The sequence below is a fragment of the Dactylosporangium sp. CS-047395 genome, assembly GCF_050942185.1.
Lineage (GTDB): Bacteria > Actinomycetota > Actinomycetes > Mycobacteriales > Micromonosporaceae > Dactylosporangium.
The window spans coordinates 2104983-2217797 of record NZ_CP192015.1 but is presented as its reverse complement, the minus strand read 5'-3'; the positions used below and the strand labels follow the sequence as shown (position 1 = coordinate 2217797).

The following is a 112815-nucleotide window of genomic DNA, read 5'->3' as shown; positions in this document are numbered from 1 at the left end:
TCCTTGACCGTCGTGCGGATCTGCGCGGTGGTCATGGTCGCCGTCGGCACGGCCTTGAGGGCGGCGTCGGCGACCGGGTCGGCGATCTTGGCCGGCTCCAGCTGCTGGTCGATCCAGGCGTCGATGCCCATCTGCTTGACCGCCGCCACGTCGCCCGGGGTCGGCCCGAAGGTGGCGCGGCGCAGCAGGTGCAGCACCGGGTCGCGGTTCAGCGGGGTCGGGAACCGCGGGGTGGCCCGCAGCGCCGCGACGGCCGCGGCCGAGGGCGTGTCGGCCGTCCCGGACGCGCCGAGGTCGTTGAGGTCGCCCTGGCCGCTGGTGTAGCTCGCGTCGCGGTTGGAGAAGGAGCCGGCGTCGCGGGGCGAGACGTTGCCGCCGCCGGCGCCGGTCTTGACGAAGTCGTCGGGGTCGGCCGAGGGCGGGCCGAACACGGCCGCCGCGGTCGTGCCGAGCGCGCCGAGGGCGACCGCGCCGCCGCCGAGGGCCATCAGGGCCTGGCGCCGGTTGCGGGTCAGCTCGTGCAGGGCGGGCCGGCCGGTGCGCAGCCAGGCGGGCGCGGGCCCGCCGGCCTTCTTCTTCGGCGCGTCCGCGTCGGCGCCGGGGTCCGGCGTCTGGCGCAGGATGCGCGGCACGGGGAACTCGCCGGTGAAGTCGGAGAAGAACGCGCCCTTCACCTTCTTGGGCGCATCGCCCGGCTCATCGTCCGGGAAGAGCCGTTCTGGCACGTCTAGAGAATCTAGTGAGCGGTCGATCAGCGCTCAAGCGGCGTGGTGCGAGGCCGTCTCAACTTTGCCTTTCTTCTTGCTTAAGTGCCCCGCCTTCCTCGTGAATGAGGGCAAACCGGTCGTTCACTCAAAGTCATCTCTTCCGTACCGAACGCTGATAGTGGTACGCATAGGTGACCGGACAATGGCAGGGGGTAGCGGTGCTGGTCGATGCTGCTCCCGCCGGGCGGGCCTCGGGGCCGCGCCTGGCGACCGTGTTGCTGCTCCCGCTGCTGGGCCTGCTCGCCGTGGCGGGCGTGGCCGCGTGGCTCTATGCCGGCCCCGGCGGCCGGATGGACGACCCGCGCACCACCGTCGCGTCCGGGGTCGTCGCCGACCGGGCCGCCACCGAGCTGTCCAACGAGCGCCTGGCCGCCCTGAACCTCCTGCTGACCGGGTCCGAGTCCGCCCGCAGCGCCTTCACCGCCCAAACCCGGAGCACGGATTCGGTACTGTCCGTGCGCCGACCCGCCGGCCTCGCCGAGCTGCGCACCCGGGTGGCCGCGGCGCCGCAGGAGGTCGCGGCGGGTGACTTCGTCATGCAGTACACCGAAATGATCAGTGAATTCGTCGAGCTGCGCCAGGACCTTCCGCGCCGCACCGGCCCCGGGACCGTGAACGCCGCCCTGCGCGCGTCGGGCTGGCTCGCCGTGGCCCGCGAGGAGCTCGCCCAGATCCAGCTCATCGACCGGCGCGACGCCGACACCCCGGCCTGGCACGAGAACCTGGCCGCGCACCGGGCCGCCCACCTCGACGCCCTGCGCCGCTTCGCCGAGGTCGCGCCGACCGCCTGGCGCGACCGGCTGACCCAGGTCCCGTCCGGCCTCGGCGGCGACGCCCAGCCGGCCCTCGACGCGCTCGCCGGCCTGTCCGCCTGGGCCGGGGCCGACGAGGGGCGCATCGCCGACGCGGTCCGCGACGAGCAGAACCGCACCCTGATCGCCGGGCTCGCCGCCGTCGTCGTGGTCGTGGCCGCCTCGATCGCGCTGGCCGTGCGCGCCGCCCGGGCCGCCCGCCGCCCGCGCCGCCGCTCGCAGCCGCCGATCGACCCGGAGGAGTTCCAGGTCGTCCGGCAGGAGGCCGCGCGGGCCGTCGCGGAGCAGGCCGCCCTGCGCGCCGGCACCTCCGCCGCCGTGATCGGCCTGGCCCGCCGCAGCCAGCGCCTCGCCGACGAGCTCGTGCACCACCTCGACGCCGCCGAGCGCGACGAGGCCGACCCGGACCGCCTGGCCCAGCTCTTCGCCCTCGACCACCTCGCCACCCGCATCCGCCACGACAACCAGAGCCTGCTCGTCCTCGCCGGCGCCGACACCGTCCTCGGCCGCCGCGACCCGGTGACGCTGCTCGATCTGCTGCGAGCGGCCCAGTCGCGCATTCAGGATTACCCCCGCATCGAGTACTCCCTGATCGCCCCCGACGTCCACGTCGCACCTGACGCCGTGGACGACGTGGTCCACCTGCTGGCCGAGCTCTTCGACAACGCGACCCGCTCCGGCCCGCCCGACCGCCCGGTCCTCGTCGAGGGCCGCCGCGAGGGCGCGGGCGCCGTCGTCGAGGTGGCCGACCGCGGCCCCGGCCTCGACCCTCACCGCCTGGCCGAGCTCAACGCCCGCCTGGCCGACCCGCCACCCCTGGACGCGGCCGAGGCGCACCACACCGGCCTCGCGGTCGCGGCCCGCCTGGCCGCCCGGCACGGCCTCACGGTGACCCTGCGCCCGCCCCCGTCGGGCCGCGGCCTGCGCGCCGTGGTCCAGTTGCCGCCCGAGCTGATCCTGGACCCGGTCTCCTTCGCCCCCGACTCCCCCGTCGCGCGCCGCCTGCCACCACCCCGCCCGTTCGAACGCGGCCAGGCCCTCCCGGGCGGCGAACCGGTCGACGTGCCGCACCCGCGCTCGACCCTCGTCCCGGTGGTGCCGGGTCCCGTGCGTACGCCCGACACCCCTACGGTTGACCTCGAGCCCGAGGCCGCAAGGGACCTCCTGACGGAAGGACGTTCGTCGGCATGACACCGACCACGGGGCTGGACTGGCTGCTGAGCGGCTTCACGCAGCGCGTCCCGGGGGTCCGCCACACCGTCGCCGTCTCGGGCGACGGGTTGCTGGTGGCCGCCTCGCAGGAACTCCCACCGGCGCGGGCGGACCAACTGGCCGCAATGGTGGCGGGCGTGGTGTCGTTGGCCCAGGGGGTGTCGTCGTTCACCGGCCAGGGCCCTGTCGTGCGCACGATCGTCGAGATGGGGCGGAGCCTGCTGTTCGTGCTCGCCCTGGGTAACGGTGACTCGCTGGCGTCGCTGGCGGCGATCGTCGAGCCGGGGTGCGACGTGGGGCAGGTCGCGTTCGAGATGACCGGGCTCGTGGAGCAGGTCGGGAGCGCACTGACGCCTTCGCTGCGCTGACCGCACGCCACTCCCCCGCTGCTCCCTCGGTCGCCGCGCCCCGCACACCGCACCTCCTACCGCGCCACACCGCACGCACACCACCGCCACGCGCACACCACCGCCACGCGCACACCACCGCCACGCGCACATCACCGCCACGCACACATCACCGCAACGCACATACCACCGCCACGCACACACCACCCACGCACGCCACCGCACGCACGCCCGCGCGCAGCCCACGCACGCTCGCCGCCCCACGCACGCCCGCTGCACCGCACGCCCGCCGCCACGCGCACGCCACCGCCGCACACCGCCGCCCGCCCACGCCGCCACGCGCACGCCACCGCCGCACACCGCCGCCCGCCCACGCCGCCACGCGCACGCCACCGCCGCACACCGCCCCATGCACGCCCGCCGCCGCACCGCATGCGCGCCGCCATTTCACCGGGGCCGCGAGCGCACCGGGCATCGCGATGAAGCAGGCACGTTCCTGCAGGAGGGCGTCGCCGTCGAGGACCTGCTGCGCGATCTTGGTCGGAAAGCTGCGCGAATCGGAAAAGTCGCCCAACAGGCGAAAAATCCGATAAGTCGCGGCGCGCCAGCGCCCGACTTATCGGACCAAAAGCATGATCTCCCGGGTGGCCTGCGACGGAACCAGCCCCGGGAGATCAGGAAGTGCTGCGAAAGTTACGGTGCGTCCGGAGCAGTCGGCGCCGGCACCGCGGCCGCCTGGGCCGGGACCTCGTAGCGGTTCTGCGGGGCCGGGCGGACGTCGTCGTGCGGGAAGACCCACACGCGGTAGGCCCACAGGCGGAAGACCATCGCCAGCGCCACGCCGATGACCATGCCGAAGATGAAGTCCGAGAGCTCTTCGACGGCGACGCTCACGTTGGGGGTGTGGAGGCCGAAGATGTACTGCGCCACCCACAGCGGGGCCGAGTTCAAGGCTACGCCGATGCCGTTGACCACGGTGTACAGCAGCATCTCGTGGTGCCGGCGCCGGCCGCCGCGGGTGCGGAAGGACCACTCGCGGTTGAGGAAGTACGAGACGACCGTCGCGATGACATTGGCGATGGTCAAAGCGGTGACCGGTTTGTGTTCGAAAACCGTCAACCGCAAACCGTAGTTGAGGACCAGACTGACGACGTAGCAGAGGCCGCCGACGATGATGAACTTCACCGTCTCGCGCCGCTTGCGTAGCAGCGAGGCCACTGACTCCGGCAGCAGATTGAGGGTCCGGTCTGTAAGCCGCATCGGCGCGACTATACCCGGCAAAGCTGAAGTTACGCCCCCCGCGGTGGCACAAACCGCACGGCCACGTTCAGCGATCGCCCGTGCACACAGAAGTGGCCGCGGTGACCGAAACCGCCTCGTCGACGGGGCCCAGCACGACGCAGTACGCAGCCTTCGGATCCACGTCGTGCACCACGTACTCGGTCGTGCCGGGCGGCACCGTGTCCACCACGGCCGGCGGCTCCCCGGCCCGCGACAGCGCGATCACCACGCCCACCGGCAGCGCGGCCCAGTGCACCGTGAGCGTGCCACCCCCGTCGGCGAGGGTCAGGTCGTGCACGGCGAATTCCGGCGACGAGGACGAGGCCACGGCGGGCGGGTCAGGAATGAGCGACGGCCCGTCGTGCCGCCACACCCAGAGCCCGGCGAACACTCCGGCCAGCAGCACGACCACCGATAACAGCGGCCATATGGCCCTAGAAGGAGAAGCCTTAGAAGAAGCAGCCCTGGAAGAAGAAGCCTTGGAAGAAGAAGAAGGAGGCGCCGGAGGAACCGCCACGGGATCCACAACCAAAGGCGGGACCACCGAGATCGGCGCCGAGGGCATCGGCGGCTCGACCGAGGCCAGCTCCCACTCCACCGCCTTGGTGAACGGGTGCCGGGTCCCGAGCCGGCCCCGCGCCGCCGCGTGCGCCAGCGTGAACAGCCGGCGCGCCTGCAGCACGTCCCCCGTGGCGTACAGCAGCGCCGCGAGCTCGGCCGCGATGCGGATCGTGTCGAGGTCCTCCGCGCCGTACTCCCGCCGGTGGATCACGTACGCCGCGTTCAGCATGGCCAGCGCGAGGGCCGTCTCGCCGCGGTCCCGCTGGAGCAGGGCCAGGTTGACCCGGGCCAGCCGCACGGCCCGCGCGACCGGTCCGGGGCCGTCCTCGTCGACGCCGCTGTCCAGCACGCGGTGGTACAGCCGCTCGGCCTCGTCCCATTCGTCGTAGTCGTGGCGGACGGCGGCCAGCACGGCGATGGCGTGCACGGTGTTCGGGTGCGTCTGGCCGTACCGGCGCTCGGCCTGCATGGCGACCGCCTCGGCCAGGTCGTAGGCGGCGTCGAGCTCGCCCAGCTCGCGCAGCACCTCGGCCAGCAGCCGGCGGGCGGTCAGCCGCTCGTCGTCGGACAGCTCCGGCTCGTCGAGCAGCCGCTGGACCTCGGCCCGGGCGCCCGGGAAGTCCCAGCCCCGGATGAGGCGCTCGACCTCGTCCAGCCGTTCGGTGACATCGACCGTACTCACAGTATCCCTCCGCCCCGCAGAGCTTAAGGACACCGGTGACGCAACGCCAGCCTTCGATCACAGAAAGCCAGACGAACGAGCGCAGAAGGCCGGACGGACAAGGCATCGGCTCCGGCAGCCTGCCACGTCGCCGCCGGAGCCGAGCCGTCCGCGTTACCGCGTCAGAAGCCGCGGGCGCCGCACACTGTGAAGGTTCGGCCGCCCGCCAGAGCCCTTGAGAACTTCAGCCGACCATTCGCCGGTACAGCGTGAGATAGTCGTCCACCATCCGGTCGGCCGAGAACCGCTCCAGCGCCCGGGCCCGCACCCGCGCGCGGTCCAGCTTCAGGGCGTCGTCGAGCATCCCGGCCGCCTCGTGCGCGTCGGCGGCCAGGTAGCCGGTGACACCCTCGTCGATCACCTCGGGCATCGAGCCGAGCGGATAGGCGATCACGGGGGTACCGCACGCCATCGCCTCCACCACCGACAGCCCGAACGGCTCGGCGAAGCCGATCGGGTGCAGCAGCGCCGCCGCCGACCCCAGGATCTCGGCCCGCCGGTCCGGTCCCACGTTGCCGCCGTAGACGATCTGCTCGCCGTCGACATGCGGGAGCACCTGCTCAGCGTGGTACACCTCGTCATGGACGGGACCGCAGATGAGCAGCCGCCGGCCGGTCGCGCGGGCGATCCGCACGGCCTCGGCGGTGCCCTTGTCCGGGTGGATGCGACCGAACGCCACCAGCGTGTCGCCCGGCTCGGCCTGGAACGGGAACTGCCGCACGTCGATGCCGTGGTAGATGGTGGCGGCGTAGTCCAGGCCGGGGCCGCGGTCGGCGTCGGAGATCGACACGTAGGCCGAGCGGGCCCGCTGGTACGCCGGCAGGATCGCGGTCGAGCAGAAGCCGTGCACGGTGGTCAGCAGGCGCGCCCGGCAGAACTCGCTCATCGCCAGCGGCAGCCAGTCGAGGTTGTTGTGTACCAGATCGAACTCGCCGCTGCGCTCGTAGCAGTGGGCGACGTGGATGGCCTCCCAGACGCGCCCGTCGTAGGTCGCGTCCTCGTTGTAGGGGTGCGCGACGACGCCGTCGAGGCGGGCCGCGGTGACCGAGTCGAGGCTGGCGAAGAGCGTGACGTCCACGCCGCGGGCGACCAGGCCCTCGGCCAGCAGCGAGACGATCTGTTCCCACGGGCCGTACGCCCGCGGGGGTGTACGCCAGGCGATCGGTCCGAGCAGTGCCACCTTCATCGCCGCCCCCTACCCCCGCGCCTGCACGCGAATCCTCACAACAGCGCCCCGCACTGCCGATAGGAACACGACCGGGCCCACCGCTCGACCATAACGGACAAATTACGTGAAAAACGCAGGGAGGCCGACGCAGAGGATGGCCCTGTTCGCATGGCGTTGGTACGCGGGCCTCGGGCTCGGCGCCGTCGCGGTCGGCGGTTTCCTGCCGGTGCTCGCCCGGCAGGGGCTCTACGCGTTGATCGGGATCTCGGCCGCGGTCGCGGTCAGCGTCGGGATGCGCCGGTACCGGCCATCGGAGCGGCGGGTCTGGGCCCTGTTCGCCGGCGCGCTGTGGTGCTCGGTCGGCTCGGCCCTGCTGTACGTGGTGGCCGGGCCGATCTGGCGGAGCCTGGTCTACCTCGCCGCCTATGGCCTGCTGACCGCCGGCGCGCTGCGCTGGGTGCGCCCCGACCCGGAGCGGCCGCGGCTCGAGCGGTTCATCGACTCCGGCATCGTCGCGTCCGGGGTGGCCGCCCTGTACTGGACGTTCATCGTCTACCCGATGCTGTTCGGCGGCCGCGGGGACAGCGGGCGGCTGGCGAGCGACCTGACGTACATCGCGATCGACCTGGTCCTCGTGGTGTTCACGGCGCGGATGATGTTCACCGCCGGCGTCCGCGGCCCCGCCCATGCGCTGGCCGGCCTCGCGCTGTCCATGGTCGTCGCCGGCGACGTGGTCTTCTACGCCGGGCTGGCGTGGACCGGCGACACGAGCGGCGACAGCTTCTCGACGATGCTGTACCTCTGCGCGTACACCCTGCTGGGCACCGCCGCCCTGCACCCGTCGATGGCCACGGCGGCCGGCCGGCCCGAGCGCTCGCAGCACGTCATCCCGCGGCATCGGATCTGGTTGTACTCCGTGCTCTCCCTCGTCGGCCCGCTCGTCGCCATCATCCTCATGCTCGCCGTGCACCCGCTGCCGTCGCGCTGGTGGGTGCTCGTGCCGCTGGCCACGTCCGCCGTCACCGCGGTGCTGCTCATCGCCCGGCTCAGCCAGCTCGTCGGCTTCGCCAACCGCCGGGTGCTCGAGCTCGACGCCCACGCGCTCGCCCTGGGCGAATCGCTGCGCGAGCAGGAGGCCCTGCGCCAGCAGCTCACCCACCGGGCGCTGCACGACGCGCTGACCGGCCTGGGCAACCGGGCCCTCCTGCAGGAGCGGCTCGAGCACGCACTGACCCGTACCAGTGCGGCCCATGGTCTTCTGCTTCTCGACCTGGACGGCTTCAAGGACGTCAACGACTCGTTCGGCCACCCGGCCGGCGACGCGCTGCTGATCGAGGTCGCGGCCCGGCTGGTCGGCATCGTCCGCGTCTCCGACACGCTGGTGCGCCTCGGCGGCGACGAGTTCGCGATCCTGATGGAGGACGCCGACGCGGGGCAGGTCGCCGCGGCCGGCCGCCGGGTCATCGACGATCTCGCCCGGCCCGTCACCGTGCACGAGCGCGAGCTGTCCGTCACCGCCAGCGTCGGCTCGCTGCTCTTCGCCGCGCCCGCCACCCCGTCGGAGGCGCTGCGCAACGCCGACCTCGCGCTGTACGCGGCCAAGGCGGCCGGCAAGAACCAGCTCGCGGCCTACGAGGAGCGGCTGGCCAGCGAGCGCTCCGAGCACCTGCGCATCGCGGCCGACCTGCGCCGGGCCATCGCGGCCGAGGAGTTCACGGTCAACTACCAGCCCGTCGTGGACCTCGCGACCGGGCGGGTCACCGCGGTCGAGGCGCTGCTGCGCTGGTCCCGCGACGGCGTGTCGGTGCCGCCCCTGGACTTCATCCCCATCGCCGAGCAGTACGGCCTGATCGTCCCCATCGGTGCCTGGGTGCTGCGCCGCGCGTGCCGGGACGTGCGCACGTGGTACGAGCGCTTCGGCATCTCGGTCACCGTGAACGTCTCCGGCCGCCAGCTGCGCGAGCCGGACTTCGCGGCCACCGTGATCGGGGCGCTGCACGACGCCGGGCTGCCCGGGGCGGCGCTGATCATGGAGATCACCGAGACGGTCCTGGTGTCGGCGGGCGCGGGCGAGGCCGACGACGTGACCGCGGTGCTCATGCGGCTGCGCGAGGAGGGCGTGCGGGTCGCCGTGGACGACTTCGGCACCGGGTACTCCTCCCTGGCGTACCTGCGCCACCTGCCCGTCGACATCCTCAAGATCGACCGCGCGTTCACGCCCGGCGGCGAGGTGGCCGAGGAGCTGGCGTTCACCCGCGCGATCGTCGAGCTCGGCAACAGCCTGCGCCTGTCCTCCATCGCCGAGGCGGTCGAGACGCCCGAGCAGGCCGCGCGGCTGCGCGAGCTGGACTGCCCGCAGGCGCAGGGGTACCACTTCTCCCGCCCGCTGCCGGCCGCGGCCCTCGACGAGGTGCTCACGGCCTCCGGCGGCGTGCTGAGCGGGGCTACACCTTCCGCAACAGCCGGTGCTGCCTGACCACCGGAACCGACAGCGTCTTGTACCCCACCTGCTCGAACAGCACCGTCATCTGCTCGCCGGCGTAGGAGAGCACGACCCCCTTGCCCCACTCGCCGTGGCGCACCTCGGCGTGGATCGGGAACGGCGCGTCCTCGGCGGCGGCCAGGCCCGCGGCGGCGCTGCCGTCGGTGCAGTTGTCGCAGTGCTCGCAGATGCCCTCGAGGTGCTCGCCGAAGTACGCCAGCAGCGTCCGGCCCCGGCACTGCTCGGTCTCGGCGAAGTTGCGCATCATGTCCAGCCGCGACCGGCTCACCGTCTGCTGCCGCTCGGCCTGGGCCTCCACCAGCTCGGCCGCCTTGGCCGGGGTCGGCGCCCAGCGCGGGGCCTTCACCTTGCCCCCGTGCAGCATCCGCGCCGCGCCGACCTCCTCCAGCAGGCCCAGCAGCTGCCCCAGCTTGCGCTCGCCGAGCCCGGTGGCCTCCTCCAGCTCGCCGCGGGTCATCGGCTCCTTGGCCGCGCGGAGCAGGGCCGCGAGCGAGGCGACCTCCTCCTTGTCCACGGAGACGCTGCTGAAGAACTTCCGAAGACCCGTGTCCTCGGTACGGTGCAGCAGCAGCACATGCGCCGCCTGCCCGTCCCGCCCGGCGCGGCCGATCTCCTGCAGGTAGGAGTCGGGCGAGTCGGGCAGGGCGACGTGGTTGACCCAGCGGATGTTCGGCTTGTCGATGCCCATCCCGAACGCCGTGGTGGCGACCATGATCGGCACCTCGTCGGCCAGGAACGCCTCGTGGGCCCGCTCGCGCTCGCCCGCACTCATGCCGCCGTGATAGGCGACCGCGGTCAGGCCCTCCTTCTCCAGGCGTTCGGCGAGCTCCTCGGTGGCCCGGCGGGTCGGCGCGTAGATGATGCCCGGCGGCGTCGACTCCTGCACCCGCGCGATGAGCCGGCGCAGGCGGGTCTCCTCGTCGGGGCAGTGCACCGACTCGAGGTACAAATTGGGCCGGTCGAGCCCGGTGACCACGACCTCCGGGTCGCGCAGGCCCAGCCGCTCGATGATGTCCTCGCGCACCGGCGGCGAGGCGGTCGCGGTCAGCGCCACGATCGGCGGCCGGCCGAGCTCCCGGATGAACTGGCCCAGCTGCAGGTAGTCGGGGCGGAAGTCGTGGCCCCAGGCGGAGACGCAGTGCGCCTCGTCGACCGCGACCAGGCTGGGCTTGAGCGCCTTGATCTGGGCCACCCGGGCCGGGTCGGCGAACTGCTCCGGGGTCAGGAAGACGAACTCGGCGTCGCCCTTGCGCAGCGACTCCAGGGCCTCCTCGCGCTCGGCCTTGCCCTCGGCCGAGGAGAGCCGCACCGCGACCAGGTCCTCGTGGTTGCGCGCGGTCAGCGAGGCGATCTGGTCCTGCTGGAGCGCGAGCAGCGGCGACACGACGATCGTCGGCCCGGGCAGCAGCGGCGCCGGCACCTGGTAGATCGCCGACTTGCCGGCCCCGGTGGGCAGCACGGCGAGCGCGTCGCGCCCGGCCATCACCGCCTCCATGGCCCGCAGCTGCTCGTCGCGCAGGCGCTCCCAGCCGAAACTCTCCAGGGCGACCCGCCGCAGTTCGTCCGCACTCATGGAAGGCATGGTAGGACGACAGGTATGCCAATCGAGACGCAAGGTGTCGTTGCCCTCGGCAAAGGACAGCCGGTAAGCCTGGAGACCATCGTCGTTCCCGAGCCCGGCCCCGGCGAGGCGCGGGTCGAGGTGCAGGCGTGCGGCGTCTGCCACACCGACCTGCACTACCGCGAGGGCGGGATCAGCGACGACTTCCCGTTCCTGCTCGGCCACGAGGCGGCGGGCATCGTCGAGTCCGTCGGCCCCGGCGTGACCGACGTGGCCCCCGGCGACTTCGTGGTGCTCAACTGGCGCGCCGTGTGCGGGCAGTGCCGGGCGTGCCTGCGGGGGCGGCCGTGGTACTGCTTCAACACCCACAACGCCAAGCAGAAGATGACGCTCAAGGACGGCACCCCGCTCTCCCCCGCCCTGGGCGTCGGCGCGTTCCTCAGCCACACCCTCGTCGCCGCCGGGCAGTGCACGAAGGTCGACCCGGACGCCCCGGCCACGGTCGCCGGCCTGCTCGGCTGCGGCGTGATGGCCGGCGTCGGCGCCGCGGTCAACACCGGCAACGTCGGTCGCGGCGACTCGGTCGCGGTCTTCGGCTGCGGCGGCGTGGGCAACGCGGCGATCGCCGGCGCCCGCCTGGCCGGCGCGTCGACGATCATCGGCGTGGACGTCGACGGCCGCAAGCTCGACTGGGCCACCGAGTTCGGCGCGACCCACGTGGTCAACTCGCGCGAGACCGACCCGGTCGAGGCGATCAAGGCCCTGACGGGCGGATTCGGCGCGGACGTGGTCATCGAGGCGGTCGGCCTGCCGCAGGTGTACGAGCAGGCCTTCTTCGCCCGCGACCTGGCCGGCACCGTGGTGCTGGTCGGCGTGCCGCGCCCCGACATGCAGCTGACGCTGCCGTTCCTGGAGGTCTTCGGCCGCGGCGGGGCGCTCAAGTCCAGCTGGTACGGCGACTGCCTGCCCTCCCGCGACTTCCCGATGCTCGTCGACCTGCACCTGCAGGGGCGGTTCCCGCTGGACAAGTTCGTCACGGAGACCGGCGCGCTCGGCGACGTCGAGGAGGCCTTCCACAAGATGGAGCGCGGCGAGGTGCTCCGCTCGGTCATCGTGCTCTGAACTTTCTCCGCGCCCGCGGGTCTCGACGCAATAGCGTTCAAGACCCGCGGGCGTCCGGGGGCGTGGAATCAGGACATGAGTCGTCGTGGTTGGCTCCTGTTCGGCGCCATGTGCGTCATCTGGGGCATCCCGTACCTGCTGATCAAGGTCGCGGTCCGCGAGATCGGCCCGGCCGAGCTGGTCTTCGTGCGCACCGCGCTCGGGGCCGTGCTGCTGCTGCCGATCGCCCTGGCCCGCCGCGAGCTGCGCGCGTCGCTGCGCCCGTGGCTGCCCCTGCTCGCCTACACCGTCGTCGAGATCGGCCTGCCCTGGCTGCTGCTCTCCGACGCCGAGCGGCACGTGGACAGCTCCTTCACCGGCCTCGTCATCGCCGGCGTCCCCCTGGTCGCCGCGGTCATGGCCCGCCTGATGAACCGCGCCGAACGGCTCACCGCGAGCCGGGTGAGCGGCCTGCTGGTCGGCCTGGCCGGCGTGGCCCTGCTGCTCGGCTTCCACGCGGCCGGCTCCGGCCCGATCCCGCTGCTCGAACTCGTGGGCGTCGTCGTGTGCTACGCCGCCGGCCCGCTCATCATCGAGCGCTGGCTCTCGGATGTACCGCGCTATGGCGTCGCCGCCGCCTCGCTCGTGGTCGGCGCCGTGCTGTTCGCGCCCGTCTCGGTGCCCAAGCTCCCGGACCTCGCCCGCCACGTGACCACCGGCCCCGCACTCGCCGCCCTGGCCCTGGCCGTCATCTGCACGGCGCTCGCCTTCGTGCTCTTCTTCGCGCTGGTCGCCGAGGTCGGCGGGGTACGCGCAACCGTCATCACGTTCGTCAACCCCGCGGTCGCCGTCGTGCTCGGCGCGCTCGTGCTGAACGAGCCGGTCACCTGGCTGACCGGCGCCGCATTCGCGCTGATCCTCGCCGGCTCGATCCTCGCCACCCGCCGCAAAACAACCCCAGCCGAAGACGCCGAAACCGGCCGGCTCCAAGAAACGGATCCGGCCGGCCTCAGCGCTAACTAGGACTTGGTGCGGTCTTGAGGGGGTGTGGGTGGAGCGAAGCTCCCCCACCGCTTTTCAGGACATCGAACGGTCAAACCCCGCTGCCAAAGCGCCCATACAGTGCCTACCTCCGGGCGCGGGCGGTCTCCCGGCGGTTTGCCTTCATGAGTGCCTCGACCAGCTCCGCCTTCGTCATGCGCGAGCGGCCCGGAATCTCCAGGCGCCGTGCCAGATCCAGCAGGTGCTGCTTCGAGGCGTTCGCGTCCACGCCCTCGGCGGTCTCCCGCGGCCGGTTGCGCGCCGCGGGGCCGCGCTGGGCGGCCTGCGCGTCGCTCGGGCCGGCCTCGTCCTTGCGCTCCCAGTGGTCGCCGACCTTCTCGTACGTGTGCTTCAGGGCCGAGAAGGCCGTGCGGTGCGCGCGCTCGCCGTCGCCGTACTGCTCGGCGGCCGAGTCGTGGGTCTCCTGCCAGGTCGCCTGCGCGTGCTTGTCCGAGCGCTGCAACGTGGCCGGAAGATCCGTGCGCGACTTTCTGGGAGCCATCAGGTCACCAGTCCTTCATCCAGGGAAGCTGGGTGTCCAGCCAGTCGTTGAGCCGCGCGACCTGATCGACGTTGCTGTCGAGCCAGCTGACCTGGCCGGTCATGGCGAGGATGCCGAACACGACGGCGGTACCGCTGATCAGCACGCCCAGCGTGCCGAGACCGCGCCCGGCCACGTTGGGGCGTACACCCGCGATGATGCCGCCGAAGGAGAACAGCAGGCCGAGCGCACCCACCGGGATCGCCCACGGTGCGAGCAGCCCGGTCAGCGCGGCCGCGACAGCCGCGAGTCCCAGCATGACGCCCAGCGTGGCGAGCATGCTCACCCGCGCGGGGCCCTGCCGGACGGGGACGGGCTCGGTGACGGGCTCCGTGACCGGCTCCCGGTCGATCGTGCGGCGCATCGGGGTCGTGTCGCTCTCCCGGTCCATGACGCCGACCGGCGGGATGGCACCCGTGGTCTTCGCCTCGGTACGGTCGTCGATCCCGTCGCCGTCCTTGTCGTGCTTGCGCCCGAGGCGCCACGTGCGCGTCTCGCTCGCCTCCGCGCGGTCGTCGACGCCGTCGCGGTCGCGGTCGACGGCCGGCTTCTCCACACGGTCGTCCACGCCGTCACGGTCGCGGTCGACGATGGGGCGCCCGGTGCGGTCGTCCACGCCGTCGCCGTCACGGTCGGTCGCCCCGCGGCCGCCGAACAGCTGCCCGATGCGTGCCACTGTGTGCTCACCTCCTGCGAAGCGCCCGTCCGGTCCGCCGGGGGGATTCGGAGACCGGGGTATATCGGGCGGATGTCAACCGGCTACCCAAGCACGCCGGTTTCCAATCGGGGGTGAGCCCGTTTCGGGGGATTTCGCCCGGGTACGTCACGCTCTATGGAGCGAGGAAACACGAAGCACGGAGTCGCGCTCGACGAGCGGCTCGCGCGCGAGGATGCGATCGAGGCCCGTGATGTCGACCCGGAGGGCGGGGGCGACCGCTCGGGCGGGGCGCCCGTCGGCATGACGCCGGACGAGGTCGAAGCAAGAAGCAATCTCGGCCGGTACATCCCGAAGGCCAGCCTCCCCGGCGACCGCGACGACCTCATCGCCGGCGCGACCGAGCTGGACGCGCCGGACGAGGTCCTCGACGCGCTCGAGGCGCTGCCGTCGGACGACACGCAGTACGAGACGGTCAACCAGGTGTGGGCGGCGCTGGGCGGCCGGAACGAGGATCCGTCCCGGCGTCCGTAGGCAGTTGCACTTTCCGCACAGGCTCCCGCGGCGGCGGGCTGGGGTTCGGGTTCACGGTCCACCAGCGCATGACGTTGTCCCTTGGTGCGCTTGTGACGGTCCCCGGGGCCCGCACGCCCCGGGGACCGCGCTTGTGTCGGTTGTGCTGATATGCCAGTCGGCTACGTCAGTCGGCTTCGTCAGTCGGCTACGTCAGTCGGCGAGGATGGCGTAAAGCTTGCGCCGAGTCTCGGTGAGCACCTCGAGCGCCTGGGCCCGCTGCTCGGGCGTGCCGTTGAAGCCGACCTGCCGCAGCGCGTCCATGATCCCGAACGCCGCGTCGCGAAACTCCTGCGCCTGCGAGACGTTCTCGTCGCCGTACTCCTGCCAGGGCGCGTTCTGCGCCGCCTGCTCAGCCTCGGGCCGCCCGGTGTCGGTGAGCACGAACCGCTTCCGCCCACCCGACTCCTCGGCGACGATCAGCCCTTCGTCCTCGAGCATCTGCAGCGTCGGGTACACCGACCCCGGACTCGGCCGCCAGATGCCGCCTGTGCGCTGCTCGAGCTCCTGAATCATCTCGTAGCCGTGCATCGGCCGCTCATTGAGCAGCGCGAGCACCGCGACGCGCACGTTCGGCCGCCCGCCGCGCCCACCCCGGCCACGGCCACCGTGCCCGCCGTGCCCGTGTCCACCGCGGCCCCAGCCGCCACGCCCGCCCTCGGGCGGGAACGGGGGGATGAAGCTGCCGAACCCGCGCTGCCAGGCCCCCGTGTCAAACAATCCGTGATGCGACCTCATGTCGCTCCTCCTTGTTCGCTGTATCTCTGTCGTTTGATAGTTCGACGATATATCGGGAACCTATCGCCGACAACCCTTCCCGATAGTGACCCACCCAACGTTGGCACGGAACCCGACGCATCCCCCGTCAGGCGAAAAATCGGATACGCCCGAATCAGCCGACCTGGCGCATCAGGGAAGCCGGTCTCCTGGCGCATCAGGGAAGCGGGTCTCAGGCACCACACCCGCCATCGCGACGGACGCCGTGCAACCCACACCACGGCCGGCACACACCACGGCCGGCACACACCACGGCCGGCACACACCACGGCCGGCCCACACCACGGCCGGCCCACACCACGAGCGGCCCACACCACGAGCGGCACACCACGAGCGGCCCACACCACGAGCGGCCCACACCACGAGCGGCACACACCACGAGCGGCCCACACCACGAGCGGCCCACACCACGAGCGGCCCACAACACGAGGGGCGCGGACGCGGATCTCACACACCATGGGCGGCGTGGGCGGGGTTTCAGCGGCGCGGACGGAGGTTTCTGGCACCACGGGCGGCGCGGGCGGAGTCTGGCGGCGCGGCCGGGGGTTCTAGGCGCCGCGAGCGGCGTTGCGGAACGCGGCCGGCGTCACGCCCGTGACCCGCTTGAACCAGCGCGTCAGGTGCGCCTGGTCGGCGAAGCCCACGATCCCGGCGACGTCGGCCGGCGTACGTCCCGCCGCGAGCAGATGCCGCGCATGACAAACCCGCTCCAGCACCAGCCAGGCGTGCGGCGGGAACCCGGTCGCCTCGCGGAAGACCCGCAGCATGTGGAACGGCGACAGCTCCACCCCCGCCGCCAGCTCCCGCAGGCTCGGCGCGCACCGCAGATCCGCCAGCAGCCGGTCGCGGATCTCAGCCACCTTCCGCCCGGCAGCCGCATCGGAAACCCGGATGCCCCCACCGTCGCCGCGGTGTTCCCCGTGGCGTTCTCCGTGGCGCTGGATCACCGCCGCGAAGGCCCACGCCAGCTTCGACTGCCCGGCCAGCTCATCGACCCCCGCGGTCAGCTCCTCGTGCGCGGACCGAATGAGGTGCACACTGCGCGGATCGGCGACAACCGGCTCCCGAAACCCGCTGCGCTCCGAACGCCCCTCAAAGAGCAGAGACTCGCTCGGGTACAGCACCCGGTACGCCCACCCCTCCGGCCGCGCCGCCATCCCGTCATGCGGCTCGCCCGGCTCCAGAATCGCCAGCGTCCCGACCCCGGCCCGCCGCAGCTCCCCCCGATAGTGGAACTGCTCCTCACCGGCGGTCACCACCCCGATCGCGTACGTGGCGTGCGAGTGCCGCGCGAACTGATGCCGCCGATAGCTCGCCGTCAGCAGATCGAGCGCATGCGGCCCGGCCCCGACCCGGGTCCACTCCGCCGACTCGCCCATGCCCGGCACACTACTCCGACCTGCCTCGCGCCCCGCTTCGCACGAAATGTCGGGCTTCGTCCCTCAGCCCGACATTTCGGACTTATACCCTGGCGCGACTTAAATCCGCTTATGTCGCGGCGCGCCAGCGCCCGACATAAGCGGCAACACGCCCGACCGCGTGGGTCGGTAGGCCAGACGGCGCTCAAGTCGCCGCGCGGCAGCTCCCCGACACAAACGGCGACACTTCCGACCGCGTGAGTCCGCTGGGTCAGGCGTGGTTCATGTCGCGGCGCGCTGGCGCCCGACATACATGGCGACACGCAGGTCAGGCGTGGCTGGCGACGCGCAGTACGTCGCGGCGCGCCGGCGATCGACACGAGCGGCGACTGCCCTGACCGCGTGGGTCGGCAGGAATCAGGCGTGGCTGGCGACGCTCAGCACGTGGTCGGTCAAAGAAGGATCGGCTCGTAGTTCCGCCGCTGTGTGGGTTGAGGCCACCACGCCGTCGGCGAGGAGGGCTACCCGGTCGGCCACGGCCAGGGCATGTTCCGGTTGCTGCTCGACCAGCAGGACCGTCAGGCCGCCGCGGGCGAGTTCGGCGACGACGGCGCGGACGCGGTCGGCCAGGTCGACGGCCAGGCCTTCGCAGGGTTCGTCCAGCAGCAGTACCGTCGGCTGGGTCAGCAATGCCCGCGCGATCGCGAGCATCTGGGCCTCGCCGCCCGAGAGTTGGTCGCCGCGGTTGCGCATGCGCTCCTTGAGGCGGGGCAGGAGTTGCAGCACGCGCTCCTGGGTCCACTCCCCCTTGCGGCGGGACAGCTGCAGGTGCTCGGCGACCGTCAGGCTGGGGAAGACGCGGCGGCCCTGCGGGACCAGGGCGATGCCGGCCCTAGCCACGCGGTGCGCGGGGCGGCCGGCCAGGTCGACGTCGTCCAGCGCCACGCGGCCGGCCTTCGGCTTGATCAGGCCGCAGATGGTGTGCACGAGCGTGGTCTTACCGGCGCCGTTGCGGCCGAGGACGGCCAGGGCCGCGCCGGTCGGCACCGTCAGGTCCACGCCATGGAGAACCGTGCCGCCGCCGTAGCCGGAGTGCAGGGCCTGGACAGTCAGCGTCACGGTGTCACCCCGGCGTAGGCGGCCTTGATCTCCGGCGAGCGCCTCGTCTTGGCGACAGTGCCGGCGGTGTGGACGTGGCAGTCGGAGTGCAGGGCCTGGACAGTCAGCGTCACGGTGTCACTCCGGCGTAGGCGGCCTTGACTTCCGGCGAGCGCCTGGTCTCGGCGACGGTGCCGGTGTGGACGTGGCGGCCGGAGTGCAGGACCGTGACGTGGTCCGCGAAGCCGTACACCAGGTCCAGGTGGTGCTCGACCAGCAGGACGGCCACCGTCTTGGGCAGGGTGGCCAGCAGGCCGGCCAGCAGTTCGACCTCCGGCGGGGCCAGGCCCGCCGCGGGCTCGTCCAGCAGCAGCAGCTTGGGGTCGCCGGCCAGGGCCATGGCGAGCTCCAGCTGGCGGCGCTGGCCGTGGGAGAGGCTGCCCGCCTTCACGCCCGCCACCGACTCCAGGCCCACGGCCGTGAGGTACCCGGGTGCGCCCGGACGCAGGCGGCCCCACGGGCGGCGGGCGGCGACGAGCACGTTGTCCAGCGCGGTCAGGGTCGAGTAGACGGCCGGGTGCTGGTGGGTGCGGCCGATGCCGAGCCTGGCCCGGCGGGCCGGGGACATGCGGGTCACGTCGCGGTCGTCGAAGTGGATGCGGCCGGTCGTCGGGCGCTGGGCGCCGGCGATCAGGTTGAGCAGCGTGGACTTGCCGGCGCCGTTCGGGCCGATGAGGGCCCGGCGCTCGCCGGGGGCCAGGTCCAGGGCCACGCCGTCCAGGGCGGCCAGGTCGCCGTAGCGCCGGCCGAGGTTCTCCACCCGCAGGATCATCGGGCCGCTCCCCGCTCGGGCATGGCGTCCTCCGCCGGCTGGGGACGGCGCGGGGCGGGGATCGGCTCAGGCGGTACCGGAGCAGGCTTTGGACGGAGGCGGTTGAGGAAGGACAGCGCCGCGTGCTCGCCCAGCAGGCCGTTGGGCAGCAGGTAGACGCAGATGATGAACAGGATGCCGAGCAGCAGCGGGGCGTGCCCGGCGGTGGCGATCCAGTCCCGGGTGGCGACGACCAGGGCCGCGCCGACCAGGGCACCGACCATCGAGGTGGCGCCGCCGATCACCACGGCGAGCAGGATGAGCGCGGCCACGTCGAAGCCGCCGTCGCCCGGGGAGACGTACGACTGCACCGTGAACAGCAGCGCCCCGGCCACGCCGGCCAGGGCGCCGGCGGCGACGTAGGCGGCGGTGAGGTACCCGTTGACGGGGTGTCCGCTGGCCCGCATGCGCCGGGCGTCGTCCCGGGTCGCGCGCAGCAGGGCGCCGGCCGGGGTGCGCAGCACGAGCAGCACGACGCCGACGAGGACGGCGACGACCGCCAGGGTGTAGAGGTACTTCGACGCGTCGGTGTCGAGGTCCACCAGGCCCGGCAACGGATGGACGGGCGCCCAGGAGGTGAAGCCGTCGGTACCGTGGGTCAGGCTCTTCCAGCGACCGGCCACTGTGGACGTCAGCTCGCCCAGGGCCAGCGTGATCATGAGGACCACGACCCCGCGGGCGTAGACCACGAGCGGTGCGGTGATCAGGGCGAACAGCGCGCCGGTGCCGGCCGAGGCGAGCAGGTGGACGACGCCGACGCTCAGGTCGTTGTCGATCATGATCGCGGTGGTGTAGGCGCCGACCAGGAACGGGGCGGTCTGGCCGAGGGTCGGCAGGCCGGCCACGCCGGTCAGCAGCGCGACGCTGACCGCGAGCAGGCCGATGATCAGCATCCGGGTGAGCATGCCGACGGCGTAGTGGTTGAGCGTCCACGCGAACGAGACGAGCAGGCCGAGGATGCCCAGCGTCAGGAGGTACCGGAGAAATCTCATGCGGACCGCCCCGACGGCAGCAGCCCGCGAGCCCGTGCGGCCAGCGCGATCGCCATCGCGCCGAACAGGGCGAAGGGAGCGGCGGTGGCGAAGTTCGAGACGCCGATGGTCTGGATCTCGCCGACGGCCAGCGCGGCGATCAGGGTGCCCAGGATCGAGCCCATGCCGCCGAGGACCACCACGACCAGCGAGAGCATCAGCACCTGATCGGCGGTGCGCGGGCCGGCCCCGATGATCGGGGCACCGAGCGCGCCGGCCAGCCCGGCCAGGGCACCCGCGCCGGCCAGGACGCTGGTGCGCACCGTGAACGGCGACACGCCGAGCATGGCGACCATGTCCCGGTCGTCGACGGTCGCGCGCACGAAGTGCCCGGCCCGGGAGCGGGTGATCACGGCGAAGAGGGCGGCCGCGATGAGCGCGGCGACGACGATCAAGGCCAGCCGGTACCCCGGGTAGCTGTGCCCGGCCAGGTCCACCGGCCGGTCGAGCACCTTGGGCACGGCGATCGGCAGCTCGTCCTTGCCGAACAACGCCGTCAGCCGGTCGCCGACCACCAGCGCGACGCCGAACGTGAGCAGCGCCTGCGCGAGGTGGCCGCGACCGGCCAGCGGGACGAGCATCGCCGAGAGCAGCGCGCCGCCGAGGCCCGCGGCCGCGGTGCCGACCAGCACCGCGAGCGCGAGCGAACCCCAGCTGCCGTCGCTGATCTTCGCGGCGGCGTACGCACCGAACGCGAAGAGCGTCCCGTGCGCCAGGTTGAGCACATCACCGACGCCGAAGGCGAGGGTGAGCCCGGCGGCGACGACGAACAGCAACAGGCCGTAGGCCACGCCGTCGACCGCCGGGATCAGGTACAGGTCCAACGGACTACTGGCCAACCGTGGCGAGGTCCTGCACCAGCGTGTTCGCCAGTGCGCGGCCGTCGTTGCGGACCTGGCGCAGGTACCACTTCTGGATCGGCGCGTGGTTCTTGCCGAACTGCCACTGGCCGCGCGGGCTGGAGATCTGGCCCAGCTTGCCGACCTGCTCGTTGATCGTCTCCGAGGTCACGTTGTTGCCGGCCGCGGCGATCGCCCGGTCCAGCACGGCGGCCGCGTCGTAGGACGCCATCGCGTACGTGGTCGGGGTCGCGTCCGGGAACTGCTGACGCCAGGCGGCGACGAACTTGCGGTTCTCCTCGTTGTCGAGGTCGGGCGAGTAGTTGCAGGTGGTGAAGACGTCCTTCGCGGCGTCGCCCTCGGCCTGCAGCACGGTGCCCTCGGTGATGAACGCGCCGTACAGCGGCAGGTCCTTCACGTCCGACTGCTTGTACTGCTTGACGAAGTCGATCGCGGCCTTGCCGGCGTAGAAGGTGTAGACCGCCTTGGCGCCGCTCGACTTGATCTGGCTGAAGTACGGCAGGAAGTTCGTGGTCTGCGGGAACGGCGTCCACAGCGTCTTGCCGCCGGTGTTGGCCAGCTGGCCACCGATCTTGGCGAACTCGGTGGTGAAGCCGCCGACCTCGTCGTAGCCACCCTGGTAGTCCGGGCCGATGGCGAAGACCGGGCCGTTGACCTTGTCCTTGATGTACTGCGCGATGGACTGCCCCGGGTCGGAGGACATGAAGCTCGTCGTCCACACGCCGTTGAGGTCCTTGAGGTCCGGGCGGCCGTTGGAGCCGATCAGCGGCACCTTCGCCTGGGACAGCAGCGGCGCCACGGCGGCCACCGAGCCACCGCCGACGATGCCGGTCATCGCGAGGACGCCGTCCTCCTTGACCAGCTTGGTCGCGGCCGGAACAGCGGTCTGCGCGCCGTCGCCCTCGTCGGCCACCTTGAGGTCGATCGGGTGCCCGCCGAGCTTGTTGTCGTGCATCTTGAGGTACAGGTCGAAGCCGTTCTTCAGATCAGTGCCGACCGACTGGTAGGTGCCGGTCAGCGAGCCGAGGAAGCCGATCTTCAGGGTCGACGCCGCTCCGGCGCTGTCGGACTTCGCGTCGTCGTCGTTGGCGCACGCGGCGCCCGTGAGTACCAGGCCGGTGGCCAGCGCGAGGCTGACCAGACGTCGAGGCAGAAACATTGCTCTCCTTGAGGGGGTTTTCTAGCGGCGAGCGCCGGCGCGCTGCGCAAGGGCGTGCTCGGTCACGGCGACGAGGATCTCCTTGGCCGATGCCCGGGACCGTACGTCGGCATTGAGCATCGGGACGCTCCGGTGCACGGCCAGCGCGTCGCGGATGTCCTCGAGGTGGTAGCGCGCCGCGCCGTCGAAGTTGTTGACGGCCACGACATAGGGCAGGCGGCGGTTCTCGAAGTAGTCGATGGCGCCGAAGCAGTCCGCCAGCCGCCGGGTGTCGGCGATGACGACCGCCCCGATGGCGCCGCGGCACAGCTCGTCCCACATGAACCAGAAGCGCTTCTGACCGGGTGTGCCGAAGAGGTACAGCACCAGGTCCTGGTACAGCGTGATCCGGCCGAAGTCCATCGCCACCGTGGTGCTGCCCTTGTCCGGCACCAGGGAGGCGTCGTCATGCGCCAGGCTGGCGGCGGTCATGACGGCCTCGGTCGTGACCGGCGGGATCTCGGAGATCGCGCCGACCAGGGTCGTCTTGCCCGCGCCGAACCCGCCGGCGATGATGATCTTTACCGCGGTCGGACGGCCGCGGCGGTTCGGATCGGTCACGACGGGCCCCGCACCGCGGGGGTGAGCGCGTCGCCGATGCGGTTGGCGAGCTCGGTCATCTCGTACGAGACCTTGCCGACGTCCGCGTTCGGCGACGCCAGCACGAGCATCGACGCGCCGTCGCTGAAGGCCATGCAGAACATGAACCCGCCGTCGAGCTGGGTCACGTTGGAGATGACCTGGCCGGCGTCGAAGAACCGGGCGGCGCCGGCGAGGAGCGCGACGAGACCACTGCCGGTGGCGGCGAGCTGGTCGGCCCGGTCCCGGGGCAGGGCCCGGGTATGGGCCAGCACGAGACCGTCGGTTGAGATCGCCAGCGCGTGGCTGACGTCGGGGGTACGGCTCGCGAAGCTATCCAGCAGCCAACCGAGATTACTCGGGTCGGTCACAGACGTGGTCCTCTCCAGCTGTTGCATATACATCCCAACGGTTCCCCCCGGAGCCGATCAGCCTTGCGGGCGTCGGTTGGCGACGCCTCGTGCGTATGCCGACATCGCCGCGGCCACCCGCGAGGGGTCGCGCTTGGGCGTGCCCGTCTGCATCGGTGTCCCGGGACGCTGCTGCTGCTGGGTCGGCTCGGCCGCGCCCGGCACCAGGTGCCGGCCCGCCGCGCGCACGGGCAGACCCGCCGCCGTCGTGTCGCTGACCGAGGGCGTGGCCGCCTCGGCCGCGGCCCGCCAACCCGCGTCGGCGCTCGACTCCCAGTTCCTCGGCTCGGGCGCGGCGGCCGCGGCGACGGGCGCCGGTGCCGGCGCGCTCATCGCCATGGCCGGCTCGGGCTCGGCGAGACCGGGCGGGGTCTCGACGTGGAACCAGCCGCTGACCGAGTTGAAGATCGGCAGCTCCATCGCGTCGTCCTCGGCGGACAGGATCGCCGGGACCTCGGGCTCCGGCAGCGGCGGCCACATGCCCGGGCCGGGCGGGGCGGCCGGCCGGCTCGAGCTGGGCTGCTCGTACGCGTCGTACGCGGGCTGAGCCTGGTAGGACTGCACCGGTTCGGCCTGGTACGACTGGGCCGGGTAGGGCGCGTCGTAGTCCGGGGCCTGGAACACCTGCGTCGGCGCCGAGGACTGGATCGTGGTCAGCTCCTGCGTCGCCCACTGCTGGGCCTGGGCGGGCGCCGGGACCTCGAACAGGCTGGGCTCGCTCGGCCGCTGCGGGGTGAACAGGTCGTTGCCCGGCCGGGAGCCGTTGCCGTTGTGCTCCGGCGCGCCGACGGTCGCCGGCGCCAGCTGGGGTCCCCGCTCCGACGCCATGATCGGGCGGAAGACCTCCTTGGGGATGATGATCTCCGCCAGGGTCCCGGTGTGCTGGCCGGGGCGCAGTTGAACGCTGATGTTGTACCGCGCGGCGATGTGCCCGACCACGGTGAGTCCCATGGCACGGACGGCGGCGATGTCGATCGCCGGCGGCTGCGCCAGGAGCTGGTTGAGCTGCTCCCGACGGGTCGGGGAAAGCCCGACGCCGACGTCCACGATCTGCACGATCACCCGGTCGCCCAGGCCGCGGGCGGTGACCCAGACCTCGGAGTCCGGCGGCGAGTAGCCGGTCGCGTTGTCCAGCAGCTCGGCGAGCAGGTGCACGATCTCGTCGACGGCCTCGGCGACCACCGCGACGTCGTCGTCCACGCTGCCGAAGCGGACCCGCACGTAGTGCTCGATCTGGGAGATCGCGGCCTGCAGCACCTTGCCCAGCGGCGCGTCCTCGCGCCGGACGCGGGCGGCGCCGGAGCCACCGAGCACCAGGAGGCTCAGGTTGATCCGGGCCATCCGGGTGGCGAGGTGGTCGAGCTGGTACAGCTCCTGCAGCCGGTCCGGGTCCGTCTCGTCCCGCTCGACCTTGTCGACCTGGGCCAGTACCGCGTCGACCAGTCGCTGTTCGCGGCGGGACAGGTGGACGAAGATCTCGGCCACGTTGGACCGCATGACGGCCTGCTCACCGGCGATCCGGACCGCCTCGCGGTGGACCGCGCGGAAGGCCTGGGCCACGTCGGCGACCTCGTCCGCCCCGGAGACCACCAGGGTCGAGGAGGCGCGTTCGGCGACCTCGTCCGGGTCGACCGTGCCGGGCGCGGCGGCGCGCAACTCGGAAACGACCGTCGGCAGCTGGTCGTACGCGACGGTCCGCGCGGCGTCCTGCAGGTATCGCAGCCGCCGGGTCAGGCGCCGGGCCACGAAACCGGTCAGCACGATGGCGACCAGCAGGACGACCACCACGCCGACGGTCTGCAGGGCGGCCCGGGTCATCTGGTCGTCGTGCACGGCCGCGACGGCCTGCTCGATGCTCTCGTCGACCTGCTGCTCGACCTGGTACAGCAGCCCCTCGTAGCCCGACATGGCGTTGATCCAGGCCGCCGACTCGAAGGTGATGCGCTGGCCGGGCTGGGTGCGGCCGACCTGGTCCTGCAGCCGCTGGGCGGCCACCACCTGATCGCCCATACCGGCCTGCTCGTACCAGGTCCGCCACTCGGGCGGGGCCAGCTGGGAGAAGGCGACCGACTGCTCGGTGAAGCTCGTGCGGGTCGCGGTGATCTCCTGCTGCAGCGCCGGGGTCAGCTCGCCGGCGGCGATGCCGCGGAGCACCGCGGCCTGCTGCTGGCCGATGGCCTCGGAGGCGCGGGAGAGCGCGGCGGCCGCGCGGATCTCGTCGGCCAGGTCGGTCGGGGCGCCGGAGCGGGCCACCGACTCACGGTAGTCCAGCAGGTCGGCGATCATGATCCGGTAGCTGAAGGCGACGGCCGAGACGGAGGCCTGCTTGCCGTTGCGGACCTGGTCGCGCAGCTTGGCGAGGCTCCCGAGGCCGGTGTCGATGCGGTTGAGGGTCTCCGAGTCCCCGCCGCCGGCGAGGTTGTGACGCTGCGTGTCGTACTTGTGCACGGCGTCGTCGGTCAGCATCGACTGCTGCTGGAACGCGTCCTGCTGGGTCGCCTCGTTGTGCAGCACGACGTTGACCGCCGCGGCGCGTTCCCGCTGCAGCGCGTGCGCGAGACCACCGGCGTCGGTGGCCAGGGCGGAGAGGTCCTGCAGGGTCCGCGCCCGGTTCACCTCCTGCACGGTGGAGTAGAAGGCGACGCCGGCGAACACGACCACGGCGACGAGCGGCAGGGCGACGATGAGGCGGAGCTGGTCGACGATGCGCCGGCCGGCCCGCTGCCCCGACCGCCGTTCCTGGCCGCGCCCAGGGGGCATCGGCTCCTCACGGCGAGCGAGAGCGGCGGTATGGCGGGTAGGCCGGCGCTCGGGGCTCTGCCGCGAGTCGCGACCCTGCCGTTGGGCGGGCACGGGCAGCGAGCTCTGGCTTTGGGTCACGAAAAGTCCCCGCAGGCATCCGAGATTGACAATGCGCGTCGGACGCGATCCCAGCCGAGCTGGGCAAGTGCCCCAATTGCGCGGCTGTCGCATCGACGTTGTGCACAATCACAGAGCGGCCGATCTGTGTCAATACCGACGTACGTGATCGAACGACGATCGCCTCTTTCCGGCTCATCCGTTCGCCGACGAGGGGTCAACCCCTTCGGACCCAAACGGCTGGACCGGACGGATTTCTGACTGATGCTTTCCGATATGAGCAACCCTGGTGTGATGTTAACTTTACGCGGCGGCAATCATCACAGATTGCATTGTCGACAACACCATGGGTAATTGATTGTTGCCACAAGATATGTTCGGGCGACAATGTTCATGCGCAGGAAAATATTTCATCGGCAAGCTTCACCTGCTCGTCATCCGCGCAGATCCGGCCGCCGAAACCCAGCCGCGCGAGGGACCGCGACGAGGCCGCAAACCGGCCCGGATCAGGGCAGACGTCCGCCACCGGCGCCCCGATCCCGGCGGCCGCGCCCGCGAGTACGGCCATCGATCGCAGCCACTGCAGCTCGGTCTCGTCAGGACCCGGCCTCATGCGCAGCTCGACGCGCAGGGCCGCCTCGCACAGCAGCAGCCGGGCCACCCGCGGTGCGCGGGCGAGCTCCGAGGCGGCCAGGACGCCGGCCGCGGTCTCCAGGGCGGGGATGACGGCGATGGAGCCGATCGGCAGTCCCGCCGACTCCTCGGCCTCGGCCAGCGCGGCCCCGAGGGCGGCGAGCTCGGGCGCGGACGCGGCGGCGGAGGCGCAGACGCCCGCGAGGCCGGGTGCCACCACGGACCTGGTCGCGCGCATCCCGGCCTCGCCGGGTGGGAGCCGCACCCAGCCACCGGGGCCGATGGGTGCCACGTCGTGCAGGCGGGCGGGGCGGAGGCCGGCAACGTACAGGTACGACACCATCCTCTGATCTTCAGGCCGGCGCCGGGATTCGGCCATTCGACCGCAGGCCTGCGCCCTCCGCGCGACCGTTGCTTCCCACGCCGGCGGCCTCCGCGCGCGGCCGTTGCTTCCCAGGCCCGGCGCCTCCGCGCGCGACCGTTGCTTCGCAGGCCGGGGCGCCGGAATTCTGCGATTCGGCCGCGAGGCCGGGCTTCCGCGCGCGACCGTGGAGGAGCCGACTCTGAGGAGGGGACATGGCTTCCGACGCCGTCACGCTGATCACGAACGACCACCGCATGATGGAGCAGCTCTTCGACCGCCTGCGCGACGGCGACGGGGATCGCCAGCTGCTGCTCGACGAGTGCGCGGCGCGCCTCACCGCGCACAGTCACGCCGAGGAGCAGAAGGTGTACACCGAGCTGCCCTCGCCCGAGGAGGCGCACCACGGCGCCGACGAGCATCACGAGGCCGAACGGCTCCTGCACGACCTGCAGCGCATCTCGCCCGAGGGGCCGGACTTCGAGGAGAAGCTCGAGGAGTTCATCGCCGCGGTACGCCACCACGTCGAGCACGAGGAGACGGTGCTGCTGCCCGAGTTGCGGGAAAGCGTGTCGCCGGAAAGGCTGGAGGAGCTCGGGGCCGCGTTCGAGGAGATCCGCATCGCCGAGCTCGCGGTCGCCGGCATCCGGGTGTAATTGCCGCACTTCAGCTTGCCGATTGGCGGGCCTTCGGTACAGTCGGGCTGGTCATGGTCAGTTTCGGCGGCCTTACCGTGGACCCTGTCGGCGCGGCGCGCCTGAGCGACCTGCCCGTGGGGCGTTCGCCTGTGCGGACCGCCGACCACGTCGTCATTCTGGTGAGCGCGGGGCAGGGCACGCATGCGCTGGACTTCGTGACGTACGCGTGCCGCCCTGGAACCCTTCTGTGGGGCCGTCCGGGCCAGGTGCACCAGTTCGGCGCGCAGACCGGGTTCGACGCCACGGTGCTGTCGTTCGCGCCCGCGATCCTTCCCGATCTGCCGCTGCCCGAGCTCGTCAGCGACCCGTTCGCCCCGGCCTGCTGGCAGCCCGCCGGCGAGGACGAGGACGCGATCGTGGCCGAGATCGCGCAGATCGGGGTCGACCAGGTGCGTTTCGGCGGGACCGCGTTCGGCGCGACCCTGCTGGCGCATTCGGTGGCGGTGCTGCTCATGCGCATTTCCGCCCTGGCTCCGGTACCGCACCGCAGCCCCGCCCACCTCCTCATCGGGCAGCTTCGCAAGGAGCTCGAACGCGAGGTGCGGCACCGGCGGGTCGAGGACTACGCCGACCAGTTGCGCTGCTCGGTGCGTACTTTGACCCGGGCCAGCCTGGCCGTCACGGGCCGCAGCGCGAAGCAGCTCATCGACGAGCGGGTGGCCCTCGAAGCGAAGCGGGTCCTTGCGACGAGCGACCTTCCGGCGGCGGATGTGGGGCGGAAGCTTGGGTTTGAGGAGCCGACCAACTTCGGGCGGTTCTTCGCTCGGGAGACCGGGCAGTCGCCGGGGTCGTTCCGGGCGGCGCTGCATCGGTCGCCGGCGCCTCGGGTGCCACATCAGCGCTCGGCGCTGCCGGGCCGCTTGACGCCACGCACCGCCTGACGCACTGGGCTGACGGACGACACGCACCCGCCCGACGTCCACACACCGCCCGACGCCACGCACCCGCCCGACGCCACGCAGCCGCCCCGACGCAGTGGGCCGCTCGACGCCACGCACCGCCTGACGCCTTCGGCCGCCCCAACGCGCTGGGCCGCCCAACGCCACCGCACCGCGCTCACCGCAATGGCCCGCCTGACGCTATGGCCCCCTGACGCACTGGGCCGCCTGACGGAATGCACCGCACGACGTGGTGGGCCGGCTGTCGGGCTGGTGTTGCTGCGGGCGCCCGTGCGCGCGTTGGGGGCCGCTTTGGCGGTCAAGCATTTGCTTCGTGCCAAGTCGAGCGCGTTCACTCGATCGTGCGCTGCTCGTTCACTCGATCGTGACCCAAGTGGCCGCGAAATCCGGCCCGAACCGGATATTTCGCCTGACAGGCGATAAGTCCGATATGTCGCGGCGCGCCAGCGCCCGACATATCGCCCCCAGAACACCCCCGCGACCAATTGGAGTAATGCCAAACCCGCTTGAGTAATGGCACAACATCCGCTGGAGTAATAGAACAGAAACTGTACGCAGCGTGGCATTCCGGCAATTCGGAAAAAAGCGCACAATCACCGCGTGATCCGGCACTCCGCTGGTTTGGCCGGGGCCGGGTGGGAGGACTCGATCTCGAGTTCGAGCGCCGCCTCCTCGCGGCCCACGAAGGGGACCAGCGTGAAGTAGGTCAGGGTTGGGAGCAGGGCCGGGAGTTCCGACACGCGACCGGAGGCGACGTAGCGGTACACCGTGGCGTAGATGCCGCCGACGATCGTCTCGACCAGCTCCTCCGGCATCGGCAGGTCGGCCGCGCGCGGGGCCTCGGCGAAGAAGCGGTCGAAGCGGCGCAGGGTGCGGGCCCGTTCCGCGCGGCCGTGCGGGCCGGCTGAGTCGATCTCGACGACCGCCATCGCCGCGAAGGCCGGGAGCTCGGTCAGGACCTGCAGCATGACCCGCAGGGCGGCGCGGGCGCCCTCGCGCCAGCCGGTCGCGTCGCGGTAGGCGTCGTCCATGATTTTGAACAGGATGTCGGTGCCGTGGCGGTACGTCGCGATCAGGGCGTCGTCCTTGCCGGCGAACAGGGCGTAGAAGGCGGGTCTGGTCACGCCCGCGGCGCGGCAGATGTCGCTGACGGTGGCGTTGGCGTAGCCCTTCTCGGCGACCGTGTGCACCAGGGCGTCGAAGAGCCGTTCGCGCTGGTTGGCCGCGATGACCTCGGGCGGGACCCGGCTCGGGCCGCGCTTGATCGCGCGGGCGGGGTCGCGGCCCTCACGCGCACCGGGCAGCTGGCCCAGCGAGTCGGTCGCCATGCCCCCAGTATCAATCGATCCGGCACTGCGGCCCACTCCTGACTGACCTAAGTACACGCCGGGCATCGATTGAAGGCCGAACGGGCCACCGGGTGGCGAACGACCGGGCCGACAGGGCAGAGTATCGGCGTGTCCACGTCCGCCCAGTTGGCCAATGCCGTGCAAGGCGCGCGAGCGATCGCCGCGCACGGGGACAAGCGGGGCGCCCTGATCCTGCTCGACCAGGCCGTCGACGCCGCCTCGATGACCCTCGGCACCGACGATGCCGAGGTGCTGGCGGCGACGGCCCAGCTGGCGCGCTACCACGTCGAGATCGGCGAGCTCAACGACGCGCGGCGGGTGCTCGAGGAGGGGCTCGCGGCCGGGTACCACCGGCTCGGCGACGGGCACGCGGTGATGCTCACGCTGTCATACGAGCTGGCCCGGGTGGCCGACGAGCTCGGCAACGTCTTCGAGGCCAAGCGGCGGTACACGCAGCTGGTCAAGCTCGGCCCGCAAGCGCTGGGCGACGGGCATCCGAGCGTGCGGGCGGCCCGGGAATACCTGGGACTGCCGGAGCCGGAGGGCGACATTCACGTGCCGGCCCCGCCGCCGGTGACGTTCGACCCGGTCACGCCGCCACCCACGCCTCGCCAGCCGATCGACGACCGCCCCATCTTCCGACCCGAACCGCGCCACGACGAGCCGCGATACGACGAGCCACGCTACGACGAGCCGCGCTACGAGGAGACCCCGCAGCGCGAAGCAACGCAACGCCAAGCAACGCCGTGGGAGCAGGCCGCGCCCGGGGTCATGCAGCGCCCCGACTACCAGCCGACCTGGCCCGCCCAGACGTCGGCCCTGCCGGTCAGTGTGCCCCCGATCAGCGGGCCGCCGATGAGCGTGCCGCCGATGAGTGTGCCGCCGATCAGTGGGCCCCCGGTGAGCGTCCCGCCGCTGCCGCCGGTCAGCGCTCCCCCGCGCCCGGTGCAGCCGAGGTTGCCGCAGCCGGAGGAGCCGCCGCGCCGTACGGCCATGATCGCCGTCGTCGTCATCGCCGTCGTGGCGGTCCTGGGCGGCGCGGCCGCGGCCGGGGTGGCGTTCATGGCCGCGCGCGACGACAAGGCCGCCCCGCAGCCGACGAGCACCGTCGCGGCACCGGACCAGGGCGGGGGCGGGACCGCCGCCGAGCCGTCCCAGCCCGCCCTCGGCAACGGACGGGCACCGCGCGACCTGCAGCTGCGCGACGACAAGACGAGCGTGACGCTGACCTGGACCGACCCGACCAAGGGGACCGTGCCGTTCGTCGTGGCGGGCGGCACCGAGGGCGCGATGCAGAAGCTGCAGGGGCTGCCGGCGGGCACCACGACGTACAAGATCAATGGGCTCAGCGAGAAGCTGGAGTATTGCTTCACCGTTGCGGCCGTCTATGGGACGCAGGACGTCCAGCTGTCGGACCTCGCGTGCACGAAACGCAAATAGTGCGAAGACTTCCGGCGAGCACGCTCTGTGACCGGGTACCCGGCACTCATCGACGGGAATATGATGGGCGCCGGTTTCGGGGAGGGCCGGGGATGGTGATGGCATGCGTTTGAACCTGCGCTCGGGCCGCAGCGGCGCGCTGATCACGGGCGGCACCATCGTCGCCCTGGTGGCGGTGCTGGGGCTCACGCTGTGGGGCACGGGTTCGGCGAACCACGCCGTCGCGAGCTTCGACGTCAGCGCCTGGCTGTGGAGCGCCGACAAGGGCGAGATCGCCCGGGTCAACGGCGTGACCGGCAAGGTGGACACCCGCACGAAGATCACGGATGCCCAGGGGCACACGATGCAGGTCACCCAGAGTGACCGTTTCGTGATCCTCCGGGACATGAACACGGGCAAGGTCAGCGTCCTGGACCTGTCCAGCCTGACCCTCGGGGCGACCACCCAGTCGACGCCCGGCCTCGGCGTGACCGTCGCCGTGCACAACGACACCGCCTTCATCATCGACACGGTGCAGGGCCAGGTCCGCCAGCTCGACCCGACCACGCTGCTGCCGGTCGGCGAGACGCTGAGCTTCCCGCCGGGCATCTCCGGCGGCGCGTTCGACGACAGCGGCAAGCTGTGGCTGCTGGTGCCCTCCGAGGGCACGGTGGTGGCGATCGACGCGGCCAAGAGCGCGCCCGCCTCCCCCGGTGGCGGCCAGGGCGGCGGGTTCGCCGGCGACCCGGTGAAGGTCAAGACGGTCGGCGTGGCCGATCCGAGCCACGACCTCGCACTGTCCATTCTGGACACCGGGGTGGCCGTGCTCGACAAGACCGCCACCACACTGACCACCCTGCGCGGCGACGCGGTGAAGAAGGTGCCGCTGAAGCTCGACGGCGAGGGCGGCATGCCCGGGCGCACCGTCGGCGGCGACGTGCCGGTCACGGTCGTCGACGGCAGCCACGTCTACATCGTGAACAACGACAGGGTCAACGACTTCGCGGTGCCCGGCGACAGTCCCAAGCTGCAGCCCTGCGTGGCCTGGTCGGGCCGGTTCTACTGCGCCGACGACGCCACCGGCACCGTCTACGTGCTCGACGGGCAGGGCAAGGCGCTCGACCCGATCCGCATCCAGGCGGGCGGCAAGCCGCTGGAGATCGAGGTCCGCGAGGACCGGATGTTCATCAACGCGCCCGGCGGGCAGACCGCGCGGGTCGTGGACGCCAAGAACAAGGTGACCACGGTCGACAAGTACGCCAACGACGTGCTCGGCGGCGACGCCCCGCCCGCGCCGCCGCCCCCGCAGCAGACCAAGCCGCCGGTCGGGCCGCCCGGCGCGCCGGGCCGGGTCAACGCCGTGGCCGGCAACGGGACCGCCCACATCACGTGGACCGCGGCGCCGCCGAACGGCAGCACGGTCACGAAGTACGTGGTCGAGGGGGACGGGCAGCCGCCGCACGAGGTCGGGGCGAGCCTGCGGGCCCTCGACGTCGCGGGGCTGACGAACGGGCAGACGTACAAATTCACGGTCTATGCGGTGAACGCCAAGGGCAACGGGCCGAAGAAGGCCGCGAACCCGGTGGTGCCGACCCGTGACGTGCCGGACGCGCCGGTGAGCGTGGCCGCCGTGGCCAACCCGGACGGGACGGTCGCGGTGACCTGGCCGGCCGCGAACGGGCAGGGGCACAAGATCGCCAAGTACGTCGTGACCACCGTCGGCACCGGCGAGTCCAAGACCTTCGAGTCGGCCCAGCCGCAGCTCACGGTGCCCGCCGGGGAGCTGACGTACGGCACCCAGGTCGCCTTCAAGGTCGCCTCGATCAACGACATCGGGGCGAGCTCGGAGCAGTCGCCGCTCAGCCCGTCGGTCGTGCCGTTCAACAAGCCGGGCGCGCCGACCGGCCTGACCGTGAAGGCCTCGACGGGCAAGCGCGGCACGGTGGTCGCCACCTGGAAGGCGCCGGCGGACAACGGCTCGCCCCTCACCGGGTACGAGGCCACCGTCAACGGCACCAAGCAGACCATCGGCACCGCGCTGACCCACGAGTTCACCGGGTTCAAGGACGCCGAGGCGGTCACCATCCAGCTCCGCGCGGTCAACAAGGCCGGCCAGAGTGCGCCGGCGACCGGCTCGGGCACCACGCTCGCCGCGCCCAAGATGACCGTCAACGACGGCGGGGACACCGCGGCCCTCAACTCGATCACCGCGCACTTCACCGCGACCGACGGCGGCTCGCCCGGCACGTGCGTGCTCGCGGTCGCCGGGGCCGGCAGCACGTCGGGCAACTGCTCGGGCTCGCTGACCCAGGGCGGGCTGTGGCCGAACACGGCGTACACGTACACCGTCACGATCACCAACCAGGCCGGGATGACCGCCAGCGGCACCGGGTCGATCAGCACTCCGGTCTACAAGGGCACCGTGGTCTGCAACGACCCCGGCTACTGCGGGAAGACCGCGAGCGGCGGCGGCATCTGGGTCTACAAGAGCCCGTCGCAGTCCGGTTCGGGCATCGGCGACGTGTTCAACGGCGAGAGCTACGTCGCGATCTGCCAGACCAACACCAGCGTGAGCATCAACGCCGAGCCCTACGGGGGCAAGAAGAGCACGCAGTGGATCAAGATCCAGTTCATGGGGGAGAACTACATCCCCTACGCCTGGTTGAATCTGCCCAGCGGCACGGGGCCGCTCAAGCAATGCTGATGGAGCACCGTGGTCGTCTCGGCTGAACAGTCAATTGCACAGGGTCCACCGAGTGCGGAGGAGGTCGGCGCGGCGGCCGAGCTGGTGGGCCGGCTCGCGCGCAACGTCGAGTCCATCGTGCTGGGCAAGCCGCAGGTGGTGCGGCTGACGATGACCGCGCTGCTGGCCGAGGGGCACGTCCTGCTCGAGGACGTGCCCGGGGTCGGCAAGACCACCCTGGCCCGCGCGGTCGCGGCCAGCGTGCAGGGCCAGTGGCGGCGCATCCAGTTCACGCCCGACCTGCTGCCCTCCGACGTCACCGGCGTGACCATCTTCAACCAGGCCACCCGCGGCTTCGAGTTCCACCCGGGCCCGGTGTTCGCCAACATCGTCATCGCCGACGAGATCAACCGGGCCTCGCCGAAGACGCAGTCGGCGCTGCTGGAGGTCATGGAGGAGCGGTACGTCACCGTCGACGGCGTCCGCCACGGCGTGCCCCGCCCGTTCCTGGTCGTCGCGACCCAGAACCCGATCGAGATGGACGGCACCTACCGGCTGCCCGAGGCCCAGCTCGACCGGTTCCTCATGAAGCTCTCCGTCGGGTACCCGGCCGAGGCGGTCGAGATCGAGGTGCTGCGCGGGGCCACGTCCCGCTCCCCCGAGGCGCTCGACCCGGTCACCGACACGCAGACCGTGGCCCAGCTGGTGCGGCTGGCCCGGCGCGCGCACATCGCCGACCCGCTGCTCGCGTACGCGGTCAAGCTGGCCAACGCGACCCGCGCCCACCCGCAGATCCGCATCGGGGTGAGCCCGCGTGGCGTCATCGCGCTGACCCGGGCCGCGAGCGCCTATGCGCTGACCGACGGGCGCGGGTACGTCGTGCCGGAGGACCTCAAGGTGCTCGCCGAGCCGGTCTTCGCGCACCGGCTGGTGCTCTCCCCCGACGCCCAGGTGCGCGGGGTGTCGCCGGCCGACGTGGTGCGCCAGGTGCTCGAGGCGGTGCCCGTGCCGTCCCCGGTCGCGGCCTGACGTCATGCGTCTCACCGCGCGGGGGGCCGGGCTGAGCCTGGCGACCGTGGTCCTGCTGGCCGTGGGGCTCGTGTTCGGGTACCGCCATCTCGTCGTCCTCGGCACCGCCGGCGCCGCCGCACTGATCTTCGCCGCGGGGTACGTCTGGTGGCGCCCGAGGCTCACCGTCGCCCGCTCGGTCGAGCCGGACCGGGTCATGCGCGGCGAGTCGAGCACCGTCACGCTGCGGGTCGGCAACGCCAGCCGGCTGCGCGGGGCCACGCTCGTCGCGCACGACCGGTGCGGGGCGGTCTCGGTGCCCGTACCGTTGCTGCGTCTGAAGGCCGGTGGCGAGACGACCGCGGACTATCCGGTGCCCACGGCGCGGCGCGGGGTGGTGGCCATCGGGCCGCTGCGGGTGGTGCGGCGCGACCCGCTCGGGCTGCTGGCCCTGGCGCGCGGTTACGGCGGCACGGCCCAGGTGTGGGTCTATCCGCTGGTGCACCGCCTGACCGCGATCCCGACCGGCATCACCCGGTCGCTGGACGGGCGCGACGACAAGGTCCCGCACGGCACGATCACGTTCGACACCCTGCGCGAGTACGTCGTCGGCGACGAGCTGCGCCGCGTGCACTGGCGCACGTCGGCCAAGGTCGGCGAGCTGATGGTGCGCGAGCAGCTGGACACGTCGCTGCCCCGGCTGGCGGTCCTGCTCGACGACCGCCGCACCTCGTACCCGGACCCGGAGCGCTTCGAGTCCGCCTGCGAGGCCGCCGCTTCGCTGGTCATGGCCGCTTTTCACAGCGAGCTGCCGATCGCGCTGCGGCTGCTGTCGGGGCCCTCGGCGGGCGACCGGACCGCGCGGGCGTACCTCGACCTTTTGGCCGAGGCGGAACTCGTGGAGACGGCGGAACATTCCATTGAGGAGCTGCGCACCCAGAGAGTCGGCGACACGCTCATCTACCTGACCGGCGATCCGGACCTGTCGCGGGTCAGCACGCTGCGCACCGCGTACCCGACGCTCGTCGCCGGCGTCTTCGGCGACGCCCGCCCGGCCCTGGAACGGGTCGTCGTCCTGGCCGCGCGCGACGGCGCCGAGTTCGCCGCCGCCTGGGACGGGGTCCAGGCATGGTGAGGCGCGTCTTCGTGCCGGTTGCCTTGCTGGGCATGCTGATCCTGAGCGGCCTGCAGCTCGCGCCGATCTACAACGGCACCCTGCTGCCGCTGCTCACCACGGTCGCCGCGGCCGGGGCCGTGCTGATCAGCGTGGCCGTGCGCAGGCTGCCCGCGTACACCGCCGCGCCCGCCTCCGTGCTGGGCCTGGCCGTGATGGTGTTCGTGACCGTGCGGGTGTCGGCCAAGGCCGGCCAGATCGCCGGCTCGGTGCCGGACGTGGCCCGCGAGGCGCTCGGCAACAGCATCCCCCGCCTGCTCACCGCGCTCATCCCGATCGAGCCGCAGCCGGACACCGTCCTGCTGCCGGTCATCGCCACCTGGCTGGCGGGGCTGGCGGCGGCCGAGGCCGGCGTACGGTACAACCGCGTGCTGTTGTCCTACAGCGCCCCCACGGCGCTGTTCGGCGGTGCGCTCTATCTGGTCGGCCCCGACACCACCGCGGCCCGCGCGACCACGTGGATCCCGCTGGCCTACGCCGCGCTGGCGATCGTCGGCCTGATCGCGAGCGCCCGGCCGGACCTCGGCGGCGACGCGCTGACCGGCGCCCAGCGGCGCACCCTCGGCCTGCGGGTCGGCGGGGGCGCGGCGGCCGGGCTGGCCGTGATCGTACTGTTGTCGCAGTTCCTCGGCCCGGCCGTGGCCGAGCAGGGCAACGCCACCCCGGTCGACCCGCGCAACTACGTCACCCCGCCGCAGCTCGACGCGCTCGACGAGAACCCCCTCGTGCGGCTGTCGGGCTGGAACCTCAACAAGGACCAGCACCTCTTCGACGCGGTCGTCCAGCCCGGCCCGGGCGCGCAGGAGGAGCCGGTCATCCGCCTCGCCGTGCTCAACGACTACGACGGCGTGACCTGGCGGATCGGCTCCGTGTACCGCAACGCCGGCCGCGTCCTGGGCCGCTCCGACGGCGACGGCCCCGAGGTCACCCAGACCATCACCATCGACGAGCTCGACGGCCGGCTCCTGCCCGGCATCGCCACCCCCGAGCGGGTCGAGGGCGTGCGGGTGGCGTACGACGCCGAGACCGGTACCGTCGCGCTGGCCGACAGCCTGCGCAAGGGCCTGACGTACACCGTGACGTCCCGCCAGAAGCCGCTCCCGAACGACCAGGAGCTGCTGGTGGCCGAGGTCCCCACCCCGGAGGAGGCCGCCCGCTTCGTCGCCCTCCCCGGCAAGGTCCCCGACTCGATCGCCCAGCTCTCCACCCATCTCGGCGAGGGCGTCTCCAACCCGTACCAGCGCGCGTTCGCCATCCAGCAGTGGCTGGAGGAACACTACAAACTCGTCGCCGACGCCCCGAGCGGCCACGCGTACCCCAACGTCGAGCACTTCCTCTTCGGCAACAAACAACTCGGCGGCCAGAAGGGCACCTCGGAGCAGTTCACCGCCGCCTTCGCCGTCCTGGCCCGCCTCGCCGGCCTCCCGACCCGCGTGGCTGTGGGCTTCCAGACCCACAAGGGCGCCCCCGCAATCCACGGCGCCGACGCGGTAGCGTGGCCGGAGGTCGAGTTCAAGGGCTTCGGCTGGGTCCCGTTCGACCCCCTGCCCAAGTCCGACACGGTCCAGCGCCCGGTCGAGGACGACTTCAAGCCCAAGGCCCCGCCCTCGCAGCCCCCGCCCCCGTCGGTCCCCCCACCGTCCGTCGACGCCAGCACCCAGCCCTCCCACTCCACCGCGGCGTCGGCAGCGGCCGCCCCGGCCACGGACGGCACCACGACCCTGCTGGCCCTCGCGGCCACTTCGGCGGCAGTGGTCCTCGTGGTGGCTTATTTCGCGTCGGTACCCCTCGTGCTCTCCCGCCGCCGCAAACGTCGCCTGACCGCGGGGCCGCCGTCGATGCGCATCGACGCCGCCTGGAACGAAGTGCTCATCGGCCTGCGCCAGGCGGGCCGCCCCGCCCCACCCCATCTCACGGCGGGCGAGGTCGCCCGATACGCCTCCCAGGCCGCCGAGCCGCGCGCCCACATCCCCGGCCGAGCCCTGCGCCCCGCCGTACCCCCGGTCGACGAGCTGGCAACCCTGGTCAACGCGGTAGCGTTCGCGGGCGCCGCCGGTCCCGGTGAGCCGCAGGCCGAGCGGGCAACGGCGGCGGCCACGGCGTACGTCGACGACCTGCGCGCCCGCCGCCCGTGGTGGCGCCGTCTGTTGTGGACCTTCGACCCCCGCCCCCTCCGCTGGCACCGCAGGCGCTGAGGCAGCAGCCGTGCGCTCCAGAGCCACCAGACGCAACTTCTCGGCGTGCCGCTGCTCAAGTCCCCAATCGCGATGACGCTTGTGTTCTTTCCGGAATGCTTCATTGATCGGGGAGTAATTCCGGCGTCTCGTCGTGTCCCGCATCGCAGCCAATTCGGCCCGGCCAAACAATGACATCTGCCCCACCCAACAATTGTCCCACCAGGCCCTAAGAAGGCCGAACCAAACACCCGAACAATCCAAATACCGCAAATTCCTGAGTTGTACCACCGAATGATGACCACGACGGACCCGGCAGTCCCTCTACGGTCTGGACCACCAACCTTGACCAGAGTCGGACCGGGACCACGCTAACCCTGTGGGCCGCCGCCAGGCGGGCCGAACCATCGGCCGAGGGCACATATGTGGTGACCATCGGGCGGGTGAAAAGCGGTGAGCCGGACCGATGGGCAACCGCAATTGTGCCCTCGGCCGATGGTCCCCGGCCGCTGGCGCGACCGGAATGTATGAGCGTGGTCCCGCAGACGACTTTGGTCACCGTTCGGTGGTCCAGACCGTAATTTGGGAGCCGGATCCGCCGTGGTCATCATTCGGTGGTCCAGGAGAGAGATTGGAGGATAGAGAAATTTCTTGGTCGTGCTCCGGTGGCAGGGACGGCGCTGAGGGCGTCTACTGAATTACATGGGTGTGATTCGGCTCGGCACGGCGTCTTGGGCGGATCGGCAGCTGCTCGCGTCGGGGTGGTACCCGCGCGCGGCGCGCACGGCCGCCCAGCGCCTGGCCTACTACGCGCTCAACTTTGACATCGTCGAGGCCGACACCAGCTACTACGCCATCCCGGCGCCGGAGATGACCGAGGGCTGGGCCAAGGCCACGCCCGACGGCTTCACCTTCGACGTCAAGGCCTTTGCGCTGCTCACCGGGCACCCCACCCGGGCCGGCGCGCTGCCGCCGGACCTGCGACCCGACGGCGCCACCGGGATGCTGCGCCGGTCCGATCTGCCCGCGGAAACCATGGACGAGCTGTGGCGGCGGTTCCATGCCGCGCTGGAGCCGTTGCGCGAGCGGCTCGGCACGGTGTTGTTGCAGTTCCCGCCGTGGCTGGCCGCCGGGGACGCGGCCGTGCGGCGGATCGAGGACACCATCGCCCGGGCCCGTCCGTTGCGGCCCGCCGTTGAGTTGCGGCACGGGTCGTGGTTCGCGGGGCCGCAGCGGTCGCTCGACACGCTGCTCATGTTGCAGCGTGCGGGGGCTTCGTTCGTCGCGGTCGACATGCCGCAGGGGTTTTCCTCGTCGGTACCACCAGTGCTCGCCGTCACCGCCTCCCCCGCCGTCGTGCGGTTTCACGGGCACAGCTCGCACTGGGAGCGGGGGTCCAAAGAGGACAAGTTCCGGTACGCCTACTCGGAGCGCGAGCTCGCGGACTGGGCCGAGCGGCTGCGGATGCTGAGCAAGGACGCCGACGAGGTGCACGTGCTCATGAACACCTGCTGTGCGGGGCAGGCCCAGCGGGACGCGGCGCGGCTCGCCGAGCTGCTGGGCATCGACCCGCCCGGGCTGCGGATGACGGCGTAGGAGCGCTCAGAGCAGGGACAGCGCGCCCGTCACCGGGTGCAGGGCGTCCTGGGTGGCCGGGCCGATCGCGCAGCAGGTGGCGGTGCCGGCGGCGACCTGGGTGCGGCCGGCGTCGTGGATGACCTCGACGGACAGGCCGGCCTCCTCGGCGGCCGCGACGACCAGGCCGAGGGTGTCCTCGTCCGCGACCTTCAGCACGACCTTCGGCTGGCCGGCCCGCCACCAGTCGGCGAAGGCGGCGGTGCGCTGGTTGCGCATGGCCGCGCCGACGGCGGCGTGGGCGGCCTGGGCGGCGATTTTGCCCTTGCCCATGCCGAGGTCGGTGCGCATGACGATGACCAGCCGGGTTTCGCTCACGTGCCCAAGGTTAGGTGAAGGCGGTCGAGCATGATCGGCGCCACGAGGACGGCGGCGGCGAAGACGGCGACGGTCGCAAAGACGGTACGCAGGAAGACGGTCTCGGTCTTGTCGCCCGCGGTGAGGGCGACGCTGTGCGGCAGGCCGAAGCAGCGCCACATGCGGCGGCCGGTCGGGATCGGCCAGAGGATCGGCGAGCCGTGCCGGGTGACCATGTCGCCGAGCAGGTGGATGAGGCCGCCGACGCCGACCGCCACGCCGAGCAGGGGGTAGCCGCGGTCGCCGGGGAGCCGCTCGTACACGGTGAAGGCCGCGCCCGCCGAGGCCAGGGTGACGATGACCCAGCCGGCGCGCTCGGCCCACTTCTCGAACAGGCCGCGCAGGGCCAGGGCGAAGGCGAAGAAGAGCACGCCCATGACGGCCCATTTGCCGTAGGCCTCGCACAGCGCGAGCGTGCCGTAGCCGACGCCCACGTTGAACACGATGGTGTGGGTGAGCGTGCGGTGCCCGTTGCGGCGGGGCGGGTCGTACTTCATGCGGGTCAGGCGGTACACGCCGAGCGAGAGTTTCTCGATGCACTCGGCCAGGAACAGCGAGAACACGCCGAAGGTGTGCGCGACCGTCGCGCCGCCCTGGCGCCGGGTGACGCGGCCGGAGAGGTCGAGGTCGGGCAGCAGGGCACCGCCGGCGCAGATCGCGGTGCCGACGGCGAGTTGCATCGGCGTCTGGTGGAATCCCGCGAGCTGGTCCAGCGCGAGCGATCCCGTCAACCAGACGGCCGCCCCGGACAACGCGTGTGACGATCCCATCATGCGCAGTGACTATCCCAGGTGGACGGTCATTCGTACATAGGATCTACAGTCGCATCAATGTGCCCGCAACGTCGAGTGTCGTTGCCGTCATGCTCGCCGCGGCGTCCGAGGCCAGGTAGAGGGCGGCGAAGGCGGCGTCGTCGACGGTCGTCGCGCGCGGTGTCCAGGACACGACATTCGCCCGCACGCCCTGGTCGGCGAAGAGTCGTGCGTAGTGCTGGGTGAGCGCCGTCACACCGCCGCCGACCGCGTTGGTGGCCGGGTCGGTGCCGACCGGGGCCAGGGTGACGACCGCGCCCGCGCCGGACTCGGCCATCGCCGGTACGAACGCCTGCAGTGCCAGGAACGTCGCCGTCAGTCCACTGTCGACGGTGCGCTGCCAGCCGCCGGTGACCACCGGGCAGGCCAGCACGAACAGCATCTCGGGGGCGCCGAGCTCGCCCAGGACGCTGTGCCGCACCGAGTCCATGGCGGTGGCGTCGCCCGCACCCGCGGCGACGATCCCGACCGCCTCCGCGCCGTTCCAGCGCAGTTCGTCCACGAGGTCGCCGACCGAGAGCTCGTCGCCCCCGACGACCGCGACCCGCGCGCCCCGCTCGGCCAGCAGCCGGCACACCGCCGCCGCGACCCCCTCGGGGCCGCCCAGCACCACCGCGACCCGACCCTTGAGCTCCAACGATGATCCAAACACGACGCCTCACTCCCTCGGTGGACGGCGGGGGCCGCCGCGTGGCGGCGGCCCCCGGTGGTGCTAGCGGCCCCAGCCCTGCTGCCGGTCCGACGCGGCCCCCCACGGTCCGCGTCCCCAGCTGCCCGGGCCCCCCTGCCCGCCGTGGCCGTGGTGGTGATGACCCCACGGCCCGCGGCCGAAGCGCGGCCCGCCGTACGCCCGCCAGCGCGCATGCCTGGCCAGGCTGAACACCATGAAGAAGAGCGGGATCGCCGGCCAGAAGAAGTGCGCGCCCGAGAGCACCCACAACCCGGTCAGCACCGCGGCGACCACGGCGACGAAACCCGCGTGGCCCCACAGGTGCCGGCGGCTGTCCCGCGCGAACTGCTCCTTGGCCTCCGGCGTCTCGTAGATCCCGCGCCGGCCCCCCTCGGGCAGGTCCGCGGTGAGCGGCGGCAGTTCGTCGCGGTACTTCGCCGCGTAGACCTGCGCCAGCCGCTCCTCCCCCTCCTCGAGCGTGAGCCGACCCTCGGTCATGCCGGCCCGCACCATGTTGGCGTACTGTTCGCGCTCCTCGTCCGAGGCGCGCACCCTCTCGCCGGCCATGTTCCCGGCCCCCTTCCGTTGACGGACTCCAGAGTGCCGAACCGGGGCGGGCCGCGCGTCGCACCGGGGACGGCTCGTGCGGTACCCCCGGGGACGCAGCCGGCCGCCCCGTGTACTCCAGCGGGAGTAGTCGCCGCCGCGCCGGGAAGGCGATGCCGCTGGTGAACCGGCTCCACTACCGTTTGACCTGTGAGACACGCGCCCTGGCACAGCGAGCATCGCGCCGCGCGCCTCGAGCGCAAGTTCGAGCGCTTCGAGGAGCGCATCGAGCGGCGGCGCGGGCAGCGCTTCAACGGCCCGCACGCGCTGCCGATCGCCGTGTTCCTCGCGCTCGTGCAGGTCTTCGGCACCCGCGCCGCCGCCTACGGCTCGACCGCGGAGGCCCTGGACCAGGCCGGCTACCTGCTGCTCGTGGCCGGGCCGGCCGCCCTGCTGTTCCGGCGCAAGCTGCCGCTGTTCGCGCTGGCCGGTGCGCTGGCCGCCACCGTGGCCTACTTCGCCCATCCGTACCCCAACGGACCCGGATTCCTCGCCGCGATCGTCGCCGTCTTCGGCGCGCTGTCGGCCGGGTTCCGCTGGCTGACCTGGCTGGCGGTGACGGCGGCGTACACGGTGTACGTGATCCTGGCCCTGCCCCGCACCTCGACCCAGCACCTCGTCGTGGTCGGGGTCTGGTGCCTGATCATCGCGGTGTTCGGGGAGGCGGCGCGGGTGCGCGGGATGCGGTACAGCCAGATGGCCCGCGACCGCGCGCACCAGGAGGCGCTCGCCCGGGCCGAGGAGGAGAAGGCCCGCAAGGAGCAGCAGCGCCGCCAGGCCAGCGACGAGCGCCTGCTCATCGCCCGCGAGCTGCACGACGTCATCGGGCACCACCTGTCCCTGATCAACGTCCAGGCGGGCGTCGGGCTGCACCTCATGGACGAGCAGCCGGAGCAGGCCCGGGTGGCCCTCTCGGCGATCAAGCACGCCAGCGCCGAGGCCCTGCGCGAGACCCGGGCGGTGCTGGCCGGGCTCAACCCGGGCGAGGCGGCCCCGCGCACCCCCGCGCCCGGCCTGCACGACCTGGAGCGGCTGGCCGGCGAGGCCCGCGGCGCCGGCCTGCCGGTCACGCTGGACACGGTCGGCACCCCGAGGACGCTGCCGCCGCAGCTGGACCGCGCGGCGTACCGCATCGTGCAGGAGGCCCTCACCAACGTCCGCCGGCACGCGGGCCCGGAGGCGACGGCCACGGTCATCGTCGCGTACGCGCCCCGCGAGCTCACCCTGACCGTCACCGACGACGGCACCGCCGCCCCGGCCGGTGAGGACGGCAACGGCATCGCCGGCATGCGCCACCGCGCGGCCACGTTCGGCGGCTCGGTCGAGGCCGGCCCGCGCGAGGACGGCGGCTTCGAGGTGCGCGCGACCATCCCCCTCAGCGAGGAAGAGACGACGTGATCAAGGTTCTCCTGGCCGACGACCAGGCGCTGGTCCGGGCCGGCTTCCGGGCCCTGCTCGACGCCCAGTCGGACATCGAGGTGGTCGGCGAGGCAGTGGACGGCGCGGACGCGGTGCGCCAGACCGCCCGTACCCGGCCGGATGTCGTCCTGATGGACATCCGGATGCCGGTGCTGGACGGGCTGGAGGCGACCCGGCAGATCGCCGCCGACGCCGAGCTGTCCGACGTGCGGATCGTCATCCTGACCACGTTCGACCTCGACGAGTACGTCTTCGAGGCGCTGCGGGTCGGCGCCAGCGGCTTCCTGGTCAAGGACACCGAGCCGGTCGACCTGCTGCGCGGGGTGCGCGCGGTCGCGGCCGGCGACGCGCTGCTCTCCCCCGGCGTGACCCGCCGCCTGATCGAGGAGTTCGCCAGCCGCTCCCGCGCCCCGCTCGCCCCGATGTCCCTGGACACCCTGACCGACCGCGAGCGCGAGGTGATGGCCCTGGTCGGCGCCGGACTGTCCAATGAGGACATCGCGGCCAAACTCTTCGTCAGCCCCGCCACGGCGAAAACCCACGTCAGCCGGGCCATGATCAAGCTAGGCGCCCGCGACCGAGCGCAGCTGGTGGTCTTCGCGTACGAGGCCGGACTGGTCAGGCCGGGCTGGCTGGGATGAGTCTGTCGCGGATGGTGTTTCGGGCAGCGGGGTCTACCGTGCGATGTCCTGAACAGCAGTGGGGGAGCTCCGCTCCACCCACACCCCCTCAACACCGCACCGAGTCCTACCGGTGGCAGCACGTCATGGTGGAGCGGTCTAGGCCAGGGCGTTGCGGGCGATCACGTTGCGGTACCAGTCGGCGCTTGCTTTGCGCCGCCTGTCCTTGGTGGCGGGGTCGACGCGGATGAGGCCCCAGCGCTGGGAGTAGCCCTCGGCCCACTCGAAGTTGTCCAGCAGCGACCAGACGTGGAAGCCCTGCAGCCGCACGCCGGCGGCGATCGCCCGGTGCGCGGCGGCGAAGTGGTCGCGCAGGAAGGCGATCCGGTCGTCGTCCTGCACGTCGTTGACGGTCGGCATGCCGTTCTCGGTGATGGTGAGCGGGATGTCGCCGTAGTCGCGCTTGATCCGGGTCAGCAGGTCGAACAGGCCGTCGGGGTAGACCTCCAGCCAGCTCGCCTGGGTCGTCGGGTGCTTGGTGACCCGGCCGCCCTGCGCGGTGACGTGCATAGGGTTGTAGTACTGCACCGCGAGCACGTCCGAGCGCTCGCCGATCAGCGCCGCGTCGCCGTCCTTGACCGCCGCGTGGACCGGCGCATCGGCGGGCTGTCCGGCGAGCCAGCCGTCGGGATACTTCCCGAGCAGCACCGGGTCGAGCCAGCGCCGGTTCTCGTCGAGGTCCACGGCCCTGGCCTGCTCGGCGGCGCCGGGCGAGCCGTCGGCGGGGTAGACCGGCGACAGGTTGAGCGCCGCGCCGATCGTGCCCTTGCGGCCGGTACCGCGGAAGGCCTTCACCGCCAGCCCGTGCCCGAGCAGCAGGTGGTGGCCGGCGACATACGCCGCGCGCCGGTCCTTCTTGCCCGGAGCGTGGATCCCCGTGGTGTACCCGAGGGCGACCACGGTCTTCGGCTCGTTCAGCGTCAGCCAGGCGGGCACCTTGTCGCCCAGCGAGTAGAACATCTGCTGCGCGTAGTCGGCGAACCAGTGCGCACAGTCGCGCTGCTCCCAGCCGCCCTTGTCCTGCAGCGCCTGCGGGGTGTCCCAGTGGAACAGGGTCGCCATCGGGGTGATCCCGCGCTGCAGGAGGCCGTCGACGAGCCGGTGGTAGAAGTCCAGGCCCTTGGCGTTGAGCGCGCCCCGGCCCGCGGGCAGGACCCGCGACCAGGAGATCGAGAACCGGTAGCTCTTGAGGCCCAGGTCCTTCATGAGGTCGAGGTCCTCGTAGACGCGGTGGTAGTGATCGGCGGCCACGTCGCCGGTGTCGCCGCCGCGGGTCCGGCCGGGCAGGTGACTGAACGTGTCCCAGACCGACTTGCCGCGCCCGTCCTCGGCCGCCGCCCCCTCGATCTGGTACGCCGAGGTGGACGCGCCCCACGCGAAGCCCGGCGGGAACACCAGCCCGGTCGCGGGGCCGCCCGGCGCGGCGGATGCGCCCGGTGCGGGCGCGGACGCGGGTGGCTCGGGGGTGCAGCCGGCGACGGCCGCTCCGACGGCGGCGAGGGTGAGCACCTGGCGCCGTCGCATGCCCAGACACGGTAACGGGTGAGCGCCAGCGGGCGGGTTTTGCTGTGCCAGCGGGCGGTTTTTTCTGTGAAATATGACAAACGGCCGCCCCCGGGTGGGGAGCGGCCGTCGCGGAGCGTGAGGGTGATCAGTCGGCGAGCGCGACGATGCCCTGGGCCCAGCGGAAGTACTTGTTGGTGCCCAGGTCACGCACGGTCTTGATGCCGAAGGCGGCCTGCAGCTTCTCGGCGTCGCCGTCGGACACGCCGGCGATCACGGTGACGGGGGCGTCGGCGAGCTCCTGCGCGCTCTTGCCTTCCCATTCCTTCATGAGCTTCTTTTCCAGACCAAGCATGTTGTGCTCCTTCTCTCGATGGAAACCCGCGCCAGGCTACGTCGCGGCCCTACCCACTGCAACGTGAGGGTCCGTGGACGACTGTGCCGTTCTGCTTGCCACATCGGCCGTTTCGCGGAGATGATCGGCTGATGAACAGCCAATGGGGGCTGACGATCCCGTTGACCGGGGTCCCGCTGCCCGATCACGCTGCGTTGCTCGCCGCGCTACCGGATCTCGGGTTCTCGGACGTCTGGTCCTCGGAGGTCGCGGGCACCGATGCGTTCACCCCGCTGGCGCTGGCCTCGGCCTGGTCGCCGCGCCTGCGCCTCGGCACCGCCATCGTCCCCGTATTCACCCGCGGCCCCGGCCTGCTCGCCATGCAGGCGGCCACGCTCGCCGAGGCGGCGCCGGGGCGGTTCGCGCTCGGCATCGGCGCCTCGTCGCCCGTGGTGGTCGGGGACTGGAACGCGGTGGAGTTCGACCGCCCGTTCGAACGCAGCCGCGACGTGCTCCGCTTCCTGCGCGCATCGCTGGCCGGCGAGCTCGTCGACGGGTCCTTCGACACGTTCACCGTCCGGCGGTTCCGGTTGGAGCGCGCACCGGCAGTACCACCGAAGCTTCTGTTGGCTGGTCTTCGTGGCCGCATGCTGCGCCTGGCGGCGGCCGAGGCCGACGGTGCGGTCCTCAACTGGCTCTCGGTGGACGACGTGGCGACCGCGCGGGCCGAACTGACCGGTGCGCCGGCGGACTTCGAGATCGCGGCGCGGATCTTCGTCTGCCCGACCGACGACGCGGCCGAGGCCCGGGCGACGGCGCGGCGGCTGATCGCGGCCTACCTGACGGTGCCCGCCTATGCGGCGTTCCACCGCTGGCTCGGGCGCGGCGACGTGCTCAAGCCGATGTGGGACGCGTGGGCGGCCGGGGATCGCAAGGGCGCGCTGGCCGCGATCCCGGACGAGGTGGTCGATCAGCTGATCGTGCACGGTTCGCCGGCCGCCTGCCGCGAGCATGTGGCGCGGTACGCGGCCGCGGGGGTCACGACGCCCGTGATCGCGCTGCTGCCGACGCGGGAGCTCGTCGCCGGAGGCGCACCGGTGTTGCTGGAGACGTTGCGAGGATTGGGGATGCGGTCGTGAAGCTGGACGGGAAGGTCGTCGTGATCACCGGGGCGGCCGGCGGGATCGGGGCCGCGCTGGCCCGGCGGTTCGCCGCGGAGAAGGCGGCCGCGCTGGTGCTCGCCGACCTCGACGGGGCGGCCGCGTCCGAGCTCGCGGCGTCCCTGCCGGGCGAGGCGATCGGCGTCGAGGCCGACGTCACCCACGAGGAGCAGGTCGCCGAGCTGGTCGAGGAGACCCTCGAACGCTTCGACCGCATCGACCTCTTCTGCGCGAACGCCGGCATCACCACCGGCGCGGGCCTCGAGGCATCCGCCGAGACCTGGGCGCGCACGTGGGGTGTCAACGTGCTGTCCCATGTGTACTCCGCGCGCGCCGTCCTCCCCTCGATGCTCGAACGGGGCTCGGGGTACCTGCTGCACACGTGCTCAGCGGCCGGACTGCTCACGGCGGTCGGCGACGCACCGTACGCGGTGACCAAGCACGCGGCCGTCTCGTTCGCGGAGTGGCTGTCCATCACCTACGGCAGCCAGGGCGTGAAGGTCAGCGCCCTGTGCCCGCAAGGCGTCGACACCCCGATGCTGCGCGACGGGCTGGCGGAGGGCCACATCGGCGCCAAGGTGACCGCGGCCGGCGGGGCGGTGCTGTCGGCCGAGTCGGTCGCCGACGCGGTCGTGGCCGGCCTGGACGCGGAGAAGTTCCTGATCCTGCCGCACCCCGAGGTGGCCAAGTACTACCTGCACCGCGCCACCGACACCGACCGCTGGCTGGCCGGCATGCGCAACCTGCGCGACAACCTGGCATGAGGCCGCCCGACGTGCTCCAGCCGGCCCTGGACGTGGTCGTGCCGTTCGTCCGCGCCCGCCAGGGCCGCACCGTCGTCGGCATCTGCGGCCCGCCCGCGGCCGGGAAGTCCACGCTGTCGACGGCCCTGTCGGACGCCCTGAACGTCCACGATGGACTGTCGAGCACGGCGGTGCCGATGGACGGCTTCCACCTGTCCAATGTGGAGCTTGACCGGCTGGGCCTGGCCGACCGCAAGGGCGCCCCGGAGACGTTCGACGCGGCGGGCTTCGTGCATCTGCTACGCCGCCTCCGCGCGGGCGAAGACCTGGTGTACGCGCCGGCCTACAGCCGCACCCTGCACGAGTCGATCGGCGGCGTGATCCCGATCCCGGCCGGCGTCCGGGTGATCGTGGTGGAGGGCAACTACCTGCTGCTGGACCACGGCCCGTGGGCGTCGGTGCGCGGGCTGATCGACCTGGTGCTGTACCTGGACGCGCCGGACTCGGTGCGCCAGGACTCGCTCGTGCGCCGCCAGCTGGCCAAGGGCCTCGACCTGCCGGACGCGCGGGACTGGGTGTTCCGCAGCGACGAGCGCAACGCCGCCGTCATCGCCGGCACCCGGGACCGCGCCGACCTGATCCTCACTCGCTGACGCCGGCGCCGAACAGGCGTGCGGCGTTGTCCCAGCACACGGACTGCAGCCACTCCTCGCCGAGGTCGAGCCGCTCCAGCGACTCCAGCTGGTGCTCGTACGGGTAGGGGATGTTCGGAAAGTCGCTCCCCAGCAGCACCCGCCCGGCCAGCCCGAGCGTCCTGATCCGCGGCAGCAGGCCGGCGGCCGGCGAGCCGAAGAAGTCGGTGAACACCATCGTCGTGTCCAGGTACACGTCCCGGTGCTCCTCGGCCAGGTCCAGGAAGCCGTCGTACTCCGGCGCGCCCATGTGGGCGACGATCGCCACGAGCCCCGGGTGGCGCCGCAGCACCTCGCCGAACGGTCCCGGGCCGGTGAACCCGTTCGCGACCGGGCCCGATCCGGCGTGCACGACCACCGGCACGCGCGCCGCGGCGAGCCGGCCCCAGACCGGGTCGAGGGCCGGGTCGCGCGGGTCGTAGCCGCCGACCTGCAGGTGCACCTTGAAGATCCGCGCGCCGCGGGCGAGGACGTCCGCCACGTAGCCGAGCACGCCCGGCTCGGGGAAGAACGTGGCGCTGGGCAGGCACCCGGGCGTGCGCTCGGCGAAGTCCATCGTCCACGCGTTGAGGTCCGCCGCCATCCCGGGCCGGTGCGCGTACGCCAGCGCGGAGAAGTGCCGCACCCCGAACCCGCGCAGCGTCGCCACGCGCTCCTCGTCCGACCCCCGGTAGCGGATCGGCCACTGCCGCCCGACGAGCGGGCCGGCCTCGTCGAAGTACGCCCAGACCTTCCGCATCATCCGCGGCGGCAGGAAGTGCGTGTGCACGTCGAACAGCGCTCGCGTCACGGCTCGAAGTCTAGGCCGCGTTCAGTTCGTCGGCTGGGGCTCCCAGCTCGACGGCGTGCCGGCGGGTTCCACCGGCTTGTCGAGCGGCACGCACGAGCACCAGATCCCTTCCGAGTACGGCGCCAGCCGGTCCTCCACCTCCGGGAAGTCACCGCCGCACCGCAGCGTGAAGTCCCACCCCGCCGTGAACAACGACGGATCGGTCGCCGCGATGAGTTCCGGCGCATCGCTGTACGCCACTCGGAAGCGTTCCCAGGCCGCCGTCTCCGACACGTAGCTGTACGACGTGACGGCGGACGAGCCCGCGAGCGCCGCGCGCAGCTGATCCTCCTGCGTTTCCGTCGCACCCTTCGGCAGGAACACGCGTCCCTGCGCCGGCACGCAGGCCGGAGCGGCCGGGCCCACCCCCGTCACCGGGCCGCCGATGAGCCAGATCGCGCCGACGGCGGCGAGGAGCGTTGCGGTACCAGCGGAAAGGCCGGCGAGCCGACGACGCCGTGCGGCGGCCGGAATCCCCGCGGCACCGGGCGGTCGCAGCGCGGACTGTGCGTCGTCGCCCAGCTCGCCGAGGGCGGCGCGGAGGCGCTCGTCGAGGTGCTCGTCGAACTCAGGCATGATCGTCCCCCTCGGCGTCGGTCAGGTGTTCGGCCAGGGCGATCCGCGCCCGGTACAGCCAGGTCCGCACCGCCCCCGGGCGCACGCGGCAGAGCTCGGCGATCTCGGCGACGGGCAGGCCGGCCAGGTAGAAGAGCACGACGGCCCGCCGCTGGTCGGGCGGGAGCGTCGCGAGGGCGCGTTCGAGCGCCACGCGTTCGGGCCCGGGGCCGGCGACCACCGGTTCGGCCCGCTGCCCGCGCCAGTGCCGCAGCGCGACGCGGGCCCGGCGGATGCGGCTCGTGGCGAGGTTCCAGGCCACCCGGCGCACCCAGGCGGCCGGGTCGTCGTAGCGCGCGATGCGGCCCCAGCGCACCCAGGCCCGTACGAAGGCCTCCTGGGTGACCTCCTGCGCCTCCTCGGCACTGCCGAGGTACACCGCGAGCTGCCCCGCGATCGGCGCGAACGAGGCGGTGTAGCACTCCGCGAAATCGGGCGGCATGCCCCTCCCGGCGACAGCCGGCGGCGGAACACCGTCGAGCGTGTGGATCGTCGTCATACCATCTACACGCCCGACGGCGGCCGGGTGTCACACCGCTCAGGCGGGGTTGTTCGCGTGGGTCAGCGTCTCCCACGCCACGAACAGGTTGTTGCTACCGGCCGGCCGCGACTGCTCGGTCAGCCGCTGGCTGTTCGTCATCGCGATGCCCATCCGATTGTGCAGCGCGTTGAAGGCGACCTCGGTCACCGGCCCCAGCCCGAGGTTCAGCTTGCCGCCGCAGAGCCAGCCCGGCACGCCTTCCCCCAGTTGGTACTTGCTGTGGAACCCGAGCGCGTGCCGGAGCCGGTCGGCGATCTCCGGGTACACGTCCTGCCCCTGGATGCGTGTCGTCTCCGCGATGTGCGAGATCGCGGAGATGCCGTATCCGGTGTGCGTGAAGTCGCGGCACGTCTCCTGCGCGATACCGTCGGCGAACGTGCTCTGGCCCTGCCAGTACCCGATGATCTCGGACTTGGTGTCGATCGACCCGATGCCCTTGGGGTAGGCGCCGTCCGTGGCCAGGTAGAGGTACGCGGGAACGCGGGCCCGGAACTTCGCCATCGCCTTGTCCCAGCTCGTGCGGTCCTCGAGGAACACCGAGATCCCGATCGCCGCCTCCATCATGGACAGCTCCCAGTTCCCGTTGCTGCTGCTGCCGCCGATCACCTTCGGCAGATACACCGTGCGCAACATGGTCGCGAACCGTGCCTGATTCGGCCAATTCCCATAGGTGTACCGGATGATCTCCGCCGCCCGCGGCCAGGACGACCCGGCCCAGCCCGTCTGCAGCGGGGCGTTGCTGTTCGTGTGATCCTTGATCGTCGCCGACCACGCGTCCATGATCGCCACAGCCTTGGCCGCGTACCGGCTGTCCCGCGTCACGAACCACGCCAGCGCCAGCGTGTAGGCGGCGATCGCGTCCTCGCGCTCGTCGGTGCAGCCGTTGTTCGGGTTCGAGTACGAGCCGCACTCGACGGTCGCCCGGGGCTTGGGCGTGCGCGACAGCGAGGCGTACTTCGAGGCCATCATCTGGTCGTACGCCGACTTCCACGGCTGCGCGCCGGCCTGCACCTTGCCGCGCATGAAGTCGAGCTGCGCCTGGCTGACCAGCACGCCCGGATGCGCGAAGGCCACCGGCGCGGCGGCCGCCTGTGGTGCGGCGACAGCGGCCGTCTCGGGCGCGCGGCCGGACGATGACGCGGCGGACGCGTACGTGGCGCCGGCCACCGCTATGGCGACCGCCAGCCCGGCCGCGCCGAGCAGAACGAGCCGTCGTGACATGGAGCCTCCCGGGGGTGTCACATCTGTTAGGCAGTCTGCCTAACGCGTCGCGACCAGCCCCGGGAAGCCAACACATCGAAACTTAAGAGTCCGTTCGGGCGTCGATGAGGTTGTGCGGGGAAAGTGTCGTACCCGAGGTCCAGCGTTTGGGCCATGGCGGAACAGGCATCATGGGTCGGTGACCAACGAGACGCGACGTTCGCTTCATGGCCTGGGCGAGCTGGTCCTGGCCGGCCCGCAGTATCGCGCCAGCGGCACCATCCGGCTGCGGATCGTCAACGGCGGGTTCGCCACCGTGGCCGCGCCGGACCTGGGCGTGACCGCGACTGAGCTCGTGCTCGGCCCGGGCCGGTGCGTGCCCCTGGCCGGCCGCACACTCGGCGAGCTGGCCTCCATAGCGGGCGTCGACATCGGCGCGCCCGCGGGCCTGTACCCGGACGGCTCCGGCGCGACCGCCGACGACCGCGTGGTGCTCGACGACGCCGAACAGATCCTGGCCGCCTTCACCCAGGGCGATGCGGCGCTGCGGTCCCTGAGCGCCGACGTCACGCCAGTCCTCTGGCCGGAGCACTTCGACCTGGGCATCTCGCTCGACGAGGTGAACTTCGGGGTGTCGGCGGGCGACTCGACGATCGACGAACCGTACGCGTACGTCGGCCCCTGGCACCCCCGCACCGGCGACTTCTGGAACGTGCCGTTCGGCGCCGCCCACCCGGTCCGGGAGCTGCCCGACCTGCTGGCCTTCTTCGAGGAGGGCCGCCGCCGGGCCGCCGACGCCCCGAAAGCCGACTGAGCGGCGGGGCGCCGGCGGAGCGCGACGAACGGGCTGTCAGTTGAAGAGTTTGGCGGCGGTGATGATGGTTTCGATGACGCCGTAGCCCAGCAGGACGGCCACCAGCGCCCAGCTCACCAGCAGGCGCACCGAGTGGGAGTTGTTCATGACGCCACCTTCTCGGGTTCGGGGGCCGGTTCGTGGTAGCGCTGCGGGACCGGGCGGATGAGCAGGTTCGCGATGAAGCCCACGGCCAGGACGCCGACCATGGTGAACAGGGCCGGCTGGTAGGCCGACGCGGTCAGGGTGCCCGGCTTGCCCTGGGCGTCCAGGAAGCCGTTCACGATCAGGGGACCGGCCACCCCGGCGGCGGACCAGGCGGTCAGGAGGCGGCCGTGGATGGCGCCGACCTGGTACGTGCCGAAGAGGTCGCGCAGGTAGGCGGGGACCGTGGCGAAGCCGCCGCCGTAGAAGGAGAGGATGAAGCCGGCCAGGAGGACGAACAGGGCCGTGGCGGTGTGCCCGACCGAGGCCAGCAGGGCGTAGAGGATCATGCCGACGCCCAGGTAGAGCATGTAGATGGGTTTGCGGCCGATGGCGTCCGAGGTGGCCGACCAGGCGAAGCGGCCGGCCATGTTGAACAGGGAGAGGACGCCGACGAAGCCGGCCGCGGCGGCGACGCTGACGGTGGAGGCGCCGTTGTCGCGGAAGAAGTCCTGGATCATCGGGCTGGCCTGCTCCAGGATGCCGATGCCGGCGGTGACGTTGCAGAACAGCACGATCCACAGCAGCCAGAAGGACCGGGTCCGCAGGGCGTTGGCGGCGCTGACGTTCGCGGTGGTGACCAGCGGCTTCTCGCGGATCGAGGCGGGGTCGAAGCCCGCCGGGCGCCAGCCCTCGCGGGGCACGCGCACGTTGAAGACGCCGAACATCATGATCAGGAAGTAGCCGATGCCCAGCGTGACGAAGAGTAGGACCAGGGCGGAGCCGCCGGCCACGGACTTGGCGTCGGCCGGGTCGTAGCCCGCGTCGTAGAGGGACAGGAGCTGGCGGGAGAGCGGGCTGGCGATCAGCGCGCCGCCGCCGAAGCCCATGATGGCCAGGCCGGTGGCCAGGCCGGGGCGGTCCGGGAACCACTTGATCAGGGTGGACACCGGCGAGATGTACCCGATGCCGAGCCCGATCCCGCCCAGCACGCCGTAGCCGAGGTACACCAGCCACAGCTGCTTGGTGCTGATCCCGAGCGCGGCCACCAGGAAGCCCGCGCCCCAGAAACACGCCGAGACGAACATGGCCTTGCGCGGCCCGTTGCGCTCGACCCAGGTGCCGCCGACCGCGGCCGACAGCCCGAGCATCACGATCGCGATGCTGAAAATGATGCCGATCGCGGTCTGGCTGACGCCGAAATGGGCGATGAGCGAGTTCTTGTACACGCTCGTGGCGTACGCCTGACCGATGCACAGGTGCACGGAGAGCGCCGCCGGCGGGATGAGCCAGCGGCTGTAACCCTCCGGGGCCACCGTGTGCCTGGAGTCCAGAGCCGACAACAGTGACATCGGACACCTCCTTTGGCAGAGCCACAGTCTAGATCGCAGACGGTCTATCTCGCAGCGCAGCTTTCCGCTGATCAGAAAGATGGCCGCCGCAATGACAAGGAGCTGTGATCCAAAGTTGCCCATCCGTGAGGAACAATTGCCCGGTGGATCGAGTGACCGTCTGGGACGACCGGTGCAGCGCGGAGCACCGGGCCCTGCTCGCCCCCGGCCGCCCGCAGGACCTGGACCGCAGCCCCGACGTCCTGGTGGTCGGCGGCGGCGCGATCGGGCTGGCCGCGGCGGTCTTCGCCCGGCGGGCCGGGCTCGGCCGGGTGGTGCTGATCGAGCGCGCCCCGCGCCTGGCCCCGGCCGCGTCCTCGGGCAACGGCGGCGCGATCGCCCCGGACATGCACGAGCACACCGACCCGCCGGAGTTCGTCGCCTTCGGTCGCAGGAGCCGGCAGCTGTACCGCGAACTCGACGACGAATGGCACCGGTCCATCGGCACCTGGCCGACCCGCTGGCTGGACATCCGCCCGGTGGAGTCGATCACCGGGAGCGAGCGACTGCCCGTACTGAACAAGGACGAGCTGCGCGACCTCGAACCGGACGTGCGCATGCCCGACGGCGCCGCCGCGCTGCTGGTCGAGCACCAGCTCGGCGTCGACCCGCTCCGGCTCGCCGCGGCCCTCGCGCGACACGCCGGGCAGGTGGTCACCGGCGTCGCGATGATCGGCGTCTCGGTCCGCGGCGACCGCGTCACGACCGTGCACACCACCGCGGGCGATCTCACCCCCGGCGCGCTGATCGTGGCGACCGGGCTCGTGCCGCCGCCGTGGCACCAGGGCGTGCCACAGCGCTGGATCAAGGGGCACATGCTCGCGATCGCCCCGGGCCCGTGGCGGCTCGGCAGCGTGCTGGCCGGCTCCTACGGCGGCGGCACCCCGCTGCCGGGCGGCGGCATCGTCTGCGGTGGCACGTTCGACGAGGGCGACTCCAGTCCCGAGGTCCGGCCCGAGGTCAGCGACCCGATGGCCAAGGACCTGGCCGTCCTGCTCCCGGCCGCCGCGGAGGCCCGGATCACGCACCGCTGGTGCTGTTTCCGGCCGCAGGTGGAGCGGCGCGCACCAGTCGTGGACCGGCTCCCCGGCGTGACCAACGCCTGGTTCGCCGGCGGCCACTTCACCACCGGGATCATGATGGCCCCGGCCACCGGCGCCGCCCTGGCGGACTGGGTGGGCTCCGGAAGCGCCCCCGACGGCGTCGCCACCTTCACCCTCCCCCAGCCGCCGTATCCAGGGCTGACGCTGTAGAGCATCAGGGCGTCAGATCGATGAACTCCGACCAGCCGCTCGCGTAGTAGCGGTAGTACGCGTGCCCGTCGCCCTGCAGGGTGTACGCCTCGGTGTCGCCGAACCGCGGGTTGTACAGCACCGACGGGCTCCCCGCCGTGTTCCCGCCGAGGTTGTTCCAGCCCGACCAGCCGCGGAAGTAGTACACGTACTGCAGCTCGTTGCCGGGCGTGTGGACGTACACCTCCGTGGTCTTGGAGGCCTTGTTGTAGATCACCGCCGGGTCCTGGTCCACGCTGCCGCCGAGCCCGGTCCAGCCGGACCAGCCGTTGAAGTAGTACACGTAGGCGAGCTGGTTGGCCGCCGTGCGCGTGTAGACCTCGGTGGTGCCGACGGCCGGGTTGTAGAGCACCGCTGGCGTGCCCTGCACGGTCCCGCCGAGCGGGATCCAGTTCGCCCAGCCGTTGAAGTAGTACCGGTACGCGAGCCCGTTGCTCGTCGCCGCGTACGCCTCGGTGGTGCCGTACTTCGGGTTGTAGAGCACCGCCGGGTCGCCGGTCAGCGTCCCGCCGAGGTCGTTCCAGCCCGACCAGGCCTTGGCGTAGTAGATGTAGGCGAGCGCGCTGGCGGACGTCCGGGCGTACACCTCGGTGGTCTTGAACTTGGGGTTGTAGATCACCGCGGGGTTGCCGGCGAGGTCGCCGCCGAGGTCGATCCACTGCGACCAGCCGTTGGCGTAGTAGCGGTACCCGAGATGGTTGTTCGACAGCCGCGCGTAGACCTCGGTCGTGCCGTAGTTCGGGTTGTAGAGCACCGCCGGGTCGCCCTGGATGTTGCCGCCCAGGTCGCCCCAGTCCGACCAGTCGCCGGACCAGTACGCGTAGATCAGGTGGTTGCTCGTGTTCGAGCGCGCGTAGACCTCGGTCGTGCCGAAGCGCGGGTTGTAGAGGTTCTGCGGCTTGCCGACCGGGCGCGGCGGGTCGGCCTGGCGCACGAAGAGCAGCCGGTTCGGCGAACTGGCCCGGGCGTACACCGGATAGGACGACATGTCGAGCACGTTGACCGACGAGCCCTGCACGAGCGCGTTGCGGACCTGCGCCGGGCTGTAGTCCTGGTGCGCCTGCAGGATGAGCGCGGCCGCCCCGGCGACGTGCGGCGAGGCCATCGAGGTGCCGTCGAGCTGCCTGGTGGCGGCGTCGTTGGTGATCCAGTCCGAGGTGATGCCGACGCCGGGCGCGTAGATGTCCACGCAGGGGCCGTAGTCGGACCAGGTCACCGGCTGGTCGTCGAGGGTCGTGGCACCGACGATGATCGCCTCGCCGATGTTGCCCGGCGAGTTGTTGCAGGCGTTGGTCGGGTTGCCGTCGGCGTCGCCGTTGCCGGCCGCGGCGGACCAGGTCACCCCGGAGGCGATGGAGTTCTGCACGGCCAGGGTGAGCGAGGCGGTCGGTTCGTCGGAGCCGAGGCTCATGTTGGCCACGGCCGGATGCTGTGCGTACGTGGTGATCCAGTCGACGCCGCCGAGCACCTCACTCAAGTAGCCGTTGCCGGCGCAGTCGAGCGCGCGCACGGCCACCAGTGAGATCTGCTTGGCCACGCCGTAGCTGGTGCCGCCGATGGTCCCGGCCACGTGGGTACCGTGGCCGTCGCAGTCGTTGGCGTTGGCCGGGTCGTCGCTGTTGTTGACGTTGTCCGGGCTCGGCGCGGGGTTCTGGACCCGGTTGACGAAGTTGTGCCCGTAGGTGGCCCGGCCGCCGAAGTCGTTGTGGGTGATCCGGATGCCGGAGTCGAGCACGTAGGCGGTGACGGCCGGGGCCGAGTTCGGGTACGTGTACGAGCTGTCGAGCGAGTACGGGTGGCTGTCGATGCGGTCCAGGCCCCACGGCGGCGACGGCTGGGTGGCCGACTTGTGCAGCAGGACGTTGCGCTCGACGCTGGCCACGTTGGCCTCGGCCGCGATCCGCCGGGCGTCGTCGTCGCTGATGTCGTCGATCGCGAACCCGCGGACCGCCTGGCTGTACTGGGCGCCGACGTCCCCGCCGTACTCATCGGCGATGTCCTCCGCCGCCTCCGCGACCGCCGCCTTGGCCTGGCCGGCGCTCTGCGCGCCGGCGGGCTTCTTCAGCGTCACCACGTAGCCGCTGGACTCCCCCGCCGCGTCCGCGTTGAACAGGATCCCCATGGGCGGAGCGGCGTTCACCGGCGCCCCCGGGCCGAGCGCGGCGACCACCGCGACAGCCAGGGGGCCGAGGCGGCGCCGTGATCCGATGCCGATCATCAGCCATCACCTTTGGTCATCCGATAATTACTCAACGTCACCTTATCGGATGAACCGCGGGTCTGGATCAAGACCGCTCAGCGGCGGCGGATCCACCAGATGATGCCGAGGACCACCGCAAAGCTCGCGGCGGCGGTGACCACGTACGGGGCCGCGCGCCGCACGGCCGAGCCGACGCCCGACACGGCGAGCAGGTCGATCGGCTCCGCCTCGGGCTGCACCGGCGCGACCGGCTCACCCGCGCGGGCGGCGGTCGCCGGAGAGTCGGTGGCGACCAGTGTGGCACCTTCCGCGGCCGGGCCGGACCCGCCGGGCGCCTCCGCCGGTGCCTCGGCATCGCCGGCCAGCTTGCCGGCCAGGCAGTCGGCGAACTGCCCGATCAGCCGGCCGCTCACGTCGCCGATGAGCCCGCGGCCGAACTGCGCGGCCTTGCCGGTGATGTCCAGGTCGGTCGAGACGTTCACCCGGGTCCCGTCACCCTCGGCGACCAGCGCCGCGGTGACCGTCGCCCGGGCCGTGCCGCCGCCCCGGCTGTCGGCGCCGGACGCGGTGATGACCACCCGCCGGCCCGCCTCGTCCCGCTCGGCGATGCGCCCGTTGCCCTTGAAGGTCAGGCTGACCGGGCCGAGCTTGACCTTGACGGTGCCGGTGAAGTCGTCGCCCACGACCGAGGTGAGCGTCGCGCCCGGCATGCAGGGCGCGATCCGCTCGATGTCGAGCAGGACGCTCCACGCCTGCTCGACCGGGACGGGGACGGTGAAGGTGTTCTCCAGTAGCACGGGCCCCTACCTCCAATGAGGAGGTGGCCCCGCCAGAGGAGCCGGGGCCACCTGAACTGCTTGCCACATTAGGCCCTGCCGCAGTAGCACGTGCTACTGCCGGCCGGACCCGGTGCGGTTTTGAGGGGGTGTGGGTGGAGCGGAGCTCCCCCACTGTTGTTCAGGACATCGCACGGTATCCAACAGTGCCCAAAAGTCCATCCGGTGCCGGCACCTAGACGCCGAGTGCCTTGCACACGGCTCGGGTGGTGAGGACGCGGGCCAGTTCGCGGCGGTAATCGGCGGACGCGCTCAGATCGTCGACCGGGGCGGTGCCGGCCGCCGCCTGTGCGCACGCATCGGCGATCGCCCGCGGGGTGGCCGGGGCGCCGGTCAGGGCCTCCTCGACCGCGCGGGCTCGGTGCGGGACCGGCCCGACGTTGGTCAGCGCGACCCGGGCCGCCGCGATGCCGCCGTTGTCCCGGCGCACCGCCGCCGCCACCCCCACGATCGCCCAGGACTGGGCGGTGCGGTGGAACTTCTCGTAGTGCACGGCCCAGCCGGCGGTGGAGGGCAGGCGCACCTCGACCACGATCTCGTCCGGGGCGAGGGCGGTGGTGAACAGGTCGACCGCGAACTCGCCCGCCGAGACCGGCCGCCGGCCCGCCGGGCCCTGCACGACATAGGTCGCGTCGAGGGCCGCCGCCACGGCGGGCAGGTCGGCGGCCGGGTCGGCGTGCGCGAGCGAGCCGCCGATCGTGCCGCGGTGGCGCACCTGGCGGTCGCCGACGGTGGCGGCCGCCTCGGCCAGCAGCGGCGCGTGCTCGCGCACCAGGTCGGAGGCCGCGACTTCGGCGTGCGTCGTCATGGCCCCGATCACGAGGTCGTTTCCCTCCAGGTGTACTCCCCTGAGCCCCGGAACCGCCGCCAGATCCACCAGCACCGTCGGCGCCGCGAGCCGCAGCCGCAGTACCGGCAGCAGCGACTGCCCGCCGGCCAGGAGCTTGCCCTCCTCGGCCGAGCCGAGCGCGGCGATCGCCTCCTCGACGGTCGACGGCCGCGCGTAGTCGAACGGGACCGGGATCATGCCACACCTCCACGCTTCACGGCCCGCCACACCCGCTCGGGGGTGCACGGCATCGGGACGTCGGAGACCCCGTACGGCCGCAGCGCGTCGACGATCGCGTTGACCACGGCCGGGGTGGCGGCGATCGCGCCCGCCTCGCCGACGCCCTTGACGCCGAGCGGGTTCGAGGTCGCCGGGGTCTCGGTCCGGTCGGACAGGATGGTCGGCAGGTCGGCCGCCGTCGGGATCGTGTACTCCACGAACGACCCGGTCAGCAACGTGCCGCCGGCGTCGTAAACGGCCTCCTCGTGCAAGGCCTGCGCGATGCCCTGCGCGACGCCGCCGTGCACCTGGCCCTCCACGATCAGCGGGTTGACCACGCGGCCGACGTCGTCGACGGCGACGTACCGGCGAATCGTGACCCGCCCGGTGAGCGTGTCGACCTCCGTCGCGCACAGGTGGGTGCCGTGCGGGAACGAGAACGTCTGCGGGTCGAAGGTGGCGTCGGCGTCCAGCGACGCCTCCACCCCGTCGGGCAGGTCGTGCGCCGCGAACACGGCGAACGCGCAGTCCCCGAGGGTCTTGGCGGCGTCGGGGGTGCCGCGCACCCGGAACGCACCCGCGCTGAACTCGACGTCGTCGGGGCTGCACTCGAGCATGTGGGCGGCGACCGTGCGCGCCTTGTCGCGGACCTTGCGGCACGCCTCGACCAGCGCGACACCGCCGACCGCGAGGGAGCGGGAGCCGTACGTGTCCAGCCCCTTGTGCGAGGTGCGGGTGTCGCCGTGCAGCACCTCGACGTCGTCGAAGGCCACCCCGAGCTCGTCGGCGACGATCTGGCTCCAGGCCGTGACGTGGCCCTGGCCGTGCGGGCTGGTGCCGGTCACCACCTCGACCTTGCCGGTCGGCAGCACGCGCACGGACGCGCTCTCCCAGCCGCCGGCCGCGTACCGCAGCGCGCCGAGGATCCGCGACGGCGCCAGGCCGCACATCTCGGTGTAGGTCGAAACCCCGAGCCCGAGCTGTACCGGATCCCCGGCTTCTCGCCTTTTCGCCTGCTCGGCGCGCAGCTCGTCGTAACCGAACAGCTCCAGCGCCTTGTCCGTCGCCGCGTCGTAGTCGCCGGAGTCGTAGACCAGGCCGGCCACGGTCGTGAACGGGAACTCCTCGGCCTTGATCCAGTTGCGCCGGCGCAGCTCGATCGGGTCCAGCCCCAATTCGGCGGCGAGCTCGTCCATCGCCCGCTCGATCGCGAAGGTCGCCTCGGGCCGCCCCGCCCCGCGGTACGCGTCGGTGATCGTGGTGTTGGTGAACACGCCCGTGCACTCGAACCGGTACGCGGGCACCTTGTAGATCGAGTTGTACATGAAGGCGCCCAGGATGGGCACGCCCGGCCCGACCAGGCCGAGGTAGGCGCCCATGTTCGCGATCAGCTTCACGTCGATGCCGGTCAGCGTGCCGTCCCGCCGGGCCGTGAGCGTGATGTGCTGGATCTGGTCGCGGCCGTGGTGCGCGGAGAGCATCGTGTCGCCGCGCGTTTCCGTGTACTTGACCGGCTTTTGTGTTTTTTGCGCAGCGAGGAACGCGATCATCTCCTCGGGCGTGACCTGCAGCTTGCCGCCGAACCCGCCGCCCACGTCGGGCGCGATGACCCGGATCTTGTGCTCGGGCACGCCGGTGAGCAGCGCGTAGAAGACCCGCAGGATGTGCGGGATCTGGGTGGCCGACCAGATGGTGAACTCGCCGGCGCCCGGGTCCACCACCACGCTGCGCGGCTCCATGAAGGCGGGGATCAGGCGCTGCTGCACGTAGCGGCGCTCGATGCGCACCTCGCCCTCGGCGTCCGCGACGCTGGTGCCGGTGCCCGCGGCGGCCGAATCGAAGATCCACGTGTACGACCGGTTGGTGCCCTTGTCGGGGTGGACCATTCCTTCGTCGTTGGCGGCGGCGGCAAGATCGAGTACCGGTTCGAGGGGCTCGTAGTCGACCTCGATCGCCTCCAGCGCGTCGATCGCGCTGGCCGCGTCCCGGGCGGCGACGACCGCGACGGCCTCGCCGTGATGCCGCACGAAATCCACCGCCAGCGGCGGCCGGACCGGGTGCACGATATCCTCGGTCACCGGCCACGCGCACGGCAGGCTGCCCTGCACGTCGGCGACGTCGGCCCCGCTGAACGCGGCCACCACGCCGGGCGCGCGCAGGGCGGCCGAGACGTCGACGCGCACGATCCGGGCCGACGCGTGCGGGCTGCGCAGGATCGCCAGGTGCAGCATCCCGGGCAGGGCGATGTTGTCGGTCCAGCGGGTCCGCCCGGTGATCAGCCGCGCGTCCTCCTTGCGCCGCCGGGCGGCGCCGACCTCCATGGGGGTCTCGGTGGTGGTCATGCGTGCACCACCTCGCGCAGGCTCTTCGCCGCCGCCTGCACGGCGCGAACAATGTTCTGGTACCCCGTGCACCGGCAGAGGTTCCCGGCGAGCCCTTCCCGGATCTCCTCCTCGGACGGATCGTCGTTGTCGCGCAGCAGGTCGACCGCGGACATGATCATGCCGGGGGTGCAGTAGCCGCACTGGAGCGCATGCAGCTCGTGGAACGCCTGCTGGACCGCGTGCAGCTCACCCCCGGGCCCGGCCAGCCCCTCGATCGTGGTGACACTGGCCCCGTCGGCCTGCACGGCGAGCACGGAGCAACTCTTGACACTCAACGGCGCCTCGTCGGCCCCGCCCATCAGGACGGTGCACGAGCCACAGTTGCTGGTATCGCATCCGACGACCGTGCCAACCTTGCCGAGCCGCTCGCGAAGATGCTGGACGAGGAGGGTTCGCGGCTCGACATCATCGACGTAGCGGCTGCCGTCGACGTCAACACTCACGCGAACACGTTGGCCAGAGGACATGCTGCCTCCCGCTTTTGGGGTGCCGAACGGCCCCGTCACGCGGCGGACGCAACACGGGCCACTGCCTGATCAGCAGACCGCACCCATGAAGATCAAAGCAAGTACCCTGACGGTCGCGATCAGACCCTCAACCGTTCACGCACCGTCGGGCATCCGCAGGAGGCGCAGTCCTTCACGGGTCACGACCACGATGCGCCCGTCCCCTTCCACGGCGAGATCATGAACCGGTCCGGCCGTCAGCGCCGGAGGACGCACACCCGACTCCGACCACCACCGGACATGTCCGGCCCGGTCGCCCGCCAGGACCACGTGGTGGCCCGTCGGCAGTATCGACACACGCAACGCCGACACCGGGGCGGTCGACCCGGAACGGAGCACCTCGACATCCTCACCGGCCGGCGCGTCCCAGAGCCGCACGGCGCCATCGGCACCGCCGGACGCGACAACGACGTGACCGTCGATCTCGGCCATGGCCACGGCGGTGACCGCACCGGCGTGCCTGACCGGGGCCTCAGCGAGCGAGGTGCCGGTCGTCGGGTCCCAGAGCCGAACGACGCCGTCGGCACCGCCCGCCACCAGGACGATCCTGTCGCCGACGACCGAGATCGACACCGCCGAGAGATCCCCTGCGGGCACCTGGGCGACGGACGTCCCGGTAGACGGGTTCCACAACCGGGTCGTCCGGTCCTCACCGGCGGTGACCAGCAGGACCCGATCGTCGACGACCATCACCGACGCCGCTGACACCGAACCTTGCGGCGCGCCCGTCCCGCCGACGACGTCGCCGGTGACCGCGTCGCGCACCAGGACATTGCCCTGTTCATCTGCCGTGAGGCCGAGCAATGCCGGCGTTCCGGCGGCCAGCACGCGAACGAGCCGCAGCCACTCCAACGGTGCCCAGAGCCGGTCTCGCGTCGCTGCTGCACCACGGATCTGGTTGCCCTGCAAGTTCGGGTTCACTAGCAAGTTCGCCCAGCGGAATGACCCGCCGACCACCTTCGCAATGGCCCGGGCCTCCACATCCGGCCGGGCAGCTCCGGCTTGGCGCAGCCGAGCTTCGCAGTACTGACGGACAGCGTCCGGCTCCGCGAATATGGGCCCGTCGAGTTCGAGTTGCTCGACGCCGGGCATGAACTCGCCGGCGTCGCGCCGCCGCGTGCCGATGACCAGCCGCAGCCGGGATTCCCTTCCGGCCCCGGCAAGCTCGCCCAGGACACGGGCCAACAGCGAGGCCTCATCGAGCCCGTCGACCACGACGACGAGCGGCCGCGAACGTTCGGCCATAGCCGCTTCCAGCGCGGTCACCGAGCCGATGCCGCCGCGCTCGACGCGGCAGACGGCACGCAATGCTTCGATGACTTCCCATCCGGTCGAGCGATGCGCGTCGACGAACCCGTCGACCCGGCCGAACGCCGCCGGCCACCGCCGCTCAGTCCCGTCGACACTGCGGCAGAGCGCGGCCAGCAGCGCCGTCTTGCCCGACCCCCATGCCCCGGTCACGACCAGGGCGGGCGAGGCCGGCCGGTCGAGCCAGGTCAGGACCGCGTCCACCACCGCATGGCGCCCGATGAACAGCTCGTCCTCGGCCGCGGGGACCAGGCGGGAGAGCGCGATGGCTTCACCCCGTCCAGTAGCGGCGAAACGGGGCGCCGGCCAATCCCGGTCAGCGGCGTACCGCACGAGGCCGTCCTGCAGCGACGCCAGCGTCTCGTATCGGCCGGAACCCGAGAGGCCCTGCCTCATGATCTCCACCAAGGCCTGCGTGAACGCGCCGGGTTGGTCGCCTTCCGCGCTCAGCAGGTACGCACCGGAGTCAGTCGAACGATACGGCAGCCCCCATGCGGCCTGGCCGAAGCTCTCGCCCGGAGCGGTCACATCCGCGAGGTCTCCGTGGTGGTCGCGGTGCCAGTCCAGCATCAGTGCACGGCGCCGGGCCCTGGCCGCGGCGAGGACGAAGCGCAGGTCGTCGAGGCGCAGTACGTTGTCGACAATGCCGTCATCGCAGCTGCTGTCCGCGAACGCGAGGTAGGAGCGATCGGCGGCCGCGAACCCGTGGCCGACGAAGTACACGATGAGGTTGTCCTCGGCGCGCCGAGCGGCCGTGAGCACCGCCATCCACAGTTGCTCACGGGTCGGGTCGATGAGCAGATCCACGCTGCCGGCGTACCGTCCGCGCTGCGGGTCGCCCAGCAACCGCGCCAAGGCAGTCAGCGCCGCGACAATGGCGCCGCCCAGGTACCGGGTCACGCCGACGATCAGCACCTGCGAGCGCGGGCCGTCACTGGAACCGGCGCCTTCGGACGGACAGGCGTCCAACGCTCCACCGTCGCGCGACTCGTCGGCCGAGCCGGGCAGGGGGCACGCGCCGCCGCCGTTGTTCGGACCGAGCGGCCACGGCGCGTCGGCCGGTCCGAGTGCCTGCGCGTCGCCCGGGTCGTCGGGGAAATGATCGTTGACGCAGTTGACGAAGAGGACCATGAAGTATCGATGGACCTCCTGCGGATCGCTGCCGAAGTCAAGAACAGCGGCAACGTCCTTGGCCAGGAACTCCACGACGTAGCGCAGCTCGTTGAGGTTCGGGAGCGCGGGCTTCTTGAACAGCCGGTAGATGTTCGTCCTGGAGACGCCGGTCCGCGCCGCCATGACGTCATACGTCGGGTTGCCTGCGTAGATGCGCAATTTGGCGAGCTGAATCTGCAGGAATCTGATCGGGTCCGGGGAACCGCCACCGCCGGTGAGCCTGGCCATCCGACCTCGCCGTCGATCCTGCCGGTGCGCCACTGCCCCGGGTCGCATCGAGGGTAACCGAGTGCCCGCACCAAGGTTGCGGCATCGCCATTCCGGCGTTTACCGGTTCGTTCCGCCACGTTCCGCGGCGTTCCACGGTGTCCCTGCCCATCCCGCCACGGCCGCCTGCGGGCCGTCATGTTCGCGGTTGTGATCGACGTATTCGCAGATCGTTTCGGGCTCCGGCGACGGCTCCATCGCTCGTGCATCGTGATCCGCGGCAACGCCGTGATCGACAACCGAGAGGATGAGCCCGGACATGACCCCGAACCCCAAACTGCCTTCACCCTGGCGTAAGAGCACCCGCAGCACGCTCGGCAACCACTGCCTCGAAATGCGCTCGGCAGCATCCGGCGTCGAGGTACGCGACTCGAAGGATGCCGGCGGGCCGGCCCTCCGGTTCGACGCCACCGCCTGGGCCGCGTTCATCGCCGCAGCCGCGACGAACCGGCTCGAAGCTCCTGCGACCTGGAACTGAGCCTCCAGATGAGGTAGCCGACCGAGGCGCCCGCGGCGATCAGGCCGACGGCTCGCCAAGCGCGACCCGCGTCCTGCGCGACGGGCTCCGACCTGGTCACGGCCGTTGGTGAGGCGGACGACAACGCGGCAACAGCCGCCATCTCACACTGGTCGCACTCGTGGTTGAGCACGTCGACGAAACGGCGACCCCGGGGGACGGTCGAGTAGGTGCCGCTCCACATGCGCCACCAGCGACGCGCGAGTTCGGTCTGGAACAGACGACCACCGCAGGCGCGCAGGTCCTTCTCCGACATCGCGCCCAACTGCCAGGCCGTCGACCAGCTCGCCACCCACAGATTGACGACGACGAGGGCGGGAGTGTGGGGCGCCGCCGGGGCCAGGACGCCATCGACGATCAAGGAGTCGGGGTTGTCCAGGGCCAGTTTGGCCAAGTCGAGCTGGTGCTGCCGGGCGGAGTACAACTGAGCTATGCGGGCCTGGCGCCACTGCAGCGTCAGCGAGAGCGCGATGCCGCACAACGCCAGACCGGACAGCACGGCCGACGCGCCACCGTAGGCCTGACCGGCATCCCCAAGCCGGGACCAGTCACGGTCACTCCGCGCGGACCAGTCGAGCACGACCGGCGACACGGCGACGACCCCGACCACGCCACCGACGCTCAGCAGTACCAGTGATCCCGCAAACAGCAGCCGCATCCACCGGGACCACGCCATAACCAAAATGATGACAATGAATGCCCACAGGCAGCAATGGCGTGAATACGCGATCGCCCGCCCCGTGGTCTAGTGCTCCGCGGCCGGGACCGTCAGTGGGCGTTCGACGGCGTCCAGGGCGGCGAGGGTTTCCAGCTCGGCGCGGTAGCCGGCGCGGTCGAGGTCGCCCGTGAACAGGCGGATGGTGGCCAGGCGCTCGGCCGTGGCCCGGCGGCGTTGCGGGCGGCCGGACTCGGCGGCCTTGTAGAGGTGACGGCCGATCAGCACCAGGTAGACGCCGGCGATCGCCGCCGCGGCGCACATCGTCGCGAGCATTCGCAGGATGCTACGTGGCTGTTCCGCTGGGCGGACCATCCTCCCAGGCGGAATTTTCGAGCTGGAATGCTGGCAACCGTGGAGAACGCTGGTTATCGGCGGTCGGCCGGGACGTCACGGGGTGAGGCGCGCCGGCAGGAGCTGCTGGAGGCGGTCGTCGAGGACCTGGCCGCGAACGGGCTCGTGGACTTCTCGCTGCGCCGGGCCGCGCGGGCGGCCGGGGCGACGCACAAGGTGCTGCTGTACCACTTCGAGGGCGTCGACGACCTGCTCGTCCAGGCCGTCGACCGGCTGCGCGAGCGGCGCATCGACACCTCGCTCGCGGTGGCGGGCTCGGGAACGCTGGCGTCGCGGGTGGCCGCGCTGTGGCCCGTGCTGACCGATCCGCGCTTCGGGCACCGGGTGCTGGAGCAGTCGACCGGGCTGGCCATGTACGACCCCACCCGGTACGCGAAGTTCGGGCGGGAGGCCACCGACCGGTACCTCCCGGCGCTGCTCTCGCTGTGCCCGCCGGACTGGCCCGCCGCGCGCAAGGCCGAGGTGGCCGAGATGGTCCTCGCGACGCTGCGAGGGCTGCTGCTCGACCGGGTGACCGGGGGCGACGAGGAGGGCATCGCCGCCGGGCTGCGGGCGCTGCTGCGGGCCCTGGAACGCGAGGAGCAGGCGGGCTGAGGGGCTGGCGCCGGATGTGAACCACGTGGTTCACTTCAGGTATGACATCGGTTGAGCTCGGGGTGGGGACCGTCGAGTACCGGGACACCGGGGGCGACGGGCCGGTCATGGTGCTGCTGCACGGCCTGCTGATGGACGCCTCGCTGTGGGACGCGGTGGTGCCGCTGGTGGTGGCGGGCGGCTTCCGCGTCGTCGCGCCGACGCTGCCGCTGGGCGCCCACCGGCACCCGGTGCGCGCGGACGCGGACCTGTCGCTGCCCGGCCAGGCCGCGATCGTCGGCGAACTGCTGGAGCGGCTCGACCTGACCGCCGTGACCCTGGTCGGCAACGACACGGGCGGCGCGGTGGCCCAGCTGGCCGCCGGGCACCCGCGGGTGGGCCGGCTGGTGCTGGTCTCGTGCGAGGCGTTCGACAACCTGCCGCCGGGCCTGACGGGCCGCGCGGTCGCGCTGCTGGGCCGGTTGCCGGCCGGCCTGTTCCGGGCGTTCATGCAGCAGATGCGCCTGCGCCCGGTACGGCGACTGCCGATCGCGTTCGGCTGGCTGACCCGGCGCGGCGACCGGGTGACGCGGGGCTGGATGGAGCCGCTGCTGTCCACGCCGGGCATCGCGGCGGATACGGTGCGCGTCCTGCGGTCGATCTTCCGCGACCGGTCGGTGCTCGTGCGGGCGGCGTCGGAGCTGCGGTCGTACGAGCGGCCCGCTCTGGTCGTGTGGGCGGCCCGGGATCGCGTGATGCCGCCGGAGCACGGCCGGCGGCTGGCGGAACTTCTGCCGCAGGGCCGGCTGGTCGAGGTCGACGACACCGACACGCTGATCCCGCTGGACCAGCCGGGGCGCCTGGCCGAGCTGCTGCTGACGATGCTGCCGTCGGCGCGGACGCGCTGAGCGGCCTGCGGCGCCGCGGGTCAGGCGCCGCGGGTCAGGCGTCGCGGGTCAGTCGTGGTGGATGCGGCCCGCCGTCATGGTGAGCCGCGCTCCTCCGCCGCCCCAGCGGCCGGCGATGATCTCGGCGGCGATGCTGACGGCGGTCTCCTCCGGGGTGCGGGCGCCCAGGTCGAGGCCGATCGGCGAGGACAGGCGGGCGAGCTCGGCCGGGCTCACCCCGGCGTCGCGCAGGCGGTCCATGCGGTCCTCGTGGGTGCGGCGCGAACCCATCGCGCCCACGTACGCGAACTCGCGGCTCAGCGCGACCCGCAGCACCGGCACGTCGAACTTCGGGTCGTGGGTGAGCACGCAGATGACCGTCCGGTCGTCGACGCGGCCGGCGTCGATCTCGCCCTGGAGGTACCGGTGCGGCCAGTCGACGATCACCTCGTCGGCGCCCGGAAAGCGCTTCGAGGTGGCGAAGACCGGGCGGGCGTCACAGACCGTCACGTGGTACCCGAGGAAGCCGCCGATCCGCGCGACCGACGCGGCGAAGTCGATGGCCCCGAAGACGAGCATGCGCGCGGGCGGGGCGTACGAGGCCACGAAGACGGTCAGGCCCTCGCCGCGCCGCTCCCCGTCGAGCCCGTAGTGCAGCGTGTCGGTGCGCCCGGCCGCGAGCAGCCCGCGCGCGTCGTCGGTCACCGCCGCGTCGAGCCGGGCCGAGCCCAGCGTCCCGTCCGAGGATGTCGGCCACACCACCAGCCGCCGCCCGACGGTGTCGTCCGGTCCCTCCACAATGGACACCACGGCGACCGGGTCCCGGCGGGCGATCGCCTGGGCGACCCGCTCCAGCTCCGGGAAACTGTTCTTGTCGACCGGCTCGACCAGCAGCTCGATGATCCCGCCGCAGGTGAGCCCGACCGCGAACGCGTCGTCGTCGCTGACGCCGTAGCGCTCCACGACGGGCGCGCGGTTGCCGACCACCTCGCCGGCGAGCTCGTACACGGCGCCCTCGACACACCCGCCGGAGACGCTGCCGACCGCGGTGCCGTCCGGGCCGACCAGCATCGTGGCCCCGGGCGGCCGCGGCGAGCTGTGCCAGGTCCGCACCACAGTGGCCATGCCGACGGTCGCCCCGGAACGCCACCAGCCGAGCAGGTCGTCGATCACCTCACGCACGGCGCACCTCCAGGTTTCGGGCGACTTCCTCGAGGGCCGCGATCGTATGGCCGGCGACCAGCGCGTCGATGTGCGGCGACACGGCGGCCAGGCCGGCCGCCGACGGGGCGAACCCGGGGCGGCCCGCGTGCGGGCTCACCCAGATGACCCGGGCGGCCAGGCGGCGCAGGTGGGCGACCGTCTCGGCCAGGCGGGCCGGGTCGCCGGTCTCCCAGCCGTCGCTGAAGACCACGACGACCGCGCGGCGGGCGGCGCCGCGGTGGCCGTCGCCGCGGACGAAGGCGCTCATCGTGTCGGCCAGCCGGGTGCCGCCGCGCCAGTCCGGGATCGCCTGGCCGGCCACCCGCAGGGCGGTTTCCGGGTCGCGGGTGCGCAGGGCGGCGGTGAGCGGGGTGAGCCGGGTGCCGAGCGCGTACGCCGTCGTCCACCGTGGACAGTTGCGGACCAGGGCGTGGGCGAAGCGGAGCAGGGCGTCGGCGTACGGTGACATCGAGCCCGACACGTCCACCAGCAGCACCAGCCGCCGGGGCCGCGGGCGTCTGGCCTTGCGCAGCAGCATATCCGGGCCGCGCAGCAGTCCGCGCACGGTGCGGCGGCGGTCGACGACACCCCGCGCGGCCGGCCGGTACCGCCGGCCCGCGCGCATCGGGTGCGCCCGCGCGGTAAGTTCCAGGAGCCGGGCCGCCTCGGTGCGTTCGACCCCGGAGAGGGTCGCGAGGTCGCGGTGGCGCAGCACCTCCTCGGCGCTGGCTTGCACGGCCAGCCCCGGATCGCCCTCGCTCGTCGGCGCCGCGGGCGGCATCGTGGCCCGGAACAGCGACCGCTCGGGCAGCCGGCGGACCTGCCACGGCGTGCCCCGCGGCGAGGGGTCGCGCTCCTGGCCGAGGAAGGCGGCGTCGTACCGCGCGATGTCCTCCGGCGACCCGCACAGGGTGAGCCGCCCGACCCAGTAGGCGTGCTCGACGCCCACCGCATCGAGCGCGGTCAGGAAGGCCAGCCGCCGATCCAACGCAACCCGGTCAGCCGAGGACATCGGCGCTCCGGACGAGCTCGATGTCCTCGCGCACCTTCAGCACCACGCCGAGGGTGTCCAGACCCGGCGCGGCCAGGCCCAGGGCGCCCAGCGCGGCGGCCCAGTCGATCGCCTCGGCCACCCCCGGTGGCTTGACCAGGTCGAGGGTGCGCAGCGTGGCGGTGGCGGCGGCGACCCGGGCGGCCAGGCGCTCCTCGATCCCGGGGAGGCGGGCCCGCAGGATGGCGGCCTCGCGCTCGGGGGCGGGGTGGGCGACCCAGTGGTACAGGCAGCGGCGTTTCAGGGCGTCGTGCACCTCGCGCGTCCGGTTGCTGGTGACCACCACGACCGGCGGGACCTCGGCCACGATGCGGCCCAGTTCGGGGACGGTCACCGCGGAGTCGGCGAGCAGCTCCAGCAGGTAGGCCTCGAACTCGTCGTCGGCGCGGTCGATCTCGTCGACCAGCAGCACGCACGGGGCACGCTCGATGGCCTGCAGGAGGGGGCGGGCGAGGAGGAAGCGGCGGTCGTACAGGCCGGATTCGAGCTCGTCGGCCGAGACCGCGCCGCCCGCCGCGGCCTCCACGGCGCGCAGGTGCAGGACCTGGCGGGGGAAGTCCCAGTCGTACAGGGCCTGCGCGGCGTCCAGTCCCTCGTAGCACTGCAGGCGGATGAGCTCGACGCCGGCCGCCTCGGCCAGCGCACTGGCGAAGGCGGTCTTGCCCACCCCGGCGTCGCCCTCCAGGAAGATCGGGCGGTGCAGGCGCAGCGCGAGGAAGCCCGCCATCGCGAGCCCCTCGTCGGCGAGGTAGCCCACGTCGGCCAGGCGCGCCGCGAGAGCGGCCGGCGACGCGAAGTCCGGCACGCCCCCAACTATGCGCCACGACCCGGCCCTTCCGGGAGGGCTTCAGCGGGCGGAAAATGCGCTGCGCGCCCGGTGCCGGCCGGGCCATCATGACGGCGTGACGATGCGGCTCGCGGGTGGGGTGCTGCCGTCCGCCCACGAGGGCGTCCGGCCCCTGGGCGACGTCGCGGCCCCCGGGCGGCCGGTCGCGGTCGGCCCCGCGGACGCCCCGGCGGAGCGGGCCGAGGCCGCGCTGGAGCGGCTCGCCTGGCTCGTCGCGCGGGCCGGGGTGGTGGCCGCGGACGCCGGGGTGGAGCTCGGGGGTGGGTTCCGCTCGGCCCGGATCGAGGGCGGGGCCGGCAACCGGCGTGACGGCGTGCTCGCGGCGCTGCGGGTGGTCGGGGCGGAGGCGCTCGGGTCGCCGGCGGCGATCTCGGTGGCGCTGTTCGGGATCGAGGCGACCAAGCCGCTCGGGGCCGCCGCGACCGCGGCCGTCGTGGCCGGGCGGTGGGCGGCGCTGCGCCTCGCGGTGGCGGCGGCCGAGGTGCTCGGGCCCGAGCAGCTGGTCACCCTGCTCCAGCTGGAGGGGGGCGACCCGTTCCCGGACGGGCTGCCGTCCGTTGTCGGCGGGCATTTGCGGCAGGTGCTGGAGCCGCTCCCCCGCGCCCGCCGGGCCGCGCTGCTCGCCGATCTCTGGACCCGGGTCTGCGCGCACCAGGAGGTGCTGCGCCGGCGGGAGCGGCGGCGGGCCACCCAGGCCAAGGTGGACCGGCTCCGCGATCTTGAAAAGCGGTTCGACCGGTACGACGACGACGAGATCATCCTGGCCGTACGCCGGGCCGTCGGGCAGGAGCCGACGCTCGCCCAGGCGGCGCGCTAGCAGCGCCCCGCGTGGTTCCGCCGGCAGGTGGCCAACGGCGCGCTGGAGGACTGCCTGGCGGCCACGGTGCTCGTCCGGCTGGCCGTCAGTGTCGCCGACGACGGCGTGGCCGCGGCGCTGGAGCGGCACCGGGACGGGATCGCGACGGAGGCCCGGCGGATGGACGGTGAGCAGGCGGGGCGGGCCGCGCGGCACGTGCCCGGCCTCACGGGGCTGCCCGCGCGCCCGGGGGTCATCCTGCGCGACATCGAGCGGCACGTCGAGCGGCACCTGCCGGGGCGCGCGCGGGACGAGACGTTCGTGCGCACCGCGATCGCCAATGCCGGGGCGTACGGGCGGCTGGCCCACGACAACGCTTACAGCCTGCTGCGCGAGATGATCGAGGTGCCCGACGCGCCCGGCCGCGGGGACGCGATCGCGTGGGCCGCGCAGCCGATGGAGCGGTGGCGCCCGACGCCCGAGCGGGCGCGGTGGGAGCAGCCGCCGCTGTTCGAGCTGGAGCCGGGGCCGGAGCGCGTCGGGAACATGGTCTGGCTCGCGGAGCTCGGCGACGCGCTCGCCCAGCTGTACTGGTGCGCGCCGGCCACCGTGGAGTACGGGCGGATCCCTGATGTTTCCTGGAACCTGGCCGATGACGAGGCCTCGCCGCTCGCCCCGCGCTGGGACTCGATCGCGCTGGTCGCCGCGGGCACTGCCCAGCTCGCGGGGCTGGCCGGGCCGCGTCCGGGCGTCGCCAGGGCGAGGACCTGGCCGGAGCTGATCGCGGCGCTGCAGGCCGGCGCGGCCGTCACCGAGGCGCTCACCGGCGCGTTCCCGGTGCCGGAGGGCGTGCTGGCCACGGACGGCACGACGCTGCCGGGCGGGGACGAGGTCATCGAGATCGCGCGTACGCCGCGGCAGACCGTCGCGTGGGGCACGTTCATGGGCAACTGCATCGGCGGCTCGTGGTACACCGACAGCGCCCTCGACGGGAAGGCCTTCCTGGTCGCCCTGCGCGCCCCCGGCGGGCGCATCCTGGCCAACGTCGACATCCGCCCGAGCGCGCGCGGCTGGCGCATCGACGAGCTGCGCGGGCGGTTCAACCAGGACCCGGAGCCGGAGCTGGCGGCGCGGGTGCGGGCCTGGGTGGCCGCGCTGGCCCCGCCGCCGGCCCGCCCGGACGAGGTCCGCGAGCCGCGCGCCGGTCGGGTCCACCGGCGCCCGCGCACCCCGGCGGCGCGCATCACCCGGGAGCACGGCCCGGCGCTCGGCGAGCTGGCGGCCGCGGCGGTGCTGGAGCCCGGTACCGAGGCCGCCGTCGCCGTGCTCGGGCGACTCCTGGACACCCCGGAGATGACGGCGCTGCGCCGGGTCTCGCCGGCCGGGCTGACCCGGGCCGTGGTCGCGGCGCTCGACGACGGCCGGCTCACCGCGGGCGAGGCCTGGCGGGCGGGCGGCGCGCGGCCGATGAGCGCCGCCCTCGCCGGGTACGGCCACCCCGACCTGGCCCCGCTCGCGCTGGACGAGCCGCTGCCGGGCTCGCTGCGGACCGTGGCCCGGGCACCCGGGATCGCCGAGGCGCGCACGACGGAGCTGGTCGCCCGACGGGTCCGGCGGGCGCTGGGCACCCTGCTGCGCACGGACGCACCGGCGCTGACCGCGCGGCGGCCGGACGGGCTCGACGAACCCATGCTGTGCGCGTGCACCCTGGCGGTGACCACGTGGGCCGGGCCGGGCGTGCCGGTGGCGGAGCCACGCCGGGTCACCGTGCCGGGCTTCCCGGTCACCCGGCTCAACGAGGGGCCCTGGGAGGCGGCCTGGCCGGACGCGGCCGAGCTCGGCGCCGACCGCGAGACGTTCTGGGAGCACGTCGCCGCGCACGGCCTGCTGGTCCCGGCTGGCTGGCTGGGGCCGTCAGGCTGGCCGGGCCTGTGGAACCAGGCCCACCGGAACTAAGCCTCCGGCGGGAAATCCAAATCTGCGTCGTCGGCGATGTCCTCGCACGGCACGCCCTGCACCAGGTCGGCGTGGGCGACCAGGTAGGCCCGCGCCCCGACGTCGGCGGTCGCCAGCGTCGTCACGCCGGCCCAGTGGTCGCGCCCGAGGATCACGGGATGCCCGCGTTTTCCCTTGTACGTCGCGGTCAGCAGCGCCCCCGGCCCGTCCGGCGCGGCCGCGAGCAACCGCGCCACGGCGTCCGCGCCGATGCCGGGCGTATCGACGAGCAGCACGGCCACGGCCGGGGCGTCGGTCTCGGCCAGCGCGGCCAGCCCGACCCGCAGCGACGAACCCATCCCGCTCTTCCAGGTCGGGTTGTCCACCAGCGTGACGTCCCCGAGCGTGGCCTCGTCGCGGACGCGGCCGGACTCGGCGCCGAGGACCACCCAGATGCGTGTGCAGCCGCCGTCGCGAAGGGTGGCGACGGCGCGCTCGACCAGCAGGCGGCCGTCCTCGTGGCGCACGAGGGCCTTGGGTCCGCCGTACCGGCGGCCACCACCTGCGGCGAGTACGAGACCGGCAATCGCGCTCACCCGCGTCAGATTAGTACCCGCTCGGTAGGCTGCATGCTCATGGCCCTCCATGATCACTGTTCGTACTGCGGCGCCGCCTATGCGCAAGGGGCGCCCTGGCCGCGGGTCTGCGAAGTATGCGGCGAGACCACCTGGCGCAACCCGTTGCCGGTGGCGGTGACGCTGCTGCCGGTCGACACCGACGAGGGGCGGGGCATCGTGGTGGTGCGCCGCGACATCGAGCCCCGCCGCGGCGAGCTGGCCCTGCCGGGCGGCTTCATCGAGGTAGGCGAGACGTGGCAGGAGGCGGCCGTCCGCGAGCTGCGCGAGGAGACCACCATTGTCGCCGACGCGGCCGACGTGCGCCTCTTCGACGTGCACAGCGTGACGAGCGGGAATTTGATCGTTTTCGGGGTACTGCCGCCGCGTCCTTTTGTGGAGATCCCCGAATCGACCCGGACCGAGGAATCGCTCGGCTTCGAGATCGCGCTCGGCCCGCAGGAGCTGTGCTTCCCGACCCACACCGACATGCTCGCCGCCTACTTCGCGTCGAAGTAGCGCTCCACGATCGACACGTCCAGCGGGAACCGGACCTCGGTGTCGCCGAAGAGCAGCCGCCGGGCCTCGTCGCCGGCGGCGTGCACGGCGGCCGCGACCGCCTCCGCCTCGTCCTGCGGGCAGTGCACCATGACCTCGTCGTGCTGGAAGAACACCAGCTCGGCGCGGCGGCCGGCGAGCGCGGCGCGCAGCCGGGCCAGCAGCACCAGGGCCCACTCGGCGGCGGTGCCCTGGATGACGAAGTTGCGGGTGAACCGGCCGCGGGCCCGGCCCCTGGCGCCGCCGCGCGACTCGACCTCGGCGCCGGGCTCGTCGAAGCCCTCCCGCCAGGTCACGGACGAGGGCGGGCAGGTGCGCCCGAGCCAGGTGCGCACCAGTCCCCCGGCCTCGCCGGTGCGCGCGGCCTCCTCGACCAGGTCCCAGGCGTCGGGGTAGAAGCGGCGCAGCGCGGCGAGGGCGGGCGCGGCGTTGCCGCCGGTCTGGCCGTACATCGCGCCGAGCAGCGCCACCTTCGCCCGCGCCCGGTCGCCGCCGAACGCCTCGGTCGCCAGGGCCGCGTAGAGGTCCCCGGCCGCACCCGCGCGGGCCAGCCGCCGATCGCCGGAGACGGCGGCGAGCACCCGGGGTTCGAGCTGCCCGGCGTCGGCCACCACGAACGTCCAGCCGGGGTCGGCCACCACGGCCCGGCGCACCACCTTGGGGATCTGCAGGGCGCCGCCGCCGCGGGTGGCCCAGCGGCCGGAGACGACGCCGCCGGGGATGTACTCCGCGCGGAAACGCCCGCCCTCGACCCACTGGTCCAGCCAGCTCCAGCCGTGCGCGGTCCAGAGCCGGTACAGCTCCTTGTACTCCAGCAGGATCGGCACGGCCGGGTGCTCGACGTGCTCCAGCTCCCACTTGCGGGTGCTGCGCAGCATGATGCCGACCCGGGCGAACGCGCGCAGCAGCTCAGCCGGCGACTCGGGGTGCACCCGCTGGCCGAGGGCCTCGTTGAGCCGGGCGCCGAGCTCGGCCAGGCGCACGGGCGGGCCGCCGACCGGCGAGGGGGCGCCGAGCTGTTCGCGCAGCAGGGCGTCGTGGACGTCGGCGCGCCAGGGCAGGCCGGCCAGGCCCATCTCGACGGCGACCAGGGCCCCCGCGGACTCGGCGGCGATCAGCGTGCGCATCCCGCCGGCCCGTGGCGCGAGGGGGTGGGCGGACTCGAGCTCCGGCAGCGCTTCCACCCGCCGCCGTTGGGCGAGAAAGACTTTCAGAAGAGCATCCGACGGTACCGTCGCCGCATCGAACGCGTCGAAGAGTGAGTCCTGCGACAGGCCGGGCGGCTCGGCGGCCCGCGCCGGCGGGTCGGGCGGCACCGGGCGACCCTCGAGCCGGGCCAGGGCCGCGGGGAGCATGCGGGGCTGGCCCCAGGCGCCCTCCGCGCCGAGCAGCAGGGCCTCGGCGAGCTCGAGATCGTGGCAGCGCTCGACCCGGACGCCGGCGCGCGCGAGGCGCGGGTAGAGCTCGGCGGTGGACGCCCAGAGCCAGCGGGGGCGATCGCGTGACTCGACTCGAGCGACCGCCCCCGCCAGGTCCTGGACGTGCTGCTCCTCGCCGGTGGGCGTGCCGTCGTCGGCCAGCGGCCGCAGGAGGCCGCCGGCGCCGGAGGGCGAGACCGCGATGAGCATGAAGGCATTACATCGCACGGCCCCGGTACTTCTCGTGGAAGCGCCGGGGCCGCGCGGGTCCTTGTTACTTCGAGATGCCGCTGGTGAGGCCGGCCTGCACCTGCCGCTGGAAGGCGATGTAGACGACGAGCACGGGCAGCATGGCCATGGTCAGACCGGCGAACAGGCCGGACCAGTCCGACTTGTACCCCTGGTTGACCGACAGCCCGATCAGGCCCTGGGCCAGCACCTGGTGCACGTTGCCGGCGCCGCTGGTGTCCTGCATGAGCACCGTCGGCAGGTACCACTGGTTCCACTGGCCGAGCACGTTGAAGATGCCGATGCTGATCAGGCCGGGCTTGGCCATCGGCAGCATCACGCGGAAGAACAGCGTGCTGTGCGACGCGCCGTCCACCAGCGCCGCCTCGGCGACCGAGGTCGGCAGCGTGCGGAAGAACGAGTGCATGAAGAAGATCGTGAACGACAGCGACCAGGCGACGTACACCAGGATCAGCATGAACCGGGAGTTCAGGCCGAGCAGCGGGAACGTGACGCCGGTGTTGTAGACGCCCTTGAACAGCGGCACGATCGCGAGGTACACCGGCAGCGTCAGGCCCGACAGGAACAGGAAGTAGATCGCCCGGTTGCCGGGGAACTCGTAGCGGGCCAGCACGTAGGCGGCCATCGAGCCCAGCAGCATCGTGAGGATCACGCCGCCGCCGACGACCACGACCGTGTTGCCGAAGAACGAGCCCAGACCGCCGTTGGTCCACGCGCGGGAGAAGTTGTCCCAGTGCAGCCCGTGCGGGTTGAGGGACAGCGGCTCCTTGATGATGTACTTGTCGTCCTTGAACGACGAGATGATCACCCAGAGGATCGGGTAGACCACCATCAGGGCCCAGACGACCAGGAACAGGTGGGAGAAGCCGCCGAACACCCGGTCGCCGAGCTTGAGCGGTTCCGATTGGGCCTTCGGTACCGCGCGGTGGCCGTTGCTGCCGCCGCCGGCGGGGGCCGTCCGCCTGTCGTTCACCACCGTGTCAGCCATGTCAGAACTCGATTCGTTCGCGGCGGGTGATCCGCAACTGGAGGGCGGCGATCAGCATCGTGAAGATCGCGAGTGCGACACCGAGGGCGCACGCGTATCCGAACTGGCCGCGGTTGAAGGCGGTGAACTGAATCACCGAGGCGAAGATCTCGGACGCGTGGTTGGGGCCGCCCTGGCTGGGGGTCATGACGTAGACCAGGGCGAACATGTCCAGCGCGGTGATGCCCAGGTAGACCCAGGCGACCGAGATGTTGTCGCGCAGCAGGGGCAGCGTGATCCGCACGAAGGTGCTGACGCGGCCGGCGCCGTCGAGCAGCGCCGCCTCGTAGATGTCCTTCGGGATGCCCTGCATGGCGGCGGAGAACAGGACCATGTAGAAGCCGACGCCGCTCCAGACCGCGATGAGCAGCAGCCACCAGAGCACCGCGGGGATGCCCAGGAACGGCTCCGGGTCGGCCACGAAGAGGTTGGGGTGTTCGGGGTCGATGATCCCGGCCTTCATGAGCAGGCCGTTGAGCAGGCCCTGGTTGTCGGTGCGGTAGATCGCCTGCCACATGACGGCGATCAGGACCAGGGAGAGCACCTGCGGGAAGAAGAAGATGACCTTGTAGACGCTGGACCCGAACACACCCCGGATGCCGGCCTTGTCTCCGCGCCCGCCCACATTGAGCAGGAACGCGAAGAACAAGGCCAGCGCGATCGTGAACAGCGGCACGGTGACGAGGAAGAACACGTTGTGCCAGAAGGCCTTGTGCACCAGCTCGTCCTTGAACAGCTTGACGTAGTTGTCCACGCCAACGAAGTTCTGCTTGTCCGAGTAGCCGCCCCAGTCGGTGAACGAGTACCCCACCGCCTGGGCGAACGGCCACACCACGTAGAACGCGAAGAGCAGTACCGGAAGGGCGAGGAAGCCCGTCACGAACCGCGCTTTACCGTGCCGCATGATCAGTCACTACCTAACCGGGAAACGGGTGTCAGTTCTTGCGGGTCTGCTTCTTGATGCTGTCGTCCTTCGCGATCTTGTCCGCGACGGCCTGCATCTTGGTGACGAAGCCGGCGGCGTCGACGCGGCCCGCCATCAGGTCCTCGGACAGGTTCTCGCTCTCCTTGCCGTAGTCGGCGTAGAAGTCCGGGAACCGGAACGAGATCAGGTCGGCGGGGGCGCTCTTCATGAGGGTGTTGGCGCTGGCCAGCGCCGGGTCGTCGACCTTGTCACCCGAGCCCTTGACGGACGCGAGGGACTTGGTGAGCGACGCGAACGCGCCGGCACCCTCGGTGGACAGCATCGCGCGCAGGTACTCCTTCGCGCCAGCCGCGTTCTCGGCCTTGGCCGGAACGACCCAGTCCTCACCGGCACCGGCGTAGACCGCACCGGCCGCCTTCGGGCTGGCCACGTCCCAGTAGTTCGAGAGCGTCAGCTTGAAGTCCGGCGGCAGGGTCTTCGCCATCTCGTTCTTGTACCAGGTGCCGACCTGGATGAACGCGGCCTTGCGGTCGAGGTGCGCCTGCTGCGACTGGGTGTGGTTGAGGCCCTGGCTGCCGGCGAGGATCAGGCCGTCCTTGACCATCTTCTCGATGTTCTGCAGGCCCTCGAGGATGCCCGCGGCCTTCCAGGCGTCCGGCTTGAGGTTGTCGATGTCGACCACGGCCTGCTTGCCGGCCGCGTTCCAGACCGTCGCCATGATGTGCCAGCGCGGGTAGTAGCCGTGCACGCCGTCGTAGACGAACGGCGCGATACCGGCCGCCTTGATCTTCGGGGCCAGGGTGAAGAAGTCGGCCCAGGTCTTCGGGGCGGTCCAGCTGTTCTTCTCGAACAGCGCGGCGTCGTACCACATGCCCCACACGGTGTAGGCGTACTTCAGCGTGTAGAACTTGTCGTTGAAGGTGCCGTCGTTGATCGTGCCCGGCAGGAGCGAGTCACGGATCTTGCCGGTGCCGTCCCAGTTCGGGGCGTCGAGCAGGTCGTCGAGCGGCTGGATCGCGTTCTCGCTGATCAGCGTCGCGGTGTCCATGATGTCGGCGCCGGAGTTGTTGATCAGGTCGCTCGGGGAGGTCGCCATCTTCGGCTGCTCCTGCGTCTTGATCTTCTGGGTGGCGCTCTGGTTCACCGTGACGTTGGCGTGCTTCGCGTTGAAGATCGTCACGTCCTTCTTCGCGTAGTCGGTGCCCAGACCACCGTCGAAGACGACGACCTTGACGGTGCTGCCGTCCTTGACGCCGAACGGGTTGTCGGCCGACTTGGTTCCGGTGTCGCTGCCGCCCTTGTCGTCGGTGCTGGAACCGGCGCAAGCGCTGAGCAGACCGGCGGCCGGCGTGGCGAGCAGGCCCGCAGCAGCCGCGCGCCGCAGGACGGTACGACGAGTCAGTTCATTGGACATTTGGGGGTCTCCTCGGTTCGGGTCAGGCGGTTCGCCGGACACGTCCGGCGTACCGCGACTCGAGGGTGTGGTTGTGCTCGTCCCCGCCGGGGACGTTTGCGGACAGGTAGACGGGAGCCACCTCACCCGCGGCCTCGATGCGTCGCACGACCTCGGCGACCACCAGCTGCGCGATGAGCGCGTTGGTGACCGAAGAGACCGGGCAGACCGCGCCGCCGCTATCCAGCGACAGCAGTGCGTCGCCGTACGGCGCGCCGTTGTCCAGCACGACGTCGGCAATGTCGGCGAGCCGCTGGCCCGAAGGGTGCCTGGGGGACACCCGGACGGTGTGCTCGACCGATGTGATGGCGATCAACTTGTGCCCGCGCTGCTTGATCAGCAGCGCCATCTCGACGATCCCCCCGTTGATCCCCGACTGTGAGGCCATCACGAACACGTCCTCGGGACGCGGCGCGGCGATCTCGTAGAGCTTGGCGGCGATACCAGGATCGCGTTCGAGCTTCTCGTTCTCGAGGATCTTCGGGTCCTCGCCGCCGTAGACGACGAGGTCCCGAAGGAGGATCTTGTTCGTCGGCACGAGCCCCCCGGCGCGGCCGGCGAAATCCACCGCCACCGCCTCGGAGTGCCCGGTGCCGAACGCCTGAAGGAGGCCGCCGGCCCGCAGCGCCACGGCGATGTGGTCCGCCGCCTGGCTGAGGTTGTCGGCCTGGGTAAGGGCGATCCGGTCGATGACCGACTGGATCGCCGAGACGTAACCGTGAGCGGTGACGGCCATCCCGTCGCCCTTTCTCGCGCGAGCGTCCTGGAGAGTGGTCACGACGCTTCCTTTCCGGAGGCCGACCGATGGCCGGCGACCGCCTGGGCCGTGACGGAGAACGCTGCGTGGGCGCGCTCGTGGGTGCGCTGGGCGACCGCGATGTACAGCAGGTCGAGCACCACGAGCTGCGGGTGCCGGGCCGAGAGGGCGTCCGGCCGGAAGGTTGTCGCCTGCGTCGCGGTGAGCAGGACGATGTCGGCGACCTCGGCCAGCGGCGAGCGCGGGAAGCTGGTCAGCGCGATCGTCGTCGCGCCCCGGCTGCTCGCCTCGGCGATCATCTCGATCGTCTCGCGGGTCTGCCCGCTGTGCGAGACGCCGAGGGCCACGTCGCCGGACTTGAGCAGCGCCGCGCTGGCCAGGCCGTTGTGCACGTCGGTCCAGGCCCAGGCGGCAATGCCGATGCGGTGCAGGCAGAACTGCATCTCCCCGCCGACCAGCGCGCTGCCGCTCGCGCCGTAGATGTCGACGCGGTCGGCGCGGGCGATGGCCTCGGCGGCCCGCTCGACCTCGGAGAGGTCCAGCAGCGAGGCGGTGTCGTGCATCGCCTGCGTGTCGGCCGCCATGATCTGGCCCAGCACCCGCTCCAGCGGGTCGGTCGGCTGGATCTCGCGGCCGATGTCCATCGTCCAGCCGCCGGTGCGCGCGGCCCGGCCGGTCTCGCCGGCGATGGCCAGCCGCAGGTCGGCGTAGCCGACGAAGCCCAGCGCCCGGCAGAAGCGGGTCACGGTGGCGGGCGAGGTGCCGCTGCGCTCGGCGAGCTCGACGATGGTCGAGCGGGCCGCGGCGGCGGGGTCGGCCAGGATGAGCTCGGCCACGCGCTGCAGGGCGCCGGTGAGCTCGGGCAGCCCGGCGCGGACCCGGACCAGGACGCTCTCGCCGCTGCCGGCGAGGGCGAGCCCGTCACCCGAGGAAGCCGCCGGGGCCGGGGAGACCGGGACGGATGCCAGCGTCGAGGCACTGACGGCGGCCGGCGCCACCGTCGTGGTTTCCTCGCGAGACACCATCCTGCTCCCTTTCAGCAAGGTTCCTTAACTGTTAGTGGTAAAAGTTCTTACTGAGCCCCCCTTCTTGTCAAGGAGTTGGGCGAAGTTTTCAAACTGTTACCTGCGAAGTGGATCTTAAGGGGGCCTAAAAGCGCAGGTCAGAGCCGATTTGGCAGCGCAGTTTCCGGTCCCACCAGCAGATCATCCGGGAACGCTCCCACGGCGACTTCACCCCGAATCCTGCCCGATTTGTTACGCGGGACCGGTCGGCGATTTGTCCATTTTTGGCAGGCAAAAGGCCGAACCAGACCCCTTGGGACGGTTCGGCCTTCGCGTTATCAGCCGGAAATACGCGCGTGTTCTTCCAGAGCGTTGGTCAGAATTTCCAAACCCTCCCGGGCGTCGTCCTCGGTGAGGTTGAGCGGGGGTCCCATCCGGATCGTCGTGCCGTACAGGCCGCCCTTGCCGACCAGCAGCCCGTCCCGCCGGCACGACTCGAACACCGCGACCGTCGCCGCCGCGCTGGTCAGCTCGATGCCGATCATGAGCCCCTTGCCGCGCACCTCGGCCACGATCGGGCTGTCCACCTTGCGCAGCCCGTCGAGCAGGATCGCGCCCGTGCGCGCCGCGTTGGCCTGCAGGTCGTGGTCGACGATGTAGTCCAGCACCGCGTTGCCGGCCGCCGTGGAGATCGGGTTGCCGCCGAACGTCGAGAACGAGATGCCCTGCACCGACTCCAGCACCTCGGCCCGCCCGACCACGCCGGCCAGGGCGAAGCCGTTGCCGATGCCCTTGGCGAAGGTCAGCAGGTCGGGCGTGATCCCGTGCGCCTGGTAGCCCCAGAAGTGCTCGCCGGTGCGGCCCCAGCCGGTCTGCACCTCGTCGGAGATCAGCAGGATGCCGTGCTCGTCGAGGACCCGCTGCCACACGGCCATCAGCTTGTCGGGGCCGTGGGTGAACCCGCCGACACCCTGGATCGGCTCGGCGATCAGGCACGCGACCGGGCCGGCCGTCGTCGTGGCGAGCACCTCGCGGAGGTCCTCCTCGGCCGCCTCCAGATACCGCTCGTCGCTCATCCCCCGGAACAGCCCGCGCAGCCGATCCCCGGAGTGCAGATAGCTCACGTTGTACGGGCTGTAGGCCGAAGCCGACCACGCACGGTTTCCGGTGACGGCGATCGTCGCGGCGGTCCGGCCGTGATAGCTGTTGCGCACGGCCAGGATGCTGTTGCTGCCCCGCGTGTTGGTCGCCACCTGCAGCGCGGCCTCGTTCGCCTCGGTGCCGGAGTTGGTGAAGAACACCCGCGCGTCCGGGATGCCCGACAGCCTGGCGATCTTCTCCGCCAGCTCGACCTGGTGCCGGATGAGGTACAGCGTCGAGGTGTGCACGATCCCGGTGCGCAGCTGCCGCTCGACCGCCTCGCGCACCTCCGGCAGGTCGTAACCCAGCGAGTTCGTCAGCACCCCGCCGAAGAAATCGAGGTACGTTTTTCCGTTACTGTCCGTGACCCGGGAACCCTTACCGGTGACAAGTTCGAGGGGCTCGTCGTAGTACACGGGCATCCAGGCGGGCATGACCTGCCGATGCCGGTTGAGTAGGTCGTCCATGCGCATATTCTCGCGCTGGCGTTTTCAGGTCGCTTCGATATGCTGTGCCGCGATGTTGACGGCACCGAGAAGGGTCCTCACGCTCCTGGTCACCGTGCTCCTCCTGGTGACCACGTTCGGTGACGCCGCTTCGGCCGAGCCGACCCCCGGCGCGGACGAGGACGGCGGCCAGAACCTCACTGTGCGTCAGGCCCTGGACAAGGCCACCGCGGAGTACAACGACGCGAAGGGCCGGCTGGACAAGTCCGTGGCCGACCAGGCCGCGATCGGCGACCAGATGGCCAAGGCCCAGACCCGCCTCGGCGAGCTGCAGGCCTCGGCGGGCGCGATCGCCAACGCCGCCTACCGCGGCAACCGGGTCAGCCTCACGAACGTGATCCTGGGCGCCGACGACCCCGACGACATGCTGCACAACATGGTCACGGTCGAGTACATGCTGCAGCAGGAGAACAAGCAGCTGCGCGAGATCGCCGAGACCCAGCGCCAGCTGGAGCAGCAGCGCAAGGACATCGACGCGGCGGTGGCCAACCAGCAGGCCCAGCTGAAGATCATGGAGACCAACAAGAAGACCGCCGAGGACGCCCTGCGCAAGGCCGGCGGCGGCGCGGACGTCAGCTCCGGCGCCCCCTCGGGCGGCAAGGTCACCACGAACGCGGTCGCCCGCAACTCCGACGGCTCGTACCCGAAGGAGTCCTGCTCCGGCGACGACCCGACGACCACGGGCTGCCAGTCCCCGCGCACCACGAACATGTACAACGAGGCGCGCAAGGCCGGCTTCACCCACTACACGTCGTGCTACCGAAGCGGCGGCGGTGGCGACCACCCGCTCGGAAAAGCCTGTGACTTCTCGGCCAATGCGTCGACCTTCGTCAATGCCAGAGCCACCGGCGCGGACAAGACCTACGGCGACAATCTGGCCGCCTGGGCCCTGGCCAACGCGAAGAATCTCGGCATCAAGTACGTGATCTGGTACAAGCGGATCTGGCAACCGAGCAGCGGCTGGAAGTCCTACGGCGGGGACGGTACCCCCGCCGGAGACCACTACAACCACGTGCACATTTCCATGCAGTAATTCGGCCGTCACTCCGCGCTGAATCGTGCGCGGCGGCGGCTGCGAATGGCGACGAGCAGGAACACGCCCGCGGCCACGGCGGCCAATCCGACGATCGCGTAGAGCGTGATGTTCGAACCGGTCCTCGGCAGCGGGCCGCTCGCGCCCGGGGTCGCCGCCGGGCCGGCCGAGGTGGTCGCGTCGATCGGGGTGAGGCCGCCGCCGGTGCCGCCGGTCCGGCTCGCGGACGGCTTGACGCTCGCCGACGGGCGCGGGCTGGTGTCGACGGCCACCGTCACGGCCGCCGCGTTGTTGTCCTGGTTCTCGTCCAGCGTCGAGAAGTACGGGTCAATCATGGTTTGCCGACCTGCCAGTAGTCGCTGACCGAAACCGGCGAAATGCCACCGGCCGTGAGAAACCGGCCCGCGAAACCGACCGGGTTGCCGGGGTTGACCGGTCGGCGGGTCCCCGCCGCATGATCCCGTTGCGTATGGTGTGTCCCGTCATCGATCGGCCATCACCATTACGGGGTCTCAATACATGTCGGTGTACAAATCTTTTGGTCCGGGGCAGTTTCGGCATCGCAAGCCCGGGCCGCGGTTTCCCACCTCGAAGCGGGCCCGGGTCACGGTCCGGGCGCTCGCCGTCCTGACCGGCCTGGCGGTGCTCGTCGGCGTGGGAGCGGCGCAGGCCGGCACGGCGGACGATCCGGGCGGGCACGCGCAGGCCGGGCTGCCGCCGGGCGCGTCGAAGGGCTCGGTCAGCGCGCAGGCGATCGGCGGGCCCGACGGGTTCCCGATCCTCGGCATCGACGTGTCGAGCAACGACCATCGGGTCTTCCCCAACATCGACTGGGGCGCGGTCGCGACGTCCGGCATGAGCTTCGCCTACGTGAAGGCGACCGAGGGCCGCTCGTACGTCAACCCGTACTTCTCGGGTGACTTCAACGCCTCGAAGAACGTAGGCCTGCTGACGGGCGCGTACGCGTTCGCGCGGCCGGACCAGCGGGACCCGGTCGGCGAGGCGAACTTCTTCGTCGACCACATCGAGTGGCGCAACGACGCGCGGACGCTCGTGCCGTTCATCGACCTCGAGTGGCCGTACGCGTCGCTGAAGCTGCCGAACTGCTGGAACCTGACGCCGGCCGAGATGGTCGCCTACATCCACGCGTTCTCGGACCAGATCAGGAAGCGCATCGGCCGCGACCCGATGATCTACACGGCGGCGAGCTGGTGGAGCGAGTGCACCGGCAACGACGCCTCGTTCTCGAACAACCCGCTCGACCTGGCGTACTGGAAGGCCCAGGCGCCGACCGCGCTTCCCGCGTCGTGGACGAAGTACGCCATCTGGCAGTACGCCGGCGGCAACAACAGCCAGCAGGGCAACTATGACAAGAACGCGTTCAACGGCGACTACGCGGCGCTGACCCAGCTGGCCGGCGACCTGCCCGCGATCGGCGACCCGTTCGAGCTGCGCGCGGGCGCGAACAACCGCTACGTGACGGCGGACGGCGGCGGTGGCAAGCCGCTGATCGCCAACCGGGACGCGGTCGGGGCGTGGGAGCAGTACGACCTGGTGGATCTCGGCGGCGACGAGGTCGGGCTGCGGTCGCACTCCAACGGCCGGTACGTCTCGGCCGACGCCGCGGGCAACGGCGCGCTGATCGCCAACCGGCCCGCCGTCGGGGCCTGGGAGCGCTTCAAGGTCGTCGAGAACGAGGACGGCACGATCAGCCTCAAGGCGAGCATCAACGGCCGCTACGTGACCGCGGACGCCGGTGGCGGCAAGCCGCTGATCGCCAACCGCACCGAGATCGGCGCCTGGGAGAAGTTCACCAAGGTTCCGGTACCGACCGTCGCCTCCTTCCGCGCCGGCGCGAACAACAGCCTGGTCTCGGCGGCGGCGGGCGGCAAGAGCCCGCTGATCGCCAACCGCGGCCAGATCGGCTCGTGGGAGCAGTTCGACATCGTCGACCTGGGCCACGGCGAGGTGGCGTTCCGCTCCCACGCCAACGGCGCCTACGTGACGGCGGACGCGGCCGGCGACGGCCCGCTGATCGCCAACCGCACGGCGGTCGGGGCCTGGGAACGGTTCACGATCGTGCAGAACAAGGACGACAACACGATCAGCATCATCGCGAGCATCAACGGCAAGTACGTCACGGCCGACGACGGCGGCAACCGCCCGCTCATCGCCAACCGCGACGAGGCCAGCGCGTGGGAGCGGTTCTCACTGCTCGACTGAAGCGGTACCTCGGCGAGGAGTCCTCGTGGCCTATCCTGCGGGAGTGACCATCGATGAGGATCTCCTCGCCGAGGGCGAGCCGGAACGGGAGTTCACGCCCGGCTTCTCCGCGCAGATGGCCCGCAAGGCGGTCGGCGGAGCCCTGCTCCTGCGTGATCCCCGCGACCGCCTGGTGTTCGTGGAACCGATCTACAAGCCGACCCTGGAGATTCCGGGTGGCGTCGCCGAGGAGAACGAGTCGCCGCTCGCGGCGTGCCGGCGTGAGGTACAAGAGGAGCTAGGTCTTGATCTTCCGATCGGCCGGCTCCTCGTCGTCGACTGGACCCCGGCCCACGGCATCTGGAGTGACGGCCTGACCTTCATCTTCGACGGCGGCGTGCTGCCCGCCGACGAGCTGGACCGGCTGCGGCCGGGCGACGCCGAGCTGCGGGCCGTCCTGCCGATGCCGCTGGACGAGGCCGAGCCCCGCCTGAAGCCCTCGCTGGCCAGGCGCCTGCGCGTCGCGGTGGCCGCGGCGCGGTCCGGCGAGGGCCCGATCCACACCGAGTTCGGCCGGCCGCTGTGACCAGGAACGACGCCCGACTCCAGCGCGCGTCCGGCGTCGCACGGCCGGACTCCTCGGGTTTCGCCTACCGGGCTCGGCGGTACCTCGATCGGGTTAGACAAGTTTGAGCGCGCGCGAACCAGTTCGTCGATGGTCGAAGCATCAGACGTTTCCTAGGATGTCCGTTATAGCGGTTTGGTGGGCATTCTTCTTCGTGAGCGGAAAGTTGAGATGCGGGCAGAGACCGGGTCGAGGGTGAAAGTGGTCGGGTTGCTGGAGGCAATGGGCATGGCCCTGCCGGAGGCGACGGGCCGGGGTCAGGGGCTCAGCCCGTCGGTCACCGACACCCGGCTCCCGGTCGGCTACGACGACGACGAGTTCGACGACGAGTTCTTCGACGAGCTCCTCGACGAGTCCCCGGCCGAATCCCCTGCCGAATCCCCTGCCGATCACGGGCACTTCGACGCTCCCGACGCCCCGGCGCCGGGTCGCGCCGTCGGCTCCGCGGTGGTCGAGCAGCGGCGGCCCACTGCGGGCAACATGGGCATGTGGGCATCGGCCCGCACCGAACCGTACGTGCTGCATCAGCTCGGCTGGGGCCGCAACACCCGGGTCCGCACGTACGGTGGCGCGTATTACCGCAGCGAGCATGCGTACGCGACCGCCCGGGACGAGTCGCGCCCGGTGCATGAACAACGGGCGCGGTCCAATTTCGAGGCCATCGGGTATCGCGGCCGGCATCGGCGGCTCGCGCACTGAGATCGCGGGCTCTCAGGCCCTCTTGACGCACACCTCGGCGAAGTCTCCGCCGAGCATTTCCGGACCGGATTCCGCATCCGGAACCGATGATTCTTCGGGCGTGCGCTTTTCCGCTCGTTCCTGACTTTCTGTTTCAGCTCGGAGGAACATATGTACGGCGATGACGCGTGCGCGGGAATCGCGCCGGGTGGCACCACGGTTGCGCCGCTCCGGCCGGTTACGCTGCTCGTCCGAAAGCCCAAGAAGGCCATCCGGCAGGACGCGGCTTTCGCACCGCCCCGGCCGCGGCAGCCGGACTCGCGCAATGTTGAAAAGGCAGTCTTTTCGAGCGTCGCGGCGCCAATTCCCTTGGTTCCGCGACCGACCATCGCGCGACCGACCATCGCGCGACCGACCATCGCGCGGCCTCGGGCGGCCCCCGGTGCAATGGCCTGGCCGGAGGCGGATCTCACCGACGTGTTCTGGCGACCGCCGGGGCGGCATCGGGCGCTGGAGCTGCCGGCCGTACAACCCGGCGGGTGGCATCGATGGCCCTGGTCCATCGGCATCGACGCGGTCGCCGCCATGCTCGGGCTGTCCGCGCTGTTGATGCTGGTCGACGTCCTGCTCTGACGGCACGCGGAAGGCCGGCGGACCTCGGTCCGCCGGCCTTTTCGTGCGTCGGGCTTGTCGTGGTGCTCGCTGGTCAGCTCGGCGGGGTCAGCCGAAGTGGTCGCCGGTCTGGTGGGTGTCGTGCTGCAGCAGGCCCAGGCGCAGCGCGACCATGAGGGCCTGCGTCCGGTTGGCCGCGCCGAGCTTCTCCACCAACCGTGCGACGAGCTGCTTCGCGGTGGAGTGTGACACGTACAGATGCCGGGCGATGCCGGCCACGCTCAGCCCGTCGGCGAGCAGCCCCAGGACGAGCCGCTCCGGCTCCGTCAGCTGCGGGCCCTTCGGCGCGAGCCGGCGCTTCATGGCCTCGGCCAGATCGGCGGCGGTAAAGCTGGTGGGTGCACTCGCGGCGTACCGGACGACGTTGATGACCTCCGCGACCGGCGCCGCTTTCGGCACGAACGCGCTCGCGCCGGCCTCCATCGCGGCGAAGAGCACGTCGTCGTCACCCCACGTGCTCAGCACGACGATCCCGATGCCGGGAAGCGCCTCGCGCAGGGCCCCGGCGGCGTCCAGCCCCGAGCCGTCCGACAGCTGCACATCCATGATCACCACGTCCGGCCGCAGCATCACGGCCAGGCGAATCCCGTCGGCGACGCCGCTGGCCTCGCCCACCACGTCGAACTGACCGGTCCGCTCGAAGGCGTGCCGCAGGCCGCGGCGGATGAGATCGTGATCGTCGACCAGCAGCACGCTGATCCGGCTGCGCCGGCGGGGCCGCGGACCGGACGAGGAGGGCGTACGCCGAGGCTCGGCGGGCGGGACCGGCTCGGCGGTGCGCTTGCTCCGGTTGGGCTTCGGCTTGGACCGCGGTAAGTGGGGGTCAGCTGGCTCCGCGGCGCTCAGCACCGCCTGATTCCCAGAGTGATCGGGCCGGGGCCTCATATGTGTTGCTCCGCTCTTCCAGTCGGACGGCTCGGCGGTTGCCCCCGAAGCCGCCGCGGACGTACCGGATGTCGTTGCCCGCCAGTAAGGACCGGGAAACGTGACAGACCGAGCCCGCCGACACGGGCCCGGTCTGTCGATTCGCCGAAGAAACCGGCATTGTGCTCGGCGAATCTTTGCCGCGAGGGGGGATCTCGCGGACCTCACGGGCGGTGCCGGGTCACGAAACACCGCCCGTTCGGGTTAATCCGCTTCGAACGCGACGCGCCGGCGGCGCATCCGCAGGAGGGCCGCTCCGAAGAGGATCAGCAGGACGCCGGCCGCACCGAAGCGGACGGTGTTGGTTCCGGTCACCGCCAGCGCGGCGGCGGCCGGATGGGCGGTGCTCGGATCCAGCGCGGTCGCGGTCGCGGCCTGGCCGGTGACGCCTTGGTCTACGGCGTCGACTCCGTAGTCGAAGCCGTCACCGTCGGCAGCGGCGCCGTAACCGTCACCTGCGGCGCCGCCGTCACCGTAACCGTCGTCGGCGGCGTCACCGTAACCGTCGTCGTCGGCGGCGGTACCGGTGTCGTCGGCCGCATAACCGTCACCGTCGGCGTCATCGGCGGCGTAACCGTCACCGTCGTCGGCGGCGTAACCGTCACCGTCGGCGGCACCGCTGGTGCTCTGGCCGTGGGGGTCGATCGCCCGGCGGGCGCCGGGGTCGTCGCAGTCGCCGGGTCGTTTCCACCGGTGCGCGGTTCGTTCCTCCTTCCCGTCGCGGTCCTGGAGCGCGACCTGCACGACCAGGGGATTCCCGCCGGCCGCGGCCGCGACGGTGCGCTGCGACCGCTGGCCGGGCGCGACCACGACGACGTCCTCGTTGACGGTGTAGACGACATTGCCGCTGTCGTGTTCGTTGGACAGCGTCACGTCGACGCCGCCGTCGCACCGGTCGTCGTAGCCGACGGTGGAACCGCCCGAGGTGGGGGCGGCCGCGGCCGGCGAGAGCGACGCGACGATCGGCGCCAGGCCCAGAGCCAGCGCGACGCCACACCATCCCGCGCGGCGATAAACCGAGTTCATATGTCCTCGTCCGGGTTGTCGGGACCGCTGCGGCCGACGGTGACGAAGCCGGTCACCGTCGGCCGCACCGGCGCTCAGTAGCCGGCGGCGGCAGCCGCGTAGTGGCTGTTCGACGAGCCGTGCCCGTTGGACGAGCCGTGCCCGTTGGACGAGCCGTGCCCGTTCGACGAGCCGTGCCCGTTGGACGAACCGTGCCCGTTCGACGAACCGTGCCCGTTCGACGAGCCGTTGCGGTGGCTCGCACGGTGGGCCGCGGGACGCGCGCGGTGGCGGCCGCTGTAGTCCACCGCCTGGAGCGCGTAGATATTGCCCTTCCCGACCTTCAGGCAGGCCGAGTCGTCCCAGTCGCCGTGCCACTCGCCGAAGTGCCCGGCCGCCTCACAGGCGCTGCGGCCCTGGAAGAGCGCGACCGTGTACGTACGCACCTGCGCGCCGGCGCTGCGGGCCCGCCAGTCGACCTGCCGGAACCGGACGTCGCGCAGGTCGCGGCCGTTGTTGTGGCCCCGGGCATCCTGGTGCCCGCGGCCGTCGTTGTGGCCCCGGCCGTTGCTGTTGCCGCGGCCGTCGCGGTCACCGCGACCGTCGCGGTCACCGCGCCCGTCGTGATCACCCCGGCCATCGCTGTTGCCGCGCCCGTCGTGATCACCCCGGCCATCGCTGTTGCCGCGCCCGTCGTGATCACCCCGGCCATCGCTGTTGCCGCGCCCGTCGTGATCACCCCGGCCATCGCTGTTGCCGCGCCCGTCGTGATCACCCCGGCCATCGCTGTTGCCGCGCCCGTCGTGATCACCCCGGCCATCGCTGTTGCCGCGCCCGTCGTGATCACCCCGGCCATCGCTGTTGCCGCGCCCGTCGTGATCGCCCCGGCCGCCGCCGTTGTTGAAGTGGTTCTCGGGCTGGTTGGCGACCGTGGGGCCTGTGGCGTCGGCATGGGTGGTGTTCGCCGAGGCCGCCGTGGCCGTGAGGCCCAGGGACGCGCCGGCGACCAGGCCCATACCGACAAGCGTCATAGTCCGGCGGGTATTGCTGTTCATTCGGTTCGAGTCCTCTCAATGTGTGTTGCGGACTCGAAAAATCTAACGCAACAAATCGGTCATCGTGGGCGATTCCGCTCGTCAATTCGTCCTGTCTACATGCGCTCCAATTCAAGATCGAAAGTCATTCCGGTGTACCCCCATCGAGTGGCAGTACAGATTTCGAATGCGTTTTCCGGACATCCGCAGAACGACCACGATTCGCCGGCCGCCGGTATCGATCAGCGCTGCGTGCGTAATGCGCAATTCGCGGCGAGCGGCACAATGCCATCCTTTCACATTTCGGCGCCCGATCCGGTGAACAACACAAATGCGCCGTAACCACCGGGTGGTCGGCCCGAAAAAGGACTCGCGCGGCCGGCGTGAAGCCGACCGCGCGAGCAGCGAAGGTAATGAGGGGTCCCGAGCCGACCGCATCGGCGCGGGATCAGGTCAACTGGCGTCGAACCGGATTCGCCGCCGACGGATCAGAACGAGCGCGAGGCCGCCGGCCACGAGGGTCACGCCGAGGGATGCCAGGCCGATGACGTCCGCCCCAGTGACCGGCAGTCCAGCCGCCGCCGAGTCCGGCTCGGTCGCCGCCGCCGAGTCCGCCCGGGCGACGTCGTCGGCGGACATGGCGGTGCCGAGACCGTCCGAGGCGGGGCCGACGGCGCCGGCGACGCCGGTGATCGCGGCAGCCGTACCGTCCGCAGCGCCATAGCCGGCGTCCGCCGCAGCGTCGTGGCCGGCGTCCGCCGCAGCGTCGTGGCCGGCGTCCGCCGCAGCGTCGTGGCCGGCGTCCGCGTCGTCGGCGGCTTCGCAGGTCTTCGGCCGGGACCAGTCGTGCAAGGTCTTCGCCACGGCGTCGTCCCGGTCGTGGACCTCGACGTTGACGACGAGGTCCCCATCGCCGGCCGGGGCGGGCACGTGCTCCACGTGCCGCTGACCCGGGCCCACCACAATCACGGCTTCGTTGATGGTGAAGACCAGGTTCCGGCCGCTGAAGGGGTTCGGTGCCTCGACGTCCGTGCCGCCGTCGCAACGGTCGATGAAGCGGATCGCGACTTCCTGGCCGGCGACCCCTTCGGCGCTCGCGACGGCCGGGGCGAGGACGCCGGCGAGAACGGCGGCGGTGCAGGCGGACAGGGTGAGGTACTGCGGGATGCGAATCACGGTGAACGGGTTCCTCAATCTCGAAGAGAACGTGCCGGAGGGAGACCGGCCGGGGATACTCGCCGCGCGGGAAGACCGCCACGGGCAACCCAGCGCGCGGGAAGACCGCTTCGGGCCAAACCCACCGCGCAGGGAGTTCGCTTCGGGCCAAACCCACCGCGCAGGGAGTTCGCTTCGGGCCAAACCCACCACGTGGGGAGTTCGCCGCGGGGCGGGCTCGCCGCGCCGGAACCACTACGGTGCAGAACTCGCTGCGAGGGAGACCGCCGCCGGCAACGCGCCGCGCCGGGAACTCGCCGTGCACGAAGCCGCCGCGCACGAGGTCATTGAGCAGGAGGCGTCGTGCAGGAGGCGTCGCGCGGGAGGCGTCGCGCGGGAGGCGTCGCGCGAAAGCCGCTATACGAGGAAGCCGATGCGAGGAAGCCGATGCGAGGAAGCCGATGCGCGGAAACCGATGCGCGGAAACCGATGCGCGGAAACCGATGCGCGGAAACCGATGCGCGGAAACCGATGCGCGGAAACCGATGCGCGGAAACCGATGCGCGGAAACCGATGCGCGGAAACCGATGCGCGGAAACCGATGCGCGGAAACCGATGCGGAGGAGTCGGGCAGGCAAGTAGCGGGCCCGCCCGGAGGCAAGGTCGTCGAAGCCCCCGAGCGAGCCCGCTACGTCATGGGAACGAGCCGGCGATCGGAAGCCGGCCCATCGTGAGGCGCTCAGCCGTGCCGGTGCCGGCCCTGGTAGTCGGTGGCGCGCAGCAGGTACGTGTTGCCGCGGCCCACCCGGTAGCAGTTGCCCTCGTCCCACAGGCCCCGGCGCTCGCCGATCGTCGCGGCTCGCTCACACGCCTGGCGGCCCCGGACGAAGCCGACCGAGTACGTCCGGCGGTCGGTCCGGTCCCCGCGGTGGCCGTGTGCGTCGCCGTGCGACTGTCCCGGGTTCAGGTGCTCGGTCACCGGCGACTGGCCCTGCGCTCCCGGTGCGACCGACGCGGACGCCGCCGTGCTGGTCAACCCGACCGCGGCGCCCGCCGCAAGTCCCATGCCAACCAGCGTCATCGCCTTGCGTGCACCGCTGTTCATCATGTGCCACCTATCTTTCGGAGATTTCGGATGCCGAGAAAGGTAGCCCACCAAAACGCCCGAAATCGGACTTTAACCTCGTGAGTTCGTCCGGTCTCCACGCTCGGATTTTCATGATCAGCGTTCAAGGCGGCGTACCACTGGCGTGGGATTGCCGATATCCCCGCCGTGTGGTGGCCGCGGCCCGGCGACGCCACGGGCACGGAACTCGCCCGCCGACACAAGCGCGGCCCGGCGATGCCCGTCACGATGCCGCCGACCGCCACGAGGAACGGCGGCCCGGCCGCGCGTCGGTAGCGGCTGACCAGGCCGTTGCTGGCGGCGACGCGGTCGGGGTCGGCGCGGTCGTGCCAAGAACCGGCGTGTCAGCGCCGCACAGGCCGCCTCACCGGTTCGGGGAGAGTGCGTCGGCATCAGCTTCTCAGGGCGTCCAGGGCGAGCAGGGCGACGTGCAGCGAGAGGCAGGCCTGAACGGAGTCGAGGTCGGCGCCGGAGATTTTGCTGATGCGGGACAGGCGTTCGTAGAAGGCCGGTCGGGACAAGTGGCTGTGCTCGGCGGCGGCGGACTTGTTGCGGCCGCAGTCGAGGTACACCCGCAGGACTTCCAAGAGCTGCTCGCGCGGATTGCGCGCGTCGTAGGCCAGCAGAGGGCCCAGTTCCCGCTCCACAAAGGTCTGCAGGCGCGGCTCGTCGCGCAGCATGTGCAGCAGGCCCGCCAGGCCCACGTCGGTCATGCGGACCACGCCCGGCGCCGGGTGCCGCACCGCGTCTGCCACCTGGGCCGCCTCGACCAGGGAGCGGCGGGCCTCGCGCGGGGAGTCCACCGTCTCGCCGGCCGCGATGATGGCGGTGGCGTCCGATTTGTGGACCTTCTCGGCGAAGATGCGCAGCACCTCGTCCGTGGCCTGGGTGATCAGGACTCCGGTCGACTGCCCGTCCAGGCTCGCCACGAGGCCCCTGACCGACATTTCCGACAAGACCCGCTCCGCGACCGTGGCCAGGGCCGGGCGGATCACCACGCCGACCAAGGCTCGGCGCTCCAGCGGCACGCCCAGGGCTCGGGACCGCAGCATGACCTCCTCGACCGGCATCGAGTGGTTCAGCAAGGCCTGCAACAACAGGCGGTGCGGGCCCTCCGGGTCTGGGTCGATCAGGCGGCCCAGTGCGAGGGTGGAGGCGGCCCGCTCGATGAGGATCACATGCCGCGCCTCCGCCGAGGACACCCGCATGAGCAGCCGTCCCCAGTCCTGTCCGCGGGCGCCCACCGTGGTGACCAGCCAGCCGGAGCCGGCGTCGTAGCCGGTGCGGCCCGAAGGGCGGATCGCCCGCGAGTGCGCCTCCCAGCTCGCCAGCAGCAGCTCCGCCGACCCGCCCGCCGCGTCGTGGGCGAGCACTTGGCGGGACAGGTTCTCCAGCACCACCGGGGCGCCGGCCAGCAAGGCCGCCTGGGCCACGACCTCGGCCGGGCCGGCGCCCTCCACCGAGAGGTCGGTGAAGCGCTGGTGGATCTCCTCGGCCGCCCGCAGCTCGGCCAGCTGCGCGTCGATGATCATCGAGTGGACGGCCTCGGTGATGGCGACGAACGGGGTGCCGCGGTGCAGTTCGACCAGCGGCAGGCCCAGACTGTCCGCCGTGCGGACCATGACGGTCGGCAGTCGCTGTGCGTAGCGGCGGCCCATCTCCACGGCCAGGCCGCAGGCGCCGACCTCGGCCAGGTCCGTGATGTACCGCCGCAGCCCCGCCTCGTCCGCCGGCAGCCCGATGCCCGTGGTCAGCACCAGCTCGCCGCCGCGCAGCAGGGTGGCGATGTCGGGGACCTCGGAGCTGTGCACCCAGCGTACGGCCTGGTCCAGACCCCGCTCGCCCGCCACCAAGCGCGGGGCGCCGTTGCGCACCGGTTCCAGCTGCAGCACTTCGCGGACGGTCGGAAACATCAGCGCGGATGGTACAAGCAGAATGGGGCCCGTGGCCGTTTCGATCACCGACCCCGAAGACGAGCGCTTGGCCGACTACCGTGCGTTGACGGACGTCGCCCTCCGCACGCGGTTCGAGCCGCCGAACGGGCTCTTCATCGCCGAGGGCGAGCTCGTCATCCGCCGGGCGCTGAAGGCCGGCTATCGGCCGCGGTCGTTCCTCGTGGACGCCAAGCGCGCCGAGGATCTCGCCGAATTTTCCGATTTGTCGGTACTGTACGCCGCCACCCAGGACGTCCTCGAGCGCACGACCGGATTCCACGTGCACCGCGGGGTGCTCGCGAGCTTCCACCGCAAGCCGGACCGGGGCGCCGGCGAGGTGCTCGAAACGGCCAGGCGCGTGGCGATCCTGGAGGACGTCAACAACCACACCAACGTTGGCGCGATCTTCCGCGGGGCGGCGGCGCTGGGCATGGATGCCGTGCTGCTCTCGCCGTCGTGCGCGGATCCGCTGTACCGCCGCAGCGTGCGCGTCAGCATGGGCGAGGTCTTCGCGGTGCCGTACGCGCGGCTCGACCCCTGGCCGGCGGCGCTGCAGTCGGTGCGCGCGGCCGGGTTCACGCTGCTCGCGATGACGCCGGCGCCGGACGCGATCCCGATGCGCGACCTGCGGCCGGATCAGCGTGCCCGCTCGGCGCTGCTGCTCGGCGCGGAGGGGCCGGGGCTGACGCCGGCGGCCATGCAGGCCGCCGACGTCCGCGTGGTGATCCCGATGCACAACGGCGTCGACTCGCTCAATGTCGCCGCGGCCGCCGCCGTCGCGTTCTACGAACTCTGCCGTTAGGCCTGCTCGCGGTGCTGGCCGGGCTGCGGGTCGAACAGCTCTGACGCCGGGGCCTCCGGGGCGCCGGGCAGCTGCCGGGTGCCCTGGTCGCCGGAGACCTGCGCGGCGGCCGCGGCGGCCTCCGCGTTGGCGGCGGCCGCGGCCTCCTCGGCGGCGCGGCGGGCCTCGAGCACCTCCGCGGACTCCGCCTCCTCGAGGGAGCTCTGGTCGACGTGCCGGCTGCGCTCCTCGTTCGACATCGAGCTGATGCCGCCCAGGGCGCCGCCGATGCCCTCCAGGGCCTTGGTCAGCTCCACCGGGAGGATCCACAGCTTGTTGGACTGGCCGGCGGCGATCTGCGGCAGCGACTGCAAGTACTGGTAGGCCATCACCTTCGAGTCCGGGTTGGCCAGGTGGATCGAGTCGACCACCGTCCGGATGGCCTTGGCCTGGCCTTCCGCGGTCAGAATGCGAGACTGCCGTTCGCCTTCTGCTCGCAGTACAGCCGCCTGCTTCTCGCCTTCCGCGGTGAGGATCTGGGACTGCTTGAGGCCCTCGGCGTGCAGGATGGCCGCGCGGCGGTCCCGCTCGGCGCGCATCTGCTTCTCCATCGAGTCGCGGATGCTCGGCGGCGGCTCGATCGCCTTGATCTCCACGCGGGTGACCTTGATGCCCCAGCGGCCCGTGGTCTCGTCGAGCACGCCGGAGAGGTGCCGGTTGATCTCGTCGCGGCTGGTGAGCGCCTTCTCCAGGTCGAGCGAGCCGATCACGTTGCGCAGGGTGGTGACCGTCAGCTGCTCGATGGCCTGCAGGTAGGAGAAGATCTCGTAGGTCGCGCGGACCGAGTCGACGACCTTGAAGTACAGGACGGTGTCGATCGAGACGACCAGGTTGTCGGACGTGATGACGGGCTGCGGCGGGAAGTTGACGACCGCCTCCCGCTTGTCGACCTTGTTGCGCACCGAGTCGATGAACGGCACCAGAATGTTCAGGCCGGGGGTCAACGTCCGGCTGTACTTGCCCAGCCGCTCGACCACGTACTCGACCTGCTGGGGCACCACCTTCACCGACTTGACGATCGTCGTGATGACGATGAGGGCGACGGCGATGACCAGCACCGCCAGGAAAACGCTTGGATCCACTGGGCCTCAGTCCTTCCACACCATTGCGGTCGCACCCTTGATCTCGATCACCCGGACCCGCTCGCCCTTGTCGAAGGTCTGGGTCGCGTCGTATGGACGGGCCCGCCAGAGCTCCCCGTCAATCTTGATCATGCCACTGTCGTTGTCCACGGGCTCCATGACCAGCGCCATCGAGCCCTCGATGGCCTCGACGCCCATCTGGGTGTCGCGTTCATCGCGGTGCATGTACCGGCGCAGGGTCGGCCGGACCGCCACGAACGACAGCGCGCTCACCAAGGCGAACACGGCGGCCTGCACGGGCTCGTTGGCGCCCAGGGCGGCGGCCCCCGCGGCGGCGAACGCCCCGATCGCGAACATCAGCAGCACGAACGTGGTCGTGAAGATTTCCGCCGCGATGAGCGCGGCGCCGACGATCAACCAGACGATCAGCCAGACATCCACACCTCGATCGTGTCACGCCGATGCACGTATCGTCGCCCTCGGTAGCCGGACGTCGTGGGAACGTTGCAATTGGGCCGCCACCCTCGCGCGCGGTGGACAGTTGGGAGGGTCGTGACCGTGCCGCCCCTGCTGCCCGAGACCACCGCCCGCCTCGACGAGCTGCTCGCCCGCGCCCACGCCGCCGCCCGGGTCCCCACCCTGGTCGCGGGCCTGGTCCGGGACGGCGCCCTGGCCCACGTGGCCGCGGCCGGGGACTACCGGCCCGGGGAACAGTTCCGGATCGGCTCGATCACCAAAACCCTGACCGCCGCACTTGTACTGGCCCTGCGCGACGAAGGCCGCCTGGCCCTCGACGACCTGCTGTACCGGCACCTCCCAGGGACCCCGGTGGGTGCGGTGACCCTCCGCCAGCTCCTCGGCCACGCGGGCGGCGTCCAGCGCGAGCCCGACGGCGGCTGGTGGGAGCGCCACGGCGGTACCGACGTCGACACCTTCCTGGCCACCCTGACCGCCGACAAGGTCGCGTACCCCCCGCTGCACGGCTTCCACTACTCCAACCTCGCCTACGGCCTGCTGGGCGCCGTCGTGGCCCGCGTCGGTGGCGCGGACTGGCGCGAGCAGGCCGAGAAGCGGCTCCTGCGCCCGCTGGGCCTGGACCGCACCACCTACGCCGCCCAGGAGCCCTTCGCCCGCGGGTACGTCGTGCACCCCTGGCTCGACCGCCTCCGCGAGGAGCCCCGCCTCGACGCGGGCGCGATGGCCCCGGCCGGCCAGCTCTGGTCGACGGTCGAGGACCTCTCCCGCTGGGCCGCGTTCCTGGCCGACCCCGACCCGGCCGTGCTCGCTCCGGCGACGGTCGAGGAGATGTGCGCCCCGGTCGTCCTCTCCGACCTGGCCGGCTGGCGCGAGGGCCAGGGCCTGGGCCTGCAACTGTGGCGCCGCGGCGACCGGGTCTTCGCCGGCCACAGCGGCTCCATGCCCGGGTACGTCGCTGTCCTCGCGGTACACCGCCCCTCCCGGACCGCCGTGGTGGCCTTCGCGAACGCGTACACCATGCAGTACCAGGGCGGCCTGTCGGCATTTGGTTTGGACCTGCTGGAAACCGTCCTGGACCGCGAACCGGCCCGCCCGGCCCCCTGGCGCCCCGGCACTCCCCCACCGGCCGCCGTCGCCCCGCTGACGGGCCGCTGGTGGTGGATGGGCCGCGAGTACGAGGCCGGCTGGCTCGACGACGCCCTCGTGATCACCCCACTGACGACGGGCGACGCCCCGTGGCGCTTCGAGCCGGACGGCCCGGCCGCCGACCGCTGGCGGGGCCGCTCGGGCGAGAACGACGGCGAGCTGCTGCAGGTCCGCCGCTCCCCGTCAGGCGAGGTGGTCGCCCTGAACATCGCAACCGCGGTCCTCACCCGCGACCCCTGGCCCGACCTCTAGGAGTCGGCGGCGATCAGCTCGTCGACGGCGATCCGGGCATCGGTGTACGGGACCGGGATGTGCTCTCCAGGCAGGTACTCGACCCGGGTGCGGTAGCCGGTTGCGATGGGGCCGGTGTGCTCGTAGATCGCATCGTGGGTGACCACCCAGTAGGCGGGGTAGCCCGCCTGGCCGTAGAGCCTGGCCTTGACGTTGAGGTCTTGGATTGTGGTCTCATCGGCGACCTCGACGACGAGCAGCACGTCGGCGGCGCTCCACACCGAGAGCCTCGACCCGATCGTTCCGATCGGGTCCGCGTCCGCCCGGCGCACCCAGCAATCGGGGTCGGGGAGCGAACCACCGGTCGGCAGGGTCGAGGTCGTCACCCGCACCCCGGTCCGTGGCAGCAATGCCAGCAACTGGCCGACCGTGTCGCCGTGCCAAGACCCGATGACCACTGGCCAGATCTCTCCCTCGACGAGTTCCACGCGGTGGTCGAACGCCTTGGCTTCCCAGGCACGCACAAACTCGCTCTGACTCCATCGGTAGGCGAGCACGGGCTGGGTCATGGTTGAGAACTTTACCCTTCGTCCGGTTCGGTGACGAAGTCGATCAGGCGTTCCATGGAGTTGATCAGGGGGGTCTCGACGTCGCGGAAGCTGGAGACCGAGGCCAGGATGCGCCGCCACATGTCGGCCGGTTCGGCGACGCCCAGGGCGGCGCACACGCCCTCCTTCCACGGGCGGCCGGGCGGGACGACGGGCCAGGCGCGGATGCCGAGGGCGGCGGGCTTCACGGCCTGCCAGACGTCCACGTACGGGTGGCCGGTGACCAGCACGTACGGGGACTGCACGGAGGCCACGATGCGGCTCTCCTTCGAGCCCGGGACCAGGTGGTCGACCAGGACGCCGAGGCGCGCGACCGGGCCGGGTGTGAAGTCGCGGATGGCGGCGGCCAGCTCGTCGATGCCGTCCAGCGGCTCCACGACCACGCCCTCGATGCGCAGGTCGTCGCCCCAGATGCGTTCGACCAGGGCGGCGTCGTGGATGCCCTCGACCCAGATCCGGCTGCGGCGGGCGACCCGGGCGGTGTGGCCGGACACGGCGATGGAGCCGCTCGCGGTTCGCTGTTTCTGCTGTTGTACCCGCTGAGGGGCCGGACGCACCAGCGTGACCGTCTTGCCCTCCAGCAGGAACGCGGCCGGTTCGAGGGGGAAGTTGCGCTTGTTGCCGTGCCGATCCTCCAGCACCACGGCGCCGAACTCGAAACCGACCACGGCTCCGCAGAAACCCGAGTCGGCGTCCTCCACGACCAGGTCGAGCTCGGCCTCGACGACGGGGACCGCGCGGCGGCGCCGCCAGTCGTTGTTCGCCAGGACGTCCATGGCCGGGAAGCGTATCGGCTGACGGCCTGTTCGCCTGCGAGACATACCGGCACGTCAGCACGTACCCTTGCTCCCATGTCCCCCGCAGCACGCGCGGCGACCCTCCAGGCGCGCCGCTCGGCGCGTTTCGTGGCATGGGTCCGGGCGTGGCGCGCCGGCCTGGTGCCGTGCGACGACGCCGCCGCCGAGATCTCCGGCGACGAGGAGCACATGGTCTCCGACGTCCCCGGCACCTGGACCGACGTGTCGCTCGCCGACGCCCTGGCACAGCTGGCGAAGCTGCACCCGGACGAGGTACGGCTGGTGCTCCCCGCCCCCGGCGACCCCCGCGGCCTGCCGGGCCCGGGGCCGTTCACCGGCGCGGCGCTGCTGGCCGGGGAGGGCGTGGTCGCGGGCGGGCTGGGCTTCGTGCCGGAGGTGCGGCTGCACACGTCGGGTTCGGGCGACGAGTTCGAGACGGTGCGCTGGCAGGTGTACACCCTGCCGGAGGAGCGGCCCGGCAACCACGAGGCGAGCACGGCCGAGGCGGAGGCGGAACTGTCGGCCGAGCTGGCCACCGCCACGCGGACCCTCGCGAAGCTGGACATCGCGCAGTGGCGCCCGGAGCTGGCCGGCGCGATCGAGGCCATCCGCAAGCCCGACGGCGCGACCGACCTGCCGCCCGGCTACGACCCCCGGGCCCGCCGCCTGTACGCGCGGGCCAGCGTCCTCGACCGGGTCCTCGCCCTCGCCGAGCACGCGGCGCCGGGCGGGGCGGTCAACGGCTACGAGGTACAACAGCGGGACGCCGCACTTCGGCCCTTGACCACGGCCTGCCGCCGGGCCCTCGTGGCCGCCTGCAACGCCCCGCTGCTGTGAGCGGCCAGTCGCGGATGGTCTTACTGGCGCTGTGACCTACCCCTCGATGTCCTGAAGAACGGTGGGGGAGCTTCGCTCCACCCACACCCCCTCAAAAGCCGGACCGCAGCGGGGTATCCGGGGGGCGGTCAGACCTCGTCGATCAGTTGGGCTACCGATGGGATGATGCGGGACGGGCGGTAGGGGTAGCGCTCCACGTCCGCCGCCGTGCTGATGCCGCTGAGCACCAGGATCGTCTCCAGCCCGGCCTCCAGACCGCACAGGACGTCGGTGTCCATGCGGTCGCCTATCATCGCCGTGGTCTCGGAGTGCGCGTCGATGCTGTTGAGCGCCGAGCGCATCATCATCGGGTTGGGCTTGCCGATGAAGTACGGCTCGATCCCCGTCGCCTTCGAGATGAGCGCCGCGACCGCGCCACAGGCCGGCAGCGCGCCCTCGTTGGACGGTCCGGTGGCGTCGGGGTTGGTGCAGATGAACCGGGCCCCGTCGTTGATCAGCCGGATCGCCTGGGTGATGGCCTCGAAGGAGTACGTCCGGGTCTCCCCCAGCACCACGTAGTCGGGTTCGGTGTCGGTCAGGATGTACCCGACCTCGTGCATCGCCGTGGTCAGCCCGGCCTCGCCGATGACGTAGGCGGTGCCGCCGGGCCGCTGCGTGTTGAGGAACTCGGCGGTGGCCAGCGCGGAGGTCCAGATGGCCGACTCCGGCACGTCGAACCCTATCCGGCGCAACCGGGCCTGCAGGTCGCGCGCGGTGTAGATCGAGTTGTTGGTCAGGATCAGGAACGGCTTGCCCGATGAGCGCAGCCGGTTGACGAACTCCGGTGCGCCCGGCACGGGGACGCCCTCGTGCACGAGGACCCCGTCCATGTCGGTGAGCCAGGACTCGATGGGCTTGCGTTCTCTCACACGCACCATGCTCCCTCGTAAACGTTTCGAGCCTATGCGCGTTTCGGTGACGCGCAGCAGTCAGCCGGACAGAAATCCCAGGTCGGCACGGTCCCGAGCGCGTGACGCACATTACTGTGAGCAAGGACGCGCTCGTCCACCAGCTGCCGGACCATGTCCACGAACCGCGGGTCGGCGCCGGGGGTGCCCGCTCGCGCGTACGCCAGGCCGAGCCGCTCCGCCGTCGCCTTCGCCTCCTCGTCGAGGTCCCAGGCCACCTCCAGGTGGTCCGAGATGAAGCCGATCGGGCTCACCACCACCTCGCTCACCCCGTCCTTGGCCAACTGCTCGAGGTGGTCGTTGATGTCCGGCTCCAGCCACGGCACCTGCGGCGGCCCGGACCGGCTCTGCCAGACCAGGTCCCACTCCAGTCCGGGCGCGGCCGCGGCGGCGACGAGCGCAGCGGTCTCGCGCAGCTGGGCCACGTAGCGCCCCTGCCCGCCCGGCCCGCTGGCGGCGTTCATCGCGGTCGGGATCGAGTGCGCGGTGAAGGCGATCCGCGCCGGTGTACTGCCCGGCAGGCTCGCCAGCGCGGCCCGCACGGCGTCGGCGTGCGGCGCGATGTACCCCGGATGGTCGTGGTAATGCCGGATCTTGTCGATGACGGGCGCGCCGGGCACCTGCGCGCGGGCCCGCTCGATGTCGTCGAGGTACTGCCGGCACGACGAGTAGGAGCCGAACGGGCTGGTGACGAAGGCGAGCACATGCTGTACACCGTCATCGCGCATCTTCTCGACGGTGTCGGCGAGCATCGGGTGCCAGTTGCGGTTGCCCCAGTAGATCGGCAGGTCCAGGTGGGGCCGCAGGGCCTCGATCAGCTCGCGGCACTGCGCGTTGATCGGGGAGACCCCGCCGAAGTGCCGGTAGTGCCCGGCGACGGCCTCCAGGCGCTCGCGCGGGATGCCCCGGCCGCGGGTCACGTTCTCCAGGAACGGCAGAACGTCGTCCTGACCTTCCGGGCCACCGAACGAGAGCAGGAGGAACGCGTCATAAGCCACGTGTTCATTCTGCCCCCGCCCGGATCCGGGGCCCCGCGCGGAGCCCCGGGTCAGCCGGTCGTCAGGAGGTGCCACCGATGGCGTGGTACCCGCCGTCGACGTGCACGATCTCGCCCGTCGTGGCCGGGAACCAGTCCGACATGAGCGCGCAGCACGCCTTGCCCGCCGCGGCCTGGTCGTAGAGGTCCCAGCCGAGCGGCGCCTGCTTCGACCAGGAGTCCTCGAACACCGCGAAGCCCGGGATCGACTTGGCCGCCATCGTGCGCAGCGGGCCCGCGGCCACCAGGTTCACCCGGATGCCGCGCGGACCGAGCTCGCGGGCCAGGTAGCGCGAGGTCGACTCGAGGCCGGCCTTGGCCACACCCATCCAGTCGTACACGGGGTAGGCGCGCGTGGCGTCGAAGTCCAGGCCCACGACGGAGCCGCCGGGGCCCATGAGCGGCAGGCAGGCGACCGCCAGCGACTTGAACGAGAACGTCGACACGTGCACCGCGGTGGCGACGTCCTCCCACGGCGCGGTCAGGAAGTCGCCGCCCAGGCAGCTGGCCGGGGCGAAGGCGATCGAGTGCAGGACCCCGTCGAGGCCGTCGACGTGCTCGCGCACCTTGTCGGCCAGCCCGTCGAGGTGCTCCTGGTTGGTCACGTCGAGCTCGATGACCGGCGCCTCCTCCGGCAGCCGCTTGGCGATGCGCTCGACCAGCGACAGCCGGCCGAAGCCGGTGAGCACGACCTTGGCGCCCTGCTCCTGGGCGAGCCGCGCGGCGGCGAAGGCGATCGACTGGTCGGTGATGATCCCGGTGATCAGCAGCCGTTTGCCCTCGAGAAGTCCTGCCATGGTTTCCGGAGTCTCCTTGTGGAAGAAGTGGTTCAGTGGCCCATGCCGAGGCCGCCGTCGACGGGGATGACGGCGCCGGTGATGTAGGCCGCGGCGTCGCTGGCGAGGAACGTCACCACGTCGGCGACCTCCTCCGGCTTGGCCATGCGACCCAGCGGGATGCTTTTCTTGTACTCCGCCTGCGTCGCCTCGGGCAGCACCGCCGTCATGTCCGTCTCGATGAACCCGGGCGCGACCACGTTGGCGGTGATGTTGCGGCCGCCGAGCTCGCGGGTGATCGAGCGCGCCATGCCGACCAGGCCGGCCTTGCTGGCGGCGTAGTTGACCTGGCCGGGGCTGCCGTAGAGGCCGACGACCGAGGAGATGAAGACGATCCGGCCCCAGCGGGCGCGCAGCATCTTGCTCGCGGCGCGCTTGGCGCAGCGGAACGAGCCGGTGAGGTTGGTGTCGATGACCCCGGTGAACTGCTCCTCGCTCATGCGCAGCAGCAGCGTGTCCTGGGTGACGCCGGCGTTGGCGATCAGCACCTCGACCGGGCCGAGCGCGTTCTCCACCTCGGTGAAGGCGGCGTCCACGGCGGCGCTGTCGGTGATGTCACACTGCACGCCGAAGAGACCCTCCGGAGCGCCGGAACCGCGGTGCGTCACCGCGACACGGTCCCCCTGCTTGGCGAACGCCTGCGCGATCGCCAGTCCGATGCCCCGGTTCCCGCCGGTGACCAGCACGGTCCTCGCCACGGTGCCGCCTTTCTGGAAGAGCTGCGAATGCTGTACGGAGACTAGGCGTTACCGAATGGTAGGACCCACTGGGCCGGGTGGCGGATGCCGGGCGGAGCGGGTGGGCGTACGATGTACTCGTTCACGAATGCCCGGCCGCAATGACGGCTGGGCTCGTTCGCTGCCCGTCCGGCACGGCAGCTGCTCCCAGGAGGTGATCGCTGTGCGAAGTAGCGATCCCTCCAGTCGTGGCCGGTAGAGCAACCGAAGCACCCGCCACGGCTTCCGTGTGTCTGTTCTCTCGTTCTCTGTTGAGACAACACCCGTTGGAGCTTGTCGTGAGCCGTTTTGTCGCGCCCGTGGGCTTTTTCCTGGCCGCCGTCTGGGTGGCCGCGCTCTTCTACATGGTCGGCGCCCACTGATGAGGCGCCGACCGTAACCCCCGCGCTTTCCCGATCAGGGCAGTCGCGAGCCCCACAGCAGGCTCAGCGCGCCCGCGCACAGCGCCATCAGGAAGCCGAAGCCGAGGTACCACTGGGTGATCTCCTTCGGCTTCGTGCGGTAGCCGATGGAGCTGCCCATGTCGGAGTAGACCCGCTTCAGCTCGTCCTTGCTGGCGGCCTCGTAGAAGTACCCCTTGGTGACCTCGGCCACCTTCTGCAGCGACGGGCGGTCGACCGGCACCCGCTGCGGGGTGTTGCCGATGCGCACCACGCCCTCGTCGGTGCCGAAGGCGATCGTCGAGACCGGCACGTTGGCGGCCGAGGCCGCCGCCGAGGCGTCCTCCAAGGACCGCCCGGCGGTGCGGAACCCGTCGGAGAGCAGCACGATCCGGGCCGGGGGCGGGCCGTTGGCGCCGTCGGCGGGCACCGTGCGGATCGCGTCGAGGCTGGTGAAGACCGCCTCACCGGTCGCCGTGGACTCCTGCAGGGTCAGCCCCGCGATGGCCTGCATCACCGAGCTGCGCTCCTTGGTCGGCGAGACCAGCACGCTGGCGGTCTTGGCGAAGGAGACCAGCCCGACGTTGAAGCTCGCCGGCAGCTGCTTGACGAAGTCCTGGGCGGCCGACTTCGCCGCCTCGATCCGGGTCGGCGCGACGTCCGTGGCCTGCATCGACAGCGACACGTCGATGGCCAGCATGATGGTGGCCCGTTCCAGCGGTTCCTTGGTGTCGTACGACGGGCGCGTCATCCCGAACGCCAGGATCACCAGGCTGAGCAGGAACGCCGCCGCGCTGATGTGCCGGCGCACCCCGATGCCCTTGGGGACCAGGCTGCTGAGCAGGTCGACGTTGGTGAAGCGCACGGCGAACGCGCGCCGGTGCAGCTGCCGCCAGACGTACACGCCGATCACCGCGGCAACGGGGATCAGGGCGAGCAGCCACCATGGCGAGAGCAGTCGGATCATCGGGTCGTACCTCGAGTTCGAGCGTGTCGCTGGGCCGCGACGAACCGGACGATGTCCAGGAGCCAGTCGGAGTCGGTGCGCAGCCGCAGATGGGCCGCGTTCGCGCCGCGCAGGGCCGAGGCTATCTCGGCGCGCTGGGCGGCGGCCGCGTGCGCGTAGCGGTGCCGCAGTTTCGGGTCCGCCGTCTGTACCTCGTGCATGCGCCCGGTCTCGGGGTCCACGAGCGCGATGACGCCGACGTTGGGCAGCTCCAGCTCCCGCGGGTCGACCACCTCGACGGCGAGCAGGTCGTGGCGGACGCCGAGCTTGCGCAGCGGGCGGGCCCACTGCTGCGGCGGGGTCATGAAGTCCGAGATCACCACGGCCAGCCCGCGCCGGCGCGGGGGCCGGTTCAGCATGTCGATGAGCGCGCCGAGGTCCGCGCGGCCGGGCCGGCCCCGGGTGAGCGCGATGGTGCGCAGGAGACCCTGCGCGTCCTTGCGGCCGGGGCGGGCGGGGAGGCGGGTGAGGGCTTCGGCGGTACCGACGACGGCTCCTATGCGGTTGCCACCCCTGACGGTGAGGTGCGCGAGGGCGGCCGAGGCGGCGATCGCGAGATCGCGCTTGAGGTAGTTGGCGGTGCCGAAGTCCAGGCTGGCGCTCAGGTCGACGGCGAGCCAGGTCTCCAGTTCCCGGTCGGCCACGGTCTGGCGCACGTGCGGCAGCGTGGTCCGCGCGGTGACCGGCCAGTCCATGCGCCGCACGTCGTCGCCCGGGCGGTATTCGCGCGACTCGCCCGCCTCCGTGCCCGGCCCCGGCAGCAGGCCCAGGTAGTCGCCCTGGAGCAGTCCGTCGAGCTTGCGCGTGACGAGCAGTTGCATGCGGTTGAGGACGACCTCCGCGCGGGCGTCGTCCAGTCCGGTACCGCTTTCGATCTTCACCGACCCGGCCAGGTGGTGATCGTCGTCGTCGCGGGCAGGCCCGGCTGCGGGCCGCCGGGCTGCCCGGCCTGGCCGTTCGGCGCCGTGGTGGCCTGCTGGCGGGGCGCGACGGTGGGCGGCGGCACGGCGGCGAGGACCCGGCGCACCACGTCGTCCGCCGGGATGTCGTCGGCCAGCGCGTCGTAGGAGAGCACCAGCCGGTGCCGCAGGATGTCGGGGGCAATGTCCTGCACGTCCTGCGGCAGCGCGTAGTCCCGGCCGCGCAGCAGGGCGAGGGCGCGGCAGGCCCGCACGATGCCGAGCGAGGCGCGGGGGCTCGCACCGTACTGGATGAGGTGCGCCATGTCGCCCAGCCCGTGCTCGGCCGGGTTGCGGGTCGCGACCACCAGCCGCACCGCGTAGTCCACCAGCGCGTTGTGCACGAAGACGTCGTCGGCCTTGTCCTGCAGCGCCATGAGCTCCTGGGTGGTGAGCACCGCCTGCGGCTCCGGGGTCTTCACGCTGACCCGGTAGACGATCTCGCGCTCCTCGGCGTCGGTGGGGTAGCCCACCTGGATCTTCATGAGGAACCGGTCGCGCTGGGCCTCGGGCAGCGGGTAGACACCCTCCTGCTCGATCGGGTTCTGGGTGGCCATGACCAGGAACGGGCGGGGCACCTCGTACGTCTCGCCACCGACCGAGACCTGCTGCTCGGCCATGACCTCCAGCAGCGCCGACTGCACCTTGGCGGGCGCACGGTTGATCTCGTCGGCGAGCAGGAAGTTCACGAACACCGGCCCGAGCTCGACGTCGAACTTCTCGCTGGACTGCCGGTAGATCCGGGTGCCCACGATGTCGGCCGGGACCAGGTCGGGTGTGAACTGGATCCGGGAGAACGTGCCGCCCACGACCCGGGCGAGGGTCTCCACGGCGAGCGTCTTGGCGACGCCCGGCACGCCCTCGAGCAGCACGTGCCCGCGGCTGAGCAGCGAGACGAACATCCGCTCGATCATCCGATCCTGGCCGACGATCACCCGCTTGACCTCGAACAGGGCGCGTTCGAGCACCGTGGCGTCCTGAGCGGGGGTCGAGACAGGGTTGCTCGGCTGGGTCACCGGTCCTCCACGCGCGTTTCGTCTATTTCCGATCAACCTAACGTCGGAACAAACCTAACGTCGGCCAACCTAGCGTCGCACGGCGCGGCGACCGATCGCGACCGACGCTGCTGAGAGCCTACTGAGAGTTCGCTTCGAAGGCGCTTTGCCCGATATATCGCAAATGCGGCCATCGATTCTGGGGATTTTCGTCACCGGGCGGTCGGCACGTCTGGACATCACCCGTACCGAGACGGGTACGATTCACCCGTCGCCGGGCGGCTTCCCCCGTGGCCGCCCGGCGCTCACCCTCTTCGCCTGCGCCACAATTCCGGTGTGGATTCGCTCATCTGCTCCGCGAAGGGATGCCGTTCCCAGGCTGTCTGGCAGCTGTTGTGGAACAATCCGAAGCTGCACACCCCTGACCGGCGCAAAATCTGGCTGGCCTGCGACGACCACCGTGTCTCGCTGTCGGAGTTCCTGAGCGTTCGCGGGTTTCTTCGGTCCATCCGTCCTGTCGGCGAAACCGACCCGATCGACGCTCCGGATAGGCTTGAGCGGTGAACGCACCGGTCGCGCCCGACCCGCTGCGCCCCTGGCCGGACACGGTCGAGTGGCGGCCGATCTCGCCGCGGTACTACCTGGTCCGGCTGGTCGTCCTGACCGTCTGGGTGCTCATCCTCGCGCTGGCCTGCGTCGTGACCGGCCTGCTCTGGTCGGCCTGGTTCCTCGCCGCCGCCGTGCTCGTCCTGGCCCTCGGCGCGGTCCGCGCGTTCTTCCTGCGCCGCTCCATCCGCGCCTGGGGCTACGCCGAGCGCGCCGAGGACCTCCTCGTGCGGCACGGGCTGCTGGTGCGGAGGTTGTCCATCGTGCCGTACGCCCGGATGCAGTTCGTCGACGTGACCGCCGGCCCACTCGAACGCGCCGTCGGCCTCGCCACGGTCACCCTGCACACCGCGGCCGCGGCGAGCGACGCCACGGTGCCCGGCCTGGAGGCCGCCGAGGCGACCCGCCTGCGCGACCGGCTGGCCGCGCTCGGCGAGATCCGCGAAGAGGGCCTGTGACCGCAGTCGGGGGCGTGCCGCGCCAGCGTCTGCACCCACTGACGCCGCTGGTCCGCGGGGCGAAACTGGTCGCCATCGCCGCCGTGGCCGTCTCCTGGCGCGGCCTGTCCGACCTGGGGCTGTTCCACTGGCTGATCGCCATGGCCGTGATCCTGGTCGGCGCCGTGCTCGTCTCGGCGGTCGTCTGGGCCGTGACGGGCTACGAGGTGGTCGGCCGCGAGCTGCGCGTCCACGAGGGCCTGCTCTCCCGCCGGGTGCGCACCATCCCGCTGGAGCGCGTCCAGGCCATCGATGTCGTCCGCCCAGCGCTCGCCCGCGTGTTCGGCCTGGCGGAGCTGCGCCTGGAGGTGATCGGCGGCGGCAAGACCGAGGCCCCGCTGGCGTACCTCACGCTGGCCGGCGCCACCGAACTCCGCGCCTCCCTGCTGGGCCTGGCCACCGGCGCCGCACCCGCCGCGCCCGCCGACGAACGCCCGCTGTTCGCGGTGGACAACAACCGCCTGCTGCTCGCCCAGCTCCTGACCCCGCAGGCCCTGGCCGTCCCGATCGGCGCCGCCTTCGTCATCTGGCCGGCCCTGTCCCACCCGGACTGGACCCTGATCGGCGCGGCCAGCACCATCACCGCCTTTCTGGGCGTCTTCCAGGTCCCGGTACGCCGGGTCCTCGACGAATGGGCCTTCCGCATCACCGACGACAGCGCGGCGCTGCGGGTTCGCCAGGGCCTGCTGAACAAGCGCAGCCAGTCGGTCCCGCCGCGCCGGGTCCAGGCCGTGAAACTGACCTGGCCGCTGCTCTGGCGCCCGGGCGGCTGGGCCCGCGCCCGCATGGACGTGGCGGGCTACGGCGGCGACGGCGAGGAACAACTCCGGGCGGGCACCCTGGTCCCGGTCGCCGCCTCACCCGACGCGGTGACGGTCGCGTCAGCGGTACTGGGCGCCGCCGTCATCGGCACCGTGGACGTCACAACGCTGTCGATGTCCGGCCCACCCCGCCGGGCCCGCTGGCTCGCGCCGCTGGCCTGGTCCCGCATCGGCGTAGCGGTGACCGACGACTTCGTAGCGGTCCGCGAGGGCGTCCTGACCCGCGAACTGGTGGCGGTGCCGCTGGCCCGGGTCCAGAGCGTCCGCGTGGTCCAGGGCCCTTGGCAGCGCCTGCTTTCCCTGGCCACCGTGACGGTCGACACGGCGGGCGGCTTGACGGCGACAGCCCGCTTCCGCGACGCGGAGGAGGCTTACCGCTTGGCCGACGAGCTGGCGACCCGCTCGCGCGCGGCCCGGAAGACCTTCTCGACCCGGGTGGCCGCTACCCGCCCCCGGCCGCCCGTTGCCCCTCCCGACTCCGCCGCGCACCCTGGCCTCGGCTCGCCCGCACCCGCCGACGAAAACTCCGACCCGCACTCCGACGGCGACCTCCGCTCCGGACCGGCCCCTCAACCCGACGGCGACCCCCAACGCGGCGCCGTTCCACGCACCGACGACAACCCCCACCGCGAGCCGGACTCCTCACACAACGTCGACTTGCGCCCTCGGCTCGAATCCCGGCCCGGCTCTGAACTGCATCCCGGCGCTTAGTCGGGCGTGACCGGGCGCGGACGTGATCGGTGCGGTGGACGAAACGCAGGTGGACGGGGTGCAGGTGGCTGTGGTCGGGGGGAATGGCGGGCCGGGCAATCATCGCGGTCGCTAGTCTTGGGGTATGCAGCCGAGTGAGCGCCCCACGGTCGATGCCAGTTCCTGGGTCGGCGCGGTCACCCGCGTCCAGCTCACAGTCACCGACGCCGACACGGCGCAGGCGTTGGGGTCCGGGGACGTGCCGGTGCTGGGCACGCCGCGGGTGTTGGCGCTCGCCGAGGCGGCCACGGTCGGGGCCACCGCCAGCCGGCTTCCGCCCGGGTTCACGACCGTCGGGAGCCGGGTCGACCTGGAGCATCGGGCCGCCACGCCGATCGGGGGGCGGGTGGTGGCCGAGGCGCGGCTGGCCAAGGCGGACGGGCGGCGGCTGATGTTCGAGATCGTGGTGCGCGACGGGGAGAAGGTCGTGGCCGAGGGGCGGGTCGAGCGCATCGTCGTCGAGCGGGCTCGGTTCCTGGCCAAGGCCATGGAGGACCGGGGCTGAGACAAGGGCGGAAGAAGCCATGACGGTGCTGCGGGAGATTGCCAACGGCGTGCATGTGTTGCGCCATCCGGTGCTCGATGTCAATGCGACGCTCGTCGTCGGGGGTGAAGCGGCGCTCGTCGTGGACACCTTGTCCAGTGCGCGGCAGGCGGAGGACCTGCTCGCGGCGGTCCGGCGGGTGACCGGCCTGCCGCTCGTGGTGGTCAACACGCACCACCATTTCGACCACGTTTTCGGCAACGTCATGTTCGCGGGTGCGGCGATCTGGGCGCACGAGGAGGCCGCCGCGCTCGTCGGGCCGGCGTTGCGCGAGCGCGCGGTGC

Annotated in this window: 111 protein-coding genes (2 of these 111 running past the window's edge); 41 read left to right on the top strand and 70 right to left on the bottom strand. The window is 71.8% G+C overall.

From position 1 onward, the window contains the following. Positions 1-725, bottom strand: the beginning of a protein-coding gene (locus ACQP00_RS10275; protein WP_433217655.1) for a DUF1800 domain-containing protein. It extends 1183 nt beyond the left edge of the window; the window shows 725 of its 1908 coding nt (coding positions 1-725); it begins with the start codon at positions 723-725; its stop codon lies off the left edge, out of view. A 200-nt stretch (positions 726-925) separates the two neighbouring features. On the opposite strand from ACQP00_RS10275, the gene ACQP00_RS10270 reads away from it, so the two are divergent. Further along, complete coding sequence (locus ACQP00_RS10270) at positions 926-2770, top strand: ATP-binding protein (RefSeq protein ID WP_433217653.1); 1845 nt, start codon at positions 926-928, stop codon at positions 2768-2770. Beyond that, positions 2767-3159, top strand: a complete 393-nt coding sequence (locus ACQP00_RS10265) for a roadblock/LC7 domain-containing protein (RefSeq protein ID WP_433217651.1) — start codon at positions 2767-2769, stop codon at positions 3157-3159. The genes ACQP00_RS10270 and ACQP00_RS10265 overlap by 4 nt, the downstream gene beginning before the upstream one ends. A 148-nt stretch (positions 3160-3307) precedes the next feature. On the opposite strand, the gene ACQP00_RS10260 is transcribed toward ACQP00_RS10265, so the two are convergent. The 4 genes from ACQP00_RS10260 to ACQP00_RS10245 all read right to left on the bottom strand — a co-directional run bounded on the left by ACQP00_RS10260 (position 3308) and on the right by ACQP00_RS10245 (position 6887). Continuing rightward, entirely contained in the window at positions 3308-3712 is a 405-nt protein-coding gene (locus ACQP00_RS10260) for a hypothetical protein (protein WP_433217649.1), read from the bottom strand. 119 nt (positions 3713-3831) lie between these two features. Then, complete coding sequence (locus ACQP00_RS10255; protein WP_433217647.1) at positions 3832-4398, bottom strand: GtrA family protein; 567 nt, start codon at positions 4396-4398, stop codon at positions 3832-3834. Positions 4399-4465: 67 nt separating this feature from the next. Next, entirely contained in the window at positions 4466-5662 is a 1197-nt protein-coding gene (locus ACQP00_RS10250) for a tetratricopeptide repeat protein (protein WP_433217645.1), read from the bottom strand. Between the two features lie 223 nt (positions 5663-5885). Continuing rightward, positions 5886-6887, bottom strand: coding sequence for a glycosyltransferase family 4 protein (locus ACQP00_RS10245; protein ID WP_433217643.1), 1002 nt, complete (start codon positions 6885-6887; stop codon positions 5886-5888). A gap of 136 nt (positions 6888-7023) precedes the next feature. Here ACQP00_RS10245 and ACQP00_RS10240 point away from each other — a divergent pair, with 136 nt between their 5' ends. Further along, on the top strand, positions 7024-9345 hold the full coding sequence (locus ACQP00_RS10240; RefSeq protein WP_433217641.1) for a putative bifunctional diguanylate cyclase/phosphodiesterase: 2322 nt from the start codon (positions 7024-7026) through the stop codon (positions 9343-9345). Here ACQP00_RS10240 and ACQP00_RS10235 read toward each other — a convergent pair. Continuing rightward, a complete protein-coding gene (locus ACQP00_RS10235; protein ID WP_433217639.1) occupies positions 9314-10945 on the bottom strand; it encodes a RecQ family ATP-dependent DNA helicase in 1632 nt (543 codons plus the stop codon). The genes ACQP00_RS10240 and ACQP00_RS10235 overlap by 32 nt on opposite strands. Before the next feature lie 24 nt (positions 10946-10969). On the opposite strand from ACQP00_RS10235, the gene ACQP00_RS10230 reads away from it, so the two are divergent. Both ACQP00_RS10230 and ACQP00_RS10225 read left to right on the top strand, forming a co-directional pair. Next, positions 10970-12055 (top strand): S-(hydroxymethyl)mycothiol dehydrogenase, encoded by a 1086-nt coding sequence (locus ACQP00_RS10230; RefSeq protein WP_433217637.1) that lies wholly within the window; start codon positions 10970-10972, stop codon positions 12053-12055. Positions 12056-12130: 75 nt separating this feature from the next. Further along, positions 12131-13057 (top strand): DMT family transporter, encoded by a 927-nt coding sequence (locus tag ACQP00_RS10225; protein WP_433217635.1) that lies wholly within the window; start codon positions 12131-12133, stop codon positions 13055-13057. Positions 13058-13160: 103 nt separating this feature from the next. Here ACQP00_RS10225 and ACQP00_RS10220 read toward each other — a convergent pair whose 3' ends face one another. Beyond that, positions 13161-13577 (bottom strand): ChaB family protein, encoded by a 417-nt coding sequence (locus ACQP00_RS10220; RefSeq protein ID WP_433217633.1) that lies wholly within the window; start codon positions 13575-13577, stop codon positions 13161-13163. A gap of 4 nt (positions 13578-13581) precedes the next feature. Then, entirely contained in the window at positions 13582-14292 is a 711-nt protein-coding gene (locus ACQP00_RS10215; protein ID WP_433217631.1) for a hypothetical protein, read from the bottom strand. Between the two features lie 156 nt (positions 14293-14448). Here ACQP00_RS10215 and ACQP00_RS10210 point away from each other — a divergent pair, with 156 nt between their 5' ends. After that, positions 14449-14805: a DUF2795 domain-containing protein gene (locus tag ACQP00_RS10210; RefSeq protein WP_433217629.1), complete on the top strand. Its 357-nt coding sequence runs from the start codon at positions 14449-14451 to the stop codon at positions 14803-14805. A 192-nt stretch (positions 14806-14997) separates the two neighbouring features. Here the strand turns inward: ACQP00_RS10210 and ACQP00_RS10205 are convergent, their stop codons facing one another. From ACQP00_RS10205 to ACQP00_RS10155, 11 genes are all read right to left on the bottom strand, one after another. Next, positions 14998-15582: a PadR family transcriptional regulator gene (locus ACQP00_RS10205; RefSeq protein WP_433217627.1), complete on the bottom strand. Its 585-nt coding sequence runs from the start codon at positions 15580-15582 to the stop codon at positions 14998-15000. 587 nt (positions 15583-16169) lie between these two features. Beyond that, a complete protein-coding gene (locus ACQP00_RS10200) occupies positions 16170-17000 on the bottom strand; it encodes an AraC family ligand binding domain-containing protein (RefSeq protein ID WP_433217625.1) in 831 nt (276 codons plus the stop codon). Positions 17001-17396: 396 nt separating this feature from the next. Next, the gene (locus ACQP00_RS10195; protein WP_433217623.1) at positions 17397-18098 is read right to left on the bottom strand and encodes an ABC transporter ATP-binding protein; all 702 of its coding nucleotides are present in this window, start codon (positions 18096-18098) and stop codon (positions 17397-17399) included. A 109-nt stretch (positions 18099-18207) separates the two neighbouring features. Then, positions 18208-18909, bottom strand: a complete 702-nt coding sequence (locus tag ACQP00_RS10190) for an ABC transporter ATP-binding protein (protein ID WP_433217621.1) — start codon at positions 18907-18909, stop codon at positions 18208-18210. Beyond that, entirely contained in the window at positions 18906-19940 is a 1035-nt protein-coding gene (locus ACQP00_RS10185; protein WP_433217619.1) for a branched-chain amino acid ABC transporter permease, read from the bottom strand. Before ACQP00_RS10185 ends, ACQP00_RS10190 begins: the two co-directional genes overlap by 4 nt. Continuing rightward, positions 19937-20803, bottom strand: a complete 867-nt coding sequence (locus ACQP00_RS10180; RefSeq protein WP_433217617.1) for a branched-chain amino acid ABC transporter permease — start codon at positions 20801-20803, stop codon at positions 19937-19939. Before ACQP00_RS10180 ends, ACQP00_RS10185 begins: the two co-directional genes overlap by 4 nt. A gap of 4 nt (positions 20804-20807) precedes the next feature. After that, positions 20808-21998: an ABC transporter substrate-binding protein gene (locus tag ACQP00_RS10175; protein ID WP_433217615.1), complete on the bottom strand. Its 1191-nt coding sequence runs from the start codon at positions 21996-21998 to the stop codon at positions 20808-20810. Positions 21999-22019: 21 nt separating this feature from the next. Next, a complete protein-coding gene (locus ACQP00_RS10170; RefSeq protein ID WP_433058195.1) occupies positions 22020-22598 on the bottom strand; it encodes a GTP-binding protein in 579 nt (192 codons plus the stop codon). After that, entirely contained in the window at positions 22595-22987 is a 393-nt protein-coding gene (locus ACQP00_RS10165) for a roadblock/LC7 domain-containing protein (RefSeq protein ID WP_426511112.1), read from the bottom strand. The genes ACQP00_RS10170 and ACQP00_RS10165 overlap by 4 nt, the downstream gene beginning before the upstream one ends. Before the next feature lie 57 nt (positions 22988-23044). Further along, complete coding sequence (locus tag ACQP00_RS10160; protein WP_433217613.1) at positions 23045-25786, bottom strand: nitrate- and nitrite sensing domain-containing protein; 2742 nt, start codon at positions 25784-25786, stop codon at positions 23045-23047. 490 nt (positions 25787-26276) lie between these two features. Continuing rightward, entirely contained in the window at positions 26277-26861 is a 585-nt protein-coding gene (locus ACQP00_RS10155; RefSeq protein ID WP_433217611.1) for an aldolase/citrate lyase family protein, read from the bottom strand. 233 nt (positions 26862-27094) lie between these two features. On the opposite strand from ACQP00_RS10155, the gene ACQP00_RS10150 reads away from it, so the two are divergent. Together ACQP00_RS10150 and ACQP00_RS10145 are read left to right on the top strand one after the other, a co-directional pair. Further along, positions 27095-27535, top strand: coding sequence for a hemerythrin domain-containing protein (locus ACQP00_RS10150; RefSeq protein ID WP_433217609.1), 441 nt, complete (start codon positions 27095-27097; stop codon positions 27533-27535). A gap of 116 nt (positions 27536-27651) precedes the next feature. Continuing rightward, complete coding sequence (locus ACQP00_RS10145) at positions 27652-28458, top strand: helix-turn-helix domain-containing protein (RefSeq protein WP_433217607.1); 807 nt, start codon at positions 27652-27654, stop codon at positions 28456-28458. Between the two features lie 611 nt (positions 28459-29069). On the opposite strand, the gene ACQP00_RS10140 is transcribed toward ACQP00_RS10145, so the two are convergent. Then, a complete protein-coding gene (locus tag ACQP00_RS10140; protein WP_433217605.1) occupies positions 29070-29804 on the bottom strand; it encodes a TetR/AcrR family transcriptional regulator in 735 nt (244 codons plus the stop codon). Between the two features lie 129 nt (positions 29805-29933). Between ACQP00_RS10140 and ACQP00_RS10135 the strand changes: the two genes are divergently transcribed. The 6 genes from ACQP00_RS10135 (at position 29934) to ACQP00_RS10110 (ending at position 39879) form a co-directional block, all read left to right on the top strand. Continuing rightward, positions 29934-31265 carry a hypothetical protein gene (locus tag ACQP00_RS10135; RefSeq protein WP_433217603.1) on the top strand — a complete coding sequence of 444 codons (1332 nt, stop codon included), beginning with the start codon at positions 29934-29936 and terminating at the stop codon, positions 31263-31265. Between the two features lie 103 nt (positions 31266-31368). Then, positions 31369-33948: a fibronectin type III domain-containing protein gene (locus ACQP00_RS10130; protein ID WP_433217601.1), complete on the top strand. Its 2580-nt coding sequence runs from the start codon at positions 31369-31371 to the stop codon at positions 33946-33948. A gap of 33 nt (positions 33949-33981) precedes the next feature. Further along, positions 33982-34956, top strand: coding sequence for an AAA family ATPase (locus ACQP00_RS10125; protein ID WP_433223798.1), 975 nt, complete (start codon positions 33982-33984; stop codon positions 34954-34956). A 4-nt stretch (positions 34957-34960) separates the two neighbouring features. Then, a complete protein-coding gene (locus ACQP00_RS10120) occupies positions 34961-36070 on the top strand; it encodes a DUF58 domain-containing protein (protein WP_433217599.1) in 1110 nt (369 codons plus the stop codon). Next, positions 36064-38304 (top strand): DUF3488 and transglutaminase-like domain-containing protein, encoded by a 2241-nt coding sequence (locus ACQP00_RS10115; RefSeq protein WP_433217597.1) that lies wholly within the window; start codon positions 36064-36066, stop codon positions 38302-38304. Before ACQP00_RS10120 ends, ACQP00_RS10115 begins: the two co-directional genes overlap by 7 nt. 681 nt (positions 38305-38985) lie before the next feature. Next, a complete protein-coding gene (locus tag ACQP00_RS10110) occupies positions 38986-39879 on the top strand; it encodes a DUF72 domain-containing protein (RefSeq protein WP_433217595.1) in 894 nt (297 codons plus the stop codon). Between the two features lie 6 nt (positions 39880-39885). Here the strand turns inward: ACQP00_RS10110 and pth2 are convergent, their stop codons facing one another. From pth2 to ACQP00_RS10090, 4 genes are all read right to left on the bottom strand, one after another. Then, on the bottom strand, positions 39886-40236 hold the full coding sequence (gene pth2 / locus ACQP00_RS10105) for a peptidyl-tRNA hydrolase Pth2 (RefSeq protein ID WP_433217593.1): 351 nt from the start codon (positions 40234-40236) through the stop codon (positions 39886-39888). Next, positions 40233-41048 (bottom strand): metal-dependent hydrolase, encoded by an 816-nt coding sequence (locus ACQP00_RS10100; protein WP_433217591.1) that lies wholly within the window; start codon positions 41046-41048, stop codon positions 40233-40235. The genes pth2 and ACQP00_RS10100 overlap by 4 nt, the downstream gene beginning before the upstream one ends. A 43-nt stretch (positions 41049-41091) precedes the next feature. After that, entirely contained in the window at positions 41092-41724 is a 633-nt protein-coding gene (locus ACQP00_RS10095) for an SDR family NAD(P)-dependent oxidoreductase (RefSeq protein WP_433217589.1), read from the bottom strand. 75 nt (positions 41725-41799) lie between these two features. Next, on the bottom strand, positions 41800-42324 hold the full coding sequence (locus ACQP00_RS10090) for a DUF1707 SHOCT-like domain-containing protein (protein WP_433217587.1): 525 nt from the start codon (positions 42322-42324) through the stop codon (positions 41800-41802). Between the two features lie 189 nt (positions 42325-42513). Here ACQP00_RS10090 and ACQP00_RS10085 point away from each other — a divergent pair, with 189 nt between their 5' ends. Next, entirely contained in the window at positions 42514-43761 is a 1248-nt protein-coding gene (locus ACQP00_RS10085; RefSeq protein ID WP_433217585.1) for a sensor histidine kinase, read from the top strand. Continuing rightward, positions 43758-44423 (top strand): response regulator transcription factor, encoded by a 666-nt coding sequence (locus ACQP00_RS10080; RefSeq protein WP_433217583.1) that lies wholly within the window; start codon positions 43758-43760, stop codon positions 44421-44423. Before ACQP00_RS10085 ends, ACQP00_RS10080 begins: the two co-directional genes overlap by 4 nt. Positions 44424-44561: 138 nt before the next feature. Here ACQP00_RS10080 and ACQP00_RS10075 read toward each other — a convergent pair whose 3' ends face one another. Together ACQP00_RS10075 and ACQP00_RS10070 are read right to left on the bottom strand one after the other, a co-directional pair. After that, positions 44562-45986, bottom strand: coding sequence for a GH1 family beta-glucosidase (locus ACQP00_RS10075; RefSeq protein ID WP_433217581.1), 1425 nt, complete (start codon positions 45984-45986; stop codon positions 44562-44564). Between the two features lie 127 nt (positions 45987-46113). After that, positions 46114-46320, bottom strand: coding sequence for a hypothetical protein (locus ACQP00_RS10070; protein ID WP_433217579.1), 207 nt, complete (start codon positions 46318-46320; stop codon positions 46114-46116). Between the two features lie 149 nt (positions 46321-46469). Between ACQP00_RS10070 and ACQP00_RS10065 the strand changes: the two genes are divergently transcribed. Genes ACQP00_RS10065 through ACQP00_RS10055 form a run of 3 tightly spaced genes read left to right on the top strand, consistent with a single transcriptional unit; the run spans position 46470 to position 48855 of the window. Next, entirely contained in the window at positions 46470-47438 is a 969-nt protein-coding gene (locus tag ACQP00_RS10065; RefSeq protein WP_433223796.1) for an LLM class F420-dependent oxidoreductase, read from the top strand. Beyond that, positions 47435-48223 (top strand): SDR family oxidoreductase, encoded by a 789-nt coding sequence (locus ACQP00_RS10060; RefSeq protein WP_433217577.1) that lies wholly within the window; start codon positions 47435-47437, stop codon positions 48221-48223. The genes ACQP00_RS10065 and ACQP00_RS10060 overlap by 4 nt, the downstream gene beginning before the upstream one ends. Continuing rightward, positions 48220-48855, top strand: a complete 636-nt coding sequence (locus ACQP00_RS10055; RefSeq protein WP_433217575.1) for a nucleoside/nucleotide kinase family protein — start codon at positions 48220-48222, stop codon at positions 48853-48855. The genes ACQP00_RS10060 and ACQP00_RS10055 overlap by 4 nt, the downstream gene beginning before the upstream one ends. On the opposite strand, the gene ACQP00_RS10050 is transcribed toward ACQP00_RS10055, so the two are convergent. From ACQP00_RS10050 to ACQP00_RS10035, 4 genes are all read right to left on the bottom strand, one after another. After that, on the bottom strand, positions 48845-49684 hold the full coding sequence (locus ACQP00_RS10050) for an amidohydrolase family protein (protein WP_433217573.1): 840 nt from the start codon (positions 49682-49684) through the stop codon (positions 48845-48847). The two genes, ACQP00_RS10055 and ACQP00_RS10050, sit on opposite strands and share 11 nt — an antisense overlap. A gap of 21 nt (positions 49685-49705) precedes the next feature. Next, positions 49706-50299, bottom strand: coding sequence for a permease-like cell division protein FtsX (locus tag ACQP00_RS10045; protein WP_433217571.1), 594 nt, complete (start codon positions 50297-50299; stop codon positions 49706-49708). Continuing rightward, positions 50292-50780 carry an RNA polymerase sigma factor gene (locus ACQP00_RS10040; RefSeq protein WP_433217569.1) on the bottom strand — a complete coding sequence of 163 codons (489 nt, stop codon included), beginning with the start codon at positions 50778-50780 and terminating at the stop codon, positions 50292-50294. The genes ACQP00_RS10045 and ACQP00_RS10040 overlap by 8 nt, the downstream gene beginning before the upstream one ends. A gap of 96 nt (positions 50781-50876) precedes the next feature. After that, a complete protein-coding gene (locus ACQP00_RS10035; protein WP_433217567.1) occupies positions 50877-52100 on the bottom strand; it encodes an alginate lyase family protein in 1224 nt (407 codons plus the stop codon). Positions 52101-52278: 178 nt separating this feature from the next. On the opposite strand from ACQP00_RS10035, the gene ACQP00_RS10030 reads away from it, so the two are divergent. Next, complete coding sequence (locus ACQP00_RS10030; RefSeq protein WP_433217565.1) at positions 52279-52893, top strand: hypothetical protein; 615 nt, start codon at positions 52279-52281, stop codon at positions 52891-52893. Positions 52894-52929: 36 nt separating this feature from the next. Here ACQP00_RS10030 and ACQP00_RS10025 read toward each other — a convergent pair whose 3' ends face one another. Then, positions 52930-53040, bottom strand: a complete 111-nt coding sequence (locus ACQP00_RS10025) for an MFS transporter small subunit (protein WP_433058147.1) — start codon at positions 53038-53040, stop codon at positions 52930-52932. Further along, the gene (locus ACQP00_RS10020; RefSeq protein WP_433223794.1) at positions 53037-54422 is read right to left on the bottom strand and encodes an OFA family MFS transporter; all 1386 of its coding nucleotides are present in this window, start codon (positions 54420-54422) and stop codon (positions 53037-53039) included. The genes ACQP00_RS10025 and ACQP00_RS10020 overlap by 4 nt, the downstream gene beginning before the upstream one ends. Positions 54423-54571: 149 nt before the next feature. On the opposite strand from ACQP00_RS10020, the gene ACQP00_RS10015 reads away from it, so the two are divergent. Then, positions 54572-55720: an NAD(P)/FAD-dependent oxidoreductase gene (locus ACQP00_RS10015; RefSeq protein ID WP_433217563.1), complete on the top strand. Its 1149-nt coding sequence runs from the start codon at positions 54572-54574 to the stop codon at positions 55718-55720. A 4-nt stretch (positions 55721-55724) separates the two neighbouring features. Here the strand turns inward: ACQP00_RS10015 and ACQP00_RS10010 are convergent, their stop codons facing one another. The 7 genes from ACQP00_RS10010 to ACQP00_RS09980 all read right to left on the bottom strand — a co-directional run bounded on the left by ACQP00_RS10010 (position 55725) and on the right by ACQP00_RS09980 (position 65742). Beyond that, positions 55725-57977 (bottom strand): S8 family serine peptidase, encoded by a 2253-nt coding sequence (locus ACQP00_RS10010; RefSeq protein WP_433217561.1) that lies wholly within the window; start codon positions 57975-57977, stop codon positions 55725-55727. 77 nt (positions 57978-58054) lie between these two features. After that, positions 58055-58756: an SRPBCC family protein gene (locus ACQP00_RS10005; RefSeq protein ID WP_433217559.1), complete on the bottom strand. Its 702-nt coding sequence runs from the start codon at positions 58754-58756 to the stop codon at positions 58055-58057. Between the two features lie 214 nt (positions 58757-58970). After that, on the bottom strand, positions 58971-59822 hold the full coding sequence (locus tag ACQP00_RS10000; RefSeq protein ID WP_433217557.1) for an FAD binding domain-containing protein: 852 nt from the start codon (positions 59820-59822) through the stop codon (positions 58971-58973). Further along, positions 59819-62185 carry a xanthine dehydrogenase family protein molybdopterin-binding subunit gene (locus ACQP00_RS09995; RefSeq protein ID WP_433217555.1) on the bottom strand — a complete coding sequence of 789 codons (2367 nt, stop codon included), beginning with the start codon at positions 62183-62185 and terminating at the stop codon, positions 59819-59821. Before ACQP00_RS09995 ends, ACQP00_RS10000 begins: the two co-directional genes overlap by 4 nt. Next, entirely contained in the window at positions 62182-62670 is a 489-nt protein-coding gene (locus tag ACQP00_RS09990) for a (2Fe-2S)-binding protein (protein WP_433217553.1), read from the bottom strand. Before ACQP00_RS09990 ends, ACQP00_RS09995 begins: the two co-directional genes overlap by 4 nt. Positions 62671-62829: 159 nt before the next feature. Continuing rightward, on the bottom strand, positions 62830-65442 hold the full coding sequence (locus ACQP00_RS09985; protein WP_433217552.1) for a hypothetical protein: 2613 nt from the start codon (positions 65440-65442) through the stop codon (positions 62830-62832). Positions 65443-65541: 99 nt separating this feature from the next. Continuing rightward, positions 65542-65742: a hypothetical protein gene (locus ACQP00_RS09980; RefSeq protein WP_433217550.1), complete on the bottom strand. Its 201-nt coding sequence runs from the start codon at positions 65740-65742 to the stop codon at positions 65542-65544. Here ACQP00_RS09980 and ACQP00_RS09975 point away from each other — a divergent pair. After that, positions 65729-65959, top strand: a complete 231-nt coding sequence (locus ACQP00_RS09975; RefSeq protein ID WP_433217548.1) for a DUF397 domain-containing protein — start codon at positions 65729-65731, stop codon at positions 65957-65959. The two genes, ACQP00_RS09980 and ACQP00_RS09975, sit on opposite strands and share 14 nt — an antisense overlap. On the opposite strand, the gene ACQP00_RS09970 is transcribed toward ACQP00_RS09975, so the two are convergent. Next, positions 65907-66656, bottom strand: a complete 750-nt coding sequence (locus ACQP00_RS09970; protein ID WP_433217546.1) for a DUF6082 family protein — start codon at positions 66654-66656, stop codon at positions 65907-65909. The genes ACQP00_RS09975 and ACQP00_RS09970 overlap by 53 nt on opposite strands. An 87-nt stretch (positions 66657-66743) precedes the next feature. Continuing rightward, positions 66744-66989 carry a hypothetical protein gene (locus tag ACQP00_RS09965; RefSeq protein WP_433217544.1) on the bottom strand — a complete coding sequence of 82 codons (246 nt, stop codon included), beginning with the start codon at positions 66987-66989 and terminating at the stop codon, positions 66744-66746. 78 nt (positions 66990-67067) lie between these two features. Between ACQP00_RS09965 and ACQP00_RS09960 the strand changes: the two genes are divergently transcribed. Together ACQP00_RS09960 and ACQP00_RS09955 are read left to right on the top strand one after the other, a co-directional pair. Then, positions 67068-67661: a hypothetical protein gene (locus tag ACQP00_RS09960; protein WP_433217542.1), complete on the top strand. Its 594-nt coding sequence runs from the start codon at positions 67068-67070 to the stop codon at positions 67659-67661. A gap of 41 nt (positions 67662-67702) precedes the next feature. Next, positions 67703-68548: an alpha/beta fold hydrolase gene (locus ACQP00_RS09955; protein WP_433217540.1), complete on the top strand. Its 846-nt coding sequence runs from the start codon at positions 67703-67705 to the stop codon at positions 68546-68548. A gap of 48 nt (positions 68549-68596) precedes the next feature. On the opposite strand, the gene ACQP00_RS09950 is transcribed toward ACQP00_RS09955, so the two are convergent. From ACQP00_RS09950 to ACQP00_RS09940, 3 genes are read right to left on the bottom strand one after another with little or no spacing between them, the layout of a single operon-like run. Then, positions 68597-69709: an XdhC family protein gene (locus ACQP00_RS09950; RefSeq protein ID WP_433217538.1), complete on the bottom strand. Its 1113-nt coding sequence runs from the start codon at positions 69707-69709 to the stop codon at positions 68597-68599. Next, complete coding sequence (locus tag ACQP00_RS09945) at positions 69702-70742, bottom strand: vWA domain-containing protein (protein ID WP_433217536.1); 1041 nt, start codon at positions 70740-70742, stop codon at positions 69702-69704. Before ACQP00_RS09945 ends, ACQP00_RS09950 begins: the two co-directional genes overlap by 8 nt. Beyond that, complete coding sequence (locus ACQP00_RS09940; RefSeq protein WP_433217534.1) at positions 70729-71586, bottom strand: AAA family ATPase; 858 nt, start codon at positions 71584-71586, stop codon at positions 70729-70731. Before ACQP00_RS09940 ends, ACQP00_RS09945 begins: the two co-directional genes overlap by 14 nt. Positions 71587-71683: 97 nt before the next feature. Here ACQP00_RS09940 and ACQP00_RS09935 point away from each other — a divergent pair, with 97 nt between their 5' ends. Both ACQP00_RS09935 and ACQP00_RS09930 read left to right on the top strand, forming a co-directional pair. After that, positions 71684-72445 (top strand): hypothetical protein, encoded by a 762-nt coding sequence (locus ACQP00_RS09935; RefSeq protein ID WP_433217532.1) that lies wholly within the window; start codon positions 71684-71686, stop codon positions 72443-72445. Positions 72446-72472: 27 nt separating this feature from the next. Further along, positions 72473-74380 carry a hypothetical protein gene (locus tag ACQP00_RS09930; protein WP_433217530.1) on the top strand — a complete coding sequence of 636 codons (1908 nt, stop codon included), beginning with the start codon at positions 72473-72475 and terminating at the stop codon, positions 74378-74380. On the opposite strand, the gene ACQP00_RS09925 is transcribed toward ACQP00_RS09930, so the two are convergent. Next, positions 74377-74955, bottom strand: coding sequence for a nucleotidyltransferase family protein (locus ACQP00_RS09925; RefSeq protein ID WP_433217528.1), 579 nt, complete (start codon positions 74953-74955; stop codon positions 74377-74379). The genes ACQP00_RS09930 and ACQP00_RS09925 overlap by 4 nt on opposite strands. A gap of 39 nt (positions 74956-74994) precedes the next feature. Between ACQP00_RS09925 and ACQP00_RS09920 the strand changes: the two genes are divergently transcribed. Beyond that, positions 74995-75492: an NUDIX domain-containing protein gene (locus tag ACQP00_RS09920; protein ID WP_433217526.1), complete on the top strand. Its 498-nt coding sequence runs from the start codon at positions 74995-74997 to the stop codon at positions 75490-75492. Here ACQP00_RS09920 and ACQP00_RS09915 read toward each other — a convergent pair. The 7 genes from ACQP00_RS09915 to ACQP00_RS09885 form a co-directional block, all read right to left on the bottom strand. Then, on the bottom strand, positions 75474-77159 hold the full coding sequence (locus ACQP00_RS09915) for a bifunctional 3'-5' exonuclease/DNA polymerase (RefSeq protein ID WP_433217524.1): 1686 nt from the start codon (positions 77157-77159) through the stop codon (positions 75474-75476). The genes ACQP00_RS09920 and ACQP00_RS09915 overlap by 19 nt on opposite strands. Positions 77160-77223: 64 nt before the next feature. Beyond that, the gene (locus ACQP00_RS09910; protein ID WP_433223792.1) at positions 77224-78030 is read right to left on the bottom strand and encodes a carbohydrate ABC transporter permease; all 807 of its coding nucleotides are present in this window, start codon (positions 78028-78030) and stop codon (positions 77224-77226) included. Positions 78031-78187: 157 nt separating this feature from the next. After that, positions 78188-79129: a carbohydrate ABC transporter permease gene (locus tag ACQP00_RS09905; protein ID WP_433217522.1), complete on the bottom strand. Its 942-nt coding sequence runs from the start codon at positions 79127-79129 to the stop codon at positions 78188-78190. 31 nt (positions 79130-79160) lie between these two features. Then, entirely contained in the window at positions 79161-80564 is a 1404-nt protein-coding gene (ngcE, locus tag ACQP00_RS09900; protein ID WP_433217520.1) for an N-acetylglucosamine/diacetylchitobiose ABC transporter substrate-binding protein, read from the bottom strand. Between the two features lie 22 nt (positions 80565-80586). Next, positions 80587-81339 carry a sugar isomerase domain-containing protein gene (locus ACQP00_RS09895; protein WP_433066420.1) on the bottom strand — a complete coding sequence of 251 codons (753 nt, stop codon included), beginning with the start codon at positions 81337-81339 and terminating at the stop codon, positions 80587-80589. A gap of 38 nt (positions 81340-81377) precedes the next feature. Next, the gene (locus ACQP00_RS09890) at positions 81378-82385 is read right to left on the bottom strand and encodes a MurR/RpiR family transcriptional regulator (protein ID WP_433217518.1); all 1008 of its coding nucleotides are present in this window, start codon (positions 82383-82385) and stop codon (positions 81378-81380) included. A 317-nt stretch (positions 82386-82702) separates the two neighbouring features. Further along, positions 82703-83977 carry an aspartate aminotransferase family protein gene (locus ACQP00_RS09885; RefSeq protein ID WP_433217516.1) on the bottom strand — a complete coding sequence of 425 codons (1275 nt, stop codon included), beginning with the start codon at positions 83975-83977 and terminating at the stop codon, positions 82703-82705. Positions 83978-84023: 46 nt separating this feature from the next. On the opposite strand from ACQP00_RS09885, the gene ACQP00_RS09880 reads away from it, so the two are divergent. Then, positions 84024-85043, top strand: a complete 1020-nt coding sequence (locus tag ACQP00_RS09880; protein WP_433217514.1) for a coiled-coil domain-containing protein — start codon at positions 84024-84026, stop codon at positions 85041-85043. A gap of 8 nt (positions 85044-85051) precedes the next feature. Here ACQP00_RS09880 and ACQP00_RS09875 read toward each other — a convergent pair whose 3' ends face one another. Continuing rightward, positions 85052-85378: an LPXTG cell wall anchor domain-containing protein gene (locus ACQP00_RS09875; RefSeq protein ID WP_433217512.1), complete on the bottom strand. Its 327-nt coding sequence runs from the start codon at positions 85376-85378 to the stop codon at positions 85052-85054. Between the two features lie 184 nt (positions 85379-85562). Between ACQP00_RS09875 and ACQP00_RS09870 the strand changes: the two genes are divergently transcribed. The 4 genes from ACQP00_RS09870 (at position 85563) to ACQP00_RS09855 (ending at position 89181) form a co-directional block, all read left to right on the top strand. Then, positions 85563-87266 (top strand): GH25 family lysozyme, encoded by a 1704-nt coding sequence (locus ACQP00_RS09870; protein WP_433217510.1) that lies wholly within the window; start codon positions 85563-85565, stop codon positions 87264-87266. A 43-nt stretch (positions 87267-87309) separates the two neighbouring features. Then, a complete protein-coding gene (locus ACQP00_RS09865) occupies positions 87310-87831 on the top strand; it encodes an NUDIX domain-containing protein (RefSeq protein WP_433217508.1) in 522 nt (173 codons plus the stop codon). A gap of 249 nt (positions 87832-88080) precedes the next feature. Beyond that, complete coding sequence (locus ACQP00_RS09860; RefSeq protein ID WP_433217506.1) at positions 88081-88569, top strand: hypothetical protein; 489 nt, start codon at positions 88081-88083, stop codon at positions 88567-88569. Between the two features lie 150 nt (positions 88570-88719). After that, the gene (locus ACQP00_RS09855; protein ID WP_433217505.1) at positions 88720-89181 is read left to right on the top strand and encodes a hypothetical protein; all 462 of its coding nucleotides are present in this window, start codon (positions 88720-88722) and stop codon (positions 89179-89181) included. A gap of 87 nt (positions 89182-89268) precedes the next feature. Here ACQP00_RS09855 and ACQP00_RS09850 read toward each other — a convergent pair whose 3' ends face one another. The 3 genes from ACQP00_RS09850 to ACQP00_RS09840 all read right to left on the bottom strand — a co-directional run bounded on the left by ACQP00_RS09850 (position 89269) and on the right by ACQP00_RS09840 (position 91595). Continuing rightward, positions 89269-89913: a response regulator gene (locus ACQP00_RS09850; RefSeq protein WP_433217503.1), complete on the bottom strand. Its 645-nt coding sequence runs from the start codon at positions 89911-89913 to the stop codon at positions 89269-89271. Between the two features lie 435 nt (positions 89914-90348). Continuing rightward, positions 90349-91170 carry a hypothetical protein gene (locus ACQP00_RS09845; RefSeq protein WP_433217501.1) on the bottom strand — a complete coding sequence of 274 codons (822 nt, stop codon included), beginning with the start codon at positions 91168-91170 and terminating at the stop codon, positions 90349-90351. A 74-nt stretch (positions 91171-91244) separates the two neighbouring features. After that, positions 91245-91595, bottom strand: coding sequence for a hypothetical protein (locus tag ACQP00_RS09840; RefSeq protein ID WP_433217499.1), 351 nt, complete (start codon positions 91593-91595; stop codon positions 91245-91247). Positions 91596-91685: 90 nt separating this feature from the next. On the opposite strand from ACQP00_RS09840, the gene ACQP00_RS09835 reads away from it, so the two are divergent. Beyond that, on the top strand, positions 91686-92525 hold the full coding sequence (locus tag ACQP00_RS09835) for a hypothetical protein (protein WP_433217497.1): 840 nt from the start codon (positions 91686-91688) through the stop codon (positions 92523-92525). Positions 92526-92636: 111 nt separating this feature from the next. On the opposite strand, the gene ACQP00_RS09830 is transcribed toward ACQP00_RS09835, so the two are convergent. The 3 genes from ACQP00_RS09830 to ACQP00_RS09820 form a co-directional block, all read right to left on the bottom strand. Continuing rightward, positions 92637-93377: an LPXTG cell wall anchor domain-containing protein gene (locus tag ACQP00_RS09830; RefSeq protein WP_433217495.1), complete on the bottom strand. Its 741-nt coding sequence runs from the start codon at positions 93375-93377 to the stop codon at positions 92637-92639. A gap of 700 nt (positions 93378-94077) precedes the next feature. Further along, a complete protein-coding gene (locus ACQP00_RS09825) occupies positions 94078-94404 on the bottom strand; it encodes a hypothetical protein (RefSeq protein ID WP_433217493.1) in 327 nt (108 codons plus the stop codon). 452 nt (positions 94405-94856) lie between these two features. Then, on the bottom strand, positions 94857-96377 hold the full coding sequence (locus tag ACQP00_RS09820) for a PucR family transcriptional regulator (protein ID WP_433217491.1): 1521 nt from the start codon (positions 96375-96377) through the stop codon (positions 94857-94859). Positions 96378-96399: 22 nt separating this feature from the next. On the opposite strand from ACQP00_RS09820, the gene ACQP00_RS09815 reads away from it, so the two are divergent. Continuing rightward, entirely contained in the window at positions 96400-97200 is an 801-nt protein-coding gene (locus ACQP00_RS09815) for a TrmH family RNA methyltransferase (RefSeq protein ID WP_433217489.1), read from the top strand. Here the strand turns inward: ACQP00_RS09815 and ACQP00_RS09810 are convergent. Both ACQP00_RS09810 and ACQP00_RS09805 read right to left on the bottom strand, forming a co-directional pair. Continuing rightward, the gene (locus tag ACQP00_RS09810) at positions 97197-98321 is read right to left on the bottom strand and encodes an SPFH domain-containing protein (RefSeq protein WP_433217487.1); all 1125 of its coding nucleotides are present in this window, start codon (positions 98319-98321) and stop codon (positions 97197-97199) included. The two genes, ACQP00_RS09815 and ACQP00_RS09810, sit on opposite strands and share 4 nt — an antisense overlap. Positions 98322-98327: 6 nt before the next feature. Beyond that, positions 98328-98762 (bottom strand): NfeD family protein, encoded by a 435-nt coding sequence (locus ACQP00_RS09805; protein ID WP_433217485.1) that lies wholly within the window; start codon positions 98760-98762, stop codon positions 98328-98330. A 111-nt stretch (positions 98763-98873) separates the two neighbouring features. Between ACQP00_RS09805 and ACQP00_RS09800 the strand changes: the two genes are divergently transcribed. Next, on the top strand, positions 98874-100196 hold the full coding sequence (locus tag ACQP00_RS09800; protein WP_433217483.1) for a serine hydrolase domain-containing protein: 1323 nt from the start codon (positions 98874-98876) through the stop codon (positions 100194-100196). Here the strand turns inward: ACQP00_RS09800 and ACQP00_RS09795 are convergent. Next, positions 100193-100744: a Uma2 family endonuclease gene (locus tag ACQP00_RS09795; RefSeq protein ID WP_433217481.1), complete on the bottom strand. Its 552-nt coding sequence runs from the start codon at positions 100742-100744 to the stop codon at positions 100193-100195. The two genes, ACQP00_RS09800 and ACQP00_RS09795, sit on opposite strands and share 4 nt — an antisense overlap. 11 nt (positions 100745-100755) lie before the next feature. Beyond that, a complete protein-coding gene (locus tag ACQP00_RS09790; protein ID WP_433217479.1) occupies positions 100756-101559 on the bottom strand; it encodes a DUF3097 domain-containing protein in 804 nt (267 codons plus the stop codon). Between the two features lie 75 nt (positions 101560-101634). On the opposite strand from ACQP00_RS09790, the gene ACQP00_RS09785 reads away from it, so the two are divergent. Next, the gene (locus tag ACQP00_RS09785) at positions 101635-102417 is read left to right on the top strand and encodes a hypothetical protein (RefSeq protein ID WP_433217477.1); all 783 of its coding nucleotides are present in this window, start codon (positions 101635-101637) and stop codon (positions 102415-102417) included. 128 nt (positions 102418-102545) lie between these two features. On the opposite strand, the gene ACQP00_RS09780 is transcribed toward ACQP00_RS09785, so the two are convergent. The 7 genes from ACQP00_RS09780 to ACQP00_RS09750 form a co-directional block, all read right to left on the bottom strand. Then, the gene (locus ACQP00_RS09780; protein WP_433217475.1) at positions 102546-103334 is read right to left on the bottom strand and encodes an HAD-IIA family hydrolase; all 789 of its coding nucleotides are present in this window, start codon (positions 103332-103334) and stop codon (positions 102546-102548) included. Positions 103335-103357: 23 nt separating this feature from the next. Continuing rightward, complete coding sequence (locus ACQP00_RS09775) at positions 103358-104362, bottom strand: ferrochelatase (protein ID WP_433217473.1); 1005 nt, start codon at positions 104360-104362, stop codon at positions 103358-103360. A 61-nt stretch (positions 104363-104423) separates the two neighbouring features. Continuing rightward, positions 104424-105197 carry an enoyl-ACP reductase FabI gene (fabI, locus tag ACQP00_RS09770; RefSeq protein ID WP_433217471.1) on the bottom strand — a complete coding sequence of 258 codons (774 nt, stop codon included), beginning with the start codon at positions 105195-105197 and terminating at the stop codon, positions 104424-104426. Between the two features lie 32 nt (positions 105198-105229). Beyond that, complete coding sequence (gene fabG, locus ACQP00_RS09765) at positions 105230-105934, bottom strand: 3-oxoacyl-[acyl-carrier-protein] reductase (protein WP_433217469.1); 705 nt, start codon at positions 105932-105934, stop codon at positions 105230-105232. Between the two features lie 435 nt (positions 105935-106369). Beyond that, complete coding sequence (locus ACQP00_RS09760) at positions 106370-107320, bottom strand: VWA domain-containing protein (protein ID WP_433217467.1); 951 nt, start codon at positions 107318-107320, stop codon at positions 106370-106372. Then, positions 107317-108180 carry a DUF58 domain-containing protein gene (locus ACQP00_RS09755; protein ID WP_433223790.1) on the bottom strand — a complete coding sequence of 288 codons (864 nt, stop codon included), beginning with the start codon at positions 108178-108180 and terminating at the stop codon, positions 107317-107319. The genes ACQP00_RS09760 and ACQP00_RS09755 overlap by 4 nt, the downstream gene beginning before the upstream one ends. A 56-nt stretch (positions 108181-108236) precedes the next feature. After that, positions 108237-109370, bottom strand: a complete 1134-nt coding sequence (locus tag ACQP00_RS09750) for an AAA family ATPase (RefSeq protein WP_433217465.1) — start codon at positions 109368-109370, stop codon at positions 108237-108239. A gap of 279 nt (positions 109371-109649) precedes the next feature. Here ACQP00_RS09750 and ACQP00_RS09745 point away from each other — a divergent pair, with 279 nt between their 5' ends. From ACQP00_RS09745 to ACQP00_RS09725, 5 genes are all read left to right on the top strand, one after another. Next, positions 109650-109877, top strand: a complete 228-nt coding sequence (locus ACQP00_RS09745) for a hypothetical protein (RefSeq protein WP_433217463.1) — start codon at positions 109650-109652, stop codon at positions 109875-109877. After that, a complete protein-coding gene (locus ACQP00_RS09740) occupies positions 109874-110377 on the top strand; it encodes a PH domain-containing protein (protein ID WP_433217461.1) in 504 nt (167 codons plus the stop codon). Before ACQP00_RS09745 ends, ACQP00_RS09740 begins: the two co-directional genes overlap by 4 nt. Continuing rightward, complete coding sequence (locus ACQP00_RS09735) at positions 110374-111948, top strand: PH domain-containing protein (protein WP_433217459.1); 1575 nt, start codon at positions 110374-110376, stop codon at positions 111946-111948. The genes ACQP00_RS09740 and ACQP00_RS09735 overlap by 4 nt, the downstream gene beginning before the upstream one ends. Before the next feature lie 124 nt (positions 111949-112072). Beyond that, positions 112073-112492 (top strand): thioesterase family protein, encoded by a 420-nt coding sequence (locus ACQP00_RS09730; RefSeq protein ID WP_433217457.1) that lies wholly within the window; start codon positions 112073-112075, stop codon positions 112490-112492. A 19-nt stretch (positions 112493-112511) separates the two neighbouring features. Next, on the top strand, positions 112512-112815 hold the beginning of the coding sequence (locus ACQP00_RS09725; protein ID WP_433217455.1) for an MBL fold metallo-hydrolase. It continues 491 nt past the right edge of the window; 304 of the gene's 795 nt are visible here — the first part of the coding sequence; the start codon lies at positions 112512-112514; its stop codon lies beyond the right edge, outside the window.

Coding starts and splice junctions, on each gene's coding strand:
- ACQP00_RS10190 (WP_433217621.1), bottom strand. CDS start 18,909: ATGATCCTGCGGGTGGAGAACCTCGGCCGGCGCTACGGCGACCTGGCC.
- fabI (WP_433217471.1), bottom strand. CDS start 105,197: ATGGCAGGACTTCTCGAGGGCAAACGGCTGCTGATCACCGGGATCATC.
- ACQP00_RS10245 (WP_433217643.1), bottom strand. CDS start 6,887: ATGAAGGTGGCACTGCTCGGACCGATCGCCTGGCGTACACCCCCGCGG.
- ACQP00_RS09760 (WP_433217467.1), bottom strand. CDS start 107,320: ATGATCCGACTGCTCTCGCCATGGTGGCTGCTCGCCCTGATCCCCGTT.
- ACQP00_RS09985 (WP_433217552.1), bottom strand. CDS start 65,442: ATGGCCAGGCTCACCGGCGGTGGCGGTTCCCCGGACCCGATCAGATTC.
- ACQP00_RS10025 (WP_433058147.1), bottom strand. CDS start 53,040: ATGAACAACTCCCACTCGGTGCGCCTGCTGGTGAGCTGGGCGCTGGTG.
- ACQP00_RS10160 (WP_433217613.1), bottom strand. CDS start 25,786: ATGCCCCCTGGGCGCGGCCAGGAACGGCGGTCGGGGCAGCGGGCCGGC.
- ACQP00_RS09870 (WP_433217510.1), top strand. CDS start 85,563: ATGTCGGTGTACAAATCTTTTGGTCCGGGGCAGTTTCGGCATCGCAAG.
- ACQP00_RS10185 (WP_433217619.1), bottom strand. CDS start 19,940: ATGAGATTTCTCCGGTACCTCCTGACGCTGGGCATCCTCGGCCTGCTC.
- ACQP00_RS09910 (WP_433223792.1), bottom strand. CDS start 78,030: ATGGTGGTCTACCCGATCCTCTGGGTGATCATCTCGTCGTTCAAGGAC.
- ACQP00_RS09820 (WP_433217491.1), bottom strand. CDS start 96,377: ATGTTTCCGACCGTCCGCGAAGTGCTGCAGCTGGAACCGGTGCGCAAC.
- ACQP00_RS10155 (WP_433217611.1), bottom strand. CDS start 26,861: ATGGTGTCGTACCTGTACGTTGCCGGCCTCCGCCCCGCCCGCCTGCAC.
- ACQP00_RS10230 (WP_433217637.1), top strand. CDS start 10,970: ATGCCAATCGAGACGCAAGGTGTCGTTGCCCTCGGCAAAGGACAGCCG.
- ACQP00_RS09825 (WP_433217493.1), bottom strand. CDS start 94,404: ATGGGACTTGCGGCGGGCGCCGCGGTCGGGTTGACCAGCACGGCGGCG.
- ACQP00_RS09915 (WP_433217524.1), bottom strand. CDS start 77,159: ATGCTCATCGCGGTCTCGCCCTCCGGCGCCGGCGGCCTCCTGCGGCCG.
- ACQP00_RS09795 (WP_433217481.1), bottom strand. CDS start 100,744: ATGACCCAGCCCGTGCTCGCCTACCGATGGAGTCAGAGCGAGTTTGTG.
- ACQP00_RS10055 (WP_433217575.1), top strand. CDS start 48,220: ATGAGGCCGCCCGACGTGCTCCAGCCGGCCCTGGACGTGGTCGTGCCG.
- ACQP00_RS09855 (WP_433217505.1), top strand. CDS start 88,720: ATGTACGGCGATGACGCGTGCGCGGGAATCGCGCCGGGTGGCACCACG.
- ACQP00_RS09905 (WP_433217522.1), bottom strand. CDS start 79,129: ATGCGGCACGGTAAAGCGCGGTTCGTGACGGGCTTCCTCGCCCTTCCG.
- ACQP00_RS10235 (WP_433217639.1), bottom strand. CDS start 10,945: ATGAGTGCGGACGAACTGCGGCGGGTCGCCCTGGAGAGTTTCGGCTGG.
- ACQP00_RS09790 (WP_433217479.1), bottom strand. CDS start 101,559: ATGGACGTCCTGGCGAACAACGACTGGCGGCGCCGCCGCGCGGTCCCC.
- ACQP00_RS10265 (WP_433217651.1), top strand. CDS start 2,767: ATGACACCGACCACGGGGCTGGACTGGCTGCTGAGCGGCTTCACGCAG.
- ACQP00_RS10200 (WP_433217625.1), bottom strand. CDS start 17,000: ATGGGCGAGTCGGCGGAGTGGACCCGGGTCGGGGCCGGGCCGCATGCG.
- ACQP00_RS09920 (WP_433217526.1), top strand. CDS start 74,995: ATGGCCCTCCATGATCACTGTTCGTACTGCGGCGCCGCCTATGCGCAA.
- ACQP00_RS10100 (WP_433217591.1), bottom strand. CDS start 41,048: ATGATGGGATCGTCACACGCGTTGTCCGGGGCGGCCGTCTGGTTGACG.
- ACQP00_RS09815 (WP_433217489.1), top strand. CDS start 96,400: ATGGGGCCCGTGGCCGTTTCGATCACCGACCCCGAAGACGAGCGCTTG.
- ACQP00_RS10010 (WP_433217561.1), bottom strand. CDS start 57,977: ATGATCGGCATCGGATCACGGCGCCGCCTCGGCCCCCTGGCTGTCGCG.
- ACQP00_RS09875 (WP_433217512.1), bottom strand. CDS start 85,378: ATGATTGACCCGTACTTCTCGACGCTGGACGAGAACCAGGACAACAAC.
- ACQP00_RS10075 (WP_433217581.1), bottom strand. CDS start 45,986: ATGCGACGGCGCCAGGTGCTCACCCTCGCCGCCGTCGGAGCGGCCGTC.
- ACQP00_RS10255 (WP_433217647.1), bottom strand. CDS start 4,398: ATGCGGCTTACAGACCGGACCCTCAATCTGCTGCCGGAGTCAGTGGCC.
- ACQP00_RS09895 (WP_433066420.1), bottom strand. CDS start 81,339: ATGGCCGTCACCGCTCACGGTTACGTCTCGGCGATCCAGTCGGTCATC.
- ngcE (WP_433217520.1), bottom strand. CDS start 80,564: ATGTCCAATGAACTGACTCGTCGTACCGTCCTGCGGCGCGCGGCTGCT.
- ACQP00_RS09755 (WP_433223790.1), bottom strand. CDS start 108,180: ATGCAACTGCTCGTCACGCGCAAGCTCGACGGACTGCTCCAGGGCGAC.
- ACQP00_RS10140 (WP_433217605.1), bottom strand. CDS start 29,804: ATGGCGACCGACTCGCTGGGCCAGCTGCCCGGTGCGCGTGAGGGCCGC.
- ACQP00_RS10070 (WP_433217579.1), bottom strand. CDS start 46,320: ATGCTTGGTCTGGAAAAGAAGCTCATGAAGGAATGGGAAGGCAAGAGC.
- ACQP00_RS09945 (WP_433217536.1), bottom strand. CDS start 70,742: ATGTCCTCGGCTGACCGGGTTGCGTTGGATCGGCGGCTGGCCTTCCTG.
- ACQP00_RS09780 (WP_433217475.1), bottom strand. CDS start 103,334: ATGGTGCGTGTGAGAGAACGCAAGCCCATCGAGTCCTGGCTCACCGAC.
- ACQP00_RS10240 (WP_433217641.1), top strand. CDS start 7,024: ATGGCCCTGTTCGCATGGCGTTGGTACGCGGGCCTCGGGCTCGGCGCC.
- ACQP00_RS10150 (WP_433217609.1), top strand. CDS start 27,095: ATGGCTTCCGACGCCGTCACGCTGATCACGAACGACCACCGCATGATG.
- ACQP00_RS09955 (WP_433217540.1), top strand. CDS start 67,703: ATGACATCGGTTGAGCTCGGGGTGGGGACCGTCGAGTACCGGGACACC.
- ACQP00_RS10175 (WP_433217615.1), bottom strand. CDS start 21,998: ATGTTTCTGCCTCGACGTCTGGTCAGCCTCGCGCTGGCCACCGGCCTG.
- ACQP00_RS10045 (WP_433217571.1), bottom strand. CDS start 50,299: ATGCCTGAGTTCGACGAGCACCTCGACGAGCGCCTCCGCGCCGCCCTC.
- ACQP00_RS10000 (WP_433217557.1), bottom strand. CDS start 59,822: ATGATCCCGGTCCCGTTCGACTACGCGCGGCCGTCGACCGTCGAGGAG.
- ACQP00_RS10220 (WP_433217633.1), bottom strand. CDS start 13,577: ATGGCTCCCAGAAAGTCGCGCACGGATCTTCCGGCCACGTTGCAGCGC.
- ACQP00_RS10040 (WP_433217569.1), bottom strand. CDS start 50,780: ATGCCGCCCGATTTCGCGGAGTGCTACACCGCCTCGTTCGCGCCGATC.
- ACQP00_RS10090 (WP_433217587.1), bottom strand. CDS start 42,324: ATGGCCGGCGAGAGGGTGCGCGCCTCGGACGAGGAGCGCGAACAGTAC.
- ACQP00_RS09730 (WP_433217457.1), top strand. CDS start 112,073: ATGCAGCCGAGTGAGCGCCCCACGGTCGATGCCAGTTCCTGGGTCGGC.
- ACQP00_RS09890 (WP_433217518.1), bottom strand. CDS start 82,385: ATGGTGTCTCGCGAGGAAACCACGACGGTGGCGCCGGCCGCCGTCAGT.
- ACQP00_RS10205 (WP_433217627.1), bottom strand. CDS start 15,582: ATGAGGTCGCATCACGGATTGTTTGACACGGGGGCCTGGCAGCGCGGG.
- ACQP00_RS10035 (WP_433217567.1), bottom strand. CDS start 52,100: ATGTCACGACGGCTCGTTCTGCTCGGCGCGGCCGGGCTGGCGGTCGCC.
- ACQP00_RS10130 (WP_433217601.1), top strand. CDS start 31,369: ATGCGTTTGAACCTGCGCTCGGGCCGCAGCGGCGCGCTGATCACGGGC.
- ACQP00_RS09845 (WP_433217501.1), bottom strand. CDS start 91,170: ATGAACTCGGTTTATCGCCGCGCGGGATGGTGTGGCGTCGCGCTGGCT.
- ACQP00_RS10225 (WP_433217635.1), top strand. CDS start 12,131: ATGAGTCGTCGTGGTTGGCTCCTGTTCGGCGCCATGTGCGTCATCTGG.
- ACQP00_RS09965 (WP_433217544.1), bottom strand. CDS start 66,989: ATGCTCGCGACGATGTGCGCCGCGGCGGCGATCGCCGGCGTCTACCTG.
- ACQP00_RS10120 (WP_433217599.1), top strand. CDS start 34,961: ATGCGTCTCACCGCGCGGGGGGCCGGGCTGAGCCTGGCGACCGTGGTC.
- ACQP00_RS09995 (WP_433217555.1), bottom strand. CDS start 62,185: ATGACCACCACCGAGACCCCCATGGAGGTCGGCGCCGCCCGGCGGCGC.
- ACQP00_RS10210 (WP_433217629.1), top strand. CDS start 14,449: ATGGAGCGAGGAAACACGAAGCACGGAGTCGCGCTCGACGAGCGGCTC.
- ACQP00_RS09880 (WP_433217514.1), top strand. CDS start 84,024: ATGTTGACGGCACCGAGAAGGGTCCTCACGCTCCTGGTCACCGTGCTC.
- ACQP00_RS10110 (WP_433217595.1), top strand. CDS start 38,986: ATGGGTGTGATTCGGCTCGGCACGGCGTCTTGGGCGGATCGGCAGCTG.
- ACQP00_RS09975 (WP_433217548.1), top strand. CDS start 65,729: ATGAGCCCGGACATGACCCCGAACCCCAAACTGCCTTCACCCTGGCGT.
- ACQP00_RS09885 (WP_433217516.1), bottom strand. CDS start 83,977: ATGCGCATGGACGACCTACTCAACCGGCATCGGCAGGTCATGCCCGCC.
- ACQP00_RS09980 (WP_433217550.1), bottom strand. CDS start 65,742: ATGTCCGGGCTCATCCTCTCGGTTGTCGATCACGGCGTTGCCGCGGAT.
- ACQP00_RS10115 (WP_433217597.1), top strand. CDS start 36,064: ATGGTGAGGCGCGTCTTCGTGCCGGTTGCCTTGCTGGGCATGCTGATC.
- ACQP00_RS09785 (WP_433217477.1), top strand. CDS start 101,635: ATGTCCCCCGCAGCACGCGCGGCGACCCTCCAGGCGCGCCGCTCGGCG.
- ACQP00_RS09970 (WP_433217546.1), bottom strand. CDS start 66,656: ATGCGGCTGCTGTTTGCGGGATCACTGGTACTGCTGAGCGTCGGTGGC.